At 67.8% G+C, this 115,343-nt stretch carries 90 protein-coding genes, 1 tRNA gene and 2 pseudogenes (2 of these 93 cut by a window edge); 59 read left to right on the forward strand and 34 right to left on the reverse strand.

Translation table 11 applies throughout. The features are described 5' to 3' along the window. Positions 1 to 1,409, reverse strand: partial view of an ATP-binding protein gene (locus tag NJD74_RS01005; protein ID WP_284128840.1) — the 5' portion only. 205 nt of this gene lie to the left of the window's left edge; only the first 1,409 of its 1,614 coding nucleotides appear in the window; the start codon lies at positions 1,407 to 1,409; its stop codon lies off the left edge, out of view. Between the two features lie 333 nt (positions 1,410 to 1,742). Between NJD74_RS01005 and sucC the strand changes: the two genes are divergently transcribed. The 3 genes from sucC to NJD74_RS01020 all read left to right on the forward strand — a co-directional run bounded on the left by sucC (position 1,743) and on the right by NJD74_RS01020 (position 5,754). Next, the gene (sucC, locus tag NJD74_RS01010) at positions 1,743 to 2,912 is read left to right on the forward strand and encodes an ADP-forming succinate--CoA ligase subunit beta (RefSeq protein WP_019183942.1); all 1,170 of its coding nucleotides are present in this window, start codon (positions 1,743 to 1,745) and stop codon (positions 2,910 to 2,912) included. 21 nt (positions 2,913 to 2,933) lie between these two features. After that, complete coding sequence (sucD, locus tag NJD74_RS01015; protein WP_019183943.1) at positions 2,934 to 3,809, forward strand: succinate--CoA ligase subunit alpha; 876 nt, start codon at positions 2,934 to 2,936, stop codon at positions 3,807 to 3,809. A gap of 310 nt (positions 3,810 to 4,119) precedes the next feature. Then, a complete protein-coding gene (locus NJD74_RS01020; RefSeq protein ID WP_319623482.1) occupies positions 4,120 to 5,754 on the forward strand; it encodes an NAD+ synthase in 1,635 nt (544 codons plus the stop codon). 26 nt (positions 5,755 to 5,780) lie between these two features. Here NJD74_RS01020 and NJD74_RS01025 read toward each other — a convergent pair whose 3' ends face one another. Together NJD74_RS01025 and NJD74_RS01030 are read right to left on the reverse strand one after the other, a co-directional pair. Continuing rightward, positions 5,781 to 7,001, reverse strand: a complete 1,221-nt coding sequence (locus NJD74_RS01025) for a lipase family protein (protein WP_319623483.1) — start codon at positions 6,999 to 7,001, stop codon at positions 5,781 to 5,783. A gap of 141 nt (positions 7,002 to 7,142) precedes the next feature. Continuing rightward, positions 7,143 to 8,027, reverse strand: a complete 885-nt coding sequence (locus NJD74_RS01030; RefSeq protein ID WP_026069896.1) for an outer membrane protein assembly factor BamD — start codon at positions 8,025 to 8,027, stop codon at positions 7,143 to 7,145. A 116-nt stretch (positions 8,028 to 8,143) separates the two neighbouring features. Between NJD74_RS01030 and rluD the strand changes: the two genes are divergently transcribed. Continuing rightward, positions 8,144 to 9,139: a 23S rRNA pseudouridine(1911/1915/1917) synthase RluD gene (gene rluD / locus NJD74_RS01035; protein WP_019183947.1), complete on the forward strand. Its 996-nt coding sequence runs from the start codon at positions 8,144 to 8,146 to the stop codon at positions 9,137 to 9,139. Next, positions 9,139 to 9,918 (forward strand): peptidoglycan editing factor PgeF, encoded by a 780-nt coding sequence (gene pgeF, locus NJD74_RS01040; protein ID WP_319623484.1) that lies wholly within the window; start codon positions 9,139 to 9,141, stop codon positions 9,916 to 9,918. Before rluD ends, pgeF begins: the two co-directional genes overlap by 1 nt. 71 nt (positions 9,919 to 9,989) lie before the next feature. Here the strand turns inward: pgeF and otsA are convergent, their stop codons facing one another. The 4 genes from otsA to NJD74_RS01060 all read right to left on the reverse strand — a co-directional run bounded on the left by otsA (position 9,990) and on the right by NJD74_RS01060 (position 16,600). After that, positions 9,990 to 11,354: an alpha,alpha-trehalose-phosphate synthase (UDP-forming) gene (otsA, locus tag NJD74_RS01045; RefSeq protein ID WP_019183949.1), complete on the reverse strand. Its 1,365-nt coding sequence runs from the start codon at positions 11,352 to 11,354 to the stop codon at positions 9,990 to 9,992. Further along, a complete protein-coding gene (locus NJD74_RS01050; protein WP_070471236.1) occupies positions 11,351 to 13,132 on the reverse strand; it encodes a glycoside hydrolase family 15 protein in 1,782 nt (593 codons plus the stop codon). Before NJD74_RS01050 ends, otsA begins: the two co-directional genes overlap by 4 nt. Before the next feature lie 86 nt (positions 13,133 to 13,218). Next, positions 13,219 to 13,977 carry a trehalose-phosphatase gene (gene otsB / locus NJD74_RS01055; protein WP_319623485.1) on the reverse strand — a complete coding sequence of 253 codons (759 nt, stop codon included), beginning with the start codon at positions 13,975 to 13,977 and terminating at the stop codon, positions 13,219 to 13,221. A gap of 172 nt (positions 13,978 to 14,149) precedes the next feature. Continuing rightward, a complete protein-coding gene (locus NJD74_RS01060; RefSeq protein WP_319623486.1) occupies positions 14,150 to 16,600 on the reverse strand; it encodes a TonB-dependent receptor in 2,451 nt (816 codons plus the stop codon). Positions 16,601 to 16,845: 245 nt separating this feature from the next. On the opposite strand from NJD74_RS01060, the gene NJD74_RS01065 reads away from it, so the two are divergent. The 4 genes from NJD74_RS01065 (at position 16,846) to NJD74_RS01080 (ending at position 21,833) form a co-directional block, all read left to right on the forward strand. Continuing rightward, entirely contained in the window at positions 16,846 to 17,328 is a 483-nt protein-coding gene (locus NJD74_RS01065; RefSeq protein WP_070471240.1) for a DUF3574 domain-containing protein, read from the forward strand. A gap of 35 nt (positions 17,329 to 17,363) precedes the next feature. Next, positions 17,364 to 18,224, forward strand: a complete 861-nt coding sequence (locus tag NJD74_RS01070; RefSeq protein WP_319623487.1) for an SH3 domain-containing protein — start codon at positions 17,364 to 17,366, stop codon at positions 18,222 to 18,224. Positions 18,225 to 18,308: 84 nt separating this feature from the next. After that, the gene (locus NJD74_RS01075; RefSeq protein WP_019186278.1) at positions 18,309 to 20,030 is read left to right on the forward strand and encodes a ubiquinone-dependent pyruvate dehydrogenase; all 1,722 of its coding nucleotides are present in this window, start codon (positions 18,309 to 18,311) and stop codon (positions 20,028 to 20,030) included. Positions 20,031 to 20,234: 204 nt separating this feature from the next. Beyond that, entirely contained in the window at positions 20,235 to 21,833 is a 1,599-nt protein-coding gene (locus NJD74_RS01080) for a membrane protein (protein ID WP_046273848.1), read from the forward strand. Between the two features lie 194 nt (positions 21,834 to 22,027). On the opposite strand, the gene NJD74_RS01085 is transcribed toward NJD74_RS01080, so the two are convergent. Continuing rightward, positions 22,028 to 22,738 carry a glutathione S-transferase gene (locus tag NJD74_RS01085; RefSeq protein ID WP_319623488.1) on the reverse strand — a complete coding sequence of 237 codons (711 nt, stop codon included), beginning with the start codon at positions 22,736 to 22,738 and terminating at the stop codon, positions 22,028 to 22,030. Between the two features lie 114 nt (positions 22,739 to 22,852). On the opposite strand from NJD74_RS01085, the gene NJD74_RS01090 reads away from it, so the two are divergent. From NJD74_RS01090 to NJD74_RS01105, 4 genes are all read left to right on the forward strand, one after another. Then, positions 22,853 to 24,169 carry a retropepsin-like aspartic protease gene (locus tag NJD74_RS01090; protein WP_319623489.1) on the forward strand — a complete coding sequence of 439 codons (1,317 nt, stop codon included), beginning with the start codon at positions 22,853 to 22,855 and terminating at the stop codon, positions 24,167 to 24,169. 105 nt (positions 24,170 to 24,274) lie between these two features. Next, the gene (gene clpB, locus NJD74_RS01095; protein ID WP_046273851.1) at positions 24,275 to 26,860 is read left to right on the forward strand and encodes an ATP-dependent chaperone ClpB; all 2,586 of its coding nucleotides are present in this window, start codon (positions 24,275 to 24,277) and stop codon (positions 26,858 to 26,860) included. 124 nt (positions 26,861 to 26,984) lie between these two features. Further along, positions 26,985 to 28,286 carry an aminotransferase class I/II-fold pyridoxal phosphate-dependent enzyme gene (locus NJD74_RS01100; protein ID WP_102788163.1) on the forward strand — a complete coding sequence of 434 codons (1,302 nt, stop codon included), beginning with the start codon at positions 26,985 to 26,987 and terminating at the stop codon, positions 28,284 to 28,286. Between the two features lie 247 nt (positions 28,287 to 28,533). Then, positions 28,534 to 29,415 (forward strand): AraC family transcriptional regulator, encoded by an 882-nt coding sequence (locus NJD74_RS01105; RefSeq protein ID WP_319623490.1) that lies wholly within the window; start codon positions 28,534 to 28,536, stop codon positions 29,413 to 29,415. 5 nt (positions 29,416 to 29,420) lie between these two features. Here NJD74_RS01105 and ybaL read toward each other — a convergent pair whose 3' ends face one another. Further along, positions 29,421 to 31,124 (reverse strand): YbaL family putative K(+) efflux transporter, encoded by a 1,704-nt coding sequence (gene ybaL, locus NJD74_RS01110; protein ID WP_019186130.1) that lies wholly within the window; start codon positions 31,122 to 31,124, stop codon positions 29,421 to 29,423. A gap of 259 nt (positions 31,125 to 31,383) precedes the next feature. Next, on the reverse strand, positions 31,384 to 33,777 hold the full coding sequence (locus tag NJD74_RS01115; protein WP_319623491.1) for a TonB-dependent receptor: 2,394 nt from the start codon (positions 33,775 to 33,777) through the stop codon (positions 31,384 to 31,386). A 344-nt stretch (positions 33,778 to 34,121) separates the two neighbouring features. On the opposite strand from NJD74_RS01115, the gene NJD74_RS01120 reads away from it, so the two are divergent. Then, positions 34,122 to 35,978 (forward strand): ABC-F family ATP-binding cassette domain-containing protein, encoded by a 1,857-nt coding sequence (locus NJD74_RS01120; RefSeq protein ID WP_070425778.1) that lies wholly within the window; start codon positions 34,122 to 34,124, stop codon positions 35,976 to 35,978. A gap of 107 nt (positions 35,979 to 36,085) precedes the next feature. Here the strand turns inward: NJD74_RS01120 and NJD74_RS01125 are convergent, their stop codons facing one another. Beyond that, positions 36,086 to 36,946 carry a LysR family transcriptional regulator gene (locus NJD74_RS01125; protein ID WP_070471254.1) on the reverse strand — a complete coding sequence of 287 codons (861 nt, stop codon included), beginning with the start codon at positions 36,944 to 36,946 and terminating at the stop codon, positions 36,086 to 36,088. 205 nt (positions 36,947 to 37,151) lie between these two features. Here NJD74_RS01125 and blaL2 point away from each other — a divergent pair, with 205 nt between their 5' ends. Beyond that, positions 37,152 to 38,054 (forward strand): L2 family extended-spectrum class A beta-lactamase, encoded by a 903-nt coding sequence (blaL2, locus tag NJD74_RS01130; RefSeq protein ID WP_102788161.1) that lies wholly within the window; start codon positions 37,152 to 37,154, stop codon positions 38,052 to 38,054. Between the two features lie 141 nt (positions 38,055 to 38,195). Here blaL2 and ggpS read toward each other — a convergent pair whose 3' ends face one another. Then, the gene (ggpS, locus tag NJD74_RS01135) at positions 38,196 to 40,442 is read right to left on the reverse strand and encodes a glucosylglycerol-phosphate synthase (protein ID WP_319623616.1); all 2,247 of its coding nucleotides are present in this window, start codon (positions 40,440 to 40,442) and stop codon (positions 38,196 to 38,198) included. A 62-nt stretch (positions 40,443 to 40,504) separates the two neighbouring features. Continuing rightward, complete coding sequence (locus tag NJD74_RS01140) at positions 40,505 to 41,773, reverse strand: MFS transporter (protein WP_019186136.1); 1,269 nt, start codon at positions 41,771 to 41,773, stop codon at positions 40,505 to 40,507. A 162-nt stretch (positions 41,774 to 41,935) separates the two neighbouring features. On the opposite strand from NJD74_RS01140, the gene NJD74_RS01145 reads away from it, so the two are divergent. Next, positions 41,936 to 42,571 (forward strand): hypothetical protein, encoded by a 636-nt coding sequence (locus NJD74_RS01145; RefSeq protein WP_070471257.1) that lies wholly within the window; start codon positions 41,936 to 41,938, stop codon positions 42,569 to 42,571. Positions 42,572 to 42,654: 83 nt separating this feature from the next. Here NJD74_RS01145 and NJD74_RS01150 read toward each other — a convergent pair whose 3' ends face one another. Continuing rightward, positions 42,655 to 43,605, reverse strand: coding sequence for a DUF3011 domain-containing protein (locus NJD74_RS01150; protein WP_102788160.1), 951 nt, complete (start codon positions 43,603 to 43,605; stop codon positions 42,655 to 42,657). Between the two features lie 171 nt (positions 43,606 to 43,776). Between NJD74_RS01150 and aspS the strand changes: the two genes are divergently transcribed. From aspS to NJD74_RS01245, 19 genes are all read left to right on the forward strand, one after another. Beyond that, on the forward strand, positions 43,777 to 45,534 hold the full coding sequence (aspS, locus tag NJD74_RS01155; RefSeq protein WP_319623492.1) for an aspartate--tRNA ligase: 1,758 nt from the start codon (positions 43,777 to 43,779) through the stop codon (positions 45,532 to 45,534). A gap of 171 nt (positions 45,535 to 45,705) precedes the next feature. Beyond that, on the forward strand, positions 45,706 to 46,239 hold the full coding sequence (locus NJD74_RS01160; RefSeq protein ID WP_046274331.1) for a GNAT family N-acetyltransferase: 534 nt from the start codon (positions 45,706 to 45,708) through the stop codon (positions 46,237 to 46,239). A 110-nt stretch (positions 46,240 to 46,349) separates the two neighbouring features. Continuing rightward, the gene (locus NJD74_RS01165) at positions 46,350 to 46,982 is read left to right on the forward strand and encodes an alpha/beta fold hydrolase (RefSeq protein WP_026070240.1); all 633 of its coding nucleotides are present in this window, start codon (positions 46,350 to 46,352) and stop codon (positions 46,980 to 46,982) included. 83 nt (positions 46,983 to 47,065) lie between these two features. After that, the gene (locus NJD74_RS01170) at positions 47,066 to 47,797 is read left to right on the forward strand and encodes a YebC/PmpR family DNA-binding transcriptional regulator (protein WP_319623493.1); all 732 of its coding nucleotides are present in this window, start codon (positions 47,066 to 47,068) and stop codon (positions 47,795 to 47,797) included. A gap of 129 nt (positions 47,798 to 47,926) precedes the next feature. Further along, positions 47,927 to 48,448: a crossover junction endodeoxyribonuclease RuvC gene (gene ruvC / locus NJD74_RS01175; protein WP_019186142.1), complete on the forward strand. Its 522-nt coding sequence runs from the start codon at positions 47,927 to 47,929 to the stop codon at positions 48,446 to 48,448. Positions 48,449 to 48,458: 10 nt separating this feature from the next. Continuing rightward, complete coding sequence (gene ruvA, locus NJD74_RS01180; RefSeq protein WP_046274332.1) at positions 48,459 to 49,049, forward strand: Holliday junction branch migration protein RuvA; 591 nt, start codon at positions 48,459 to 48,461, stop codon at positions 49,047 to 49,049. A gap of 123 nt (positions 49,050 to 49,172) precedes the next feature. Beyond that, entirely contained in the window at positions 49,173 to 51,023 is a 1,851-nt protein-coding gene (locus tag NJD74_RS01185) for a potassium transporter Kup (protein WP_167390318.1), read from the forward strand. 264 nt (positions 51,024 to 51,287) lie between these two features. Further along, positions 51,288 to 52,328, forward strand: coding sequence for a Holliday junction branch migration DNA helicase RuvB (ruvB, locus tag NJD74_RS01190; RefSeq protein ID WP_046272623.1), 1,041 nt, complete (start codon positions 51,288 to 51,290; stop codon positions 52,326 to 52,328). After that, a complete protein-coding gene (gene ybgC, locus NJD74_RS01195) occupies positions 52,318 to 52,761 on the forward strand; it encodes a tol-pal system-associated acyl-CoA thioesterase (protein WP_019185222.1) in 444 nt (147 codons plus the stop codon). The genes ruvB and ybgC overlap by 11 nt, the downstream gene beginning before the upstream one ends. A gap of 10 nt (positions 52,762 to 52,771) precedes the next feature. Next, entirely contained in the window at positions 52,772 to 53,551 is a 780-nt protein-coding gene (gene tolQ / locus NJD74_RS01200; RefSeq protein WP_019185221.1) for a protein TolQ, read from the forward strand. A gap of 23 nt (positions 53,552 to 53,574) precedes the next feature. Beyond that, positions 53,575 to 54,003 carry a protein TolR gene (gene tolR / locus NJD74_RS01205; RefSeq protein WP_019185220.1) on the forward strand — a complete coding sequence of 143 codons (429 nt, stop codon included), beginning with the start codon at positions 53,575 to 53,577 and terminating at the stop codon, positions 54,001 to 54,003. Further along, positions 53,993 to 55,054, forward strand: a complete 1,062-nt coding sequence (gene tolA / locus NJD74_RS01210; protein ID WP_019185219.1) for a cell envelope integrity protein TolA — start codon at positions 53,993 to 53,995, stop codon at positions 55,052 to 55,054. Before tolR ends, tolA begins: the two co-directional genes overlap by 11 nt. A gap of 216 nt (positions 55,055 to 55,270) precedes the next feature. Then, on the forward strand, positions 55,271 to 56,590 hold the full coding sequence (tolB, locus tag NJD74_RS01215; RefSeq protein WP_046272625.1) for a Tol-Pal system beta propeller repeat protein TolB: 1,320 nt from the start codon (positions 55,271 to 55,273) through the stop codon (positions 56,588 to 56,590). Between the two features lie 64 nt (positions 56,591 to 56,654). Further along, positions 56,655 to 57,170, forward strand: coding sequence for a peptidoglycan-associated lipoprotein Pal (pal, locus tag NJD74_RS01220; protein ID WP_019185217.1), 516 nt, complete (start codon positions 56,655 to 56,657; stop codon positions 57,168 to 57,170). A gap of 3 nt (positions 57,171 to 57,173) precedes the next feature. After that, positions 57,174 to 57,980, forward strand: a complete 807-nt coding sequence (gene ybgF, locus NJD74_RS01225; protein WP_046272626.1) for a tol-pal system protein YbgF — start codon at positions 57,174 to 57,176, stop codon at positions 57,978 to 57,980. Positions 57,981 to 58,112: 132 nt separating this feature from the next. Next, entirely contained in the window at positions 58,113 to 58,811 is a 699-nt protein-coding gene (gene queE, locus NJD74_RS01230; protein ID WP_046272627.1) for a 7-carboxy-7-deazaguanine synthase QueE, read from the forward strand. 75 nt (positions 58,812 to 58,886) lie between these two features. After that, positions 58,887 to 59,552: a 7-cyano-7-deazaguanine synthase QueC gene (gene queC, locus NJD74_RS01235; protein WP_019185214.1), complete on the forward strand. Its 666-nt coding sequence runs from the start codon at positions 58,887 to 58,889 to the stop codon at positions 59,550 to 59,552. A gap of 72 nt (positions 59,553 to 59,624) precedes the next feature. Further along, positions 59,625 to 59,700: transfer RNA gene (locus tag NJD74_RS01240), tRNA-Lys, on the forward strand. Between the two features lie 97 nt (positions 59,701 to 59,797). After that, a complete protein-coding gene (locus tag NJD74_RS01245) occupies positions 59,798 to 60,400 on the forward strand; it encodes a DUF922 domain-containing protein (RefSeq protein WP_319623494.1) in 603 nt (200 codons plus the stop codon). A 27-nt stretch (positions 60,401 to 60,427) separates the two neighbouring features. On the opposite strand, the gene NJD74_RS01250 is transcribed toward NJD74_RS01245, so the two are convergent. After that, positions 60,428 to 61,903, reverse strand: coding sequence for a S41 family peptidase (locus NJD74_RS01250; RefSeq protein WP_102788156.1), 1,476 nt, complete (start codon positions 61,901 to 61,903; stop codon positions 60,428 to 60,430). Between the two features lie 276 nt (positions 61,904 to 62,179). Between NJD74_RS01250 and NJD74_RS01255 the strand changes: the two genes are divergently transcribed. Then, positions 62,180 to 62,848, forward strand: a complete 669-nt coding sequence (locus NJD74_RS01255; protein ID WP_319623495.1) for a lysozyme inhibitor LprI family protein — start codon at positions 62,180 to 62,182, stop codon at positions 62,846 to 62,848. A gap of 21 nt (positions 62,849 to 62,869) precedes the next feature. Here NJD74_RS01255 and NJD74_RS01260 read toward each other — a convergent pair whose 3' ends face one another. The 3 genes and pseudogenes from NJD74_RS01260 to NJD74_RS01270 form a co-directional block, all read right to left on the reverse strand. Further along, entirely contained in the window at positions 62,870 to 63,535 is a 666-nt protein-coding gene (locus NJD74_RS01260; protein ID WP_070471276.1) for a DUF3011 domain-containing protein, read from the reverse strand. A 109-nt stretch (positions 63,536 to 63,644) separates the two neighbouring features. Beyond that, positions 63,645 to 64,043, reverse strand: a complete 399-nt coding sequence (locus tag NJD74_RS01265; protein ID WP_019185159.1) for a response regulator — start codon at positions 64,041 to 64,043, stop codon at positions 63,645 to 63,647. A gap of 123 nt (positions 64,044 to 64,166) precedes the next feature. Then, positions 64,167 to 64,930, reverse strand: a pseudogene (locus NJD74_RS01270) (CPBP family intramembrane glutamic endopeptidase). Positions 64,931 to 65,082: 152 nt separating this feature from the next. Between NJD74_RS01270 and NJD74_RS01275 the strand changes: the two are divergent. After that, positions 65,083 to 65,379 carry a zf-TFIIB domain-containing protein gene (locus NJD74_RS01275; RefSeq protein WP_070471280.1) on the forward strand — a complete coding sequence of 99 codons (297 nt, stop codon included), beginning with the start codon at positions 65,083 to 65,085 and terminating at the stop codon, positions 65,377 to 65,379. A gap of 18 nt (positions 65,380 to 65,397) precedes the next feature. Here NJD74_RS01275 and NJD74_RS01280 read toward each other — a convergent pair whose 3' ends face one another. From NJD74_RS01280 to NJD74_RS01305, 6 genes are all read right to left on the reverse strand, one after another. Further along, positions 65,398 to 65,910, reverse strand: a complete 513-nt coding sequence (locus NJD74_RS01280) for a GNAT family N-acetyltransferase (RefSeq protein ID WP_319623496.1) — start codon at positions 65,908 to 65,910, stop codon at positions 65,398 to 65,400. 99 nt (positions 65,911 to 66,009) lie between these two features. Then, entirely contained in the window at positions 66,010 to 67,071 is a 1,062-nt protein-coding gene (locus NJD74_RS01285; protein ID WP_319623497.1) for a copper resistance protein B, read from the reverse strand. Next, complete coding sequence (locus tag NJD74_RS01290) at positions 67,068 to 68,861, reverse strand: copper resistance system multicopper oxidase (protein ID WP_102788154.1); 1,794 nt, start codon at positions 68,859 to 68,861, stop codon at positions 67,068 to 67,070. Before NJD74_RS01290 ends, NJD74_RS01285 begins: the two co-directional genes overlap by 4 nt. A gap of 104 nt (positions 68,862 to 68,965) precedes the next feature. Next, a complete protein-coding gene (locus NJD74_RS01295; RefSeq protein WP_102788153.1) occupies positions 68,966 to 69,364 on the reverse strand; it encodes a CopL family metal-binding regulatory protein in 399 nt (132 codons plus the stop codon). Positions 69,365 to 69,458: 94 nt separating this feature from the next. Next, on the reverse strand, positions 69,459 to 71,264 hold the full coding sequence (gene recQ / locus NJD74_RS01300; protein ID WP_319623498.1) for a DNA helicase RecQ: 1,806 nt from the start codon (positions 71,262 to 71,264) through the stop codon (positions 69,459 to 69,461). Positions 71,265 to 71,915: 651 nt separating this feature from the next. Next, the gene (locus tag NJD74_RS01305; protein WP_019185151.1) at positions 71,916 to 72,467 is read right to left on the reverse strand and encodes a Dps family protein; all 552 of its coding nucleotides are present in this window, start codon (positions 72,465 to 72,467) and stop codon (positions 71,916 to 71,918) included. A gap of 96 nt (positions 72,468 to 72,563) precedes the next feature. Here NJD74_RS01305 and hrpA point away from each other — a divergent pair, with 96 nt between their 5' ends. Beyond that, complete coding sequence (hrpA, locus tag NJD74_RS01310) at positions 72,564 to 76,667, forward strand: ATP-dependent RNA helicase HrpA (protein WP_319623499.1); 4,104 nt, start codon at positions 72,564 to 72,566, stop codon at positions 76,665 to 76,667. Positions 76,668 to 76,712: 45 nt separating this feature from the next. On the opposite strand, the gene NJD74_RS01315 is transcribed toward hrpA, so the two are convergent. After that, the gene (locus NJD74_RS01315) at positions 76,713 to 77,225 is read right to left on the reverse strand and encodes a hypothetical protein (protein WP_102788151.1); all 513 of its coding nucleotides are present in this window, start codon (positions 77,223 to 77,225) and stop codon (positions 76,713 to 76,715) included. Positions 77,226 to 77,357: 132 nt separating this feature from the next. Here NJD74_RS01315 and NJD74_RS01320 point away from each other — a divergent pair, with 132 nt between their 5' ends. Then, a complete protein-coding gene (locus NJD74_RS01320; RefSeq protein ID WP_070471294.1) occupies positions 77,358 to 79,511 on the forward strand; it encodes a bifunctional (p)ppGpp synthetase/guanosine-3',5'-bis(diphosphate) 3'-pyrophosphohydrolase in 2,154 nt (717 codons plus the stop codon). A 29-nt stretch (positions 79,512 to 79,540) separates the two neighbouring features. After that, the gene (locus NJD74_RS01325) at positions 79,541 to 81,103 is read left to right on the forward strand and encodes a hypothetical protein (protein WP_319623500.1); all 1,563 of its coding nucleotides are present in this window, start codon (positions 79,541 to 79,543) and stop codon (positions 81,101 to 81,103) included. Here NJD74_RS01325 and NJD74_RS01330 read toward each other — a convergent pair. After that, on the reverse strand, positions 81,100 to 83,199 hold the full coding sequence (locus tag NJD74_RS01330; protein WP_319623501.1) for a glycosyltransferase: 2,100 nt from the start codon (positions 83,197 to 83,199) through the stop codon (positions 81,100 to 81,102). The two genes, NJD74_RS01325 and NJD74_RS01330, sit on opposite strands and share 4 nt — an antisense overlap. A gap of 96 nt (positions 83,200 to 83,295) precedes the next feature. Between NJD74_RS01330 and mrcB the strand changes: the two genes are divergently transcribed. The 4 genes from mrcB to tsaB all read left to right on the forward strand — a co-directional run bounded on the left by mrcB (position 83,296) and on the right by tsaB (position 89,123). Continuing rightward, positions 83,296 to 85,737 (forward strand): penicillin-binding protein 1B, encoded by a 2,442-nt coding sequence (gene mrcB, locus NJD74_RS01335; protein WP_319623502.1) that lies wholly within the window; start codon positions 83,296 to 83,298, stop codon positions 85,735 to 85,737. A 15-nt stretch (positions 85,738 to 85,752) separates the two neighbouring features. Next, positions 85,753 to 86,280 (forward strand): hypothetical protein, encoded by a 528-nt coding sequence (locus tag NJD74_RS01340; protein WP_070471301.1) that lies wholly within the window; start codon positions 85,753 to 85,755, stop codon positions 86,278 to 86,280. 69 nt (positions 86,281 to 86,349) lie between these two features. Beyond that, positions 86,350 to 88,407: an ATP-dependent DNA helicase gene (locus NJD74_RS01345; protein ID WP_070471303.1), complete on the forward strand. Its 2,058-nt coding sequence runs from the start codon at positions 86,350 to 86,352 to the stop codon at positions 88,405 to 88,407. A gap of 5 nt (positions 88,408 to 88,412) precedes the next feature. Continuing rightward, positions 88,413 to 89,123: a tRNA (adenosine(37)-N6)-threonylcarbamoyltransferase complex dimerization subunit type 1 TsaB gene (gene tsaB / locus NJD74_RS01350; RefSeq protein WP_019185142.1), complete on the forward strand. Its 711-nt coding sequence runs from the start codon at positions 88,413 to 88,415 to the stop codon at positions 89,121 to 89,123. A 106-nt stretch (positions 89,124 to 89,229) separates the two neighbouring features. Here tsaB and NJD74_RS01355 read toward each other — a convergent pair whose 3' ends face one another. Next, positions 89,230 to 90,117, reverse strand: coding sequence for an energy transducer TonB (locus tag NJD74_RS01355; protein ID WP_319623503.1), 888 nt, complete (start codon positions 90,115 to 90,117; stop codon positions 89,230 to 89,232). Next, the gene (gene gshB / locus NJD74_RS01360; protein ID WP_019185140.1) at positions 90,114 to 91,064 is read right to left on the reverse strand and encodes a glutathione synthase; all 951 of its coding nucleotides are present in this window, start codon (positions 91,062 to 91,064) and stop codon (positions 90,114 to 90,116) included. Before gshB ends, NJD74_RS01355 begins: the two co-directional genes overlap by 4 nt. A gap of 259 nt (positions 91,065 to 91,323) precedes the next feature. Between gshB and pilG the strand changes: the two genes are divergently transcribed. The 7 genes from pilG (at position 91,324) to NJD74_RS01395 (ending at position 103,328) form a co-directional block, all read left to right on the forward strand. Then, positions 91,324 to 91,725: a twitching motility response regulator PilG gene (gene pilG / locus NJD74_RS01365; RefSeq protein WP_019185139.1), complete on the forward strand. Its 402-nt coding sequence runs from the start codon at positions 91,324 to 91,326 to the stop codon at positions 91,723 to 91,725. An 18-nt stretch (positions 91,726 to 91,743) separates the two neighbouring features. After that, on the forward strand, positions 91,744 to 92,106 hold the full coding sequence (locus tag NJD74_RS01370; RefSeq protein WP_019185138.1) for a response regulator: 363 nt from the start codon (positions 91,744 to 91,746) through the stop codon (positions 92,104 to 92,106). Next, positions 92,106 to 92,636: a chemotaxis protein CheW gene (locus NJD74_RS01375; protein WP_070471308.1), complete on the forward strand. Its 531-nt coding sequence runs from the start codon at positions 92,106 to 92,108 to the stop codon at positions 92,634 to 92,636. Before NJD74_RS01370 ends, NJD74_RS01375 begins: the two co-directional genes overlap by 1 nt. A gap of 43 nt (positions 92,637 to 92,679) precedes the next feature. Beyond that, positions 92,680 to 94,716: a methyl-accepting chemotaxis protein gene (locus NJD74_RS01380; protein WP_019185136.1), complete on the forward strand. Its 2,037-nt coding sequence runs from the start codon at positions 92,680 to 92,682 to the stop codon at positions 94,714 to 94,716. 94 nt (positions 94,717 to 94,810) lie between these two features. Further along, entirely contained in the window at positions 94,811 to 101,551 is a 6,741-nt protein-coding gene (locus NJD74_RS01385) for an Hpt domain-containing protein (protein ID WP_319623504.1), read from the forward strand. Next, positions 101,517 to 102,824 (forward strand): chemotaxis protein CheB, encoded by a 1,308-nt coding sequence (locus NJD74_RS01390; protein WP_319623505.1) that lies wholly within the window; start codon positions 101,517 to 101,519, stop codon positions 102,822 to 102,824. The genes NJD74_RS01385 and NJD74_RS01390 overlap by 35 nt, the downstream gene beginning before the upstream one ends. A gap of 30 nt (positions 102,825 to 102,854) precedes the next feature. Beyond that, positions 102,855 to 103,328 carry a chemotaxis protein CheW gene (locus tag NJD74_RS01395; RefSeq protein WP_019185133.1) on the forward strand — a complete coding sequence of 158 codons (474 nt, stop codon included), beginning with the start codon at positions 102,855 to 102,857 and terminating at the stop codon, positions 103,326 to 103,328. A gap of 94 nt (positions 103,329 to 103,422) precedes the next feature. On the opposite strand, the gene NJD74_RS01400 is transcribed toward NJD74_RS01395, so the two are convergent. Both NJD74_RS01400 and bioA read right to left on the reverse strand, forming a co-directional pair. After that, positions 103,423 to 104,157: a 16S rRNA (uracil(1498)-N(3))-methyltransferase gene (locus NJD74_RS01400; protein ID WP_102788146.1), complete on the reverse strand. Its 735-nt coding sequence runs from the start codon at positions 104,155 to 104,157 to the stop codon at positions 103,423 to 103,425. After that, a complete protein-coding gene (gene bioA / locus NJD74_RS01405) occupies positions 104,148 to 105,539 on the reverse strand; it encodes an adenosylmethionine--8-amino-7-oxononanoate transaminase (RefSeq protein ID WP_046272683.1) in 1,392 nt (463 codons plus the stop codon). Before bioA ends, NJD74_RS01400 begins: the two co-directional genes overlap by 10 nt. 50 nt (positions 105,540 to 105,589) lie before the next feature. Between bioA and nudE the strand changes: the two genes are divergently transcribed. From nudE to gcvH, 8 genes are all read left to right on the forward strand, one after another. Next, on the forward strand, positions 105,590 to 106,138 hold the full coding sequence (gene nudE, locus NJD74_RS01410; RefSeq protein WP_019185130.1) for an ADP compounds hydrolase NudE: 549 nt from the start codon (positions 105,590 to 105,592) through the stop codon (positions 106,136 to 106,138). Then, complete coding sequence (gene cysQ / locus NJD74_RS01415) at positions 106,135 to 106,938, forward strand: 3'(2'),5'-bisphosphate nucleotidase CysQ (RefSeq protein ID WP_319623506.1); 804 nt, start codon at positions 106,135 to 106,137, stop codon at positions 106,936 to 106,938. The genes nudE and cysQ overlap by 4 nt, the downstream gene beginning before the upstream one ends. Positions 106,939 to 106,954: 16 nt before the next feature. Further along, positions 106,955 to 107,767, forward strand: coding sequence for a nucleoside triphosphate pyrophosphohydrolase (gene mazG / locus NJD74_RS01420; protein WP_319623507.1), 813 nt, complete (start codon positions 106,955 to 106,957; stop codon positions 107,765 to 107,767). Continuing rightward, positions 107,764 to 108,087: a YnfA family protein gene (locus NJD74_RS01425; protein WP_070425742.1), complete on the forward strand. Its 324-nt coding sequence runs from the start codon at positions 107,764 to 107,766 to the stop codon at positions 108,085 to 108,087. The genes mazG and NJD74_RS01425 overlap by 4 nt, the downstream gene beginning before the upstream one ends. A gap of 93 nt (positions 108,088 to 108,180) precedes the next feature. Continuing rightward, a complete protein-coding gene (locus NJD74_RS01430) occupies positions 108,181 to 109,143 on the forward strand; it encodes an SPFH domain-containing protein (protein ID WP_046272684.1) in 963 nt (320 codons plus the stop codon). A 1-nt stretch (position 109,144) separates the two neighbouring features. Next, on the forward strand, positions 109,145 to 109,576 hold the full coding sequence (locus NJD74_RS01435) for an NfeD family protein (protein ID WP_070471316.1): 432 nt from the start codon (positions 109,145 to 109,147) through the stop codon (positions 109,574 to 109,576). An 86-nt stretch (positions 109,577 to 109,662) separates the two neighbouring features. Beyond that, the gene (gene gcvT, locus NJD74_RS01440) at positions 109,663 to 110,775 is read left to right on the forward strand and encodes a glycine cleavage system aminomethyltransferase GcvT (RefSeq protein WP_019185124.1); all 1,113 of its coding nucleotides are present in this window, start codon (positions 109,663 to 109,665) and stop codon (positions 110,773 to 110,775) included. A gap of 97 nt (positions 110,776 to 110,872) precedes the next feature. After that, complete coding sequence (gcvH, locus tag NJD74_RS01445; RefSeq protein ID WP_319623508.1) at positions 110,873 to 111,268, forward strand: glycine cleavage system protein GcvH; 396 nt, start codon at positions 110,873 to 110,875, stop codon at positions 111,266 to 111,268. 643 nt (positions 111,269 to 111,911) lie between these two features. Here the strand turns inward: gcvH and NJD74_RS01450 are convergent. The 4 genes and pseudogenes from NJD74_RS01450 to NJD74_RS01465 form a co-directional block, all read right to left on the reverse strand. Next, entirely contained in the window at positions 111,912 to 112,103 is a 192-nt protein-coding gene (locus NJD74_RS01450) for a hypothetical protein (RefSeq protein ID WP_319623509.1), read from the reverse strand. 89 nt (positions 112,104 to 112,192) lie between these two features. Further along, positions 112,193 to 112,648: pseudogene (locus tag NJD74_RS01455) on the reverse strand (hypothetical protein); the annotation flags it as partial. A gap of 262 nt (positions 112,649 to 112,910) precedes the next feature. After that, the gene (locus NJD74_RS01460; RefSeq protein WP_070471323.1) at positions 112,911 to 114,305 is read right to left on the reverse strand and encodes a serine hydrolase domain-containing protein; all 1,395 of its coding nucleotides are present in this window, start codon (positions 114,303 to 114,305) and stop codon (positions 112,911 to 112,913) included. A gap of 165 nt (positions 114,306 to 114,470) precedes the next feature. Continuing rightward, positions 114,471 to 115,343, reverse strand: partial view of a choline dehydrogenase gene (locus tag NJD74_RS01465; RefSeq protein ID WP_070471325.1) — the 3' portion only. It continues 717 nt past the right edge of the window; 873 of the gene's 1,590 nt are visible here — the last part of the coding sequence; the start codon falls outside the window, past its right edge; it ends in the stop codon at positions 114,471 to 114,473.

The raw sequence follows: 115,343 nt of genomic DNA on the forward strand, positions 1-115,343 counted from the left end.
CGGTCCATCACATCGATGATGGCGGTGCGCTCCTGGCGCGCCACGCGCAGCCGCACGCGGGCCGGCTCATCGGCCACGCGGCCGTATTTGAGCGCGTTGTGGACCAGCACGGTGAGGATCTGGTGCAGGTGGCGCGGGTCGACCAGCGCGTGCACCGAGGTCTCGCTGATGATCGGTTCCACGCTGTCGGTTTCCAGCGACAGGCCCTGCTTGTACTCCAGTACGAAGCGGCGCACGAACGCGGCCAGGTCCACGTTCTCCGGGTTGGCGCGTTCGCGCCGCGCCAGCCCGAGCACACTTTCGACGATGCCGTTGGTGCGCTGGCATTGCTGGTTGATGATCTGCAGCAGGCGGCGGTCGGTGTCGCCGATATCGGTGGATTCCTCCAGCAGCTGCGCGGCGTAGTTGATCGCCGCCAGCGGGTTGCGGATCTCATGGGCCAGGCTGGCCGAGAAGCGTCCCATCGCCGAGAGGGTCAAGGACTCGGCACGCCGCGAGACCACGGTCGAGTCATCCAGGAACACCAGGGTGAGGTCGCTGCCGGCCAGCAGGCGGGCGAAGCGTGGCTGCACTTCGGGTTGGTCCGGCGAGAGCTGCAGGGGCATCTCTTCATTGGTCCAGCCATTGCGCCAGCGCAGCAGCCGGCGGCTCAGCTCGGGCGCGGCACTGCCCAGTTCCAGCCGGCCGCTGCCACTGTTGCCGTCGGCATCGCCGAGCAGGGTGGAGGCCGCTTCGTTGGCCAGCGTGATGCGGTTGGCCCCGTCCACCACGATCACGCCGGTGCGCATGCGGCGGATGATCAGTTCGTTGATCTGGAACAGGTTGGCCACTTCATCGCCACGCTGGTTGGCCAGTTGCTGGTTCATGCGGGCGCGGTTGCCGACCTGGTAACTGATGAAGGCGATGGCCAGGTAGCTGGTGACGAACATGGCCAGTTCGGCCAGCGTGCGGGTCGGGTCGCCGCCTTCGATCTGTTTCCAGAGATACTCGCCGGCGGTGGCGGCACTGGCGGCCGCGGCCAGGCCCAGCCCCATGCTCAATGGGAGCAGCGTCGCGGCGGCGGCGACGTTGAACAGCAACGACATCGAGATGCCCGCGCTGGCCCCGGGCAGGGCATGGGCGAGCAGGGTGGCGGCGATGATGTCGGCAGCCACGCTCCACACCACGATGGTGCGCAGCCAGCGCTCGTTGCGGCCGAACAGCAGCACCAGCACGGCCACCGCCAGATAGCCGCTGGCCACGAACGTCGCCAGCCGGGGATGGTCGGCGGTTCCTACCAGGCCGCTCAGCGGGCTGAACAGCAGCGCGCCGATGACGGTGGCCATCAGCAGGCGGTACAGCGCGAAGAAATACAGCTCGCGCCGCGGTATCGATTCGATGCGGTCGATCAATGAAGCACTGGGTGACACGCCGGAACTCCCCTTCTGGCATGGGGGCAGTGTAGGGGGTCCGGCCGGGTTTGGGGGCCGGTGGCCGGGGCGGGGTGTGTGAAGGCCGGACCGCGTGCGGGTGCCTGCAGGCTGCGCGGGCGTGCCGCGGGCGACCCGGGTGGCTGTTTCCGGCACCTGCCGCAACTGTCTGAAATTGCGCCGGAAACGGTGCCTGGCCGGTGTCTTGCCACTGACTTCTTTGCGCCTGCGCGCCGGGTCGTCCACAATAGTGGGCCCGCCGCGGTCCTTACCGGCGCCCCCGTGAGGGAGCCTTGGAGATGCGTGCGGTCGTTCCTATTCCCACGGTGACGCATGAATTTCCACGAATACCAGTCAAAACAGCTGCTTGCCGAGTACGGCATTCCCGTTCCGGCCGGCAAGGTCGCGGCTACCCCGGACGAAGCGGTTGACGCTGCCAACGCCCTGGGCCAGGGCCCTTGGATGGTCAAGGCGCAGATCCACGCTGGCGGCCGCGGCAAGGCTGGCGGCGTCAAGTTCTGCAAGACCACCGACGACGTGAAGGCCGCTGCGGCCAAGATGCTCGGCACCAAGATGGCCACCTACCAGACCGCCGGCGTTGAACTGCCGGTCAACCTGGTGCTGGTGACCACCGCTGGCGAGATCGTCAAGGAACTGTACCTGTCGGTGCTGGTTGACCGTGGCACCAAGACCATCACCTACATCGCCTCTTCGGAAGGCGGCGTGGAGATCGAGCAGGTCGCCGCTGAAACCCCCGAGCTGATCCACTCGCTCAACGTTGATTTCGTTGAAGGCGTGCAGGGTTACCACGGCCGTGATTTCGGCTTCAAGCTGGGCCTGACCGCCAAGCAGGCCGGCCAGTTCGCCAACATCATGGTGAACCTGTACCGCCTGTTCAACGAAAAGGACCTGGCCCTGGTTGAAATCAACCCGCTGGCCATCCTGGACGACGGCAACCTGTACGCGCTGGACGGCAAGTTCGACAGCGACGACAACGCCGCGTTCCGCCAGAAGGCCCTGGTCGCCATGCGCGACAAGACCCAGGAAGATCCGACCGAAGTGATCGCTTCGGAGCTGGACATCAACTACGTCACCATGGACGGCAACATCGGCTGCATGGTCAACGGCGCCGGCCTGGCCATGGCCACCATGGACGTCATCAAGCTCAACGGCGGCGAGCCGGCGAACTTCCTGGACGTGGGCGGCGGTGCGAACAAGCAGCGTGTCATTGAAGCCTTCAAGCTGATCCTGTCCTCGGACAAGGTCGAAGGCATCTTCGTCAACATCTTCGGCGGCATCGTCCGCTGCGACATGATTGCCGAAGGCATCATCGCGGCCGTGAAGGAAGTGGGCGTCAAGGTTCCGGTCGTGGTGCGCCTGGAAGGCACCAACGTGGAAGAAGGCAAGCAGCTGCTGCGCGACAGCGGCATGGCCATCATCCCGGCTGACAACATCAACGATGGCGCCAAGAAGATCGTTGAAGCTGTCAAGAACGCCGCCTGATCCCGACACCAAGGAATTCCCATGTCTGTTTTGATTAACAAGAACACCAAGGTGATCGTGCAGGGCTTCACCGGCCAGCAGGGCACCTTCCACGCCACTCAGATGATCGAGTACGGCACCCAGGTTGTTGGCGGCGTGACCCCCGGCAAGGGCGGCACCACCCACATCGACCTGCCGGTCTTCAACACCGTTGCCGACGCCGTGCAGAGCACCGGCGCCAATGCCTCGGTCATCTACGTGCCGCCGCCGTACGCGGCTGATGCGATCCTGGAAGCGGCGGCTGCCGGCATCCAGGTCATCGTGTGCATCACCGAAGGCATCCCGGTGCTGGACATGCTGCGCGTCAAGAACGTGCTGACCCGTTCGCATCCGGACACCGTGCTGATCGGGCCGAACTGCCCGGGCGTCATCACCCCGGGTGAGTGCAAGATCGGCATCATGCCGGGCCACATCCACCAGCCGGGCAAGATCGGCATCGTGTCGCGTTCGGGCACCCTGACCTATGAAGCGGTCAAGCAGACCACCGAAGTCGGCCTGGGCCAGTCCACCTGCATCGGCATCGGTGGTGACCCGATCAACGGCCTGAACTTCGTCGACTGCCTGAAGCTGTTCAACGAAGATCCGCAGACCGAAGGCATCATCATGGTCGGCGAAATCGGCGGTGACGCTGAAGAAGCCGGTGCCGAGTACATCAAGAACCACGTGAAGAAGCCGGTCGTCGGTTTCATCGCGGGCGCCTCGGCTCCGGCCGGCAAGCGCATGGGCCACGCCGGTGCGATCGCATCGGGCGGCAAGGGCACTGCCGAAGGCAAGTTTGCTGCCATGGAAGCTGCTGGCGTCGTGACCGTCCGTTCGCCGGGCGACCTGGGCGCTGCCATCGCCAAGCTGGTGAAATAAAACGCCGGCCGCACCGCGGCCGACGCGTAGGTAGAGCCGACCGTTGGTCGGCTGCCCGTAGAGCCGACCGTTGGTCGGCTGCCCGTAGAGCCGACCGTTGGTCGGCTGCATCAAACAGAAAGGCCGCCTCCGGGCGGCCTTTCTGCGTTCAAGGCAACACCGGGACCGGTAGGTCCCCACGGTTGTTCGGTACGCACGCCACGTCGTGCCGGCCGCTGGCCGGCGCCGCATCGTGCTGCCGCCGAATGCGTGGTTGCCGGCCAGCGGCCGGCACTACAATGAGCGCAGTACACCTACAGGCTGGAACCCCATGACGTCGCTCCGCATTGCCCTGGCGCAGTTCGATTTCCCGGTTGGCGCGGTGGCGCAGAACACCGACAACATCATCGCGATGATCGCCGAGGCGCGCGATGAGTACGGTGCCGAGCTGGTGGTGTTCCCCGAGCTGGCCATCAGCGGCTACCCGCCGGAGGATCTGCTGCTGCGCCCGGGCTTCCTGTACGACTGCCAGCAGGCGCTGGAGCGCATCGCGGCGGCCACCACGGGGATCGCGGCCGTGGTCGGTTGGCCCCAGGCAGCCGGCGCGGTGGTCTACAACGCGGCCAGCGTGCTGCGCGACGGCAAGGTCGAGCACACTTACCGCAAGCGCGAGCTGCCCAACTACGCGGTGTTCGATGAGCGCCGCTATTTCGATGTCGATCCGGACGGCGGCAGCTGCGTGTTCGAACTGAAGGGCGTGCCGGTCGGTGTACTGGTCTGCGAGGACCTGTGGTTCGCCGAACCGCTGGCCGATACCGTCCGCGCCGGCGCGCAGCTGGTGGTCGTGCCCAATGCCTCCCCGTATGAGCGCGGCAAGCACGCCCAGCGCGACGCGCTGCTGGCCGAGCGTACCCGTGAGAGCGGGGCCGCGATCGCCTACCTCAACGTGGTGGGCGGCCAGGACGCGCTGGTGTTCGATGGCGCCTCGGTGGTCGCCGATGGGGATGGCACGGTGCACCCGGCCGCCGCGGCCTTCACCGACCAGTGGCTGGTCGTGGATTACGACGCGGGTGCGCGCCGCTTCCTGCCGCGCGAGTGGATCGACGACGGCGACGAAAGCATGGATGCGCTGGCCTGGCGTGCGGTGACCCGCGGTATCCAGGATTACTGCCGCAAGAACGGTTTCAAGAAGGTCTGGCTCGGCCTGTCCGGCGGCATCGATTCGGCGCTGGTGCTGGCGATGGCGGTGGACGCGCTGGGCGCGGCCAACGTCACCGCAGTGCGGCTGCCGTCGCGCTATACGGCGGACATGTCCAACGACCTGGCGGCCGAACAGTGCCGCGCGCTGGGCGTGACGCTGGAAGCGGTCTCGATCGAGCCGGTGTTCGAAGGCCTGATGGCCGCGCTGGGCCCGATGTTCGAGGGGCCGGCGGCGGATGTGACCGAAGAGAACCTGCAGTCGCGCAGCCGCGGCGTGATCCTGATGGCGCTGTCCAACAAGTTCGGCGGGCTGCTGCTGACCACCGGCAACAAGAGCGAGTATGCGGTCGGCTACGCCACCATCTACGGCGACATGTGCGGTGGCTATGCGCCGCTCAAGGACCTGTACAAAACCGAGGTGTTCGGCCTGTCCAAGTGGCGCAATACCGTAGGCGGTGCGCCTGTGATCCCACCGGCGGTGATTTCCCGCCCGCCCTCGGCCGAGCTGCGCGCCAACCAGACCGACCAGGATTCGCTGCCGGCCTATGACGTGCTGGACGGCATCCTGTACCGCTACGTGGACCAGGAGCAGTCACGCGAGGAGATCGTGGCCGCCGGCTACGCCGCCGAGGTGGTGGACCGTGTGCTGCGCCTGGTGCGCACCAGCGAGTGGAAGCGCCACCAGGCAGCCCCGGGGCCGAAGGTCTCGCGCCGGGCGTTCGGGCGTGAGCGGCGCTACCCGATCAGTAACGGGTACAAGGGCTGAGCTGCCCGGCGAGGAACGATTGCCGGCTACGGTGACGTATCCAGCAACGCTTCCAGTGCGGTGACTTCGTCCAACGCGTTGTAGGCCGGCGCGCCGGCGTCCAGGCGCGTGCGCACGAAGGCGAGGCCATCGGCTGCCGCTGCGTCCAGCGTGCCGCGGTGATCGACCGGGTAGGCGCGGAACGCGACCGGTTCCCCGCGCAGCGCCAGGCCAGCGGCGTACAGAAGCGTGGTGACATAGGGCACATCGCGGTCCTGGCGCCCGTGGCCGAGCATCAATGGCTGGCTGAAGCCGCGCCGTGGCACGCCCAGATAATCGTGCAGCAGCGTCCAGATGCCAGGCACGGTGTACAGCGGCGCGCTGAACATCTCGCCGGTGTTGGCGCCTTCCAGCAGCGTGCTCAGGGCACCCAGGCAGTGCTGGCGGGCCAGCGCGACGCGCGCGCGCCCGTGTTCGGACAGTACCTGGTCGATGTGTGGCGCAAGCTGCAGCAGACCGTCCAGCAGGTAGGCATGGTACGCATTGAGCGCGCCGGGATTGGCTGTGAGGTTGTCGGGTTTCATCACCAGTGCGGTCAGTTCCACGGCAGTGGGGGTGCCGGTGGTGAAACTGCCCCGGTACTCCAGCGACGGGCCGCCGTAGCCAGGCCCGATATGGCCGGCGGCGAGCGCGGCCGCCCCTCCCTGGGAGTGGCCCACCGAGACCCAGCGCGGGGCGAGGGTCGCCGGGCCGAGGTACTGACGGCTGGCCTTGATCATGTCGATGGTGTTGCGCGCAGCGGTCCCGACGTGGAGATAAGCATGCTCGCCGGGGCTGCCCAGCCCCTGGTAGTCCGCAGCTGCCACGGCGTAGCCCCGGGCCAGGAACTGGTCGAGGAAGCGGCCATCGCGCTCGGGCTGGAAGGGACCGGAAACCGATGGCGCACAGTGATCGGCAACGCCCTGGGTGCCATGCGCCCAGGAGACGACCGGCCAGCCACCGGGGGGTGCAGTGCCCGCTGGCAGGTACAGAAGACCCGTGCCTTGGGCCAGGTGGCCGTGGTGGTCGGGGGTGCGATAGCTCAGCTTGTAGGCACGGGCGGCCCGGGAAGGCACCCAACTGGCCTGATAGGACTCGGCCGAGATGAGATCGCCTGCCTGCGACGGCGCAGTGGAACCGGCTGCACCGGCTGCACCGGCGGCGAGGCCGAGGGTGGCGGAGACGAACACGAGGGATGCGGCGCGCAGATGGACGATCTTGAGCATCATGCAGACTCCTTGCGGGCGGGTGTGGCCGTGAGGTGTCAGTCTGAATAGCGCGGATCGTTGGCGCTGAGATGCCAGTCCCAGAAGGAGCGGCTTGGGAAACGTCCCTTGACGGAAAAGGCCCCTTTCGGGGCCTTTTTTGTCTTACTTGCGATTCATCGTGGCGTTGCGTTCGCCGGTACTGGCGGACTTCTCGCCGGCAAACGGGTTCAGCTTGCGGACCATCCACGGGTACTTCGGCCAGTTGCCCTGCAGCCACGGGTGGTCGGGCTGGTTCAGCTCGAGCACGCGGCGGGCATCGTCGGCCAGGGTCTTGTTGCCCAGGCGGGTGTAGGCCTCGCCCAGCGCGGCCACGGCGTCGTACTGGAACGCGCTCTGCGGGTAGTTTTCCAGCAGGAAGTTGGCGCGGCCGGCGGCCGAGACGTAGGCCTCGCGGCGCAGGTAGTACAGGGCGTTGTCCAGCTCGTACTGGGCGAACACGTCGCGCAGGGCGATCATCCGCTGGCGCGCATCGGCGGCGTAGCGGCTGTTGGGGTAGCGCTCGGTGACGATGGTGAAATCGGCATAGGCCTGGCGCGGGCTCGACAGGTCGCGGCGGCTCGGGTCCAGCGACCAGACGCGGCGCAGGAAGACCGTGTCGCGGTTGCCATTGGCCAGGCCGCGCAGGTAGTACATGTAGGCGATGTTGCGGTGGGTCGGGTAGGTACGGATGAAGCGGTCCACGCTGGACACCGCGTCATCGTGCTTGCCGGCCTTGTACTGCGCGTAGGCGCTTTCGATCATGGCCTGCTCGGTGTACGGGCCATACGGGTACTGGGCTACCAGGCGGCGGAAGCTGGCTTCGGCACCGCTCCAGTTCCCCCCTTCCATGAGCTTGTGGCTCTTCTCATAGAGCGTTTCGACCGGCAGGCCTTCATCCGGATTCTTGCCCTTGGTGCCGCGGTGACAGCCGGTGGCGACGAAGAGCAGCACCAGCATCAGGGCGGCGAGGCGGACGGGCGCGGACAGCATAACGGAGCGTCGGATCATGGGGTCAGGGCGGGACGCGGCTGGAATACGAAGGGTCGATGATAGCCTAGTGGCCTGTCCCGCGACTGAAACTGGTCGGCCGGACCCCAAAATTGTCCCTATTGCGGTGTTCCCCCATGTCCGATACCCCTGCTGATTCCGATTCCCCCCGCCAGGCCATCGTGCCCGATACCGCCGCCGGCCGGCGTTTCGACGCGGTCCTGGCCGAGCTGTTCCCCGAATTCTCCCGGTCCAAGCTGACCGAGTGGATCAAGTCCGGGGACGTCCTGCTGGACGGCGACACCGTGCGCGGGCGCGACCCGGTGCGCGGCGGCGAGGTGGCCAGCCTGCATGTCGTGCTCGACACCCAGACCCATGCCGAGCCGGAGGACATCCCGCTGGAGGTCCTGTACGAGGACGAGCACGTGTTCGTGATCAACAAGCCGGTCGGCCTGGTGGTCCATCCCGGCGCGGGCAACCCGACCGGTACTCTGGTCAATGCGCTGCTGTTCCGCGACCCCTCGCTGTCGGTGCTGCCGCGCGCGGGCATCGTGCACCGCCTGGACAAGGACACCAGCGGCGTGATGGTGATCGCCCGCACGATCCAGGCGCAGACCGCACTGGTGGAGCAGCTCTCCGCCCGTGAAGTGCACCGCCAGTACCTGGCCGTGGTGGTGGGTGCGCTGGTCTCCGGCGGCACCGCGACCGCCGGCATCGACCGCCACCCGCGCGACCGCATCCGCATGGCCGTGCGCGAAGACGGCAAGGAAGCGATCACGCATTACCGCCTGCGCGAGCGTTTCCGTGCGCACACCGCGCTGGAGTGCCGCCTGGAAACCGGCCGTACCCACCAGATCCGCGTGCACATGGCGCACCTGCGTCACCCGATCATCGGCGATCAGCTGTATGGCGGTGCGCTGAAGCTGCCCAAGGGCGCCAGCGATGAACTGGTCGCCGAGCTGCGCGGCTTCAAGCGCCAGGCGCTGCACGCTGAAACGCTGGAATTCGTGCACCCGATCACCGGTGAGAAGATTACCAACAGCGCGCCGCCGCCGGCTGACATGCAGGCCCTGCTGCACGCCCTGCGCGAAGACAGCAAGCGCTTCGCCGAGCAGGAACGCAACCGCCGCTGATGGACGCCACCGTGCCCGTGCTGCGCGCCGACTGGCAGGCCCCGAGCGGGGTCCATGCGCTGACCACCCTGCGTTTCGGCGCGGGCGGTTCGGTGGCGCCGTTCGACCAGTTCAACATGGGCAACCGGTACTCGGCCGATGGTGACGACCCGGCGCAGGTGCAGCGCAACCGTGACCTGCTGGTGCCCGGGCTGGGCCTGCCCTCGGCGCCGCATTGGCTGCGCCAGGTGCATGGCACCGGCGTGCGCCGCTTCACCGCGCCGCCGACCGCCGCGGGTGTGGAGGCTGAACCGACCGCCGATGCCGCCGTGACCTCGGTGCCGGGCGTGGTGCTGGCGATTCTCACCGCCGACTGCCTGCCGGTGGTGTTCGCCGCGCGCGATGGCGGTGAGATCGGCGCCGCCCATGCCGGGTGGCGCGGGCTGGCCGATGGGATGCTGGAGGCCACCGTGGCCGCCCTGCAGACCCCGCCCGTGCAGCTGCAGGCGTGGCTGGGGCCGGCCGCCGGGCCGGCGCTGTACGAGATCGGCGAGGACGTGTTCGAGGCCTTCGTGGAGCGCGACGAGGGCGCTGCGGCGGCATTCGTGGCAACACGGCCGGGGCACTGGAAGGTCGACCTGTACGCGTTGGCCCGCCGGCGCCTGCAGGCCGCCGGGCTGGACCCGGCCAGCATCAGTGGCGGGCAGTACTGCACGCTGGCCGATCCGCAGCGGTTCTACTCGCACCGGCGCGACCGCCGCACCGGGCGCATGGCGACCCTGGCGTGGATCGCGCCGTGACCGTCTGAACGATCGTGACGAGCCGGCCAGCGGCCGGCACTACCGTACGCGCTTCCCGTAGCCCGGCGGGATCACCCTTCCAGGGCCTGAAGATACGTCTGCCGCCAATGATTGATGTCGTAGGTGCGCAGGTGGTCCATCATCGCCTGCCAGCGCTCCACGCGCTTCTTCAGCGGCATCGTCGCGGCCGTGGCGATCGCATCGGCCACGCCATCGAGGTCATGTGGATTGACCAGCAGTGCCTGCTTGAGTTCATCGGCAGCGCCGGCCAGCAGTGACAGCACCAGTACGCCCGGATTCTCCGGATCCTGCGAGGCGACGTATTCCTTGGCGACCAGGTTCATGCCGTCGCGCAACGGGGTCACCAGGCCCACCGCCGCCGCCCGGTAGAAGCCGGTCAGGGTGGCATGGGTGAAGTTCTGGTTGACGTAGCGCAGCGGGGTCCAGTCCGGCGCGGCATGCCCGCCGTTGATGTGGCCGGCGATCTGTTCCAGCTGGCCGCGCAGCTGCCGGTACTCGGTGACATCGCCACGGGATACCGGGGCGATCTGCAGATACGTGAGCGAGCCATGCTGGTCCGGGTGGCGTTCCAGATACCGCTCGAAACCCTGGAAGCGTTCGGGCAGGCCCTTGGAGTAGTCCAGCCGGTCCACGCCGATCGCCAGCTGGCGATTGCGCAGGCTGCCGCGCAGGTCCTTGACCGCTGGCTTGTTCGCCCCGGCCTTGGCCTGCCGCGCAATGAACTCGGTATCGATGCCGATCGGGAAGGCCGCGGCGCGGAAGCGTCGGCCACCGGGCGCTTCCAGCTCGCCATCGGGCAGCACCCGGCCGCCACCGAACAGGCGCACGTAGGACTGGAAACGGTCCGCATCGCGCTGGGTCTGGAAGCCGACCAGGTCATAGGCGTACAGGCTGGAGAACAACCGCAGGTGGTCGGGCATGGCCTGCAGCAGGTCCGCCGAGGGCATCGGCACATGCAGGAAGAAGCCGATCCGGCAGCCGATGCCACGCTCGCGCAGCAGCGAGGCGAGTGGGATCAGGTGGTAATCGTGGATCCAGACGATGTCGTCTTCGCGCAGCAGCGGGGCGAGCTTCTCGGCGAACAGCGCGTTGACCCGGCGGTACGTTTCGCGCGTCCCGCGGTCGTAGTCGACCAGGTCCAGCCGGAAGTGCAGCAATGGCCACAGCGTGCGATTGGCGAAGCCGTTGTAGTAGCCGTCCACATCGCGCTTGTTGAGGTCCATGGTGACGTAGCGGATGTCACCGTCCACCTGCTCGTGCAGCGTGCCGCTGTTGTCGCGTACCGACTTGCCGCTCCAGCCGAACCACAGGCCGCCACGTTCCTTGAGCGCGGCGAGCAGGCCGACCGCCAGGCCGCCGGCGCGGGATTCACCGGGAACGGCGACCCGGTTGGACACGACGACCAGGCGGCTCATGATGCCTCCTGCCAGCTGCGCGACAGGCGCATGGCGGCGGTGATCAGGCCCACGTGCGAATAGGTCTGCGGGAAGTTGCCCCAGGCCTCGCCATTGTCAAAGGCCAGGTCTTCGGAGAGCAGGCCCAGGTGATTGCGGCGCTCCAGCAGCATCTCGAACATCTCGCGCGCTTCGTCCAGGCGACCGATCGCGGCAAGCGCATCGATGTACCAGAAGGTGCAGATGGTGAAGCTGGTTTCCGGTTCGCCGAAGTCATCCGGCGCCACGTAACGGTACAGCGCGTTGCCATGTTTGAGATCGCGGCCGATCGCCTCGACGGTGGCGACAAAGCGTGCGTCGGTGGCGTCGATGAACCCGATGTCGGCCAGCAGCAGCAACGAGGCATCCAGGCGGTGGCCACCGAAGGTATCGGTGAAGTGCCCGAGCGCTTCGCTCCACGAGTCGCGCATGATCCGCGCATGGATGATGTCGGCTCGCTCGCGCCAGTAGGTGGCGCGATCATCCAGCTTCAGTCGCACCGCGATCTTGCACAGGCGGTCGCAGGCGGCCCAGCACATCGCGCTGGTGTAGGTATGCACTTCGGTGCGGCCGCGGAACTCCCACAGCCCGGCATCGGGCACGTCATGCAGGGTGAAGGCCTGCTCGCCGAGCGGCTCCAGCCGCGCGAAGGTGTGTGCATCGCCCGGGTCCTGCAGGCGGCGATCGAAGAACAGCTGCGTGGAGGCGAGCACCACGCTGCCGTAGACATCGTGCTGGCGCTGCACCCAGGCCAGGTTGCCGCGGCGCACCGGCCCCATGCCGCGGTAGCCGGACAGCGAGGGGACTTCGCTTTCTTCCAGCTTGGCCTCGAAGCTGATGCCGTACAGCGGCTGCAGGCTGCCATCGGCGGTGGCCAGGTTGAAGATGTAGCCCAGGAACTGCTCCATCGTGCGCGTGGCGCCGAGGCGGTTGAGCGTACGCACCACGAAGGCGGCATCGCGCAGCCAGCAATAGCGGTAATCCCAGTTGCGGATGCTGCCGGGCGCTTCGGGAATGGAGGTCGTCATCGCGGCGATGATCGCGCCGCTGTCTTCGTACTGGCACAGTTTCAGCGTGATCGCGCTGCGGATCACCGCGTCCTGCCATTCCAGCGGGATGGACAGATAGCGCACCCATTCGCGCCAGTAGTCGCGCGTGCGCTGGAAGGATTCCTGCACGTAACCACTGAGCGAACGGTTGAGCGATTCGTCCACCCCCAGCACCAGGTGCACCGGGTGGTTGAGCACGAACGGCAGGCCGTCGCGCACGAAGCGCAGCGGCACATCCGTGGTCAGGCGCAGCACGTGGTCGGGCAGCACCCAGCGGATGTGGTTGCTGCCCCAGGTCGAATCGGGAACGCGCGCGCCCCAGTCGGCCAGTGGCCGGGCGCGCACGATGATGCGCGGGTTGCCGGACAGCGGGCGGACCTGGCGGATCAGGCTGACCGGCCGGTAGAAGCGGTCGTTCTGGCGCCAGCGCGGCGCGAAATCGATGATTTCCAGCGCGCCGCCATGCTTGTCGCGCAGCACGGTGCGCAGGATGGCGGTGTTGGTCAGGTAGCTCTGTTCGCTCTCGACCATGTCCTCCAGCTCGATGCCGAAGTCACCGCCCTCTTGTTGATTGGGGCCAAGCAGGGCGCAGAAGGTGGGGTCGCCGTCGAAGGTCGGCAGGCAGCTCCAGACGACGCGCGCGTGCTTGTCGATCAGCGCGCCGAAGCTGCCATTGCCGACCACGCCCAGATTCAGATCGGGTTCGCTCATGATGCAGGAAGTCTCGTGTCATGCCGCGGCGGCACACCGGTGGGGGAGACCTGCGCGCGGCGTCAGGGGGCCTTGGGGTCAAGGCATCAGTAGGCATTCTCGCGAAGCCAGGCGTGGACGCTGCGTATCGTCGGCAGCGAGAACACCGCATCGCTCGGCTCGCGCGCTCCGACCAGCACGCTCCAGCCATGCAGGTCATTGGCCGCGCCGAAGCCGAATTCATCGGTGAGGTCATCGCCGACGAACACCGGCATGCGATCACGGAACGGCGGCTGCAGCAGCAGCTGCCGCATCGCACGCCCCTTGTCGCTGCCCTCAGGCAGGAATTCGATCACATGGTCGCCCGGCTGCAGCCGATAGCCGCCATGCCCGCGGATATGCCGTTCGGCAAACGCACGCACGTCATTGGCGGCATGCGGAGCACCACGCCAATGCAGGGCCAGGCTGCGGCCCTTGTCTTCAACGAGCACGCCGGGGTAGCCGTGCGCGAACCGCATCGCCTGCTGGTGCAGGGCGTGCAGCCACTCACTGGTATCGGCGGAGGGATCACTGCTCTGCGCGCGCTGCTCGTGGTTGCGCAGCTCGTGGCCATGCAGGCCGGCGGCGGGCAGGCTCAGGGGCGCAAACAGCTTGTCCAGCTGCGCCAGCGGTCGGCCGCTGATCAGCGCGACCGCGCCATCCAGGCGGTCGCTGATGCGCCCGATCGCCTCACGCACATCCGGCAGCAGCGCGACCGACTCGGGGTCGTCCGCGAATTCGATAAGGGTGCCATCCACGTCCAGGAACAGCGCACAGGCATCGTCCAGCAGCGGCGGCGGCGGACGTTGGGGGAAGTCGTTGGCCATGGTGACCAACATGCCAGCGTGGATGTGATCGCCAGGTCATGGCATCACCCACGCATCCTCCCGTTCACCACCGGTAGAGCCGACGGTCAGCCGGCTGCACCAACCCGGTAGAGCCGACCGTTGGTCGGCTGCACAAACCCGGTAGAGCCGACCGTTGGTCGGCTGCACCCCGTCAGAACGTATACCGCACGCGCCCGTAGTAATACGCACCATTGCTACCGATCGGTGACAGCACGTCATACGGCAGGTTGCCGAAGTAGTAGATATCGTCGTTGGACAGATCCGAGTAGTTGTCGGTCAGGTTCTGCCCGCCCAGCGCCACGCTCCACTGCGGGGTGATCTTGTATTCCACCTCGGCATCCAGCTGCCACTCGGCCCCGTAGGTCTGGCGCGGAATATAGCCATCACCGAAGTTGAACACGCGGGTGACGCTGCCATAGCGGCTCAGGCGGCTGCTCAGCGACCAGCGATCATCGGCCCAGCTGGCGGCCAGCGCGGCGCGGGTGCGCGGGGTGGCATCGGTCAGCGTATTGGTCTCTTCCACGCCGAACAGCACGTAGTCCGGGTCCAGCGCGAGCAGTCCCGGCGGGGTGGCGAGCACGTTCTTCAGCGTGGTCTTGGTGTAGGCGTAGGTGCCGGTCAGCACCAGCTCGCCATCGCCCAGCGACTGCCGCCAGTTGCTCACCAGTTCCGCGCCGCGGGTGCGGGTATCGGCGGCGTTGACGAAGAAGCTGGCGCTCTGCAGGCCGGCCACGCCGAACTGCTGCTGCACGTAGTCGGTCAGGGCATCACCGGTGATGCTTTCCGACAGTGCGATGCGGTCATCGATGTCGATCTGGAAGAAGTCCAGCGAGACATCGAAGTGCTCGCCGATACGGCTGGTGAAACCCAGGCTGGTGTTGAGCGACTTCTCCGGCTTCAGGTCGGTGGCGCCCAGGCCACGCGCGATCGGATTGTTCACCGACAGCACGCGGCCCTGCACCAGCTGGCCGGCCGCGTTGTAGCCGGTGGACGTGGATTCGTAGCCGATCTGTGCCAGCGACGGGGCACGGAAGTTGTTGGAGATCGCACCGCGCAGCGCGAAGGCCGGCGTGAATTCGTAGCGCAGGCCCAGCTTGCCGGTGAGCTCGCCACCGAAATCATCGCTGTGCTCGTAGCGTGCGGCCAGATCGCTTGAGAAATGCTCACCGAACTGGCTGGACAGGCTGGCGTAGGCGCTGGCGACATCGCGCGAGAGCGAGGTCGCATCCTGCGGGGTCAGGCCACCACCGGCCTGCGAGCCGGTCGGGCGATCGGTGAACGGACCCGCGGCATAGCTGGTCGGATCACCCGGGCGGGTCTGGTAGTGGTCGCGGCGCGCTTCCAGGCCCAGGCCAAGGCTGTGGGAGATGCTCTCGCCCTGCGAGAAGACACGGCCGAGGTCGACGTTCGCGACCGTCAGCTCATTGCGGTAATCACCGGTCTTGAACCGGGTCGGGCTGGTCGGGCCCAGCGAGGCGTTGAGCGAGTTGCGCAGGCGGTAGGTGAACGTGTTGATGCCGTAATCCAGGCTCGCATCGTAGTTCCACTCGCCCCACTGGCCCTTCGCGCCGGCCACGGCCTGTACGTCGCGGTTTTCGCCCTCGGAGATCGGGCGGTAGCCGTTCGGGTAGATCTGCGCCCAGTTGGCGTCGCTGTCCGGGTAGCGGAAGTAGTTCGCGCCTTCGCTGTCGCGCTGGTTGAAGGTGGCGAAGCTGTAGAACGTGGAGGTTTCACCGAACGGCAGCTGCGCGTTGTACCAGGCGTTCAGGTCCTTGGTCTTGCCATCGCCGAGCACGTAGTTGCGCTTGCCCTGCAGCGCAAGGTTGGTCGGGGTCTGGTCCCACGGCGGGATCTGGTCGAAGCCGGCACGATTGGTGCCTTCATGATTTTTCAGCTCCAGGCCCACGCGCAGGAAGCCGCCCTCATCGCCCAGGCGGGTGCCGACCTTGGCACTGGCGTAGCTGGTCTGGCCGTCGGTGAGGGTGCGGTCGATCGGCTTGAGGTCGGTGTGGTTGGCGCCGAAGCTCGCTTCGAATGCACCGCCTTCCGGCGCGTCATCCAGGATCACGTTGATCACGCCGGCCACCGCATCGGAGCCGTACAGCGCACCGGCGCCATCGCGCAGCACTTCGATGCGCTTGATCGCGCTGACCGGGATCGCGTTGAAATCGACCGGGGTGGTGCCCTTGCCGATCTTGCTGTCGGTGTTGACCAGGGCGCTGCTGTGGCGGCGCTTGCCGTTGACCAGCACCAGCACCTGATCGGGCGAGAGGCCGCGCAGCTGGGCGGCCCGGATGTGGTCGGCACCGCCGGAGTTGGACTGGCGCGGGAAATTGAACGAGGGCAGCAGCGCCTGCAGGGCGCTGCCCAGCTCGCCATTGACCACGCCGGCCTTGCGGATGTCCTCGGCGGTGAGCACATCCACTGGCGAGGTGGATTCCAGCACGGTCCGGTCAACGGCACGGGTGCCGGTGACGATCACGGTGTCCAGCGTTTTGGCGGTGTTCGGCGCGTCCTGCGCAAGTACGTCCTGGGCGAGCAGGGGGGAGGTAAGGACGAGCGCGATGGCAAGGCCAAGGCGCGACGCGGACGGACGGGACATGCGGACTCCAGCGGGACGACGAGGGGAGGGGCGGGGGGAGGGGGAGGAGCCGGCGTTGCCGATCCAAGGTCGGCACTACCAATCCATCCGGATGAAGCGATATATTATCTTCGCGTGATGTCCCTGTGTGACGCAAGTCCCATCGGGGTGGTTATCAGCAGATAGCGATTGGCGATCTGCGCCGGACCGGGATGTCCGGCACGCTCCTTCCCCCTGCCTGTCCCCGAGTTTCCGGAGAGTTGTCCATGTCGTTCCGCGCCATCCTGATTGCCCTGGTCCTGGCCACCAGCGGCTGTGCCACCGCCGCCCCGGCCGCCAAACCCACTCCGCCAGCCGCCGCCACGGCGACCCTGCAGGGCGACGCCGCGCGCCCGGACGCTGCGGCCGGCTGGGTCCGCAGCGAGCTGTATTTCGGCGTGGGCGAAGAAACCGGCGTGGCCGACCGCCCGCAGACCGAGGGCATCAGTGACGCGCAGTGGCGCGCCTTCCTCGACAAGGAAGTCACCCCGCGCTTCCCGGACGGCCTGACCGTGTTCGATGCCTACGGCCAGTGGCTGTTCCGTGGCGCCGCCGAACCGAACCGCCTGCGCACCAAGGTGCTGGTGGTGTTGCACGAGAACACCCCGCAGCGCCGCGCCGACATCGAAGCGATCCGGCTGGCATGGAAGCAGGCCACCGGCCACCAGTCGGTGCTGTGGGCGCAGCAGGCGGTTGAAGTATCGTTCTGACCCAGGGCGCCGTAGCGGCGCTGCACGGAGCGATGATGAAACACGGCAATGCGATGCTGGCCGCGGTGTTGATCGGCGCGGCGGCAGCGTCCGCGCACGCGCAGGACGGCGCCCGGGCCCGGCTTCTGCTCGAGGTGGCTGGCGGCGTGCAGGTGCAGGCGACGCTGCAGGACGACGGCGGTATTGCCGTCGTACTGGCCCCGTCGGGCAAGCGTCAGGTGCTGCCGGGGGTGACCGACGCGGACGGCAACGCACGCCTGTCCGCCGAGGATGTCGATTTCGATGGTCACCCGGAGCTGGTCGCGCGCGCCGCGGTCGGCATGGTCAACGAAGCGGTCGCGGTGTACCGCTACGCTCCGGCGCGACAGGAACTGGTGGCGCTGGCGCCCATCGCGAACGACCGCGCGCAGTGCGGTGACCTGATGGGGCTGACGGTGGAGGCAGACAACCGCACCCTGAGCAGCAGCTGCCGCAGCGGGCCGATGTGGTACGTGGATCAGTACCGCTACGACGGCGGTCGCCTGTACCTGTACCGCGCCGAGCGCATGTTGATGCTCGACGATCTGCTCGAGCCGTACGTGTTCGTGAAGCAGACCGCCGACAGCGGTCCCCTGGCGGTCTGGAGCACCTTCGATCCTGAAGGCAACGTGCTGGAGACCGCGATCGGCGATGGTCTGGAGGCACCGCGCGCCGGCTCGCCGCTGCTGCGCATTTCCGGGCATGTGATGGTGGCGCGGCTGCCGTTGTACCGCCAGCCCGGTGATGCCACGACCCCGCGGTATCTGGTGCGCGATGACCGCGTGGAGCTGCTCGATGAGCGCGATGGCTGGGTGCAGGTAAGTTATGACCACCCCACGCGCGGCGCGGTGCTGGGCTGGGTGAACACGCAGCCGTGACCCAGCGCCGGCACGCGTAAGCCCACACGAGTGTCACTTGCCCGGGACTAGGCTGACGCTTCCCCCTCGTCGTGGAAGCATGTCATGAGCAAGCGCGTTGCCGAGATCGTGGTTGAGACCCTCCAGGCCGCCGGTGTCCGTCACTGTTACGGCATCGTCGGCGATACCCTCAACTACGTCACCGATGCCATCCATCACAGCGAGATCGAGTGGGTACACATGCGGCATGAGGAAGTGGCCGCGTTTGCCGCCGGTGCCGAGTCGCTGATCAGCGGGCAGCTCACCGCCTGCGCCGGCTCGTGCGGCCCGGGCGGGCTGCATTTCATCAATGGCGTGTTCGAGACCAACCGCAACCGCGCGCCGATGGTGCTGATCGCCAGCCAGGTGGTCACCGCCGAGCTGGGCATGGAGTTCCCGCAGGAAGTCGATTTCAAGGCGGTGTACGGCAGCTGCAGCGTGTTCTGCGAGCAGGTGCAGAGCGCCGAGCAGGCGCGCCGCGTGGTGACGTTGGCGTGCCAGGCGGCGATCAGCCGCCGCGGTGTGGCGGTGGTGATCCTGCCGGCCGACATCAGCGAAGCGGAGGTCAAGCACGATGTGCCGTTCTCGGTGCATTACACCCAGCCGGTGCTGCGCCCGTCGGACGATGAACTGCAGCGCATCGCCGCGTTGATCGGCGAGGGCAAGCGCATCGGCATCTACGCAGGTGCGGGCTGCGAACATGCGCATGATGCCCTGGTCGCGCTGGGTGCCCGGCTCAAGGCACCGATCGCGCATACCTCGCGCGCGAAGGACTTCGTGGAGTACGACAACCCGTACAACATGGGCATGACCGGCATCTTCGGCATCGAGTCCGGGTATCACACGCTGATGGCCTGCGACACGCTGCTGCTGCTCGGCGCGGACTTCGCGTGGGGCCAGTACTACCCGGACAAGGCCACGCTGATCCAGGTGGACCGCGATGGCAGCCATCTGGGCCGCCGGCATCCGGTGAATCTGGGCGTGGTGGGGGATATCGGCCCGACCCTGGAGGCATTGCTGCCACTGCTGCCCGAACGCGAGGACCGCAGCTTCCTGGATGAGTGCATGGAGCACCGCGAGAAGGCGCTGGCCACGCGGGCCAAGGAAGAGCAGCCGGGCGAGGGCGAGCTGATCCACCCGCAGCATCTCACCGCCCTGATCGACCGCCACGCTGCCGACGACGCGCTCTTTACCGCAGATGGCGGCTCGCCGATGGTCTGGATCCTGCGCCATATCCGCGTCAATGGGCGCCGCCGCACGCTGACCAGCCTGCTGCACGGCACGATGGCCAACGCGATGCCGCAGGCGCTGGGCCTGCAGAAGGCCTACCCGGGCCGCCAGGTGATTTCGCTGTCCGGTGATGGTGGCCTGGCGATGCTGCTGGGCGACCTGCTCACCGCCGTGCAGGAGAACCTGCCGATCAAGGTGGTGGTCTACAACAACAGCTCGCTGAATTTCGTCGAGCTGGAGCAGAAGGTCGAAGGCCTGCTGGACAACTACACCGACCTGAAGAACCCTGACTTCGGCCGCCTGGCCGAGGTGATCGGGTTCTACGGCCGCACCGTGACCCGCTCGGAAGACCTGGAGCAGGCCGTGCAGGACATCCTGGCCCATCCCGGCCCGGCGCTGCTGGACGTGCACACCAGCCCGACCGAGCTGGTGATGCCGCCGCAGGTGGAAGCCAAGCAGGTGGCCGGTACTGCCCTGTACGCGGCCAAGGCGCTGCTGAGCGGGCGGGTCGGGGATGTACGGGACCTGCTGGCGAACAACTTCCTCAACAAGCCCTGATCCCCACGCTCCGGTAGTGCCGGCCGCTGGCCGGCTCCCGCCATTGCCCGAAGCATTCTGAAGGAGCCGGCCCGCGGCCGGCTCTGCCCGGAGGCAATCGCGTATGCGATGAGCCATACATCCCGGCGTTCCATCGGTGTGCCTGTTACTGGGGGCGGCGAGGCCCTACCATCGGCTACCCCCTCCCCATGGCCGCCCCCGCGCATGTCCGCCTCCGCTCCCGTCCCCACCGGACGCCCCCGCTGGTTCGTCGCCGGCGATCTCAACGGTTTCTTCGGCCTGGTGGTCGACAACCTGTCCATCCTCGGCTTCATCGCGATGGCCCTGGTCGGCATTTTCCAGTTCCCCGCGGATGTGGTGTTCGGCCGCATGTTCCCGGGTACCGCCTTCGGCGTGCTGGTCGGCAACGTGCTCTACACCTGGATGGCGCGCCGCCTGGCCGCGCGCACCGGTCGCGATGATGTCACCGCGATGCCGCTCGGCCTGGACGCGCCGACCAGCATCGGCATGGCGCTGCTGGTGCTCGGCCCGGCCTTCCTCGCCTTCAAGGGCCAGGGCCTGGCCCCGCACGATGCAGCCATCGCCACCTGGCAGCTGGGCATGGCCTCGCTGGTGATCATGGGCGTGCTCAAGGTGATCCTGTCGTTCTTCGGCGAGGCGGTGACCCGCGCGCTGCCGCGCGCCTCGCTGCTCGGCTCGATCGCCGGCATCGCGATCGTGCTGATGGGCTTCCTGCCGCTGCTGGAAACGCTGCGCTCGCCGGTCGTCGGCTTCGTCACCCTGGGCCTGCTGCTGTACGTGCTGATCGCCAAGCGCAAACTGCCGATCCGCGCGCCCGGCGTGCTGGTCGCCTTCGTGTTCGGCACGATCCTGTATTACGGACTCGGCCTGGCCGGCCTGGGTGCGCCGGGCTTCAAGGTGCCTGAGTGGGTACCGCCGCAGGTGGTGCTGCCCTGGCCGACACTGGGGTTCATCGACGGCCTGCCGACCGCGATCACCTACCTGCCGCTGCTGCTGCCGTTCGGCCTGCTGATGGTGGTCGGTGGCATCAACGTTTCCGAAAGCGCGCGTGCGGCCGGTGATGATTACCGCACCCGCGACATCCTGCTGGTGGAGGCCGTCGCTACGCTGGTGGCCGGGTTCTGCGGCGGCGTCGCGCAGACCACGCCGTACATCGGCCAGCCGGCCTACAAGCACATGGGCGCGCGCAGCGGTTACACGCTGCTGACCGGCCTGTTCGTGGGCATCGGCGGCATGCTGGGGGTGATTTCGGGGCTGGTGCAGTGGCTGCCGCTGGCCGTGCTGGCGCCGATCATCGTGTACGTGGCAATCGACATCACCACCCAGGCCTTCCAGGCCACGCCGCGCGAGCACGCCGGCGCGATGGTGCTCGGTTTCCTGCCTTCGGTGGCCTACCTGCTGGCGATCAAGGCCCCGGGCTGGATCGCCCCGGAACAGCTCGCGGCGATGACCACTACGCTGGACGGGCATGGCCTGCCGGAGCTGGCGGTGATCTTCACCCTGGGCAACGGCTTCATCATCACCTCGATGCTGTGGATCGCGGCGGTGGTGGCGATGATCGATGGGAAGCTGCTGCGCGCCTCCGGGTTCCTGCTGGTGGCGGCGGTGCTGACCCTGTTCGGCCTGATCCACTCGGTGGATCCGCGCGGTGGCATCTATCTGCCGTGGCAGCTGGAGGGCCTGCCGAAGATCATCAGCTGGCAGTTCACCGGCGCGTACGTGGCGCTGGCCGGGTTGTTGGCGCTGTTGTCGCTGCAGAAGCAGCCTTCGGAACGCGCGTAGCGCTGTAGTGCCGGCCGCTGGCCGGCTGCGTTTCATTGTGCTCACGCCCGACGGTCGTGAGCTACCGAATGGGGTAGGTCTGCTGCGGAGCCGGCCAGCGGCCGGCACTACCTGCTCACGCCCGACGGTCGTGAGCTACCGAATGGGGCGGGTCTGCTGCGGAGCCAGCCAGCCAGCCAGCGGCCGGCCCGGCATCATTGCTCGCCATCCAGCTCCGGGTAATGCCGGAAGATGCCGTTGGTGTTGAACGCCAGGCGTCGTTCCGAGGCGAGATAGGCGGCGATGTTGGGCCGGGCTTCCACCCGGTCCTTCAGGGCGCGCAGTTGCGGCAGCGTCGGCCAAAGGGCCTGCATGCGGCGCGGGAACATGTACTCCAGCCCGCTCAGCAGCTGGAACAGCGACAGATCGACATAGGAGTGCTCGCGCAGCGGATGACGCCCACCGTTGTGCTTGAGCACGTTCTCGAAGTAACCGAGGAACTTGGGCATGCGCTCGGCGCGCATCGACGCCGCGCGCGCCTTGGCTTCGTGTTTCTGGTCGTCGTAGTACTTCGAGGCCGCGATCGGGTGGTGGGTGTCATGCACCTCGGCCACCAGATCGGCGATGGTCAGCTGCAACTGCAGGGCCTGCTGCCGCCGTGAACTGGCATCGGGCACCAGGCCGAGTTCCGGTCCCAGATGATCCAGGATCGCGCCGACCTGGGCGATCACCTGCCGGCCGGTGCGCAGGAATGGTGGGGCAAACGGCTGCAGGCCCTCGACCTTGCCGTCCAGATACGGCTGCATCACGGCATCGCCGTGGACCCGCGCCATATCCGTGTAGCCCGCGCCCGCATCCTCCAGCGCCAGCCGCACGAACTCGCCGCGGCCCTGGATGCCGGTCCAGTAATACAGTTCGTAATGCATGCAGCCACTCCGTGCGGAACCGGTGGCCAGCATGGCCCGCGCAGCCGAAAGCAGGCGTGAGCGCAGCGTGGTTCCCGTGCTAGGGTCGGGCGGGGATGTCGATGGGAGCAGGCGATGCGGATGTGGGCGATGGGCGTGTGCGTGGCGATGTTGCCGGCTGCCGTAGCGGCCGACCCGGTGGCCCTGCACGATGGCTTCGGCTACAGCGATGCAGTGCTGCGTGCGGAACTGACGACGCTGCGCGAGATGAGCGGGGTATCCGGTGCACGCCGGCACCTGGGTGCGGCAGGCTATCACCGCGTCCGTGGTGAGCTGGCCGCCTCCAATCGGGCTGCACGCCAGTGCCTGGACGAAACCCGTGATGCGCCGCCTGCGCTGCAGGGGCTGGCCTTCCTGTGTGAATCCACCTTGGCCGGCAATGCGCTGATCGAGGGCGATATCGCTGGATGGGCGAGCCTGATGCTGCGCGTGCGCGAGGACTACCAGCGCACCATTGTGCCGATGCTCAAGCCCGGCGACGAAGTGCCCGATGTCACCCGCCCGGCATTCGCGGCGTTCACCGCCTGGCCGCGCAGTGCGCCGCCCGTTGCCGAGCGCGAGCAGGAGGTGGCGGTGCCGATCCAGTTCAGCAACGAGCTGCCCTCGGTCACGCTTACCCTGCACGGCACGCGCGACGGCCATCCCGTCAGCCAGGAGGCGGCCTTCATCGTCGATACCGGCGCCCCGCGTTCGCACATCACGCGCGCGCTGGCCGAAACGCTGGGCCTGACAGTGACCGAAAGCTTCGTGGTCTCACGCATCATCGACGGCGACATCCAGCAGGCGGGGCTGGCTGCACCGATCGATATCGAGCTGGGCGGGCAGCGGGTGCGCGACGTCTCGTTCAACAGCGAAGCCACGCGCGAGCTCAACCTGATCGGCCTGGATGTGCTGCGCGCGCTGGGACGGGTCCGCCTCTCCCGTGAAAGCCTGACCCTGCTCGGGACGCAGACTCCAGCCGCCTGCACACGGCGGATGGTGTTCACCTCCTCGTTGTGGGGGCCGTTCCAGCAGGCCCGCTACCCGATCCGCGGTCGCGAAAACACGCTCATGCTGGTCGACACCGGCTTCAATGGGGCATTCCAGATGCGTGGTGCGCCGCGTTCGTCGGTGCCGGCCGCCGCAATCCAGCGCAAGAATGTCATCACCACGCGCGGCGCGGAGGACATCGAGTACGCGCCGGCCAGCACGCCATTGCAGGTGGCCGATACGTTGGCGAACATTCCGGTGGATATCGCCTTCCAGTCACCGGATCTGTTTCCCTCGTCCTGGCGGGTCGGCTACGGCGTCACCGGCGGCTACGACGTGGCCCTGGACCTGCCGGCCGGCATCGGCTGCCTCGTGCCATTGCCGCCGGAACCACCCCTGCTGGGCCGCCCGCCAGGGGCCTGACGAAGCCTGAATCGGCATCTCATCCACCCTTGAAACACGCCCCCGTAACCGCATCTCAGGGACAGTGCTGGCACGGCCAGCCCCGTTTACATCGAGGACAAGAACATGCGGATGGACAAGCTCACCTCGCGTTTCCAGCAGGCGCTGGCCGACGCGCAGTCGTTGGCCGTGGGCCGCGACCACAACATCATCGAACCGGTACATGTGTTCAGCGCGCTGCTGGACCAGCAGGGTGGCAGCACCCGCCCGCTGCTGGCCCAGGCCGGCGTCAACGTGCCGGTACTGCGCGAACGTTTGAATGAAACCCTGGAGGCCCTGCCCAAGGTCTCCGGGCAGGAAGGCAACCTGTCGATCGGCAACGATCTGAACCGGCTGCTCAACAACACCGACAAGCTGGCCCAGCAGCACGGCGATGCCTTCATCGCCAGTGAGTGGTTCGTGCTGGCCGCGGTCGACGATGGCGGCACCCTGGGCATGGCGCTGCGCGCCGCCGGTGCCGACAGGAAGAAGATCGAAACCGCCATCGACAAGGTGCGCGGCGGCGAGACCGTGCAGTCGGAAAATGCGGAAGACCAGCGCCAGGCGCTGGAGAAATACACCATCGACCTGACCGCGCGCGCAGAGAGCGGCAAGCTGGATCCGGTGATCGGCCGCGATGAGGAGATCCGTCGCACCATCCAAGTCCTGCAGCGCCGCACCAAGAACAACCCGGTGCTGATCGGTGAACCCGGCGTGGGCAAGACCGCCATCGTGGAGGGCCTGGCCCAGCGCATCATCAACGACGAAGTGCCCGAGGGCCTGCGCGGCAAGCGCGTGCTGTCGCTGGACATGGGCGCGCTGATCGCCGGTGCCAAGTTCCGCGGCGAGTTCGAAGAGCGCCTGAAGGGCGTGCTCAACGACCTGGCCAAGAGCGAAGGGCAGGTGATCCTGTTCATCGACGAACTGCACACGATGGTCGGCGCCGGCAAGGCCGACGGCGCGATGGACGCGGGCAACATGCTCAAGCCAGCGCTGGCGCGCGGTGAGCTGCACTGCGTCGGTGCGACCACGCTGGACGAATACCGCAAGTACATCGAGAAGGATGCTGCGCTGGAGCGTCGCTTCCAGAAGGTACTGGTGGGCGAGCCGAGCGTGGAAGACACCATCGCCATCCTGCGTGGGCTGAAGGAAAAGTACGCCGTGCACCATGGCGTGGAAATCACCGACCCGGCGATCGTCGCCGCGGCCACGCTGTCGCACCGTTACATCGCCGACCGGCAGTTGCCGGACAAGGCCATCGACCTGATGGACGAGGCCGCCTCGCGCATCCGCATGGAGATCGACTCCAAGCCGGAGGAACTGGATCGCCTGGAACGCCGCGTGATCCAGCTCAAGATCCAGCGCGAAATGCTCAAGAAAGAAAAGGACGACGCCTCGCGCCAGCGCCTGGCCGATCTGGAAACCGACATCGATGCGCTGGAGCGCGAGTTCTCCGATCTCAATGAAATCTGGAAGTCGGAGAAGGCGACGCTGCAGGGTGCCACCCGGATCAAGGAGCAGATCGAACAGGCCAAGCTGGAGCTGGAATCGGCGCAGCGCCGCCAGGATTTCGGCCGCATGAGCGAGATCCAGTACGGGCAGCTGCCGCAGCTGGAAAAGCAGCTGGCCGCCGCGCAGGAAGTGGAAACCAGTGAGTTCAAGCTGGTCCAGGACCGGGTGACCGCCGAGGAGATCGCCGAAGTGGTCTCGCGCTGGACCGGCATCCCGGTCAACCGCATGCTCGAAGGCGAGCGCGACAAGCTGCTGCGCATGGAAGAGGTGCTGCACAACCGCGTGGTCGGCCAGGAGGAGGCGATCAAGGTGGTCTCCGATGCGGTGCGGCGTTCGCGTGCGGGCCTGTCCGATCCGGACCGTCCCAGCGGCTCGTTCCTGTTCCTGGGGCCGACCGGCGTGGGCAAGACCGAGCTGTGCAAGTCGTTGGCCGAGTTCCTGTTCGACAGCGCCGACGCGATGATCCGCATCGACATGAGCGAGTTCATGGAGAAGCACAGCGTCGCGCGGCTGATCGGTGCACCCCCGGGCTACGTGGGCTACGAAGAAGGTGGCTACCTTACCGAAGCGGTGCGTCGCCGCCCGTATTCGCTGATCCTGCTCGATGAGGTGGAGAAGGCGCATCCGGACGTGTTCAACATCCTGCTGCAGGTGCTGGACGATGGCCGCCTGACCGATGGCCAGGGCCGCACGGTGGACTTCCGCAATACCGTCATCGTGATGACCTCCAACCTGGGCTCGCACCAGATCCAGGACATGAGCAGCGATGACAGCCCGGAGGCCTACACGCAGATGAAAGCCGCGGTGATGGGCGTGGTGCAGGCGCACTTCCGCCCGGAATTCATCAACCGCCTGGACGACATCGTGGTGTTCCACCCGCTGGACAAGGTGCAGATCAAGCAGATCGCCCGCATCCAGATGCAGGGCCTGGAAAAGCGCCTGGCCGAACGCGGCCTGCGCATCGAGGTCAGCGACGAGGCCTTCCAGCTGCTGGGCAACGTCGGCTTCGATCCGGTCTATGGTGCGCGTCCGCTCAAGCGTGCGATCCAGTCGCAGCTGGAGAACCCGCTGGCGCAGAAGATCCTCTCCGGCGAGTTCCTCAACGGCGATGTGATCCGGGTCGATGCGGCCGAGGGCAAGCTGGTGTTCGTGAAGGGCTGAGCCCCGCGCGCACCGGCGGCCTGATAACCGTTGAGCCTCACACCATGCGTGTTCGGCATGAACCCCCGCCTCGGCGGGGGTTTTTTGTTCGGTATCGTCGGCATTCACCTGGAGGCGATGCGCTATGTCCGAACACGGCAGTCCCGAATCACAGTGGCGCGCGGAGACCATCGCCTTGCATGGCGGTTACCGGCCCGACCCCACCACGCGCGCGGTGGCAGTGCCGATCTACCAGACCGTGGCCTACGCCTTCGATGACACCCAGCACGGCGCGGACCTGTTCGACCTGAAGGTGCCGGGCAACATCTACACCCGCATCATGAACCCGACCACGGACGTGCTCGAGCAGCGCATCGCCGCGCTGGAGGGCGGGATCGGTGCACTGGCACTGGCCTCGGGCCAGGCCGCGATCACCTACGCGATCCAGACCATCGCCGAGGCGGGCGACAACATCGTCTCGGCCAGTGCCCTGTACGGCGGCACCTACAACCTGTTCGCGCACACGCTGCCGCAGTTCGGGATCGAAACGCGCTTTGCCGACTACCGCGATCCGCAGGCGTTCGGCGCGCTGATCGATGAGCGCACCAAGGCGGTGTTCGTCGAATCGATCGGCAACCCGCGCGGCAACATCACCGACATCGAGGCGGTGGCAAAGATCGCGCATGCGCATGGCGTGCCGCTGATCGTGGACAACACGGTCGCCACGCCCTACCTGCAGCGCTCGTTCGATTTCGGCGCGGACATCGTGGTGCATTCGTTGACCAAGTACCTCGGTGGCCATGGCACCAGCCTGGGCGGGGCGATCGTGGATTCCGGGCGCTTCCCGTGGGCGGAGCACAAGCAGCGCTTCCGCCGCTTGAACGAGCCGGACGTGAGCTACCACGGCGTGGTCTACACCGACGCCCTCGGGCCGGCCGCCTACATCGGCCGCGCGCGGGTGGTCCCGCTGCGCAATACCGGCGCGGCCATCTCACCGTTCAATTCCTTCCTGATCCTGCAGGGCATCGAGACCCTGGCGCTGCGCCTGGACCGGATCAACGCCAACACGCTGGCGGTGGCCGAACACCTTCAGCGCCATCCCAAGGTGGCGTGGGTCAACTACGCCGCGCTGCCCGATCATCCCGAGCACGCGTTGGTGCAGAAGTACCTGCGCGGCCACGGTTCCGGCGTGCTGACCTTCGGCCTGCCCGGTGGCCGCGCGGCCGGCGCGCGCTTCCTGGACGCGCTGCAGCTGTTCACCCGCCTGGTGAACCTGGGCGATGCCAAGTCACTGGCCACGCATCCGGCCTCGACCACCCACCGGCAGCTGGATGCGGCCGAGCTGGAGAAGGCGGGCGTCAGCGAAGACACCGTGCGGTTGTCGGTGGGCATCGAACACATCGACGACCTGCTCGCCGATCTGGAGCAGGCGTTGGCCAAGGCGTAGTGGCAGGACCCATGGCGGCCGGTGCGGGCCGGCCGCCGTGGGGTTTTTCGTTGGCCATGGGATTCTCTGCCATGGGGTAGAGCCACGCCATGCGTGGCTGCTACTTCTTCCGGCGCCGCAGCCACGCATGGCGTGGCTCTCCCGGCAGGGTTAGGATCGGCCGACGATCGCCCAACTGCGCAAGATCGGCCACGCGGCCGCCTGTGGAACGACGCACGCTGAGCGTCACCTAGAGAGGGAGCCCGCCATGCGCCGCATTGCCCAGGTCCGCCAGCGCCACGGTATCGACCGCGTCATCGCCCATCTGCAGGCCTGCCTGCGTGCTGGCGATCCCTTGCCGGATCTGGAGGCACTGGCTGCGATCGCGCACCAGTCACCGTTCCATTTCCATCGCCTGTACCGCGCGCTGACCGGCGAAACGCCCGGGCGCACCGTGGCGCGCCTGCGCTTGCTGCAGGCGCTGCAGCTGCTCGGCCAGGCGGACAGCCGGGTGACCGAGGTGGCCTTGAACGTCGGTTACGAAAGCCCACAGGCGCTGGCCCGCGCCTGTCGCCAGGCGCTGGATGCCACGCCGAGCAGCCTGCGCGAGGATCCCGGGCTGCGCAGCCACTGGCAGCAGCGGCTGGCGCTGCCGGCGGGCGATCACGCCGACGGGACGGTGCCGTTGCAGGTCACGGTGACCACGCTGGAACCCTTCGATGTGGTGGCGCTGCGCACGCAAGGGGCCTTCGATGATCTGGATCAGGCGTTCGGCGAGATCTTCACCTGGGCCGCCGAGCAGGGCTGGGCCGAGCAGCTGCAGCAGCTGATCGGCATCGCACGGACGGACCACCGCGATGCGCCGGCGCAGGAATGCGTATTCGATTGCGCAATGGGCTTCGGGCGCACGCCGCAGGCGCTACCGACCCCGCTGCGTGCGCTGACGCTGGGCGGTGGCACGTATGCCGTGCTGCGCCATGTGGGCAGTTACGCGGGCCTGGAAGCGGCCACTGATGCCCTGCTACGCGACTGGCTGCCCGACAGTGGTCACACGCTGCGCGATGCAGAGCTGTACTACCACTACCTGGATGACCCCGAAGAGGTGCCCGACGCCATCCTGCGCGCCGATATCTGCGTGCCGGTGGGGTAGCGGGGTCAGACCACCGGAATGCTGTGCTGCTGCCCCATCGTGCGGTACGGCGGGGTGGACATCACCATCTCGGCCAGCGAGTAGGCCAGCTCGCGCTCGGCCATGACCGTGCCATCGGCGCCGTGGGCGAGCAGGTGCTTCACCTCGGCATCGCTGTGTGCGCGTGCCAGCAGGGTCAGGCCCGGATTGAGCGCGCGCAGCTTGGCCAGGGTCTCACCGGCTTCCAGCGGCTGCGGAATCGCCAGCACGGCGATCTTGGCGCGCTCGGGGTGTGCTTCGGCCAGCACGCGATCAGAGGCCGCGCTGCCACGGATGCCCGGCAGGCCGGCCGCATGCGCCTCGGCGACGTGCTCCTTGTTGTCGTCGATGATCATCACCGGCACGCCACGGTCGCGCAGCACCTGCGCCAGCGCGCTGCCGACGCGGCCGTAGCCGATCACGATGGCATGGTCGTGCAGGTCCAGCGAGGGGCCGGGCGGCAGCTCGGTCTCCACCGCAGTGGGGGTGGTTTCCTGGTTCTTCAGCAGCCAGCGGTCGAGCAGGCCGAACACCAGCGGGTTGAGCATGATCGAGATCAGCGCACCGGCCAGTACCAGGGCCTGGCCGGTCGGCGGCAGGATCTTCAGGGTCACGCCGAGGCCGGCGATGATGAAGGCGAATTCGCCGATCTGCGCCAGGCTGGCCGAGATGGTCAGCGCGGTACCGGTCGGGTGGCCGAAGGCACGCACGATCACGAAGGCGGCGGCAGACTTGCCGAACATGATGATCGCAGCGGTGGCCAGCACCTGCCACGGGTGCTCGATCAGGATGGCCGGGTTGAACAGCATGCCGACCGAAACGAAGAACAGCACCGCGAACGCATCGCGCAGCGGCAGGGAATCGTTGGCGGCCTTGTGGCTCAGCTCCGATTCGTTGAGCAGCATGCCGGCGAAGAACGCGCCCAGCGCGAAGGAGACGCCGAACAGCATCGCCGAGCCGAATGCCACGCCCAGCGCGATCGCCAGCACGGCCAGGGTGAACAGCTCGCGCGAGCCGGTACCGGCGATGCGTTCCAGAATCCATGGGATCACCCGGCGCCCGACCACCAGCATCACCGCCACGAACAGGCCCAGCTGCACGAAGGTCCAGCCGATGCTGGCCAGCACGCTGCCGACGGTATGGGTTTCATTGGCCGCATCGGGGCCGAACACGCCGGCCAGCACCGGCATCATCACCAGGGCCAGGACGCAGGCCAGGTCTTCCACGATCAGCCAGCCGATCGCGATCTTGCCGCGCGTGGTTTCCAGCAGGCGCCGTTCTTCCATCGCGCGCAGCAGCACCACGGTACTGGCGGTGGCCAGCGAGAAACCGAACACCACGCCGTAGATCACCGGCCAGCCCATCAACGCGGCCAGGCCCCAGCCGAGCAGCGTGGCGACCAGGATCTGGCCGATCGCACCCGGGATGGCGATCGCTTTGACCTCCATCAGGTCCTTCAGCGAGAAATGCAGGCCGACCCCGAACATCAGCAGCATCACACCGATCTCGGCCAGCTGGTTGGCCAGGGCCTGGTCGGCAACGAAGCCGGGGGTGAACGGGCCTACGCAGATGCCTGCAATCAGATAACCGACCAGGGGAGACAAACGCAGCTTGTTGGCCAGCGCGCCGAAGATGAAGGCGAGCCCAAGGCCAACGGCAACGATGTTGATCAGGTCGGTGTCATGGTGCATCGGGGCTCGCAAAGATGGGGGGTGCCCCGATTTTCACCGATGCGGCCGGTCCGGGCAAACATCCTTGCCCGCAATGCTGCTATGTCCCCGTGGTCAGGTCATGTGCTGTCCGGGACAGCGAAGGCGCGCTGCGATGAATGCGCAGATCCCGGCATTTCGGCGGCCCAAACGCACATGCCCCGGGGGACCGGGGCATGTGCGTTTTTCAGGCGGTGACCGCGATGTTCGGTGGTGCCGGCCAGCGGCCGGCACTACCCTGTTACCACTTGTAGGTCACGCGCCCGTACACGTAGGCACCATTGAACCCGTACGGCGAGTAGTTGCTGTACGGCAGCATGCCCCAGGTGGAGTTCTGCAGGTCCACGGTGCGGTCGGGGTACTCGTCCAGGATGTTGTCCGCACCCAGGGTCAGGGTCCAGTTCTCGCTGGGCTTGTAGCTGGCCGAGGCATCGAGCACCCACGAGGCGTCGTAGGTCTGGTCACGCAGGGCGGTGGCCGAGTTGCGCACGGTGAACGAGCCGTAGCGCGTGGCGGCCAGGTTGAGGTCCCAGCGGTCCGAACGCCACGTGCCGCTGAGGATGGTCTTGTCGCGCGGGTAGCTGTCTTCGATGCGGCCGATCTCATCGCGGCCGATCAGCGACTGGGTGACGCCCAGCGCGCCGAACACCGCCGGCGAGGCGATGAACTTCTTCACCTCGGTCTCGTTGTAGCTGTAGGCCGCGGTCAGTTCCAGCGAACTGGCGGCGAAGGGGATGGTGTAGCTGGAGACCGCATCCACGCCGCGGGTGCGGGTGTCCACGCCGTTGGTGAAGTAGGAGAACGCCGTGACGCCCGGCAGCCCCAGGTTGGACAGCAGCGCATTGGCGGCGTCATTGGTGGTGATGTTGGTGGACAGCACGATGCGGTCATCGATGTCGATCTGGTACGCATCCACGGTCAGGTACAGCCGGTCCACCGGCTGCAGCACCAGGCCCAGGCTGTAGGAGGTCGAGCTCTCGGCCTTCAGCGGGCTGGCGCCCAGCGCCTGCGCGGCCGGGCTGGTGGTCGGGAAGGTGCCGCGTTCGACGAACACGCCGTTGACGATCGTGCTGGTCACTGCCTGGTAGCTCTGCTGGGCCAGCGACGGCGCGCGGAAGCCGCTGGACGCCGTGGCGCGCAGGGCAACCTTGTCGGTGAAGGCATAGCGTGCGGAGAGCTTGCCGGAGAACTTGTCGCCGAAGTCCGAGTAGTCCTCGTAGCGGCCGGTGACACCGGCGGAGAACTTGTCGCTGAGGTCGGCTTCCAGGCCGGCGTAGACGGCGTAGTTGTCGCGGTCGGCGTCCACGGCGTTGAGCGGGGTGAAGCCGCCGAAGCCCTGCGCACCGCTGCCGGTGTAGGAATTCAGTTCACCGGCCGATTGCTCCCACTTCTCCTTGCGGTACTCACCGCCGAAGGACAGCGTGACCGGGTAGGCCAGGCCCCAGTCCAGTGTCTTGGTCACATCGGCATTGACGATGTTCTGGGTGTACTCCAGCGCGCCGTCGTAGAACGAGCGCGGGCTGTTTACGCCGAGCGCGTAGTTGATGCTGTTGCGGGTGTGGAAATCGATCTTGTTGGCGCCGTAGTTGTAGCTGACATCCCAGTTCCAGCCGCTGTCCGTATCGCCCTTGACGCCGGCGACCAGCGAGCGGTCCTTGGAGTACTGGTTGATTTCCGGCACGAAGCCGTCCGGGTAGGTCTGCGCCAGCAGCGCGCCCTGGCTGAGGTGGTTGCGCGAGCGGTAGAACGCGAACGAGGTGATGTCACGGTTGCTGGCCATCGCCGTGGCGTAGGCCGAGACGTGGTCGCTGAACTGGAAGCTGGCGTTGGCCGAGGCGGCGGTCGCATCCACCTGCGGATCGCCGACCACGAAGGTGGTCTGGCCGATGCTGGGGAAGTTGCTCGTGTTCGGCGTGGTGCCCTGGTAGGGACCGGCGCGGTTGCTTTCGTCCTGCTGGATGATCTGGCCGGCCACGTGCACGCTGCCACGGCCGTCGGCGAAGCCGATGCCGGTATCGCCGGAGAGCTGGTACTTGTTGCCGTCACCGGCCGAGTACTGGCCGGCATCCAGCGCCAGACTGCCGCCGGAGGACGAGCCCTTGAGCACGATGTTGATCACGCCGGCGATGGCGTCCGAGCCGTACTGCGCCGAGGCGCCGTCGCGCAGCACTTCCACGCGCTCGATCGAGGCGATCGGAATCGCGTTGATGTCCACCGCCGAGGAGCCGCGGCCGATGCTGCCGTTGACGTTGATCTGGGCCGAGGTGTGGCGGCGCTTGCCGTTGACCAGCACCAGCACCTGGTCCGGGGAGAGGCCGCGCAGCTGCGCCGGGCGGATGCCGCTGGTGCCGTCGGTCAGGGCCGGGCGCGGGAAGTTCAGCGAGGGCAGGGCGCGGGCCAGGGCCGTGGCCAGTTCGGTGGTGCCGGTGGACTGCAGCGCCTCGGGGGTGATGATGTCGATCGGCGACTGCGACTCGGCCACGGTGCGGTCGGCCACGCGGGTGCCGGTGACGATGATGGTGTCCAGGGTGTTGGCCGCCGTGCGGGCGGGCGCATCCTGGGCCGTAGCGGCGAAGCTGGACATACCGAGCGCGACAGCTACGGCGGCGGCGAGCGTACTGGTCTTGCGGTTCATCAGGATGTGGCTCCGGTAGTGGCGGTGCTGCACCAAAGCGACATCACGACATCGAGGATCGGGTCTGCGAAGGCGGTTGTTGCGGTGCGCAATAGACGGATTAACGGGATATTCATCGCTTGTCAAATGTTTGCCGTTTTCGCAAAAAACGTTGCAGCAGCAACCATTTACGTGAGGCGGGGGATTCGACAGGAGGGTCCCGGGGAAGCGCGGGCAGGGTCGTGGGAGAGAGAAACGAGGCCTGCCGCGCATCCCGGGGCCCGTCAAGTATTCGTTAACGCTAGAATTACGTCGCAGGAAAGGTGCTCACCAGCACATTCCATTCCGTTATATGGACCCCCAAGATGATTTCCCTTCGTAACTTCGCCTTGCGCCGTGGCGAGCGGCTGCTGTTGTCCAATGTCGACCTGACCCTGCACGCGGGGTACCGCGTGGGCGTGGTCGGCCGCAACGGGGCCGGCAAGTCCAGCCTGTTCGCCGCCGTGAAGGGTGAGCTGGAGGCGGACAAGGGCGACGTCGATCTGCCCGGCAAGATCCGCATCGCCAGCGTGGCCCAGGAAACCCCGTCGCTGCCCGACCCGGCGCTGCAGTTCGTGCTGGAAGGCGACACCGAGGTGGCCGCCGTCATGCGTGAAGAGGCTGCGGCCGCGGCACGTGAAGACTGGGAAGCCGTTGCCACCGCCCACCAGCGCATGGCCGAGATCGGCGCCTATGACGCCGAAGCGCGCGCCGGCAAGCTGCTGCATGGCCTGGGCTTCCCGGCCGAGACGCACTCGCGTGCGGTCTCCTCGTTCTCCGGCGGCTGGCGCGTGCGCCTGAACCTGGCACGCGCGCTGATGATGCCCAGCGACCTGCTGCTGCTGGACGAGCCGACCAACCATCTGGATCTGGACGCGGTGTTCTGGCTGGAGCAGTGGCTGCTCAAGTACCCGGGCACCCTGCTGCTGATCTCGCATGACCGCGAGTTCCTGGACAACGTGGCCACCCACACCCTGCACCTGCACGGTGGCGGCGCCAAGCTGTACGTTGGCGGTTACACCGATTTCGAGCGCCAGCGCGCCGAACAGCTGCGCCAGCAGCAGCTCGCCCACGAGAAGGAACAGGCCGAGCGCGCGCATCTGCAGAGCTTCATCGACCGCTTCAAGGCGCAGGCCAGCAAGGCCGCCCAGGCGCAGAGCCGCATGAAGCGCCTGGCCAAGCTGGCCGGCACCGAGGCCGTGCGCGCCGAGCGCGAATTCCGCATCGAATTCGCCCCGCCGGCCAAGCTGCCGTTCTCGCTGATCCGCCTGAACCATGTCGAGGCCGGTTACGGCGCCGATTCGGTGATCCTGCACAACGTGGGCTTCGGCCTGGAGGCCGGCCAGCGCATCGGTCTGCTCGGCCCGAACGGCGCCGGCAAGACCACGCTGGTGAAGACCCTGGTGGGTGAGCTGGACCCGATCAGTGGCGAGCGTGCCGCGCATCCGGACCTGCGCATCGGTTACTTCGCCCAGCACACGGTGGAATCGCTGCACGAAGGGCAGTCGCCGATGGAGCACTTCCGCGACCTTGCCCCGGACGCGCCGAACCAGTCCTTCCGCGATTTCCTCGGCAAGTGGAACTTCGCCGGTGACCGCGCCTTCGAACCGGTGGATGGATTCTCCGGTGGCGAACGCGCGCGCCTGGCGTTGGCATTGATCGCCTACCAGCAGCCCAACGTGCTGCTGCTCGACGAACCGACCAACCATCTGGACCTGGAAATGCGCGAAGCGCTGGCTGAAGCGCTGGCCGACTTCGAAGGCGCGATCGTGATGGTCTCCCATGACCGCCATCTGATCGGCCTGGTCTGCGATACCTTCTGGCGCGTGGCCGATGGCGTGGTCGAGCCGTTCGATGGCGACCTGGATGCGTACGCGGCCTGGCTGCGGTCGCGTCCCGCCGCGCAGGGCACCAAGCAGAAGATGGCCGCGGCGGCTCCGGAGCCGGCACCGCCGACCCCGCCGCTGCCCGCGCGCAAGCCCGCCAACCCGCACAAGCTGGCCGCCGCGGAAGCCAAGGTGGGCGAGCTGGAGGCGCTGTTGGCCGACCTGGACCGCCAGCTGGCCGATCCGTCGAACTACGCCGATGCGACCCGCATGGCCGTGCTTGGGCGTGATCGCGAAGCCACTGCCACCCTGCTCAGCAAGGCCGAGCAGACGTGGATGGAGTTGCTGGACGCCTGATCGGGGCGGGCGATGCGGCACGCTGGTCGTGCCGCATCCCGTGTAGATCCACGCCATGCGTGGATGAGGTGCGTTCCGACGTTCGGCCATCCGCGCATGGCGTGGATCTACCGGGCTGCCAGCCATTCCCGGAACCGCCGCGCCGCATCACTCTCGGCCCGCGAGCGAAGCCGCGTCAGCCAGTACCGCCCCAGCTCCAGCGTCTGCGCGAAGGGCTGGATCAGGCGGCCGTGGGCCAGATCCTGCTCGAACATCTTCAACGGCAACAGCGCCACGCCGGCGCCTGCGGCGGCGGCACTGGCCAGCGTCAGTGACGAATCAAACACCGGGCCGCGGGCGTCCAGTTCCGGTACGCCTGCCGCCTGCAACCAGCGTGGCCACTCATCGCTGCGGTAGGAGCGCAACAGCGGCACGCTGGCCAGATCGCGCGGCTGCCGCAGCGTACGTGCCAGCGCCGGCGCGCACAGTGGCGCGAACGGTGCATCCAGTACGGGTTCGCTGACCTGCCCCTGCCAATCGCCATCACCGAACCGGATCGCCAGGTCCAGCCCTTCACCGGCCAGGTCGATGCGGTTGTTGTGGGTCTGCAGGCGCAGCTCGATATCCGGATGGCGCGCATTGAAATCCCCCAGGCGCGGCAGCAGCCAGCCGGTGGCGAAGGTGCCGACCACCCCCACGCTCAGCACCTCGCGGAAATGCCCGCCGACGAACCGGTCCAGGCTCACCGCGATACGGTCGAAGGCCTCGTTGAGCACCGGATACAGGCGCGCGCCTTCGTCGGTCAGTGCGACGCCACGCGGCAGGCGGGTGAAAAGCGACACCCCGAGCCGGTCCTCCAGTGCCCGGATCTGATGGCTCAGCGCAGCCTGGCTGACGCACAGCTCCAGCGCGGCGCGGGTGAAGTTCTGGTGCCGGGCAGCGGCCTCGAAGGCGCGCAGGGCATTGAGCGGCAGCTGGGGGCGGAGCATGGGCGAGCCGTGAGCAGGGATGATGCATCATCGCACCGCGGGGCGGTGCCGGCACGCCAATCACCACGGATACACCGGATTTCGTGGGGTTGGGAGGCGTGCTTCAGTCGGTGGTATTAGGTGAGCTGATGGCTCCCGATGAAAATCCTCGCTGGTGGCCGGCGCGCAACCTGCCAATACTCGGGCCTTCGCCAAGGAGAACCCCATGATCGCTCGACGACAGTTCCTGCAATGGACCGGCGCGGCTGCCGCCTCTGCATTGGCCGCCACCGCCTTCGCCAAGACGCCGCTGCCCTCGCCGCAACCTGCCGTCGCGGCGAAGGATTTCGCGGCGCTGGAAGCGGCCAGCGGCGGTCGCCTGGGCGTGACCCTGCTCAACACCGGCACCGGCTGGCGCACCGGCAACCGGCAGGACGAGCGCTTCCCGATGTGCAGCACGTTCAAGTTCGTGTTGTCCGCTGCGGTGCTGCATCTGGCCGACCAGGGCAGGCTCCCGCTGGACCAGCGCATCCCCGTGCGCCAGCAGGACATGCTCTCGCATGCGCCGGTGACGACGCGACACATCGGCAAGGATGTCACCGTGCGCGACCTGTGCCGGGCAACGATGATCACCAGCGACAACCCTGCCGCGAACCTGCTGCTGGGGGTGGTCGGTGGACCGGCCGGGGTGACCGCGTTCCTGCGTGCCAATGGCGATGCGGTGACCCGCAATGATCGGCTCGAGCCGGAGATGAACCGCTTCACTCCCGGCGACCCGCGCGATACCACCAGCCCGGCCGCGATGGCGGCCAGCCTGCAGCGCTTCGTGCTCGGGGATGTGCTGAAGCCTGCCTCGCGGCAGCAGCTGGCGGATTGGTTGATCGACAACGAAACCGGCGATGCGCGGCTGCGTGCCGGTTTGTCCAAGGCGTGGCGGGTCGGCGACAAGACCGGCAGCAACGGGGAGGACACCACCAACGACATCGCCATCCTGTGGCCGCTCGCCGGCGGTGCGCCGTGGGTGCTGACCAGCTACCTGCAGGGCGCGACGGTGGACGATGCCGGCCGCAACGATGTGCTGCGGCAGGTGGCCGTGATCGCCGAAGGCATCATGCAGCAGGCCGGGTAGGCGATACCGCCCGGCAGGCACCTACCGTTGGTCGGTGCGCACGCCGTAGTGCCGGCCGCTGGCCGGCAACCCATGAAGCCGGCATCGCCCGCAGCCGGCACCGCTTGGAGCCGGCCAGCGGCCGGCACTACCGTTCCCGCGTCAGCCTTCGGATTGGCTGGTGCGCACGGCCTCCAGGAACTCCCGGCCCCAGCGATCCACGTCGTAGTACTCCACGCTGCCGAACAGCTGGCGCATGCGTCCGGTGGCTTCCTCGTCGGGCATCGACAACGCCTGCAGCAGGCCAGCGGTGAGGTCGGCCGGGTCATGCGGGTTGGTCAGCACCGCCCCCTTCAACTCGGCCGCCGCACCGGCGAATTCGCTGAGCACCAGCACGCCGTTGCTGCCCTCGATCCCCTGCGTAGCGACGAACTCCTTGGACACCAGGTTCAAGCCATCACGCAGCGGGGTGATCCACATCACCTGCGCGGCGGCGTAATGGGCCACCACTTCTTCGAACGGCAGCGCCTGGGCGAAGAACCGCACCGGCGTCCAGTCCAGCCGCGAGAAGCGGCCGTTGATCCGCCCGACCGCCTGTTCGATCTGGTTCTGCAGCGTGCGGTAGATGGTCATCTCGCGCGCGGCGGGGACGCAGATCATCAGCAGGGTGACCTTGCCTTGGCGATCCGGATGCTGTTCCAGCAGGCGCTCGAAGGCTTCCAGCTTGGCCAGCGTGCCCTTGGTGTAGTCCAGCCGCTCCACCGAGAGCACCAGCTTGCGCGCGCCGATCTCGCGGCGCAGCTTGAAGATGTCGTTGCGCACGTCACTGCGTGCGAGCACGTTGTGGATGCGGCGCAGGTCGGTGCCCACCGGATGTGCACCCAGAGCGACTTCGCGATCGCCCACACGCAGGCGCGTGGTCATCGTGTCCAAGCCAACCGCGCACCCGTAGGTGAGGAAGCGCGGGGCGCAGCTTTCCCACGCCAGGCGCTCGGCCGGCATCGCACCGCGGACCACGTCCACGAAGTTCTCCACCTGGCGTGGAATGTGGAAGCCGATGTAGTCGCAGCTTAGCAGGCTGCCGATGATCTCGCGGCGCCACGGCACCACGTTGAACACATCGGCCGAGGGGAAGTAGGTGTGGTGGAAGAAGGCGATCTTCAGGTCCGGGCGCAGCTCGCGCAGGGTGGCCGGCACCATCCACAGGTTGTAGTCGTGGATCCACACCGTCGCGCCATGCGCGGCTTCGGCGGCAGTGGCCTCGGCGAACTTGCGGTTGACCTTCAGGAACACCTGCCAATCTTCCTCGCGGAACTTGGCGCGCTCCCAGAACACATGCAGCATCGGCCAGAACGCTTCCTTGGAAAAGCGCTTGTAGAAGATGTCCACTTCCTGCTTGCTCAGCGGCACGCGCGCAGCGGTCAGGGTCGGGTAGCGCTCGGCATCCACCGCCAGGTGGGTCTGGAACGGGCCGCGCTTGGGCTCATCGATGCCCCAGGCCACCCAGGAGCCTTTCTGGCCGCCTTCGAAGAAGCTCAGCAGCGAGGGAATGATGCCGTTCGGCGAGCGCGGCGGACGCTGCACCAGCACGCCGTCTTCCATGACTTCATCGAAGGGCAGGCGGTGGTAGACCATCACCAGGTCCGCCCCGTCGGCGCGTGCCTGCGCCGGCGGGCGCAGGAAGGGATCGTCATCGGCAAGCAGGTGGAAATGTTCGATCGCTTCGAGAATGCCACCACACCCCGGTGCCTGCGCGTGGAAGGTGTGGTCCAGATCGGCAGTGGCGGCGGTCAGTGCCGGCTCGGAATCGCCGACACACACACCGCGGAAACCGGAGGTATACATCGACAGGTCGTTGAGGGTGTCACCGGCGACCAGGATGCGGTCGCGCGGCAGTTCCAGCAGGCGCGCAAGCGCGGCCAGGGTGCGGCCCTTGTCGGTATCCGGCGGCAGGATGTCCAGATAGCGGTCGGCCGAATACAGCACATCGCAGCCCAGCGCCTGTGCGGCCGCCTGGATCTGCGAGCGCAGTGGCGCCAGCGTGTCCGGATCGCAGAAGTAAGAGCAGCGGCGTTCCTGCGGCACGTCCTGGCGCTGCAGCGCGGTGAACGGACGCATCGCCGCGGCGACCACCTGCTCGCCCGGCCAGTGCGCGTCGATCATCGATTGCAGGGGCTGCAGCGGCTGCAGGGTGTGGCCATCGACGACGGTGGCGCCGACATCGCAGACTACGTAGTCCGGGCGCGGAATGGCCGGATCGGAGAGCAGGGGCATCACCGCTTCCAGGCCGCGGCCGGTGATGAAGATCAGGCGGATGCCGGGGTGCTGGTCGACCAGCCGGTAGAGCCGATGGCGCGCGGCGGCATCGCCGGCGAGGAAGGTGCCATCCAGATCGGTGGCAAGGATCAGTTGCGGTGCCGGCGGCGCCGGCGGTGTACGGGTTGGAGTGAGGGAGGTCGGTGTCGAAACAGTCAATGCACTTCCTTATCGGAGTCAGAGGGGAGGGGGGTATCGGGATCCGGCGGTGCGGTGTCGGTCTCGGGCATGAGCTCAAGGGCCGAGGGCGTAGTGCGCAGCATCAGCCGGAACCCGACCGGATGCGTGCGCAGGCGCTGGAAACTGAGCAGGCGCGCGGTGGTGAACAACGCCAGCAGCATCAGCACCACCGCGAAGTACAACGGCAGCGCAGGCGCGCCAAAGCGTTGCATGGCCGCACCGGCCAGTGCCGGGCCAAGCGCAGCGCCCACGCCATGCACCAGCAGCAGGCTGGAGCACCCGGACAGCAGGTCTTCGCGTGGCAGATAATCGAGCATGTGCGCCACGGCGAAGGGATACAGGGCGAAGGCCAGCCCGCCGTAGAAGAAGAACAGGCCGAACAGCAGATGGGTCTGCAGCTGGATCATCGGCAGCGACGCCACGACGGCGATGCCGGCCGCAGCCAGGCTGAGGGCGACCAGCCCGGTGCGGCGGTCATGCCCGTCGCTGATATGGCCCAGCGGCCACTGCAGCAACGCGCCACCGGCGATGGCGGTCAGCATGAACAGGGCCACGCCATTGCCATCCAGGCCGACCTCGCCGGCGTACACCGGCAGCAGGCCCCAGAACGCGCCCATCGCCAGCCCGGACAGGCCGGCGGCAACGGTCGCCACCGGCGCCATCGCGTACAGGCGCGCCAGTTTCAGGCGCGGCACCGAGGGAATCTCCGGCGGGCGCAGCCGCGTGGCGGTGACCGGCAACACCGCCGCGCAGACCAGGATGGCGGTGAGCATGAACATCGAGGTCGCGCCGGCGTCGCCGAGCATCAGCAGCACCTGGCCCAGGGCCAGTGCCGAGAGATTGACCACCATGTAGAGCGAGAAGGCGCGGCTGCGCAGCCGGGGGTCGGGCTCGGCGTTGAGCCAGCTCTCGATCACCGTGTACAGGCCGACCAGGGCGATGCCGGTGAGGATGCGCAGTACGCCCCAGCCCACCGGATTGATCCACAGCGGGTGCAGCAGCACCGCGATGGCGGCGAGGGCGGCAAAGAAGGCAAACGCACGGATATGGCCGATGCGGCCGATCAGCGAGGGGGCGAAGAAGGTGCCGATGAAAAACCCGGCGAAATAGCCGGACATCACCAACCCCAACGTGCCGGCACCGAAGCCGGCTTCACCACCGCGCACCGCCAGCAATGTCCCGAGCAGGCCGCTGCCGGTCAGCAACAGCGCCACACCGGTGAGCAGGGCGGTCAGCCGCAACACGCGTGCGTCCTTCGTGGGGAAGAAGGCGAACGAATCACGTGACCGACCATAACACAGGGGCAATGAAGCGCTGGTTGCAGCGGCGCGGATGCGTTGGCAACCCTGTCTGTCGCATCAAGCGCGCGGTTTGCGCTGCCCGCTCGCGCCCGTTAGGGTGGGGGCATGAACGCAGTCAAACTTCTTCCTTTGGTCACTGCGCTGGCGATCACCGCCTGCAGCGGCACCAATGACACCGTCGGGCACGAGGTGTCGATGGCACCGTCCGATGCCTTCATGTCCGCCGTAGCCGCGCACTGCGGCAAGGCGTTCGAAGGCCGTATCGCGGTCAACGAACCGCGCACCGATGCGCCTGATCCTTTCGAGGGCAAGCGCCTGGTGATGCATGTGCGTGGCTGCGAGGATCCGGCACACGAGCTGCGGATCCCGTTCCATGTCGGCGACGACCACTCGCGCACCTGGGTGCTGAGCCGCACCGAGAACGGCCTGCGCCTGAAGCATGATCACCGCCACGAGGATGGCAGCCCGGATGCGGTCACGATGTACGGGGGTGACAGCAAGCCGCCGGGGACCGCGCAGCGCCAGTCGTTCCCGGTGGATTCGGATTCGGTGGCGATGTTCCGCAAGGCCGACATGCTGGCCTCCGTGCAGAACACCTGGGCGATGGAAGTGGACCCCGACCAGCGCTTCGTCTACGAGCTCACCCGGCCGGGCGGGCGCCACTTCCAGGTGGTGTTCGACCTGACCAAGCCGGTGGCTTTGCCGCCGGCGCCGTGGGGCAGTGAGACGCCGGCACCGTAACCCGGTCTCCCGACGCCGGCCGCAGGTGGCCGGCGCCGCAAGGTGCCGACCCACGGTCGGCACCGGGTGCAGGGCTGGCCCGCTCAGCGCGCCCCGAAGCGGGCGCGGCAGCCGCCGCTGACCCACAGGCTGCCATTGCTGTAGCCCCAGCTGCGGCCCTCCACGCAGGCCGTGCCGGACAGCTGCTGGACCAGTGCCGGGCGCCCCTGGCGGTCATCCCACGCGCAGGTCTGCTGGCGTTTGTCGTTGCTGCTGCAGGTCACGCTGTAGTTGCTGTTGCCACCGCCGCCCCAGTTGCCGCCGCTGTTGCCACGCGCCTCGGCGAACTCGCCGCGGCACCCGCGGTTGACCCACACCGCGCCATTGCGCACGCCCCAGGTCTGGCCTTCGACGCAGGCCGTACCGGAGATCTGGCGGACCAGGGTCGCGTTGCGCCAACCGGTGTTGCAGGTGCGCTCGCGGTTGTCCTGGCTCTCGCAGCGGATGGTCGCCCCGGTGCCGCTACCGCCGCCCCAGTTGCCGCCATTGCCGCGTCCCTCGACGAATTCGGCCCGGCAGCCGCCGCTGACCCAGACGGTGCCATTGCGCGAGCCCCAGTTGCGGCCCTCGGTACAGGTCGTGCCTGAAATCTGCCGGGACAGCCGGGCGCTGCGCCAGCCGGTGTTGCAGACCCGCTCGCGGTTGTCCTGGCTTTCGCAGCGGACCGTGCCGTTGTTGCCGGATCCGTTGCCGCCGCCATTCCAGCCGCCGCCGTTGCCGTTGCCGCGCAGCGAGGTGGCGATGTCCTGCTTGATGCGTGAGAAGCTCCAGCCCGAGTTGACCTGGGCCAGGTAGAAGCGCAGCTGGTCATCCGGGATCCGGCGGCCATTGGACTGGTCGGCGTATTCCTGGGTGATGACCCGGCTGCGGTCGGAGGAGGACAACTGCGACAGATTCTCCGGGGCATAGGCCCGGGTGCTGATCTGGGCGTGCAGGGCCGGGGCCATACAGGCCAGGGCAAGGGTGAGGCAAACGGTGCTCAGACGGCGTTGCATGGCGACATCCCCGTGCGGTCGTTGGTGCGCGGACTATAGGAACGCCCCCGGTTCAGAGCGCGTGATGCCGGGCCGCGGCGCCCGGATTTGCCCCGCCGGGCTGGCGGCCGCAGAATAACGGGCTTTCCGGCGCAGCTTGGCGCCGGCACTCTCCTGCGGAGCTTTACCCCCATGCGTACCCACTTCTGTGGCCTGGTCGACGAGACCCTGATTGGCCAAACCGTTACCCTCGCCGGCTGGACCGACGTTGCCCGCAACCAGGGCGGCGTGGTCTTCATCGATCTGCGCGATCATGAAGGCATCGTGCAGGTGACGGTGGAAGTCGACAACGCAGCCGTGTTCGCCGTAGCCGCCAGCCTGGGCTACGAGGACGTGCTGCAGGTCGAAGGCGTGGTGCGTGCGCGGCATGCGGCCAACGACAAGCTCCGCACCGGCAGCGTGGAAGTGATCGCCACGTCGATCACCGTCCTCAACAAGGCCGAGCCGCTGCCGTTCCACGCGCACGAGAACCCGGGCGAGGAAACCCGCCTGAAGTACCGTTACCTGGACCTGCGCCGCCCGGAAATGCAGCGCATGCAGCGCACCCGCATCAAGCTGGTGCAGGCGCTGCGCCGCCACCTGGACGCCACCGGTTTCCAGGACATTGAAACCCCGATCCTGACCAAGGCCACCCCGGAAGGCGCCCGCGACTTCCTGGTGCCGGCGCGCATGCACCCGGGCGAGTTCTACGCCCTGCCGCAGAGCCCGCAGCTGTTCAAGCAGATCCTGATGGTGGCCGGCTTCGACCGCTATTACCAGATCGCGCGCTGCTTCCGCGATGAAGCCCTGCGTGCCGATCGCCAGCTGGAATTCACCCAGCTGGACATGGAGTTCGCCTTCGTGCGCGAGCGCGACGTGCAGGACTTCGTGGAAACCATGATCCGCGCCATCTTCAAGGAGGTGGTGGACGTGGAGCTGGCCGCCAGCTTCCCGCGCATGACCTGGGCCGAGGCGATGCGTCGCTATGGCTCGGACAAGCCGGACCTGCGCATCGCGCTGGAGCTGGTGGACGTGGCCGAACTGGTCAGGACCAGCGAGTTCCCGGTGTTCACCGCGGCCGCCAACGATGCCGACGGCCGCGTGGCTGCGCTGCGCATCCCGGGCGGTGCCAGCCTGTCGCGCAAGCAGATCGACGAGTACGCCGCGCATGCCGCCAAGTACGGTGCCAAGGGCCTGGCCTACATCAAGATCAGCGAGAGCGGCGAAGTCAGCTCGCCGATCGCCAAGTTCTTCAGCGAAGAAGCCTTCGCCGCGCTGGTCGCCCATGTCGGCGCCGGTAACGGGGACATCGTGTTCTTCGGCGCCGGTGGCTACAACAAGGTCTCCGACTTCATGGGCGCCCTGCGCCTGAAGGCCGGCAAGGACTTCAACCTGGTCGCCGACGGCTGGGCACCGCTGTGGGTCACCGATTTCCCGATGTTCGAGTACGACGACGAAGCCCAGCGCTACGTCGCCCTGCATCACCCCTTCACCGCCCCGGCGGTGGACGACATCGCCGACCTGCGCGCGAATGCGAAGACCGCCGTGTCGCGTGGCTATGACATGGTGCTCAACGGCAACGAGATCGGCGGTGGCTCGATCCGTATCCACCGCTCGGACATGCAGAGCGCGGTGTTCGAACTGCTGGGCATCGGTGCCGAAGAGGCCGAGGGCAAGTTCGGCTTCCTGCTCGATGCGCTGCGTTTCGGCGCGCCGCCGCACGGTGGCATCGCCTTCGGCATCGACCGTATCGCCGCGCTGATGGCCGGTACCGAGTCGATCCGCGACGTCATCCCGTTCCCGAAGACCACCGGCGCGCAGTGCCTGATGACCGGCGCCCCGTCGCCGATCCCGGACGAGCAGCTGGCCGAAGTGCACGTGCAGGTCCGCCCGCGCGCCGTCAAGGAATAAGCCGGGACGCGCCGGCCCCCGGTCGGCGTCGACACGTGGCAGGTACCGACCGGTGGTCGGTACCTGCTGCGGATCCTGCCCACCAGGATCGACAGGTTCGTGGGTGGTGGGGCGCCATCGCCGCCACGTTCAGGTAAATTGGCGGTTCTTGCCGATGCCGATGCTCCCGCCGTGACTCCAGGCCGCTATACCATCCGCCGCGCCACCCCGGACGACGCCCAGACCCTGTCGGTGCTGGCCACGCGCACGTTCGTGGAAACCTTCGGCTCCCTGTACCCGCCCGAAGACCTGCAGGCCTTCCTGGATGAGGCGTACCCGGCGCAGCGCCAGCGCATCATCCTTGAACACCCCGATTACGCGGTCTGGCTGCTGGAGCTCGATGGCGTCGCCGTGGGCCATGCCGCCGCCGGCCCCTGTGGCCTGCCGCATGCCGAGGTGCAGCCCGGCGATGGCGAACTCAAGCGGCTGTACCTGATCAAGGACCAGCAGAGCTGCGGCTGGGGCAGCCGCCTGTTCGAAACCGCGCTGGCCTGGCTGGAACGGGAAGGCCCGCGCACGCTGTGGCTGGGCGTCTGGTCGGAGAACTTCGGCGCGCAGCGGTTCTATGCCCGCTATGGCTTCAGCAAGGTCGGCACCTACGAGTTCCCGGTCGGCAGCGTGCGCGACCTGGAGTTCATCCTGCGCCGCCCGCCCACGGCGGGCTGAGCACGACATCGTCATGGCCGCAGCGGCTTCACCTGCCGTTGGCTGGCCCATTTGTCTAATGACGCTGTTTCCTTCTGCAGGCGCCCCGCCCAATGGGCGAGGCTGACATCATGAATCCCCCCGTTTTACTGCTGCATGGCATCTGGAACGCACGCGCCTGGGTCGGCCCGTTGGCCTGGCGCCTGCGCGCCCGTGGCTTCACCGTGGATACCTTCGGGTATTCGAGCGTGTTCGGTGGTCCCGAGGTGGCAGTGCCGCAGCTGCTGGAGCGGCTCAAGGACAGTGGTCCGGTCTCGCTGGTCGGCCACAGCCTGGGCGGGCTGGTCGCCCTTGAGGCCCTGCGGCGCGCCCCGGAACTGCCGGTGTCGCGCGTGGTCTGCCTGGGCTCGCCACTGCGCGGCAGCGTGACCGCCCGCTCCCTGAGCGATCACGGCTGGTCGCTGGCGCTGGGGCGCAGCTCGGAACTGCTGCTCGATGGGCTGCCGGCCTGGGAGGGCAGGGCCCAGGTCGGCCTGATCGCCGGCTCGGTCCCGCATGGGTTGGGCAGCCTGCTGGGCGCCTGTGGCGAGGCCTCCGATGGCACCGTGGCGCTGGATGAGACCCAGCTGCCGGGCCTGGCCGACCACTGTGTGATCCCGGCCAGCCACAGCGGGCTGGTGTTCTCGCCCGATGCCGCGCGGCAGACCGCCGCCTTCCTGCGCGATGGCCGGTTCCGGCGCGATGATGCGGCCCACGCCGCCTGAGCGGGCGGGGTGGTGACACGGGCGGGGCGGCGGATCAGGTAGAATTCGCGCCCTGTTCCTGACAGAAGCACGAGAGTCACCCCATGGGTAGAGGCCCCTCCATCGAGAACCGCAAAAACGCGTCTGACGCGAAGCGCGGCAAGATTTTCACCAAGATCATCCGCGAGATCGGCGTTGCCGCGCGCGGCGGTGGAGGCGACCCCAACAACAACCCGCGCCTGCGCGTTGCCATGGACAAGGGCCTGTCCTCGAACATGTCCAAGGACGTGATCGAGCGCGCCATCAAGAAGGCGACCGGTGAGCTGGAAGGCGTGGAGTACGAAGAGATCCGCTACGAGGGCTATGCCCCCGGTGGCGTGGCCGTGATCGTGGACTGCCTGACCGACAACCGCGTGCGCACCGTGGCCGATGTCCGCCATGCGTTCAGCAAGTGCGGCGGCAACATGGGCACCGAAGGCTCGGTGGCCTTCATGTTCAAGCGCCTGGGCGTGCTGCACTTCGCCGCCAGTGCGGACGAAGAAGCCGTCACCGAAGCGGCGATCGAGGCCGGTGCGGACGACATCGTGGTCTACCCGGAAGATGGGGCGATCGATGTGCTCACCGCGGCCGACAGCTATCACGCCGTCAAGGACGCGATGGAAGCAGCCGGTTTCAAGCCGGACCATGCCGAAATCACCTTCCGTGCCGACAACGACATCAAGGTCGAGGGCGACACCGCTCTGCAGGTCAAGAAGCTGCTGGACATGCTCGAAGACCTGGACGACGTGCAGGACGTGTTCTCCAACGCCGATCTCGGCGCGGACGCCTACGCCTGAGCGGGCCCTTCACCGGTCGCTTTGCGCGACCGGTGAGCGGACAATGCGGACCATGATGACTCCAGCCGTTCCCTGTTATCCCCGCCGCATGTGTCCCTTCCGGGCCGCGGGCGGCCGTGTGCGTGCCGCATGACACGCATCCTCGGCATCGACCCCGGTTCGCAGCGCACCGGGGTGGGCATCATTGATGTGGACGCCGCCGGCAGGGTGGTGCATGTCCACCACCTGCCGCTGGTGCTGCTGGGCGCGGACGACTTCCCGCAGCGGATGAAGCTGCTGGTGGTGGGCCTGACCGCCCTGGTCGAGGAGTACCGCCCCGACGAAGTGGCCATCGAAAAGGTGTTCATGGCACGCAACCCGGATTCGGCACTGAAGCTGGGCCAGGCCCGCGGCGCGGCCATCTCGGCCGTGGTGATGCGCGACCTGCCGGTCAGCGAATACGCGGCCACCGAGATCAAGCTGGCCGTGGTCGGCCGCGGTGGCGCGGAAAAACAACAGGTCCAACACATGGTCGGGCTCATGCTCAACCTGAAAACCAAGCTGCAGGCCGACGCCGCCGACGCGTTGGCCGTGGCGATCACCCACGCCCATGTCCGGGCCACGGCGCTGCGCCTGGGCGTCAATGCGCGCCAGGCCTGGAGCCGGAAATGAGGAAAACTGCATGATTGGTCGTCTGCGCGGGATCGTGGCCTACAAGGCGCCGCCGTGGCTCATGGTCGACGTCAATGGCGTCGGTTACGAACTGGAGGCGCCGATGAGCACCTTCTACGACCTGCCCGAGCTGGGCCGCGAGGTCACGCTGTTCACCCATTACGCGCAGAAGGAAGACAGCGTCTCGCTGTACGGTTTCCTGCGCGAGGGTGAGCGCCGCCTGTTCCGCGATGTGCAGAAGGTCAGCGGGATCGGCGCCAAGATCGCGCTGGCGGTGCTCTCCGGCGTCAGCGTGGACGAGTTCGCGCGCATGCTGCAGGCCGGCGACATCACCGCGCTGACCCGCATCCCGGGCATCGGCAAGAAGACCGCCGAGCGCATGGTGCTGGAGCTGCGCGACCGCGCGGCCAACTTCGGCGGCGGCGGGGCACCCATCGCCGGCGCGGCACCGGCCACCGATCCGGTCTCCGAGGCGACCGTGGCCCTGCAGCAGCTGGGTTACAAGCCGGTCGAGGCTGCACGCATGGCGCGCGACGCCAACGCCGAAGGCGACGATGTCGCCACGGTCATCCGCAAAGCCCTGCAGGCTGCGCTGCGCTGAGCCGCGCGCCCGCCTGTTCCTGATCCGATACCGACCGCGTCCGCCCGGAGCCTCATGTCCACCACTTCCCCCCAGCACAGCGACGGCCAGGCCCCGCACGGCCACGCGCCGGCGGCCGGCGGCATGGCGCTGATGATCGGCGCCATCGGCGTGGTGTTCGGCGACATCGGCACCAGCCCGCTGTATACGCTGAAAGAAGCGTTCTCCCCGCACTACGGCCTCAACAGCGACCATGACACCGTGCTGGGCGTGCTGTCCCTGGCGTTCTGGGCACTGAACATCGTGGTGACGCTCAAGTACGTCACCATCATCATGCGCGCCGACAACGACGGCGAGGGCGGCATCATGGCGCTGATGGCACTGACCCAGCGCACGCTGCGGAACGGCTCGCGCTCGGCCTACGTGGTGGGCATCCTGGGCATCTTCGGCGCCTCGCTGTTCTTCGGCGACGGCGTGATCACCCCGGCCATCTCCGTGCTGGGTGCGGTCGAAGGCCTGGAGGTCGCGGCCCCGGGGCTGCACAACTTCATCGTGCCGATCACCGTGGTGGTGCTGCTGGCGGTGTTTGCCGTACAGCGCTTCGGCACGGCCAAGATCGGCAAGCTGTTCGGCCCGATCACCTCGATCTGGTTCATCTCCCTGGCGGCGATCGGCATCTGGAACATCGTCGATGCGCCGGAAGTGCTCAAGGCCTTCAACCCGATGTGGGCGCTGCGCTTCTTCATGGAGCACGGCTGGCACGGCATCTTCATCCTCGGCGCGGTGGTGCTGGCGGTGACCGGTGGCGAGGCGCTGTATGCCGACATGGGCCACTTCGGCGCCAGGCCGATCCGCCACGCCTGGTATTACTTCGTGCTGCCGTGCCTGGTGCTGAACTACCTGGGGCAGGGCGCGTTGGTGCTCAAGCACCCCGAAGCGGTGAAGAATCCGTTCTTCGAAGCGGTACCGGAGTGGGGCCTGTACCCGATGATCGTGCTGGCCACGATGGCGGCGGTGATCGCTTCGCAGTCGGTGATCACGGGGGCGTTCTCGGTTTCGCGCCAGGCCATGCAGCTGGGCTACATCCCGCGCATGCGCATCACCCACACCTCGCACGACACCATCGGCCAGATCTACATCCCGGGCATCAACTGGGGCATCGCGGTGATGGTGATCGGGCTGGTGCTGGCCTTCCGCAGCTCCTCCAACCTGGCCGTGGCCTACGGCATTTCGGTGTCGGCCACCATGCTCATCGATACCCTGCTGCTCGCACTGGTCGCCCGCGCGCTGTGGCCGAAGGCGCGCAACTGGATCCTGCCGCTGTGCGTGATCTTCTTCGTGATCGACCTGGGCTTCGTGATCGCCAACGGCGCCAAGCTGCTGCAGGGCGCGTGGTTCCCGGTGGTGCTGGGCATCGTGCTGTTCACCATGATGCGCACCTGGCGCCGGGGCCGCGAGCTGCTGCGCGATGAGATCCGCAAGGACGGCATCCGGATCGACACCTTCCTGCCGGGCCTGATGCTGGCCCCGCCGGTGCGGGTGCCGGGTACCGCCGTGTTCCTGACCGCCGACCCCTCGGTGGCCCCGCACGCGCTGATGCACAACCTCAAGCACAACAAGGTGCTGCACGAGCGCAACGTGTTCCTGCACGTGGTGACCCTGCCGGTGCCGTACGCGCCTTCGGGCCAGCGCCTGAAGATCGAGTCGGTGGGCGATGAGTTCTATCGGATCTACGTGCGCTTCGGCTTCATGGAGACCCCGGACGTACCGCTGGCGCTGATGCGCTCGTGCGACCACGGCGGGATCTACTTCGACCCGATGGACACCACCTTCTTCGCCAGCCGCGAGACCATCGTGGCAACGGCCAACCGCGGCATGCCGATCTGGCGCGACAAGCTGTTCGCGCTGATGCACCGCAACGCGGCGCCGGCGACCGGGTTCTTCCGGATTCCGGGGAATCGGCTGGTGGAACTGGGCGCGCAGGTGGAGATCTGACTGCGCCGGATCGCCCCTTGCGGCCCAAGGTTTGCTGCGCAGACCTTGGGACCCGGGCGCCTTCCACTTAAAACCCCGCACCTTCGGTGTGCCCCTCCGATGCTTAACCGGTAGTGCCGGCCGCTGGCCGGCTCCCGGTGACCCCTGCATCGCGTGGAGCCGGCCAGCGGCCGGCACTACCTGGAGCGTGCATCGTGCGGAGCCGGCCAGCGGCCGGCATTACCTGGAACGCGGATCGCGCTCCTTTTGCCGCATAATTGCCGCATGACAGACGACCGCATCATCGGTGCCGGTGCCACCCGCGAAGACGAGGGCACCGACGCCAGCATCCGCCCCAAGCGCATGGCCGATTACCTGGGCCAGGCGCCGGTGCGCGAGCAGCTGTCGATCTACATCGAAGCGACCAAGGCGCGTGGCGACGCGCTCGACCACGTGCTGATCTTCGGGCCGCCAGGCCTGGGCAAGACCACCTTGAGCCACGTGATCGCCAACGAGCTGGGGGTCGCGCTGCGCGTCACCTCCGGGCCGGTGATCGAGAAGGCCGGTGACCTGGCCGCGCTGCTGACCAACCTGCAGCCGCACGATGTGCTGTTCATCGATGAAATCCACCGCCTCTCGCCGGTCGTCGAAGAAGTGCTGTACCCGGCGATGGAAGATTTTCAGATCGACATCATGATCGGCGAGGGCCCTGCGGCCCGCTCGATCAAGATCGATCTGCCGCCGTTCACGCTGATCGGTGCGACCACCCGTGCCGGCCTGCTGACCGCGCCGCTGCGCGACCGCTTCGGCATCGTGCATCGGCTGGAGTTCTATACGCCCGAAGAGCTGACGAAGATCGTCCGGCGCTCGGCCAGCATCCTCAACATCGACTGCACCGCCGAAGGGGCGGCCGAGATCGCCCGGCGCTCGCGTGGCACGCCGCGTATCGCCAACCGGCTGCTGCGCCGGGTACGCGACTTCGCGCAGGTGAAGGCGGCCGGCCACATCGACCAGGACGTGGCCCAGGCCGCCATGCAGATGCTCAAGGTCGACCCGGAGGGCTTCGACGAGCTCGATCGGCGCCTGCTGCGGACCATGGTCGATTACTTCGACGGCGGTCCGGTCGGGATCGAATCGCTGGCCGCCGCGCTCTCCGAAGAGCGTGGCACGCTGGAAGACGTGGTCGAACCCTATCTGATCCAGCAGGGCTTCCTGATCCGCACCGCCCGGGGCCGCATGTGCACGCACAAGGCTTACCGGCACATGGGCCTGAAGCCGAAGAATCCGCCGGCCGACCTGTTCGCGGAGGTCCCGGATGTCGGTTGATCCCCGGGTTGAGCCCCGATTCAGTTGGCCGACACGCATTTACTGGGAAGATACCGACGCTGGCGGGGTCGTGTACCACGCCCGCTACGTGGCCTTCATGGAACGGGCGCGGACCGAATGGATGCGCGCATTGGGGTATGGTCAGGAGCGCATGCGCTGCGACCATGGCCTGGTGTTCGCGGTGCGCAGCATGACCATGGATTTCCTCAAGCCGGCGCGGCTGGACGATGCGCTGGCGGTCACCGCCACGCTGGTGCAGTGCAAGCGTGCCAGCATGGTGTTCGCCCAGGCCGTGTGCCGGGGCGAGGAAACACTGCTGACCGCGCAGGTGAAGATCGCCGCGCTCGATGCAGCCACCTTCAAACCGCGTGGCATGGACGATGCACTGCATGCCGCGCTGAAACACCTCGAATTTCCAGAATCCGCATACTGAGGAACAACGGATGATCGCAATGCTCCTGGCCCTGCAGGCCACGGTGACCGAAGCGCTGCCGCAGGAAGTCACCAGCGCCGCGGCGCAGACTGTCGCCCAAGCCGCGCATGGCGGTGGCATCAACTACCTGGACCTGATGGTCAAGGCCAGCATCCCGGTGAAGATCATCGTGCTGCTGCTGCTGGCCGGCTCGTTCATCAGCTGGGTGATCATCTTCCGCAAGGCGCGCGTGTTCAACGCCGCCAACCGCGCTGCCGACGAGTTCGAAAGCCGCTTCTGGTCCGGTGCGGACCTGGGCAAGCTGTACAGCTCGGCGACCGACCGCAACCGCCAGGTCGGTGGCCTGGAAGCGATCTTCGAATCGGGCTTCCGCGAGTTCACCCGCCTGCGCGACAAGCGCCGCTTGGATGGCCGCGCCCAGCTGGAAGGTGCCCAGCGCGCCATGCGCACCACCTATACCCGCGAAGTGGACCAGATGGAGCGCAGCCTGGAGCTGCTGGCCAACATCGGCTCGACCGCCCCGTACGTGGGTCTGGTCGGCACCGTGTTCGGCATCATGGTGACCATGCACGACATGATCAACAGCGGCGAGCAGGCCGGTATCGCCTCGGTCGCCCCGGGTATCTCCGAAGCCCTGTTCGCCACCGCCATCGGCCTGTTCGTGGCGATCCCGGCGGTGTGGGCCTACAACCGCTTCACCACCCGCGTGGAGCGCATGTCGGTGCGCTTTGAAACCTTCGCAGAAGAGTTCAGCTCGATCCTGCAGCGTCAGACCGCGGGCGACGAGTAAGCGCCCAGCACAGGAGTCCTGCCATGACCGCAGCCATTGGCCGCCGCAAGCGCCGAAAGCTCAAATCCGAAATCAACGTCGTGCCCTACATCGACGTCATGCTGGTGCTGCTCATCATCTTCATGGTGACCGCGCCGCTGCTCACGCTGAGCTTTGAAGTGGATCTGCCGACCTCCCAGGCCAAGGCGCTGGAGAGCAAGCAGGATCCGGTGATCGTCTCCGTCCGCCTGGATGGCCAGCTCAGCCTGAAGCTGCCCGAGGCCAAGGATCCGGAACCGATGGATGCCGCCCGCCTGCAGGCCCAGCTGTCCGCGCTTTCCTCGCAGGACAAGAACCTGCGCGTGATCGTTGCCGCCGACAAGGCCGTGGCCTATGAGAAGGTGGTCGCGGCCATGGACGTGATCAAGCGCGCCAACGTGGAAAAGGTGGGCCTGGCGACCGATGCACGCTGAAGCCCTGCCACCGCAGCGTCAGCCTGAAGAGAAGTGGGGTCTGCCGATCGCGCTGGCGCTCGGCGTGCACCTGCTGCTGGCCCTGATCTTCATTGCCGCCTGGTTGTGGTCGCCGCAACGCACCACCGAAGCGGCCGCTGGCGATCCGGCCATCGAGGCCAGCCTGCAGCTGTCCGCCTCCGAAGCCTCGGCCGCGCGCCAGGCCCTGCGCGCCTCCGAGACGCTGCCGGACCTGCCCGAACCGGTCGCCGAGCCCGAGCCCATTCCCGAAGACACCGTGCCGCCGCCGCAGCCGTTGCCCGAGCCGCGCCCGCAGGACGCGCCGACGCCGCAGCAGTCGCAGGCGCAGGAGCGCATCGCCCAGCCCGACACGGTCGACCAGGAAGCGGTCAACGCGCTGGCGATCTCGGCTGAAAAGGCCAAACAGGAGCAGGAAGCCAAGCGCCGCCAGGAACAGATCGACCTGACCGAGCGCAAGCGCCAGGAACAGGCCGAGCAGAAGCTGCGCCTGGCCAAGCAGCAGGAAGAGGCCGAGCTGAAGAAGAAGCTGGCCGAGCAGGAACAGAAGGCCAACGACGCCAAGGCCGAGGCCGAGCGCGACAAGAAGCTGGCCGAGATCCGCCGCAAGCGCGCCCAGGCCGAGAACGAAGCCAAGCTGGCCGAGCAGAAGCTGCGCCAGGTCACCGCCGCGCGTGCCGCCAATGCCTCGGCCTCCACCGCCGGTGCCACCGGTGCCGCCAAGCCGGCGGCCGGTGCGGGCGGGACCAGCGACGATCTGAGCGCCAAGTACGCCGCCGCGATCCAGCAGAAGGTCTCCGCGCAGTGGACGCGTCCGGATTCGGTGCCATTGGGCCAGCGCTGCCAGGTCTCGATCACCCAGATTCCGGGCGGGCAGGTCATCCAGGCCAAGGTCAGCGGCAGCTGCCCGTTCGACGAAGCCGGCCGCCGCTCGATCGAGGCCGCCGTATTGAATGCCCAGCCGTTGCCGTACCGCGGTTTCGAATCGGTGTTCGCGCGCACGATCAACTTCACCTTCACCGCCCAGGATTGATCCCGGGCGGTCCGGTGAAGTTCCGCCGGCACGCTGTACAGGGGCTCATGGCCAAGTTGGGGGGCGGAGCGCGCCGAATCCGGCCGGTTGGTTAACGGGCCGTGAGATTTGTGCGCTCGGTGACTCGGAATTCACACTGCCTTGGTTCATGATTGCGAAACTGTTCACCGCGGTCCTGTTATCCCTCGTTCTGGTTTCTCCCCTATTGAGCGCTCCATGAAAAAAATGCCTCGCTGGCTTGCCGTTGTTGCGGCCCTGTTGTTGCCCTTTGCTGCCATGGCGCAGCAGAAGGGGCTGGATATCGACATCATTGGCGGCAATGCCTCCGCCACGCCGATCACCGTCGTCCCGATGCCCTACCAGGGTTCGGCCGGTGCCCCGCAGACCGACGTGGCCGCCGTGGTACGCGCCGATCTGGACCGTTCCGGCCAGTTCCGCAACCTGCCGGAAGCCCAGATCGTCGAAAAACCGACCCGTGGCAGCGAGATCCAGTTCGCTACCTGGCGCGCGCTGAAGCAGAACTACATCGTCGTCGGCCGGGTCATGGACGCCGGCGCCGGTGCCTACCGCGTGGAGTACGAGCTCTACGACGTGCCCAAGGGTGAGCGCCTGCTCGGGCTGGCGATGACCGCCCGTGGCAACGCCATGCGCGATGTCGCCCACCAGATGGCCGATGCCATCTACGAAAAGATCACCGGTGTCCGCGGCGCCTTCTGGACCCGCATCGCCTATGTCACCGCCAGCGGCAAGGGCGATGCCATGCGCTATGCGCTGATGGTGGCCGATTCGGACGGCTTCAACCCGCAGACCATCGTGCGCTCGGCCGAGCCGCTGCTCTCGCCCAGCTGGAGCCCGGACGGCAACAAGCTGGCCTACGTCAGCTTCGAACGCGGCAACTCGGCGATCTACATCCAGAACATCTCCAGCGGCGCCCGTGAGCTGGTCACCAGCTTCCGCGGCATCAACAGTGCTCCGTCGTTCTCCCCGGACGGCCGTCGCCTGGCCCTGTCGCTGTCGCGCAGCGGCAACCCGGAGATCTACGTGATGGACCTGGGCAGCAAGCAGCTGACCCAGCTGACCAACCACTTCGCCATCGATACCGAGCCGACCTGGAGCCCGGACGGCAGCAGCGTCTACTTCACCTCCGACCGTGGTGGCCGCCCGCAGATCTACCAGGTGGCCTCCAGCGGCGGCAGCGCTTCGCGCGTGACCTTCCAGGGCAACTACAACGCCACCCCGAGCCTGTCCTACGACGGCAAGAAGCTGGTGGTCGCCCAGGGCAGTGGCAACACCTACAAGATCGCGATGATGGACAGCAGCACGGGCTCGGCCCGCTGGAACACGCTGTCGCCAGGGTCGCTGGATGAATCGCCGAGCTTTGCGCCCAACGCGAGCATGGTGTTGTACGCCGCCCGCGAGGGTGGTCGTGGCGTGTTGTATGCCGTTTCGGCCGATGCGCGCGTGCGCCAGCGGCTGGTTCTGGCCGACGGTGATGTTCGTGAGCCTTCTTGGTCGCCATACCGTACAAAGCGCTAACAGAGTGTTAAGATTTCGCCGTATTCATCCCTCATCCGGCTTTAGGAGCCTCAAAGGTATCGCCATGAACAAGACCACCCGCGTTCTGCTTGTCTCCCTGTTGTCCGTGGCCGCCCTGGCCGGTTGTTCCAAGAAGGTCAAGGAAGCGCCTGTTGCCCCGGTTGATACCGGCAGCACCACCGCTCCGACCGGCCCGTCCACCTCCGGCCTGTACGGCCCGGGCGATCTGGATACCGACTCCTGCCTGCGCCAGCGCGTGGTGTACTTCGACCTGGACAAGGAAGACGTGAAGCCGGAATTCCAGGCCATCATGGCTTGCCACGCCAAGTACCTGCGTGACCGTCCGTCCTCGCGCATGACCCTGCAGGGCCACACCGACGAGCGCGGTTCGCGCGCGTACAACCAGGCCCTGGGCGAGCGTCGTGGCAACGGCGTGTCCTCGGCACTGCAGGCCAACGGTGGTTCGGCTTCGCAGCTGACCGTCGTGTCCTACGGTGAAGAGCGTCCGGTCTGCACCGAGTCGGGCGAGTCCTGCTGGTCGCAGAACCGTCGCGTCGAGATCGTGTACACGGCTCAGTAATAGATGCGCTTTCGATTTCTATCGATGATCGTTGCGGCAGCCCTCGTGGCTGCCGCACCGGCCAATGCGCAGCGCCAGAGTCTGGCCGACCGCGTCGGCGCGCTTGAGCAGCAGGCGAACAACAACCAGTCCAACATGGACATGCTCAACCAGCTGAACCAGCTGCGTACCCAGTTGCAGGCCCTGCAGTCGCAGGTCGAGCAGCTGCAGCACGACAATGAGCAGCTCAAGCAGACCGGCAAGGACCAGTACCTGGACCTGGACAGCCGCCTGAACCGCCTGGAAGGTGGAGCCCCCGTGCTTCCCGCCGCCCCGGCCGCAGCCGCGACTGCCCCCGCTGCACCCCCGAAACCGGCAACGGCCGCTTCCGAGCGGCCGCCCTCCGTGCACGGCGATGCCGGCAGCCTGGCTGCCAGTGGCGACGAGCGCACGGCCTACAATGTCGCCTTCGATTCGCTCAAGGCCGGCAAGTACGACGACTCGGCGCAGCTGTTCATGAGCTTCCTCGAGCTGTACCCCAACGGTGTCTATACCCCCAACGCGCTGTACTGGTTGGGCGAAAGCTATTACGCCACCCGCAATTTCCCGCTGGCTGAGGCGCAGTTCCGCGACCTCATCTCGCGCTACCCGACCCATGACAAGGCGTCCGGTGGCCTGCTCAAGATCGGCCTGTCGCAGTATGGCGAAGGCAAGGTCGACCAGGCCCAGGCGACCCTGGAACAGGTCGTGTCCACGTACCCCGGCTCCGACGCCGCGCGCACCGCGCAGGACCGTCTGCAGTCGATCCGGCTGGGCCAGCAGATCCGCTGAACCCGCCCCGGGCCGCTGAGGCGGCCGGGCCCGGTATAATGATTGATCGCCAACCGGGCGTTGCCCGGTCTTCCGTGCCGGGCCATGCCCGGCTGTTGTCGTTTCCGAAGCCGTCCCCCAAGAATCACCGCCATGACCACGACCCTGTCCGCTGCCGCCGCACTCCCCAGTGAGATCGTGCAGTCCCCGCTGCCGCGACTGAAGATCACCGAGATCTTCCTGTCCCTGCAGGGCGAAGCCGATACCGCCGGCTGGCCGACCGTGTTCGTGCGCCTGACCGGCTGCCCGCTGCGCTGCACGTACTGCGATACCGCCTACGCCTTCCATGGCGGCACCTGGTGGGACATCGACGCGATCGTGGAAGAGGTGCTGGCCCAGGGCGTGCACCACGTCTGCGTGACCGGTGGCGAGCCGCTGGCGCAGAAGCGCTGCCTGGTGCTGCTGGAGAAGCTCTGCGATGCCGGCCTGGACGTCTCGCTGGAAACCTCCGGTGCGCTGGATGTCAGCGCCGTCGATCCGCGCGTATCGCGGGTGGTCGATCTGAAGACCCCCGGCTCCGGCGAAATGGCCCGCAACCGCCTGGAGAACCTGCCGCTGCTGACCAAGCGCGACCAGATCAAGTTCGTCCTGTGCAGCCGCGAAGATTACGAATGGGCCCGTGGCATGGTCCGTGAGCATCGCCTCAACGAGCGCAGCATGGTGTTGTTCTCGCCGAGCAAGAGCGAGGTCAGCCCGCGCGAGCTGGCCGACTGGATCGTCGCCGACCGCCTGCCGGTGCGCTTCCAGATGCAGCTGCACAAGCTTCTGTGGAATGACGAGCCGGGCCGATAAGCCGCCTTGGCATTTCCTGATGTACCCGGCGCGGGACAGCGTGCTGGTTCCCTGCAAACCACCGGAAACACCCCCATGAAGAAAGCAGTCGTCCTCCTGTCCGGCGGCATGGACTCCGCCGCCGTCGTCGCCATCGCCCGCGAGCAGGGTTTCGCCGTCCACGCCCTGAGCGTGCGCTACGGGCAGCGCCACACCTCCGAACTCGATGCCGCCGCGGCGGTCGCCAGCGCGCTGGGCGCGGTGGCCCACAAAACCGTCAACGTCGACCTGCGCAGCATCGGCGGCTCGGCCCTGACCGATGATATCGACGTCCCCGAAGCGGGCGGTGAGGGCATCCCGGTCACCTACGTGCCGGCCCGCAACACCATCATGCTGTCCGTCGCGCTGGGCTGGGCCGAAGTGCTGGGCGCCAACGACATCTTCTGTGGCGTCAACGCCGTGGATTACTCCGGCTACCCCGATTGCCGCCCTGAGTTCATCCAGGCCTTCCAGGCGCTGGCCAACCTGGCGACCAAGGCGGGTGTGGAAGGGGCGGGCATCCAGGTCCACGCGCCGCTGCAGTTCCTGAGCAAGGCCGACATCGTGCGTGAAGGCGTTCGCCTCGGTGTGGACTTCGGCCTGACCGTGTCCTGCTACAACGCCGACGACCAGGGCCGCGCCTGCGGGCACTGCGACGCCTGCCGCCTGCGTGCGCAGGGTTTCACGGATGCCGGCGTACCGGATCCCACCCACTACGTGTGATGCCGGACGGGTACGCATGAGCGCGAAGATGCGTTAGAATGCGCACCCCCGGCGTCATGTCGGGGATGCAATGGGCCGTTAGCTCAGTTGGTAGAGCAGAAGACTTTTAATCTTTTGGTCGATGGTTCGAATCCATCACGGCCCACCATTGCATCCATGATCAAGGCGACCGCGAGGTCGCCTTTTTCATGCCTCCCGTTCGGCCCGGATCGCATCAAGCCCCGTCCTTCTGCATGGAACGCGTCGTGAACAACCAGCTCCCACATCCCCGGTCTACCTTCCGTCCCCACGCGCTGCTGCGTGACACTGCACTGGTCCTTGCGCTGATTGCCCTGGATGCGGGCGCCGCGCAGGATCTGACGATCACCTACTACGACGTGCAGGGCGACACCCTGCAGGAACTGCGCGCGTCACTGAACGCGCACGGGCCCGTCGGCAAGGACGGCGTGCGCCATCACGGCCACGTGGACTGGTACGTGGGGTGGAACTTCGACTATGCCCCACGAGGTGCAGGTTGCAGGCTCGGCAAGGTGCGCATGGAGGTGAGGGCCACCATGGTGCTGCCGCGCTGGACCGGCGCGGACACGGCGCCCGCCTCGCTGCAACAGGAATGGGCGCGCTACAGCCAGGCGCTGCGGGTGCATGAAGACGGCCATGCAGCGCATGCCGATCAGGCTGCCGAGGACATCCAGCGACGATTCGCCGCCGTTGGCGGCGGGATGCGCTGCCCGCAGCTCGGTGAGGAACTCAACCGCATCGGGAAAGCGGTTCTCGATGAATACGCCGCGCGCGACAAACAGTACGACGAAATCACCGAGCATGGTGCCACGCAGGGCGCGCGTCTCTAGCGCGCAGGAGGCACTGCAGTGAGCGGCTCAGTGCCGCGTGATGTCCTCGGCAACGGTCTCCAGCAGTCGTTGCGCGCGTGCGCGTGCCCCTTCGCCAGCGCGGGGCGTGATCGGTAGATCGGGCGCGATGCCCGCCACTTCATCGGTGCCGTCGGCGCGCAACCGGACACAGTCCGGAATACGCATGCGCAGGTGTGAGTGGGGCAGCTCGCGCGATGGGGCGCCGCTCATGAAACCGCAGCCGTAGCCACCACTACCGGTGCCGACGATGCGCGCGATGCGGTTGTCCTGCATGCGCGCGGCAAACATCTCCGCCGAGGACACGGTCTTGCCATTGGTGATGACGTAGACCGGCCCGTCCCACGCACCCCAGTGGGCGCGCAGGTCCTGTGCCCAGTCGAGACGGTGGGCGATCAGGAAATCGTCCAGCGTATCCACCGCCTGGCTTGGCAGCGGGCCACCGGAGGTGCCTGCCGCGACCAGGCGGCGGCACTGGCCGCCGTTCCATGGCTGCTGGGTCTGCCACACCCAGGACAGGTCACAGGCTGGAAGGCTCAGTGCACGCCGCGAAGCATCGAAGCTGGCGCGCTCAGCCGTCAGCAGGCGGCGGGCGGTGGCGGCCGGATGATGGCGGCGCAGGGCATCGTCGAGTCGCTCGTACTGTTCGTCGAGATAGGGCCTGCCTGCGGCGGACTGACTGACCAGCAGCGTGGCCGACGTGACCGGCCGCGGGGTGAACAACCGCGCAAGCGTGTCGCCACTGTCATCCCCGCCCGGGTTGTCGCCGACATCGACCAGCACGGCATCGACGCCATCGTGCTGGAACCGGCGCAGGCTGCCGGCGATCATGGCCACCCAGCCGTTCACCAGCACGCTGCGCATGTCGCCGATGGAATCGGCATGGCGCAGCTGTGGCCACAGCGCGTGGCATAGACCGGGATAGCGCAGCGCATCGAACTCGTGCAGCCGAAGCACGCCCACCTTGCGTCCCTCGGGCAACGCGAGGATGCCGGCGCGCAGCGCAGGGTCGGCCTGGCCGTCCAAGGGGGTGTAGCCGGGCAGTGTTTCCAGCGGAAGGCTGAAGTCCTGCCGGCCTTCATCGGCGACCCCGAGCGCGGCGCAACCGGCACTCGGGCCCAGCGTGCGCGGATCGACAGCCCGTGGTGGCTGGGACGTGCCGCCTGCATCCAGCCGGTCGAGCAGCGCTAGGTGGCCATCATGGAAGCCGGCCAGAAAACTGCGCAGCGCCTGGGTGGCCTGGGCGTCATTGCGTGCCTCGGCGAGGTCGCGCTGTGCCCGGGCATCAAGGGTCGGCAGATCGACGCCGCTCTCGGGCGAGGCCATCCAGGCCAGGTGCGCGTAGTCGCTCTGCAATGCTGCTTTGAGCACCGCGTAATCTGCCCGCCAGGCATCCCGATCCACTGCCGCGGCCGCGCTCACGCCACTGGCCGAGAGCGTGCCCACCGCCGCCAACAGGCCCGCCATCCATCGCATGGTTGCCATCACATCCTCCCTGAGTCGGGCCGGCACATCCGGCTTCCACGTGACTGTCCACCCTCGATCTTAGTCAAGGGGACGCCTCGCAGGTAGTGGCAGCGGTGCCCTGCGCACACCTGCACGTCGAGGCGGAGAAGCGCCATGAGCATCGCAGGGAAGGACGCCCGGGCCGATCCTTGCGCCTGGCGGACCGTGTCGGCTGGAGGAGGCGCCGCATACACCCGCTACGCACGCGATCGCGCACAATAGGCCGTCTTTGAGCTGATTGCTGTTGGAGGTGCCATGAAACGTGTCGTCCTGCTGAGCCTGGGGGCGCTTGCGCTCGCGGCGTGCTCCAAGCCTGAATCCGCCGATCAGGCGGGCCCGTCGGCCACCGCCGAGGCCCCTACCGCGGCCAAGCCTGCCGACCCTGCCGCTGCCGCGACCCAGTCCCCGTCGTTCGATTGCGCCAAGGCACAGTCCGAGGCCGAGAAACTGGTGTGCGTCGACCCACGGCTGGCCGCGCTGGACCGTCAGCTGGCCGCGCTCTACAAGCGCGTGCAGACCAGCCCGGACGAGCTGGACATCGCGGCCGAGCAGCGTGGCTGGATCAAAGGGCGCGATGCCTGTTCGCGCGCGGTGGATCCCAATCGCTGCCTGGTGGAGTCCTATCAGACGCGCCTGGTCGAGCTGACCATCAACGGCGGCGGCATCCAGGTGCCGGCGAAGGTCGAGTACCGCTGCGACGACAACAGCAAGCCGGTGACGGCGGTGTTCTACAACGACATCGACCCGACCGCGGCCGTGGTCAGCTGGGGCAACGATCAGGCGATCGTCTTCCCGATGCCCGTGAGCAAGGACGAGAACAATGGCGGCCGCTGGGGCCGGGAGGGCGTCGACCTGCGTATCCACGACGACCAGACCACCCTGGACTTCTACGGCACCACGCTGCAGTGCCAGATCGCCCGGTGATGCCGGCCACCGCCGCGTCGCTCAGCGCACGCGGCGGTAGCGCACCTCGTTCTGCCGGTCGCCGACCTCGGTGGTGACGAACCCGTCGCGGCTCTGGCTAATATCGAACACGCTGCTGCCGACGTTGAGCTGGCCGCCGTTGACCCAGCCATTCAACGTCTGGCCGCCGGTCTGCGCGCTCATCCGGCCATCGCTGTCGATGCGCATGCGGATGTCGGCATTGAAGGTCGGGTTGTAGCCCTCGAATTCTCCGATCATCCAGCCGGGTACGTAGGAGGTATGCCGGGCGCCCTGGTAGGTGTCGTCGTCGTAGCGCGCGTCATCCTTGTTGGCGTTGTGCGCCAGCGCGCCGAGGATGGCCGCGCCGATCAGCACGCCGGCGGCGACCTTGGCGTCGTGGTTGTCATCATCGTGGCGATCATCACGGTCGCTGCCGCCGTGGACCCGGAACGAGGCCCGGCAGCCATCATCCACCCAGACCTCGCGGCGGTCGTAGTCCCAGGTGCGGCCTTGCCGGCAGTCCGCACCGGACAGCTTGCGGTCCAGGGTGACGTAGCCGGCGCGGGGCAGGGTGCAGGATTGATAGCGGTTGTCGCGGCTCTCGCAGGTGACGAAATCATCCGCACGCGCGTTCTCGAACGGAAGCAGCAACAGCAGGGGCGTGGCCAGCAGCGTACGAAAAAGCATGACGTCGATTCCGGCAGGGAAAAGAAGCGCGTTTCACTGACGCCGACGATGGGCACGCGGGCATGAAATCCGGATGAAGATCACCCGCCGTTCAAACCGATCAGCCGCCTCAGGCGCAGGCCGCCAGCGGTTGCTGGAAACAGGCCCGGATCGCGTCGAGCAGTTCGCTCATGCTGTACGGCTTGGGCAGGAAATGCATGCCAGGGCCGAGCTGCGGCACCACGACGGAAGGCTCCAGGCCCGAGGTGACCAGCACCGGCAGCCCGGGCCGTTCCTGCTTGACCCGATGGGCGGCCTCGATGCCGCTGACCGCGCCCAGGCAGACATCGGTGAACACCAGATCGAAGCGCTCGCCGGCCTGGAGCAGCCCCAGCGCGGCTTCCGCCGAACTGACCGCAACGACTTCGCAGGCCTGGCTTTCCAGTGCCATGCGGCTCAGTTCGCGGGTGTCTTCGGTGTCTTCGATCAACAGCACGCGGGGTTCGGGATGGTGCTTGGACAACAACATGGAGCGTGGTTCCTGCTTACCCCCGGACAGGGGCGCGCAAGTATCGCGGGCCGCCGGTGAGGAGGCCGTGGACGGCACCGAAATGCCAGGTAAACCCCCTCGCGTGACCTGCCTTCGGGTGGCTCATGCCGATGTGAGGGACCGGGGCCTGCGGCGGTGCCAGGCCCAGACCAGCGCCACCGCCAGTCCTGCTGCTGACAGGCGCAGCACGGTAGCCGGCCAACCGACGGCCGTGGCCTCGGTGATCACGAACACGTTCCAGGCCAGGTTGAGCGAGACATGCAGGGCCAGCCCGCTCCACAGGGTGTAATCGTCCAGAGTATTGAGCCAGGCGAACACCAGCCCACCGATGCCGGTGATGGCGAACACCTGCAGGGCCATGCCGCCGCCACCGCCGAACGACCACCAGTGGATGGCGCCGAAGATGACAGCCTGGACCAGCGCAGCAGCCAGCCACGGCCAACGCTGCTGACGGTGCGCGAAGATGAAACCGAAACCGCGGAAGATGATCTCTTCGGCGAGTGGAAACAGCACGCCGAGCATCAGCAGGGCGAGCACATCCTGGGTCGGATTGAACCCCCCAGCCACCACAGACCCAGCCAGCACGGCAGCGTCGCCAGCAGCGCCAGGGCCGGCCCCTGCCAGCCATTCCAGCGCAACCCGAGCAGCGCACTCAGGCGCTGCCCCGGCCGCACCAGCAGCGCGGCCACGAGCAGCACCAGCAGCACGCCCAGGCCGTTGTCGAGGATGGCGCCGCCATAGGGAATCGGCAGTTTCGGGATCGGTGCGCCCAGCCACGCGGCAAGGTCGCGCAGGTTGATCGAGATGGCCAGGGTCAGCACGACCACGCAGGCGGCCAGCCAGGTGGGCAGGCGGAAGGACGGCATGGGACGCTCCATATCCAGGGATGCGTGGATTGTTGGCGAGGACAGGCCGGGCAGCATGGGGCATTGGTCGGGGGGCCATCGGTCATGGCCGCGTTGCACCACGGTCAGGTGGGACCGGCTAGAGTGCGGCTTTGCCCCTTGGATAACTGCCCATGCAATGCCCCGTATGCAAGACCCAAGCGCTGCAGATGTCCGAGCGCCAGGGCATCGAGATCGATTACTGCCCGCAGTGCCGTGGCGTGTGGCTGGACCGTGGCGAGCTGGACAAGATCATCGAGCGCTCGGCCGGTGCCGCAGCACCGGCCCCGGTACGCGCGGCTGCTCCGCCGCCGCCGGCCGCCGTGCAGCACCGTGACACCCGCCATCTGGGCCAGCAGCCGTACGGCGACCAGCACGGCTACCGCAAGAAGAAAAAAGAAAGCTTCCTGTCGGACCTGTTCGACTTCTGACAGGCGCCTGTGCCGTGCTCAGGCGCGGCGCAGGATGAATTCCCGGTCGACACTGTCGCCGACCGGAAAATCGTATTCGCCGACCTTGCTGCAGCCATAGCGCGCATAGAAGCGCTGCGCACCTAGATTTTCCGACCATACGCCGACCCACAGCGTGCGCCGCTGCGGTTGATCGAGCCACGCCAGGAACGCGTCCATCAGGCGCGCGCCGTGACCACCGCCCTGGTGGCTGGCGAGCAGGTAGAGACGTTTGAGTTCGATATCGCCCTCGGCGGCATCGGCATGCGGCAGGCTGTTCGGCCCTGCGGCGAGATAGCCCACCACACGTGCGCCGTCTTCCAGCAGCCACGCCGCATTGCGTGGGTCGGCGAGCTCGCGGCGTTGTGGCTCGACCGCGTAGTGGCTGTCCAGAAAATCGCGCAGGTCCTGCGGCGGGTACGAATCGCCAAAGGTCTCGGTGTAGGTGGCGATGGCGATCGCCGAGAGCGCATCGGCATCGGCAAGGGTGGCGCGGCGGAGGGTCAACGTCATGGCGCAGGGCAGGCAGATCGGGCCGGCAGCTTACGGCATCGGCGCAGGCGGCAGGGGTTCCGGGCACCTTGGTACCCGGAACCTGTCACGGCCGCTGGATCAGAACCAGACGCGCACGCCCGCCACCCAGCGGGTATCGCGCGCGCGCTCACCGGCCACCTCGTGGTAATCAGCGGTATCGCCGAACAGCCGCTCGTGGCTGATGCCGATGTAAGGCGCGAAGCGGCGGCTGAACTCGTAGCGCAGGCGCAGCCCGGCCTCGACCTTGTTGAGTCCCGAACCGTTGCCGTACGCCGGCTCGTCCTTGGCCGAGAACGTGGCCTCCACCAGCGGCTGCAGGATCAGGCGGTTGGTCAGCAGCAGCTCGTACTCCACTTCCACTGTCGCAGCAAACTGTCCGCCTTCGCCGATGTAGGCCGTGGCCGAGGTCTCGAACTTGTACGGCGCCAGGCCCTGGATGCCGAACGCCGCCCACGTGCGCGAATCCGCCGGGCGGAAATCCTGCTTCACGCCGACCAGCACGTCCCACCACGGCGAGACGCTGCGGCCGTACATCACCTCGAGATTGGCCGACTCGGTGCGGCCGTCACCGCGCTCGCCTTCGCTGCGCAGCCATAGCCGGTTGATGTTGCCACCGACCCAGCCGCTGGCCTCCCACGCCTGGCCGGTACCGCGCTGGCCGTCCCAGTGTTCCAGGCGGTTGACCAGCAGCATGCTGTGGATCTCCGGTGCATGCTCCATCGCACCGTGGTCGATCGGAGGGAACGCGGCGAGGCGGTCGGCGGGCGTGACGACCGGAATCGGTTCGCGTGGCTCAGTGAGCGCGGGTGGCTTCGGCATGCCGTGGTCCATCGTCGAATGGTCCATCTGGCTGTGATCTGCGCTGCCATGGTCCATCGTCGAATGGTCCATCTGGCTGTGATCGGTGCTGCCGTGGTCCATCGTCGAGTGGTCCATCTGGCTGTGATCGGCGCTGCCGTGGTCCATCGTCGAGTGATCCATCTGGCTGTGATCGGCGCTGCCGCCATCTGCCGGTGGCGCATCGGCCGTGATCGGTGCCGTGGCATGGCCGGCATGCGACTGCGCCCACGTCGGGGCGGACAAGGCCAGCAGCAGCGCAGCGCTGAGGGTGGGCATCGCGGTAAGCGGAGCGCGGCTCATTCTTCGATCCTCACTTCGCGCATCATGCCCGCTTCCATGTGGTACAGCAGATGGCAGTGGTAGGCCCAGCGGCCGAGCGCGTCGGCGCGCACGCGATAGGTGCGGCGGGTGCCGGGGGGCATGTCGATGGTGTGCTTGCGCAGGTGGAACTGGCCATCGGCGTTTTCCAGGTCGCTCCACACGCCATGCAGATGGATCGGGTGCTGCATCATCGTGTCGTTGACCAGCACGATGCGCATGCGTTCACCGTAGTTCAGGCGCAGCGGTTCGGCGCTGGCGAACGGAATGCCGTCGAAGGACCAGCTGAATTTCTCCATGTGGCCGGTCAGGTGCAGCTCGACCTCGCGGCCGGGATCGCGGCCATCGGGATCGTCGAACAGGCTGCGCATCGCACCGTAGGTCAGCACGTGACGACCGTTGTCGCGCAGGCCGATGCCGGGATCATCGAGCTTTGGGTCGGTGGCCATGCTCTGCATGTCGACCAGCGGATTGCCTTTTTCGCTGGCCGGGTGGCGCGGCGCCTTGGAATCAGCGCCGTGCGCGCCGTGGCCCATGCTCGCGCCGCAGCCACCTTCCATGCCCTTCATGTCGTGACCCGCCATACCGTTTCCGGCATGGCCCATGTCATGGCCCATGTCGCTCATGGTCAGCAATGGGCGCGGGTCGCGCTCGGGAACCGGCGCCTGCAGGCCGTGGCGGACCGCCAGCGTGCCGGCGGCATGGCCGGTGCGGCCCATGTCCTGGCAGAAGATCGTGTAGGCATCCTGTCCACTGGGTTCGACGATCACATCGAAGGTCTCGGCCGGTGCGATGCGGAACTCATCGATGCTGACCGGGTGGATGTACTGGCCATCGGCGGCGACCACGGTCATTTTCAGGCCGGGGATGCGCACATCGAAGTAGGTCATCGAGCCACCGTTGATGAAGCGCAGCAGCACCTTCTCGCCACTGCGGAACAGCCCGGTCCAGTTGCCCGCCGGTGCGGTGCCGTTGAGCAGGTAGGTATAGGTGTGGGCGTTGATGTCGGAGATGTCGGTCGGCGTCATCCGCATCCGGCCCCACATGCCGCGGTCGGCGGTGGCTGCGGCCCAGCCATCCCGGCGCACATCACGGAGGAAGTCGGGCAGGGTGCGCTTGTAGTAGTTGTCGTACTCGGCGAGCTTCTTCATGCGCCGGAACAGCGCGCCGGGGTCCATGTCGGTCCAGTCCGAGAGCACGATCACGTGCTCACGGTCGAAGCGGTACGGCGCCGGCTCGAGCGGGTCGATGATCAGCGCGCCGTACAGGCCGGCCTGTTCCTGGAACATCGAATGGCTGTGGTACCAGTACGTGCCCGACTGCTTGAGGGTGAACCGGTACTGGTAGGCCTCGCCGGAGGCGATGCCGTTGAAGCTCAGGCCGGGCACGCCGTCCATGTTGGCCGGCAGCAGCAGGCCGTGCCAGTGGATGGAGGTGGGGTGCCCCTGCAGCGTGTTGGCCACCCGGATGTTGACCGTCTGGCCTTCGCGCCAGCGCAGGATCGGCGCCGGCAGGCTGCCGTTGACGGTGATCGCCGGGCGGGTGCGCCCGGTGAAGTTGGCCAGCGATTCGCCGATGCTCAGCTGCACGTCATGGCTGCTGAGCACCTGCGGGGCACCGGCCAGGCCGGGACCGGCGGCCGCGAAGGCGCGTGGGCTCAGGCCGGTGGCGGCCAGACCGGCGACCACGCCGCCGGCAGCCACGCCCTGCACGAACAGGCGGCGTGACGGCATGGGCGGGGTGCCCGTGCCGGGTGTTTTAAGGAAAGACATTGCAACTCCGGATCCGATTCGAATGGCACGCGGGGTGCCGGCAACGCCCGCAGGCGGGGCCATACGGGCAGGGCATCAGGCAGGCGCTCGCAGAGCGCTGCGGATCAGGCGATCGGAGGGCGGGTGATGCGGTCCAGCGGCGGTGTCGGTTGCGACGGATGCGCGGCCGGCAGCGGGGCCAGCGACAGCGGCGGGGGCGTGGCCAGCCAGGCGACCTGGGCGGTCAGGCTGGGTTGCTGCGCGCAGCTGCGCAGGCAGTCCTTGATCTTGCAGTGGTCGCCATCGTGAGGCGCCTGCACTCCGCTGGCAGCATCGGGCATGGCGTGATGGTCATGCGGGAGGGCGGCCGCCGGTGCTTCACCATGGCAGGTCGGTGCGGCACCGCTTGCGGTGGCCGGCTCGGCCAGGGCGAGCGCCATCGGGCCGGCCATGGCCACGTTCAGCCCGTTGAGCAACAGGCTGAGCATCAGGACGACTCGCAGGAGCAGGCCACTGGCGGACATGGGGCTCACCTTACTGCCAAATCCGCACGGTCGCACCCATGGCTGAACACGTGGTTCAACTCTGGAGCAAGGTCTGTCTGGCCGCCCCGGCGCATCAGCCTTCCTCGCGCACGATCTCGACCAGGCGGTCGCCGTAACGGGCCAGCTTGGTGCCACCGATGCCCCCGACCCGGCCCAGCGCATCGACGCTGGTGGGGCGCTGTTCGGCAATGTTGCGCAGGGTGCTGTCGTGGAAGATCACGAAGGCCGGCACGTTCTGCTCGCGCGCGAGTTCGGCGCGCAGGCCCCGCAGGGCATTGAACAGCGCCAGGTCCTGCGGCAGCACCGACAGGCCGGTGCGCTGGCCGCTGCGATCGCGCTCGCGGGCCGCCTTGGGCGTCTCGCGGCGCATCATGACCTTGCGCTGGCCCTTGAGCACCTCGCGGCTGCCATCGGTCAGGCGCAGCCCGCCGTAGGCGCTGCTGTCCACCTCGAGCAGGCTGGAGGCGACCAGCTGGCGGAACACGCTGCGCCAGGTACGCGCGTCCAGATCCTTGCCGATGCCATAGGTGCTCAGTTCGGTATGCCCGAACTGGCGGACCTTCTCGTTCTCGCCCCCGCGCAGGATGTCGATCAGATGGCCCACGCCGAAGCGCTGGCCACTGCGGTAGACGCAGCTCAATGCCTTCTGGGCGGCGACGCTGGCATCCCAGGCATCGGGCGGCAGCAGGCAGTTGTCGCAGTTGCCGCACGGCTGGGGGTAGGTTTCCCCGAACCCCGCCAACAGGACCTGGCGGCGGCACTGCATGGATTCGCAGTAGCCGAGCAGGTGATCGAGCTTGGAGCGCTCAAGCGTTTTACGTTCTTCGCCGGCCTCGGACTGCTCGATCATCTGCTTGAGCAGCACCACGTCGCCCAGGCCGTAGCAGAGCCACGCTTCGGCGGCTTCGCCATCGCGCCCGGCGCGGCCGGTCTCCTGGTAATACCCTTCCATCGATTTGGGCAGATCGGTGTGCGCGACGAAGCGTACGTCCGGCTTGTCGATGCCCATACCGAAGGCGATGGTGGCGCACATGACGATGCCATCTTCGCGCAGGAAGCGGCGCTGGTTGGCCGCACGCACCTCGGCAGGGAGGCCTGCGTGGTAGGGCAGGGCGTTCATGCCCTCCTTGCACAGGAACTCGGCGGTTTCCTCCACCTTGCGCCGCGACATGCAGTAGACGATGCCGGCTTCCTGGCGGTGGACCTTGAGGAAGTCCAGCAGCTGGCGCTTGGCGTTGTCTTTCTGGACGACGGTGTAGCGGATGTTGGGCCGGTCGAACGAACTGACGAAGTGCTGGGCGTTGGTGAGGTCCAGGCGTTCGGCGATTTCGCGCTGGGTCGGCGGATCGGCGGTGGCGGTCAGCGCGATGCGCGGGACGTCGGGCCAGCGTTCGTGCAGGACGGTGAGCTGACGATATTCCGGGCGGAAGTCGTGGCCCCATTGCGATACACAGTGCGCCTCGTCGATCGCGAACAGGGCGATCCGGCTGCGCGAGAGCAGCGAGAGGAACCGTCCGGTGAGCAGGCGCTCGGGGGCGACGTAGAGCATGTCCAGTTCGCCGGCGAGCAGTTCGCGCTCGACCCGGGCGGCGGTGTCGCCATCGAGGGTGGAGTTGAGGTATTCGGCGCGGACGCCAAGCTGGCGCAGGGCTTCGACCTGGTCCTGCATCAAGGCGATCAGCGGCGAGATGACAATGCCGGTGCCGTCGCGGAGCAGGGAGGGAACCTGGTAGCAGAGCGATTTGCCGCCGCCGGTGGGCATGAGGACGAGCGCGTCATTGCCGGCGGCGACATGCTCGACGATCGCCTGCTGCGGACCGCGGAATTCGTCGTAACCAAAGATGCGGCTGAGCAGGTCGTGCGCGGGGCGGGAAGACATCGCGCTAGTTTACCTTGCCCACGCTCCGGGCCGTGTCCTCTGATGCCGGATCGGTCTGTAGGGAAGCCGAGGCCGGAGCCAGAGCCAGAGCCAGAGCTGAAGGCGCAAAGCGCCGGGCGTGGCCTCCTACGGGGTTGGCGCGGTGTGGGTGGGTCTGCTGGACCCGCCGTGAACCCGTCCATGGGGGCTCGATGTGCGCCATCCATGGCGCACAACGGTCCTGCAGACCCACCCACACCGCGCCGTCGACACTTGGCTGGTGTTCAAAGGAGAGCCAGTCCAGAGCCAGTCATGCGCCAGTCAAACGCAGACAGGCGCCAATAGGCGCCTGTCTGCTGTTGCTTGCCTTTGAGCTTTGAGCTTTGAGCTTTGACCTGTGGCCCGAGCCCCGAGCCCGAGGCCTGTTACCGCTTGCCGAAGAGGCCGCTCTGGCTTTCCCAACCGTCCATCCAGATCTGTCTGGCGAGTGGGGGCCAGGCCCTGACGGGACCGTCGTGCGCCATGGATGGCGCACGTCGAGCCCCCAAGGATGGGTTTACGGCGCGTCCCGGCAGGGACTGGCCCCCGCTCGCCAACACGGAGACCCCGTCAGCCAAAGCCCTTGTCTTTGCCTTTGCCTTCAGTCAGCCAAGCCCGCCGGCACGCGAACCCTTACTGCAGCAGCGACCGCAGCATCCAGGCGTACTTCTCGTGGGTCTGCAGACGCTGGGTCATCAGATCCTCGGTCGGTGCGTCGTCCGCATCATCGGCCACGTCCAGCACTTTGCGCGCCGTACGGCACACCGCCTCGTTGGCAGTGACCAACTGGCGTACCATCTCACGCCAGTCCGCGCTGTCGGTCAGGCCCGGCTCCTCGGCAATCGAGGTCAGGGCCGCGAACTCGCGGTACGAGCCCGGGGCATTGAAGCCCAGTGCACGGATGCGTTCAGCCACGTCATCCAGGGCCGCCCATTGTTCGGTGTACTGGGTCTCGAACATCGTGTGCAGCGAGTTGAACATCGACCCGGTCACGTTCCAATGGAAATTGTGGGTCTTCAGGTAGAGCGTGAACGCATCGGCTTGGAAGGCCGACAGCCCATCGGCGATCTTCTTGCGATCGCCCTCCTTGATCCCGATATCAATGTTCGGGGCCGACGGGGCTGCCGCGCCGAGCTTCTGCTTGGCCGTCTTGGGCTTTGCCGGGGTCTTGGTCGTCTTCGCCATGGGAGAACTCCTTATGGATGGGATGAATCGGATGGCCTTCACAATAGATCAGACTACCCTTTCAGTAGTAAACAAAAGTTCTAAACGAATCGATTGATGAGCGCTATCGAAAAACCACATGCAGCACGCCTGGCCCAGCAGCAGGCCGCCATCAACGGGGCCATGAGCCGCGACCGCGGTCGTTTGCTGGGGATGCTCTCGCGTTGGCGGGCCAAACCGGCGGATGCGGGGCTGGCGGCGGCGTTCGAGCAGGCCTTGCAGGCGTCCGTGCAGCGCCGTGAAGCGCGTGCGCTGAATCAGCCGGCCATCACTCTGGACGAGCAGCTGCCGATTGCGCGTGAAGCCGAGGCCATCACCGCGCTGATCCGCGACCATCAGGTCGTGGTGATCGCCGGTGAGACCGGCTCGGGCAAGACCACGCAGCTGCCCAAGCTGTGCCTGGCCGCCGGCCGTGGCACCGCCGGCATGATCGGCTGCACGCAGCCGCGGCGGATTGCCGCACGAGCGGTGGCCACGCGTGTCGCGCAGGAGCTGCAGTCCGAACTGGGCACCACCGTGGGTTACCAGGTGCGCTTCACCGACCGTGTCGGTGACGATACCCGCATCAAGTTCATGACAGACGGCATCCTGCTGGCCGAGATCAGCAGTGACCGCTGGCTGTCCAACTACGACACGATCATCGTCGACGAGGCGCACGAACGCAGCCTCAACATCGATTTCCTGCTGGGCTATCTGAAGCAGCTGCTGAAGAAGCGGCCGGATCTCAAACTGATCGTCACCTCGGCGACCATCGATACCTCGCGCTTCGCCCAGCACTTCGATGATGCGCCGGTGATCAGCGTGGAAGGCCGCACCTTCCCGGTGGACGTGCGCTACCGCCCGCTGGAAGGCGAGGGCGGCGGCGATGCCGACGGTGGCCGCGATGGCGAGCGCACCGTGAATGATGCAGTGGTCGCGGCGGTGGATGAAATCACCCGCATCGATCCGCGCGGCGACATCCTGCTGTTCTTCCCGGGCGAGCGCGAAATCCGCGATGCGCACCAGGCACTGGAGCGGCGCAAGTACCGCGGCACCGACGTGCTGCCGCTGTATGCGCGGCTGTCGGTGAAGGATCAGGACCTGGTGTTCAACCCGGGCAGCAACCGGCGCATCGTGCTGGCCACCAACGTCGCGGAAACCTCCCTGACGGTGCCGCGCATCCGCTATGTGATCGACCCCGGTTTCGCCCGCATCAAGCGTTACAGCCCGCGCCAGAAACTGGACCGGCTGCATATCGAAGCGGTCTCGCAGGCCAGCGCCAACCAGCGCAAGGGCCGGTGCGGTCGTGTCTCCGAAGGCATTTGCTACCGGCTGTATTCCGAAGCGGATTTCCAGTCGCGCCCTGAGTTCACCGATCCGGAAATCCGTCGCTCCAGCCTGTCCGGGGTGATCCTGCGGATGCTGCAGCTGGGCCTGGGCAGGATCGAGGATTTCCCGTTCCTGGAAGCACCGGATGAACGCGCCATCGCCGATGGCTGGCAGCAGCTGGGTGAGCTGGGTGCGGTCGATGCCGAGCGCCGCCTGACCCCGATCGGGCGCCAGATGGCGCGCCTGCCGGTGGACGTCAAACTGGCTCGCATGCTGGTCGCCGCGCAGGCACAGGGCTGCCTGCGGCCGATGCTGGTGATCGCCTCGTTCCTGGGCATCCAGGACCCGCGTGAGCGGCCACCGGAAGCGCGCGCCGCCGCGGACAACGCACATGCGCTGTTCGCCGATGGGCGCTCGGAATTCGTCGGCGTGCTGCGCCTGTGGGACGGCTACCGCCAGGCCCACGAAGATCTCACCCAGTCCAAGCTGCGCGACTGGTGTGGGCGGCATTTCCTTGGTTTCCTGCGCATGCGCGAATGGCGGGAACTGCATCGCCAACTGCGCGTGCTGTGCGAAGAACTGGGCTGGAATGAAGAGCCGGCAGAGACCTCGTTGGCGCCGCTGCTGGCCGGTTCCTCTGCACCGGCGCCGGCGCGCGATGACGAGGCCAGGATCAAGGCGACGCGTGGCCAGCAGCACCGTGCCGCGCGCCTGGCCCGCGAAGGGAAATCCGAACCGGCGCCTGCCGAGGACAAGGCCGCGCCCGGCAACGGTGCCGATCCGGAGGCACGCAGCGCGTTCAGCGACAAGGTGCGCGCCGCGGCGTACCAGACCCTGCACCGCGCGCTGATCGCCGGCCTGCCCACGCAGATCGGCCATCGCAGCGACAAGGGCGATTTCCTGGCGCCGCGCCAGCGTCGCTTCCTGCCGTTCCCGGGCTCGGCCCTGGCCAAGCGGCCGCCGCCGTGGCTGCTCACTGCAACCCTGCTGGACACCCAGAAGATCTGGGGTCTGACCAACGCGGCGATCGAGCCGGACTGGGTCATCAACGAACTGCCGCACCTGCTGCTGCGCAAGCACTTCGATCCGCACTGGTCGCGTGCGCAGGGCCAGGTGCTGGCCTCGGAGCAGATCAGCCTGTTCGGACTGGTGCTGGCCCCGAAAAAACCGGTGCATTACGGCCGCATCGCGCCGGCCGAGGCGCATGACATCTTCGTGCGCCAGGGCCTGGTGACCGGCGAGATCAACACCCGGGCCGGCTTCGTGGCCGACAACCTCAAGGTGCTGGAGCAGGCGCGCGAAGAAGAAGCCAAGCTGCGCCGCGCCGGTATCGTCGCCGATGAAGGCTGGCAGGCGCGCTGGTACCTGGACCGGATACCGGCCGAGATCCATTCGGCGATGGGCCTGGATACCTGGTGGAAAGCACTGGCGCCGGAGAAGCGCCGGGCGCTGTCGTGGACGCTGGCCGATCTGCTGCCGGGCGAAGGCAGCGATGCCGAGCGCTATCCCAGGTACCTGCCGCTGGGCGATGCGCGGCTGGCGCTGCATTACACCTTCGAACCCGGTGCCGAGGACGATGGTGTGACGCTGGAGGTGCCGCTGCACCTGCTCAACGCGCTGGATCCGGCGCGGCTGTCGTGGCTGGCGCCGGGCTTCGTCGCTGACAAGGCCGCCGCATTGATCCGCAGCCTGCCCAAGGCGATGCGCCGCAACTATGTGCCGGCACCGGACTTTGGCCGCGCGTTTGCCGAGGCCTTCGCCGAACCGACCGCCGATGACATCCGGGGCGAACTGGCGCGGTTCCTCGCGCGCGCGACGGGTGCCAAGCTGGCCGCAACCGATTTCGACGAAGCCTCGCTGCAGCCGCACCTGCGCATGAACCTGCGCCTGCGCGATGCCGACGGCAAGGTGCTGGCGACCTCGCGCGATCTGGAGGCGCTGCGTGCCCGCTTCGGCGACAAGGCCGGTGAGGCCTTCGCCGCACGCGCAGGGCGTGCGCTTGCCGCGGAAGGGCTACGCGATTTCCCGGCTACCCCGATCCCGCTGCAGGTGCCCGGCGAAGCCGGCGTGCCGGCGTACCCGGCACTGGTCGATCAGGGTGAGACCGCAGCGCTGAAGATCTTCGCCGACCGCAACGAAGCGCTGGAACAGCATCCGCTCGGGGTTCGTCGATTGATGGAGATCGCGCTGGCCGACAAGGCCAAGCAGGCGCGCAAGCAATTGCCGGTGCCGCCCAAGACCGGGCTGCTGTACGCCGCGATCGAATCGCAGGAGCGGCTGCGGGGCGATCTGGTCGATGCGGCGATGAATGCCGTGCTGGCCGACGGGCTGGGTGATATCCGCGACCCTGCCGCGTTCGCCAAACGCAGTGCCGAGGCGGGCAAGGCGTTGTTCGGTGAGGCGATGGCGCGCCTGAAGCTGGCCGAGAACATCCTCGCCCACGTGGCCGAGCTCAAACCACAGCTGGAAGCGCCGCTGATGGGGTGGGCGCGTGGCAACCTCGATGACATGGAGCAGCAGCTTGCCGCCCTGGTCCATCCCGGGTTCCTGCGTGACACGCCGGCCGACGCGTTGGCGCAGTACCCGCGCTATCTGCGCGCGATGATCCTGCGCACCGAACGTGCCAAGCGTGATCCACCGCGCGATCAGGCGCGCATGCTGGAGCTGCGTCCGTTCGTGGAGGCGCTGGCGCAGGCCGACGCGCGTGGCCTGCGCCAGCGGCCGCAGTGGCAGGACCTGCGCTGGGACCTGGAGGAGCTGCGGGTTTCGCTGTTCGCCCAGGAGCTTGGGGCGCGTACCGGCATTTCGGCCAAGAAACTGGCCCAGCGCGTAGCCGCGCTGCAGAAGGCCTGATCCGGCAACCCCCGTGCCGGTGCGGCACGGGGAACCGGGTGCGGATTACTTGACGCGGCGGACCTTGGCGCGGGTGTTGACGCCCTGCACCTGCAGGTACCACACGCCGCCCAGGCCGGGAGCGATGCTGACCTCGGGCGATTGGCGGCGGACGCCACCGACCTGGGCGTCGTCGATCTGCTCCCACTCCTGCGCGTTGGCGAGCACGTAACGCTGGCCCTTGCCGAAGCCGCGGAACTCACCGGTCAAGGTGCTTTTGATCGGCTCCTTGGTGCCGAAATCGAAGAAACCGTGGTTCTTCACGATGACTTCCTGGCGCCCCTCTTCGCGGGCCTGCTCGCGAGCATCGGCGGCCAGGGCAGCCACTTTGCCCTGCAGCCAGTTGTTGAGCTCGGCCAGTTCCTGCGGTGTGAGTTTCTCCAGCCCGGCCGCCTTGAACTCGGCCGGCGACATCTGCTGCTGCAGATCGCCTTCCACCACGCGCTGGGCCAGCGCCGGCAGCGACACACTCATCACAATGGCCGCGCAGGCCAACAACCGCAGACGGGAAAAGCGCATGGCAGGGTCTCTCCTAGGGATGGCCGCAGTGTAGTGCCAGCGCCCGGGCATGTGCACATGCAGGCGACGGCGATTGTCGGGGGGGCGCTGCGGCGCTAGTGTAGATGGCCTCTGTCTTGTCTGTACGATGCTGTGAACCGCGCTTCTGCCCCCGGCCTGGATGCCTTGTTGAACCGACCCTCGGTGGCTTCGCTGCCGACCGAACTGCGCGAGGCGTTGCTGCAGCGCTGGCAGCAGCCCGAGGCCGATCTGGACATGCGCGCGGGCTGGCCGGTGCTGGCCGACACGCTTGATGCGCTGTCGCTGCTGTCGGCCGACGAGTCGGCGCTGCTGGCCACCCTGCTGTTCGATCTGCCGTGGCTGCGCGCCGGGCTGGACGCGTTGCCGGTCGGTGCGCTCAAGCCGGTGGTGGTCGGCCTGCTGGACGGGCTGGACGCGGCCGACCAGGTCTGGGCGCTGCATGCCGGGCGTGAGGCCGGTCGCAACAGCGAGGGGCTGCGTCGCCTGCTGCTGTCGATCATCCGCGATCTGCGCGTGGTGCCGATCCTGCTCGCCCGCCAGCTGGCCCGCATGCGCGGTGCCGATCGCCTGCCCGAGGAGGAACGGCGCGCGTTGGCCCAGCTCACCCGCGACATCCACGCGCCGCTGGCGAACCGGCTCGGCATCTGGCAGTTGAAGTGGGAGCTGGAAGACCTGGCGTTCCGCCACCTCGAACCGGAGACCTACCGCCGCATCGCCCGCGAGGTCGACGAAACCCGGTTGGCGCGCGAGCGCTATGTCGAGGCCGTCAAAAAGGCGCTGTCGCGCGAGTTGCTGGCGCAGGGCATCCGTGCCGAGGTCAGTGGCCGCCCGAAGCACATCTACAGCATCTGGCGGAAGATGCAGAAGAAGCGGCTGGCGTTCGAGCAGCTCTACGACATCCGTGCGGTACGCGTGATGGTGGAGGACGTGGCCGCCTGCTACGCCGCATTGGGCGTGGTGCACGCGCTGTGGGCGCCGGTGCCGAGCGAGTTCGACGATTACATCGCGCGCCCGAAGGCCAATGATTACCGCTCGCTGCATACCGCCGTGGTCGGCCCGGAAGGTCGCACCATCGAAGTGCAGATCCGGACCCACGACATGCACGCCCAGGCCGAGCTCGGCGTGGCCGCGCACTGGCGCTACAAGGAAGGCAGCAAGGGTGCGGAGAAGGCCTTCGACCGCAAGATCACCTGGATGCGCCAGTTGCTGGAGCAATCCCAGGAGGGGCACGGCGGTGAGCTGGCCGGCGCGCTGGATGCCGAGCTGACCGAGGACCGGGTCTACGCGCTCAGCCCCAAGGACGAGGTGATGGACCTGCCGCAGGGCGCCACGCCGCTGGATTTTGCCTACCACGTGCACACCATGGTCGGGCACCGTTGCCGCGGCGCGAAGGTGAATGGCCGCATCGTGCCGTTGACCTACCGGCTGCGCAGCGGCGACCGCGTCGAGATCCTGACCGGCAAGGAGGCCGACCCCCGGCGGGACTGGCTGCTGGCCTCCAGTGGCTTCCTGGCCAGCAACCGCTCGCGTGAAAAGGTGCGCGGCTGGTTCCACAAGCTGGACCGCGCACGCAATGTGCAGGCCGGACGCGAACTGCTCGAGCGCGAGCTGAAGCGGCTCGGCCTGCAGCATGCCGACCTTGCCATCGCGTTGAAGAAGTTCCACGCCGACAGCGTCGACGATCTCTATATCCAGGTCGCGCTGGGCGACACCGGGCCGAACCAGGTCAGCCGTGCGCTGCTGGAAGCCGAACGGGCCGCCAGCCAGCCGGCGGTGCCGGCGATGCCGCGGCCCACGGCGCGGCGCGACAGCGTGCGCAGTGCCAACTTCACCGTGCAGGGCGTGGGCAACCTGCTGGTGCAGCTGGCCCGCTGCTGCCAGCCGGTGGCCGGCGAACCGATCGTCGGCTACCTCACGCGGGCGCGTGGCGTCACCGTGCACCGCACCGACTGTGCGGCGCTGGCCCGGCTGGCCGCAGCCAGCCCGCAGCGCATTCTTCCCGTGGAGTGGGGCCAGGCCGGCGGTGGCTATGAAGTGGACGTGGTGGTCGATGCGGTCGACCGGCGCTGGCTGCTCAAGGACATCACGAACCTGATCGCGCAGGAGGATGCCTACGTCCTGGACATCCACAGCGACAACGTCCGCAACAGCGGCCGGGCGCACCTGCGGCTGCGGCTGAAGGTCAGCGACTACGGGCAGCTTTCCACCCTGCTGGGCAAGCTGGACGCACTGCCCGGCGTCAGCGAAGCCCGGCGTCTAGGCTGAGCTCACGTGCCCCACGCTAGGCTCGCGGCATGAGCCGGGACGATGACAGGCATGATGCCGCGCACGAGGCGCTGCGGCGGGTGCGCCGCGAGGGGCGCTGGTGGTGGGTGCAGGCGCGCCACGCCAAGCGCATCTGGCGCTGGGCGTTGCTGATCGCCGTGCTGCTGTTCGTGGCCCTGGCGCTGTTGCGCCGGCCGCTGGCGAACTGGTTCTGGAATGAACCGCAGATCGAGCAGCTGCTCGACCAGGGCGATCGCGCGCTGGCCGCAGGCCGCCTGACCCTGCCCGACGGCAGCGGCGCACGTGAGTCCTATCAAGCAGCGCTGGCGCTGGACAACGACCGGCTGCAGGCACGCACCGGCCTGGCCCGTACCGGCCAGGCGGCACTGCAGCAGGCGCGTGCTGCACTGGAACGCGGCGACCCGGCGGCCGCGACGACAGCGCTGGCCCTGGCGCGCGAGCTGCAGGTGCCGCAGCGCGAAGCCGACGCGGTGGCGCAGCAGCTGCGCGCGCACGACCAGGCACGCGCGGGGATCGGCGCCTTGCTCGGCCGCGCCGAAGCGGCCCTGCAGGCGCAACGGCTCGATGGCAGCCCGGACAGCGCGCTGCCGCTGTTCCAGCAGGTGCTCACGCTCTCGCCCAACCAGGTGCGTGCGCTGGAAGGGCGTGAGGATGCGCTGTCCGACCTCCTCCAGCAGGCGCGCACGGCGGCCGGGCGCGGCGATGTCGCACGCGCGGCCGAACGCGTGCGCAGTGCCCGGGGCTTCGACGCCGGACATGTCGATCTGCCGGCCACCCAGGAGGCACTGAACAACGCACTGGAGCGGCGCCAGCGCGAAGGCGAAGCCGCGCTGCGCCGGCAGAAACTGGAGGCTGCGGCGGAGGCCTTCGCCGCGGTGCTTGCCGCCTTGCCCGACGATCCTGCCGCACACCGCGGCCAGCAGCAGGTGGCCGATGCGCAGCTCTCGCGTGCGACGCGGCTGGCCGGCAATTTCCGTTTCGACGAAGCGGCCCAGGCGGTGCAGCAGGCTGAAACGCTGGGCGCTTCCACGCGCGCGCTGGAGACGGCGCGGCATGCCATCGAGCAGGCGCGTCGTTCGCAGGCCGCGTTGAAGACCCCGGCGGTGCCGCGGGCGCAGCGCGAACGCACGCTGCAGGGCCTGCTCACGCGCCTGGAAGAGGCCGAGGGCCGTGGCAATTTCCTGGATCCCCCCGGCCGCAGTGCCTACGACGCGTTGCGTGAGGCCCAGGGGGTTGCGCCGCAGGACCCGCGTGTTCGCGCGGCGGCGCAGCGGTTGTTGCCAGCGAGCCGGCAGTGTTTCGAGGATCGCCTGCGCGAGAACCGGGTACTAGGGGCCGGAGCCTGTCTGGAGGCCTGGCAGACCCTGTCCTCCAGCGACGCAGGCCAGGCTGCGGCAAGGCGCCGGCTGGCGCAGCGTTGGTTGGCGATCGGCAGCGAGCGGCTTGGCTCGGGCGATATCACCTTCGCGCAACAGGCGCTGGTGCAGGCGCGCCGCTGGCAGCCGGACCTGCCCGAGCTGCCGGCATTTGCCGAACGCCTGCGCAGTGCCGGTGGCGGCGCGGGAGCCTAGGCCAGGAACACCCGCTGTACGGTGGCGCGGGCGGCATCCAGCGAGAAGTGGTCCACGATGTTCTGCAGCCCGGCGGTGGAGAGCCGGCGCCACAGGGCCTCATCCTGGTACAGCCGGACCACGGCCTGGGCGAACGCCTCGGCATCATCGGCCACCAGTACATCCTCGCCATCGCGCAGGTGCATGCCTTCCACGCCGCAGGTGGTGGCGACCACGGGCTGGCCGTGCGCCATGCTGAGATTCACCTTGCCCTTGACCCCCGCGCCGAAGCGCAGCGGCGCCACGGCGATGCGCACGCCGTCCATGTACGGCACCACGTCCGGCACGAAGCCATGGATGTCCACACCGGGCTGGGTCGCGGCCAGCTCGCGCAGCGCATCGGGCACGGCTGCGCCGATGCAGTGGAACCGGATATCGGGCAGCTGCGCGCGGATGCGCGCGAAGACCTCACCGATGAACCACTGCATGGCATCCAGGTTCGGCGGATGACGGAAGCCGCCAACGAACACCAGGTCCCGACGCTCGGCCCAGTCGGGGCCCGCGCCTGCAACTTCATGCAGGTTGGAGATCAGTTCCACCGTCGCGCCCGGCGCATCGATGCGCAGCTGCTCGCGCTCGGCCGCGCTGACCAGCACGGTCACATCGACCTGATCCATCACCGCCAGCTCGCGTGCGCGGGTGCGCTCGGCATTGCGCAGCAGGCCTGCATCGCCGGCGATCTCCGCACCACGGCGCTCGCGCAGGTAATGCAGGTCGACGGTGTCGAACACGGTGCGCGCCTGCGGCGCGAAGCTGCGCAGCAGCGGCAGGCACTCGTGGGCAACGTTGTAGCGCACCATCATCACCACCCCGAAGCGGGCGCCGTTGGCGCGCAGCCACGGTGCCACGCCGTCGAGGTAGGGCGCGTACCAGACCTCCACGCCCAGTGCCTGCAGCGCCTCGGTGGCGGCGCCGGCATGCTCGCGCCGGGTCGGCACGAACACCACATGGACGCCCTCGTCGAGCAGCATCCGGATCAGGTTGTACTGGCGCAGCGAGGCCGAGTCGCGATCCGGCTGCGGCACTTCTTCATCCAGGATCAGGACCTGGCGCTGGGCGCGATGCAGCAGGGCCGGCGAGGGCACGCTGCCCACGCTCGGCTGCGCTTGCAGCGCCTTGGCCCACTTCGCCGCGAACACCCCACGGTTGCGGACCTGGTAGGCCTTGACCCCGCTGCCGGTATCGGTGCCGTTGCTGGTGCCCTCGTCATGCACCACGCGGCTGGCCGGCTGCACCAGCACGCGGTGGCCACTTTCGCGGACGGCGAAGGCCAGGTCGGTATCTTCGTAGTAGGCGGGCTTGTAACGTAGATCGAAGCCGCCAAGCTGGTCCCACAAGGCGCGGGGGATCATCAACGCCGCGCCGGAGCAGTAGTCGGCATCGCGCAGCGCGCTGTAGCGCGGATCCTCGGGTGACTCGAAGCGGCCATAGCTCCAGCCGCTGCCGTCCTGGAAGATCACGCCACCGGATTCCTGCAGGCGGCCATCGGGGTAGAGCAGCTGCGCACCGACCAGGCCGGCACGCGGCACCCGAGCAAAGGTGGCGAGCAGGGCATCCAGCCAGCCCGGCTGGGGCACGGTGTCGTTGTTGAGCAGCACCACGTACTGGCCACGCGAGCGGGCCACGCCATCGTTGCAGGCCTCGATGAATCCGCCGTTGGTTGGCCGCACCTCATAGCGCAGCCCGCGGACCTGCGGCATCCAGGCGGTGGTTTCGTCGCTGCTGCCGTCGTCCACCACCAGGATCTCGCAGTCGACCTGCGGCGGGTGGGCCGCCAGCGCCCGCAGGCAGGCCAGCGTGTGGCCGGCATGGTTGTAGACCGGAATGATGATGCTGACCACCGGGCGCTCGCTGGCCGGGACCGTGAACGGCGCGAACGGTGTGGCCTCCGGCAGGAACAGCGGTGCGCCGCGCGGGGCGGGCACGGCCTGGGTATGGACCCGGATGCGCTGCCAGGTGGCGCGCCAGCCCCGGGTGCGCAGGCTGGCCAGACTGCGACGGAACAGGCCGAGCATGCGGTTCAGGAAATAGCGAGCATCGGCCAAGGACATCGACATCCCGTTGCAACTCCAGCTTAAGCGGGGGAACCAGGGAGAACGCGCCGCTCGCGGTGGCTGCGTTAGACTCGCCGGACTTCATATTCTCGCATCCCCGTGCCCCGACGCTACGATTCCGACGACATCGACGAGTTCGACGACGACACCGAAAGCCGCGGCCCGCTGTGGCGGCGCCGGTTGATCACCTGGGGCATGGCGGCTGTCGCGCTGGGGCTGGGCTTCCTGGTCCCCTATACGGTGTACCTGAACCAACAGGTCACTCAGCGCTTCGGCGAGTTGCGCTGGCAGATTCCCACCCGTGTCTATGCGCGCCCGCTGGCGTTGGCGCCCGGTGTGGCCATGGATGCGGCCACGCTCAAGACCGAGCTGGCGGCGTCGGCCTACCGCGATGACGGGATCGGCAAGTCGCCGGCCACGTACACGCAGGAAGGCGGGCGTTTCGTCATTTCCAGCCGTGGCTACAACGATGTGGATGGCCGGGTCGCCCCGCGCCGCGTCGAGCTGAGCCTGTCCGGCGGGTCGATCGCCTCGCTGCGCGATCCCGACAGCCGCAAGGCCCTCAAGGCCGCGCGCCTGGATCCGGCCCGTATCGCCACGCTGTACGGCCAGAAGCAGGAAGAGCGCCGGCTGGTTCGCATCGAGGAAACCCCCGAGCTGCTGGTCACCGGCCTGCAGGCGGTGGAGGACAAGGATTTCAGCCGCCACCACGGTATCGATCTGAGCGGTATCGCCCGCGCGGTGTGGGTGACCGTGCGCTCCGGCGGCCAGAGCCGCCAGGGTGCCTCGACGCTGACCCAGCAGCTGGCCCGCAGCGGCCTGCTCGGGATCGGCAAAGAGCAGACCGTCACCCGCAAATTCAACGAGGTGCTGTACGCGCTGATCATGGAGGCGCGCTACGACAAGCGCACCATCCTGGAGGCCTACCTCAACCAGGTCTACCTGGGCCAGCGCGGCAGCCAGGCCATCCATGGCATGTCCTCGGGTGCGGAATTCTGGTTCGGCCGTGATCTGGCTTCGCTCAACACCGAGCACGTCGCGCTGCTGATCGGCCTGGTCAAGGGCCCGTCCTATTACGACCCGCGCCGCAATCCCGAACGCGCGCTGGACCGCCGCAACTTCGTGCTGGGCAAGCTGCGCGAAGCCAATCTGATCGACGATGCCGAGTACAAGCGTGCCGTCGAGGCGCCGCTGGGTGTCCCCAAGACCCCGGGGCTGATCGCGGCCAACCGCTTCCCGGCCTATGTGGATCTGGTCCGCCGCCAGCTCGGCCACGACTATCCCGAGTCCGTGTTGCAGGGCGCCGGGCTGAGCGTGATGACCGGCATGGCACCGTCTGCCCAGGCGTATGCCGAAGGCGCGGTCACCAAGACGATCAAATCGCTGGAGAGCAAGCGTCGCCCCGAGCTGCAGGCCGGCCTGGTCCTGACCGACGTCCACAACGGCGATGTGCTGGCCGTGGTCGGCAGCCGCGAAGTGTCCGAGCCGGGCTTCAACCGCGCCATCGAGGCGCAGCGCCCGGTGGGTTCGCTGCTCAAGCCATTCGTGTACCTGCTGGCGCTGGCGCAGCCGGACCGCTACTCGCTGTCCAGCTGGGTCGACGATTCCCCGGTGACGGTACAGCTCAGCCGCGGCAAGCAATGGTCACCGGGCAACGCGGACAACCGCAGTCACGGCACGGTCCGCCTGATCGACGCACTCGCCCATTCCTACAACCAGGCCACGGTGCGGGTGGGCATGCAGGTCGGCCCGGAGCGGGTCACGCAGTTGATCCACGTCTTGGCCGGGATCAAGGCCGACCCCAATCCAGCGGTGATCCTGGGCTCCACCGATCAGAGCCCGTATGCGATGGCCCAGCTGTACCAGTTCCTGGCCTCCGGCGGTGAAATCCAGCCGCTGCATGCGGTGCGTGGCGTGCTCGATCCGCAGGGCAAGCTGATGAAGCGCTACGACAAGACCCCGGCGCCGGCGCAGGAGGGCGACTCGATCGCCGCGAACCTGATCAGCATCGGCCTGCAGCAGGTCGTGGCCAGCGGTACCGCGCAGCGCCTCAACGCCGATGGGCTGGGCCGCCTGCAGCCGGCGGGCAAGACCGGCACCACCAATGATGGTCGCGACAGCTGGTACGCCGGCTACACCGGCGACCACCTGGCGGTGATCTGGATGGGCAATGACCAGAACCAGCAGGCCGGGCTGTATGGCGCGACCGGCTCGATGCGGGTCTGGTCGGGCATCTTCCAGCGCCTGCCGAGCGCGCCCCTGAAGGTGAGCAACAAGGGCCTGGACTGGCAGTACGTGGAGGCCAGCGGTACCGCCACCACCGATGAAGGCTGCCCGGGCGCGCGTCGTTTCCCGTTCGTGGTGGGGTATACCCCATCCTACGTCCCGTGCGCCGCGCCGAGCGCGTTGCCCGAAGGCGAGGGCGGCGAGCAGAGCGAAGGCGGTGGCTGGCGCAGCTGGTTCGGCCTGGAGAAGAAGCCCGAGCCCGCCCCCGAACCGGCGCAGAATGCACCGGCCACCCCCCCCGCCCGTCAACCCTGATCAAGGCCAGCCTGCATGACCACCCGATTCCTGATCCGTTCCGCTTCGCTGGCCACGCTCTGCCTGGCCCTGGCCGCCTGCGTCACCCCGCCGCCGGTGGTGAAGGCGCCCGTCGATACCACCACGCCGGCCCAGCGCCTGGCGGCCGTGGATGCCGCCGCCGGCAACGACGACAAGGAACTGGCCGTGCAGCCACTGCGCGACAGCGAAGTGGAAGATCTGCGCCAGGCCGCGCTGGCCCGCCGCCAGGCCAATGATCTGGCCGGCGCCGCGGCCGCGCTCGACCAGGCGCTGGCGATCATGGCCTCGGATCCATCGGTGCTGCAGGACCGCGCCGAAATCGCGCTGCTGCAGGGTGAGTGGGCGGCTGCCGAAACCTTCGCCCGCAAGTCGGTCGAGCTGGGCTCCAAGACCGGCCCGCTGTGCCGCCGCCATTGGGCGACGATCGAACAGTCGCGCTTGGCCCGGGGTGAAAAAGAGAATGCCGCCTCGGCGCATGCCCAGCTGGAAGGCTGCACGGTGCCGGGCATCATGCGTTACTGATGCAGCGCGAAAGCGGATGCGTGACGGCGTAGCGCCGGGCGCAACCCGGCAGCCTCTATCATTGTCGTCATGTCCCAACTCGCACACGCCAGCCGCGATGCCCTCAGTGAGGGCGGTGCGCTCGCCAGCCAGCTCGATGCCTTTGTGCCGCGCCCGGCCCAGCTGCGCCTGACCGCGGCGATCGCCGAAGCGTTCGACCAGCGCGACGTGCTGCTGGCCGAGGCAGGCACCGGCACCGGCAAGACCTATGCGTATCTGGTGCCCGCGCTGCTGTCCGGGCTGAAGACCATCATCTCCACCGGGACCCGCGCGCTGCAGGACCAGCTGTACCACCGCGATCTGCCGCGGGTGCGTGCCGCGCTCGGCGTGGGGCACAGCAGTGCGCTGCTGAAAGGACGTGCCAACTACCTGTGCCGCTATCGATTGCAGCAGGCCCGCGGCGAACCCCGCTTCAGCTCCCCCGAGCAGGTCGCACAGTTCCAGCGGATCCTCGCATGGTCCGGACGCACGAAATTCGGCGACATGGCCGAGCTGGACGCGCTGCCGGAAGACTCGCCGCTGTACCCGATGGTGACCTCCACCGTCGACAACTGTCTGGGCACCGAATGCCCGTTCTGGGACGACTGCTTCGTCGTGCAGGCACGGCAGCGGGCGCAGGCCGCCGATGTGGTGGTGGTCAACCACCATCTGCTGCTGGCCGATCTGGCGCTCAAGCAGGAAGGCTTCGGCGAAATCCTCCCCGGTGCGCAGGCGTTCGTGATCGACGAGGCGCACCAGCTGCCGGAACTGGCCGCCAACTTCTTCGGTGAAGGCTTCGGCATGCGCCCGTGGCAGGAACTGGCGCGCGACTGCCTGGCCGAGAGCCGCAGCGTGGCCGGTGCCCAGGCGGCGTTGCAGGTGCCGGCTGCCGCACTCGAGCAGACCCTGCGCGACCTGCGCGTGGCGATGGATGGGCTGCCGCCGCGCGGCACCCAGTGGCGTGCGCTGACCGTGCCGCAGGTGCGCGATGGCTTCGACATGGCGATGAGCACGCTGGTGCAGCTGCGCGATGCGCTGGCGGGCGTGCGTGAAGCATCGCCCGGCCTGGATGCCTGCCATGCGCGTGCGATGGACGCCGTCGCCCGCTTGTCGCGCTGGCTCGGTGAGGACGCACCGATGCTGGATTTCGACACCGACCCTGAGCAGGCGCCGCCACCGGCCGAGGTGCTCTGGTACGAGCTGACCCCGCGTGGCTTCCGTTGCCAGCGCACGCCGATGGATGTGTCCGGCCCGCTGCGCGAGCATCGGCAACGCTCGATGGCAGCCTGGGTGTTCACCTCGGCCACGCTGACCGTGGACGGCGGTTTCGAGCATATTTCCCAACGGCTGGGCCTGGATGATCCGGTCAGCCTGCTGCAGCCCAGCCCGTTTGATTGGGCCCATCAGGCGCTGTGTTACCTGCCGACCGATCTGCCCGATCCAGCCGCGCGTGGCTTCGGCACCGCCTTGATCCGCGCATTGACCCCGGTGCTGGAGGCCTCGCACGGGCGCGCGTTCCTGCTGTTCGCCTCGCACCGCGCGCTGCGCGAAGCCGCCGAGGCGCTGCGCGATGCACCGTGGCCGCTGTTCGTGCAGGGCGAGGCACCGCGTGCGACCTTGCTGCAGCGGTTCCGCGAGTCGGGCAATGGGGTACTGCTGGGCTCGGCCAGTTTCCGCGAGGGCGTGGACGTGGTGGGCGATGCGCTGAGCGTGGTGGTGATCGACAAACTGCCGTTCGCCGCGCCGGATGACCCGGTGTTCGAGGCGCGGCTGGACGCGATCCGCCGCGATGGCGGCAATCCCTTCCGCGACGAGCAGTTGCCGCAGGCGGTGATCGCGCTCAAGCAGGGGGTGGGTCGCCTGATCCGCAGCGAGACCGATCGCGGGGTGCTGGTGCTGTGCGACCCGCGCCTGCTCAGCCGCGGCTATGGCCGGATCTTCCTGGATTCCCTGCCGCCGTTCCGTCGCACCCGCTCGCTGGCCGATGTGCAGGCCTTCTTTGCGCCACAATGGCCCGTCCTCGGCGCTCCGCCTGCACCAGCGCCCGTCGCTGCGCCGCCCGTGCGGGCTGTACCGCCGACCGATGACTTTCCTACTTCCCTGTTCTGACCGCCATGAAACTGCTCGCCTTTGAAACCGCTACCGAAGCCTGCTCCGTCGCCCTGTATGTGGATGGGCAGGTCACTGAGCGCTTCGAGATCGCGCCGCGCCGCCACGCCGAACTCAGCCTGCCCTGGGCCGAGGCGCTGCTGGCCGAGGCGGGGGTGGCCCGTTCGCAGCTGGATGCGATCGCACTGGGCCGCGGCCCGGGCGCGTTCACGGGGGTGCGGCTGGCGATCGCCATCGCCCAGGGCATCGCCCTGGCGCTGGACCGCCCGCTGATCGCGGTCTCCACCCTGCAGGCGCTGGCGCTGCGTGCGCCGGCGGACGCCGATCAAGTGCTGGCCAGCATTGATGCGCGCATGGGCGAGGTCTATGCCGCGCGCCATGTCCGGATCGACGGGCAGTGGCAGTTGCAGGGCGAGGAAATCGTCTGCGCGCCCGAGCAGGTGGTGTTGCCCGGGGGCTCGCGCTGGTTCGGCGTGGGGACTGGCTTTGGTGCGGCCGAGGGCGTGCTGGCCACGCGGCTGGCCGATCAGCTGACCGGCGTGGACGCGCAGGCATTGCCGCGTGCGTCGGACGTACTTGCGCTGGCGGTGCCGGCGTTCCAGCGCGGCGAAGGCGTGGCACCGGAGTTGGTGGAGCCGGCGTATCTGCGCAACAACGTGGCGCTGACCCTGGTGGAACAGCAGGCCGCGCGGGCGGCGAAGCAGGCGGCCTCGTAGCGTCCAGCTGCGCATCGCATCGTAAGCCCCAGCCACGGATGGCGTGGCACTACCTGCGCGGCGTTCTTGTAGAGCCACGCCATGCGTGGCTGGACCTTGCGCGCGATCAGCGGTCGTCGCGCAGCTCCCCGCCGGGCAGGAACACCCAGGTGCGGGTGACCTGCAGGATGTCGATCGCATCCTCGGTCTTGGGCAGTGGCGGGAACGGCTGGGCGAGCGTGATCACGCGCAGCGCGGTTTCATCGAGCAGCGGGGTGCCGCTGGACTGCAGGATGCGGGCACTTTCCACCGTGCCGTCGTGGCGCACCCCGACGGTGATCACTACCTGCCCGCCGAGCCGGCGCGCGCGCGCCTCGTCGGGGTAATTCAGATTGCCGACACGCTCGGCGCGGTCGACCCAGGCACGCAGATAGTTGGCATAGGCGTATTCGCGGGTACTGGCCGAAACGAACTTGCGGTTCGGGCGCTTGGCGTACTGCGCCGAGCGCAGGTGCACTTCGGCGGCCAGCCGTGCCATCTCCACGTCACGCTGCTCGCGCGCGGTCATCGGCGCATCCGGGCGGGGCTGCTCGGGCAGCGGCTGTGGCTGGGCTGCCGCAACCGTGTCGGTGCCATTGCGGCTGTTGACCACGCGGGTCTGCGGCGGCGGCACGCTGGCCGCCTCCTGGCGCTGCTGCGGAACTGGCGACAGCCCGGCCTGCGCCTGCGGCACGATCCCGGCCTGGTTGTCGCGCGGGCGTTGCACCTTGTCGTGGTCGCCGCCACCCTGCTGGTTGGCCTGGGCCAGGAAGTCGGCCTGCTTGGGCGTCAGCGGTGTCTGGGTCTGGCTGAAGATCACATCCAGGGTCGGTACCAGCGGGGCGCTGTCACTCACCGCGAAGCCGACCCCGAGGATCAGCAGGGCGTGCACGAGCACCGACAGCGTCAGGGTCGCGCCCAGCCGCTGGGATTCGCGCGCCTGCCACGTCGGCACCGGGGCGACGCTGGCGCTCATCGCGGCAGGCCGGCCTCGATCGCGTCGAACAGGGTGCCGGCGATGTTCAGCCCGAACTGGGCGTCGAGCTCGCGCACGCAGGTCGGGCTGGTGACGTTGACTTCGGTCAGGTAGTCGCCGATCACGTCCAGGCCGACGAAGCGCATGCCGCGGCGCTTCATTTCCGGCCCGACCTGGGCGGCGATCCAGCGGTCGCGCTCGCTCAGCGGGCGGCCTTCGCCGCGGCCGCCGGCGGCCAGGTTGCCGCGGAATTCGTCGCCCTGCGGAATCCGCGCCAGGCAGTAATCCACCGGCTCGCCATCCACCAGCAGGATGCGCTTGTCGCCGGCGGTGATGTCCGGGATGAACTTCTGCGCCAGGGCCAGCGTGCGCTCGCCGTCGGTCAGGGTTTCCAGGATCACGTTGAGGTTGGGGTCGCCGGTGCCGCTGCGGAAGATCGAGCGGCCGCCCATGCCGTCCAGCGGCTTGAGCACGGCCTGGCCGTGTTCGAGCACGAAGGCCTTCAGGTCGGCGTTGCGGCGGCTGACCAGGGTCGGCGGACAGCACTGCGGGAACAGCAGGGCGGCCAGTTTCTCGTTGTAGTCGCGCAGTCCCTGCGGGTCGTTGACCACCATCGCACCGGCCTGCTGGGCGACGCTGAGCACGTGGGTGTCGTAGATGAATTCGGCATCGACCGGCGGGTCCTTGCGCATCAGCACGACCTGGCCGGGGCCGAACACGGTCTGGCTGAAGTCGCCCAGGGTGAACCAGTCGTTCTTGTCCTCGCGCACCTGCAGCGGGGCGGTGCGGGCGATGGCCTGGCCGTCGCGCAGGGCCAGCCCACCGGGGCTGACGTAGTGCAGGGCATGGCCGCGGCGCTGGGCTTCCAGCAGCATCGCGAAGGTGGTGTCCTTGGCAATCTTGATATGGGCGATGGGGTCCATCACCACGATGACATTCAACGGCATGGTCGCAACCTGGCGGGCAGGCCGATGATGGTAGCGACAATGGCCCGGCAATGCCTGCCCCGGGGGCCGGAACGCAGTGTCCGGCCCGGCCGGGGAACGGGCCGGGTTTGCGCAAAAGGGGCGTGCCGCGCACCGGCGGGGCCGCTCGCGGCGGGGCCGCGGTGGGTGTGCTTGAAGCGCGCGCCGGTATTGGGATATAGATACGCTTTCGCAGCGGCGCCGGGGATCAGCGCAAGCGTCGCGAGCTTGGGGAAAGGTAATGACTGAATACATGGCTGCGGGTGGGGAACTCGCAGGGCTGCGCGTGATGGTCATCGATGATTCGAAGACCATCCGCAGGACCGCGGAAACCCTGTTGAAGCGGGAAGGCTGCGAGGTGGTGACCGCGACCGATGGTTTCGAGGCGTTGGCCAAGATCGCCGACCAACAGCCGCAGATCATCTTCGTGGACATCATGATGCCGCGGCTGGACGGGTATCAGACCTGTGCGCTGATCAAGGGCAACCAGCTGTTCAAAGCCACGCCGGTGATCATGCTGTCCTCCAAGGACGGCCTGTTCGACAAGGCGCGCGGCCGCATCGTCGGCTCGGAGCAGTACCTGACCAAGCCATTCACGCGTGAAGAACTGCTGGGTGCCATCCGCACATACGTCAACGCCTGACCAGGGGGGAAAGGCACAATGGCTCGAATCGTACTGATCGAGGATTCACCGACCGACCGTGCGGTGTTCACGCAATGGTTGACCAAGGCCGGTCATGAAGTCCTGGAAGCGGACAACGCCGAGGACGGGCTCAAACTCGTGCGCGAGCAGTCCCCGCAGCTGGTGCTGATGGACGTGGTCCTGCCGGGCATGAGTGGCTTCCAGGCCACCCGTGCGATGGCGCGCGACGCGGCCACCAAACATATCCCGGTGGTCATCGTCAGCACCAAGGCGATGGAAACCGACAAGGCGTGGGGGCTGCGCCAGGGGGCGGCCGACTACATCGTCAAGCCGCCGCGCGAGGAGGAACTGATCGCGCGGATCAACCAGTTGGTGGTCTGATGCGTTCTCCTTTCGACATCCTCCAGGGCTATGAGCGGCGCAGCCTGGCCCATGCGGTGCAGCTGCCCGAGCGGCAGTTCTCGCAGGACCTGTGGCGTGGCGTCGGTTACCGGGTCGGCAAGCGCCGGCTGGTGTCGGATTTCCGCGAAGTGGTGGAAATCGTGCCGATGCCGCCGGTCACTCCGGTGCCCGGCGCGCAGCCGTGGCTGCTGGGCGTGGGCAACCTGCGCGGCAACCTGTTCCCGGTGGTCGACCTGAAGTTCTTCCTGGAAGGCGAGCGCACCGTGCAGCAGGAAGGCCAGCGCGTGCTGATCATGCGCCAGGCCGGCGGTGACGTGGCGCTGACCATCGATGAACTGTTCGGCCAGCGCAGCTTCGAGCTGGACCAGAACATCGTCGCCGGCGATCTGGCCACCGGCCGCTACGCACATTTCATCGATCGCGCCTTCCATGGCGATGGCCATGACTGGGGCGTGTTCTCGTTGTCGCTGCTGTCGCGTACCCCCGAATTCAGGCAGGCCGCGGCCTGACCGCAGGCGCCTGTCTCTCCGTATTGAAGATCGAGGTTGAACGATGAGTACTGCTTCGGAATCCGCCAAGGCCGGCAAGTTCGGTTCGGTGGGCACCAATTTCTGGCTCGGCCTGCTAGCCGTGTCGATGATCGTGTTCGGCGTCAACACCGGCGTGGCGACCTGGCAGGGCAGTCGCCTGGCCAGTGCCAGTACCGATGCCGCCAACCTGCAGGTGCTCTCGCAGCAGCTGGCCAACCAGGGCCGTGAAGCGGTGTCGGGCAACGCCCAGGCGTTCACCGCGTTCAAGCTGACCAAGAGCGACATCGAAAGCACCGTCAGTGGCCTGAAGGGTCGCTACGGGACCGAAACCAATGTCGCCGGGCCGCTGAACACGCTGATCCAGACCTGGGAGCCGCTCGGCAAGAGCGCCGGCCAGCTGGTCGCCAGCGAACCGGCCGTGCTGGCCCTGGCTGGCAATGCCAACAACTTCGTCAACGGCGTGCCCGCACTGCAGGCGCAGCTGAACGAAGTGGTCCGCGCGATGTCGGCCAGCGGTGCGCCGTCCTCGCAGGTCTACAACGCGCTGCAGCAGGTGGTGGTGGTCGGCTCGATGGCCCGCCGGGTGACGGAAATGCGCGCCGGCGGCGCCAATGCCGCAGCCGCCGGCGATGCGCTCGCCCGCGACTCGGTCGTGTTCACCCAGGTGCTCGACGCACTGCGCAATGGCAACGAGGAACTGGGCATCGCCGCGGTCCGCAACGGCCCGGCACTGGCCGCGCTGGAGCAGTCGCAGAAGCAGTGGGACACCATGAAGCAGGACGCCGACGCGATCCTGGCCAGCTCCCGCCAGCTGTTCGCCGCGCAGTCGTCGGCCGCTGCCCTGACCGGCGGTTCGGCGGACATGCTGCGCGACAGCAAGAAGCTGTTCGAAGCGTTCTCCTCGTTCGGCTCGCTGCGCGATACCCGCCTGTTCCCGAACTTCTGGCTGGGCGTGGCCTCCGGCGCGTTCTCGCTGATCGCCATCGTCGGGTTCGTCGGCAGCACCGTGCGCAGCCGCTCGCGCGAGCAGGAACTGCGTTACCAGACCCAGGTGGAATACAACAGCCGCAACCAGCAGGCCATCATGCGGCTGCTGGATGAAATCAGCTCGCTGGGTGAAGGCGACCTGACGGTGAAGGCCTCGGTGACCGAGGACATGACCGGCGCCATCGCCGACGCCATCAACTACGCCGTGGATGAGCTGCGCCATCTGGTGACCACGATCAACGACACTTCGGCCAAGGTCGCCGTGTCGACCCAGGAAACCCAGGCCACTGCAATGCAGCTGGCCGAAGCAGCCGGCCACCAGGCCAACCAGATCACCTCCGCCTCGGACCGGATCGGCGAAATCGCATCGAGCATCGAGCAGGTGTCGCGCAACTCGGCCGAGTCTGCCGACGTGGCGCAGCGCTCGGTGATCATCGCCGCCGAAGGTGCCGGTGTGGTGCGCGAGACGATCCAGGGCATGGACCAGATCCGCGACCAGATCCAGGAAACCTCCAAGCGCATCAAGCGACTGGGTGAGTCCTCGCAGGAAATCGGCTCGATCGTGGAACTGATCAACGACATTTCCGAGCAGACCAACATCCTGGCGTTGAACGCGGCCGTGCAGGCCGCTTCGGCCGGTGAGGCCGGTCGCGGTTTCGCCGTGGTGGCCGACGAAGTGCAGCGCCTGGCAGAGCGAACGTCCGGTGCGACCCGACGGATCGAGAATCTGGTCCAGGCCATTCAGGCCGATACCAACGAAGCGGTCAGTTCGATGGAGCAGACCACCGCCGAAGTGGTCTCCGGCGCGCGCCTGGCCGAAGACGCCGGTACCGCGCTGACCGAAATCGAGCGCGTCTCCAACGCACTGAACAACCTCATCAAGAACATCTCGATCGCTGCCCAGCAGCAGTCGGCCGCGGCATCGGACATCACCCGCACCATGGGCGTGATCCGTCAGATTACCGGCCAGACCTCGCAGGGCGCGGGACAGACCGCCGAGTCGATCGGCCACCTGGCACAGCTGGCGGCCGACCTGCGCCGCTCGGTTGCCGACTTCAAGCTGCCGGCGTGAGCCACGGGCAGGGCGGAGAGGGAAGGAACAAGCAGATGATGCATCGCGAGAAATCACCGCACGCCATGTGCGCCGAGCTGCCGGGAGACCTGGCATGAGCACGCTGCGCGATGCCATGAGCCATGCTGCGCTGGGCTGGGTCAAGCCGGAGCTGGACGAGACCCTGCGCCAGGTGCGCAACGAGGTCGAGTACTACGTGGAAGACCCTGCCGACGGCAGCCGGATGCGCTTCTGCGCCGGCTACCTGCACCAGGTGCAGGGCACCCTGCGCATGGTCGAGCTGTACGCCCCGGCGATGGTGGCCGAGGAGCTGGAACAGCTGGCCAACGCGATCGGCGCCGGCGACGTACCCGACCGCGATGAAGCCTGCGCCACGCTGATGCGTGGCAGCGTGCTGCTGCCCGATTACCTGGAGCGCCTGCAGAACGGTCACCGCGACATCCCGATCGTGCTGCTGCCGCTGCTCAACGACATCCGCTCCGCTCGCGCGGCACCGGGCATCAATGAAAGCGTGCTGTTCGCCTTCGCACCGGACAGCGCGAGCGCCACCGAGGCCGAGCTGGACCACGCGCGTGGCAGCCTGAGCGGCCGCAACCGCGAGCTGCTCGATACGGTCGGCAACGCGGTCAAGGAAGAGCTGCTGCGGATCAAGGACGCGCTGGACCTGCACCTGCGTACCGGCGGCGAGCCGGTGCAATTGCAGACCCAGGTCAACGAGCTGGGCGCGGTCGCCGATACGCTGGGCATGATGGGCCTGGGCGTGGCCCGTGGCGTGGTCGTGCAGCAGCGCGATGCGCTGCGCGAGGTGGTCGAGGGCGTGCAGCAGATCGATGAAACGCTGTTGCTGGATATCGCCGGCGCGCTGCTGTACGTGGATGCCTCGCTGGACGACCAGGTCGCCCATCTGGGCGCCGGCGGCAGTGGCGAGGACGATCCCAGCGCGGTGGAGAACCGCCGCACGGTGGAAGTGCTGGCCCATGAAGCCATTGCCAATTTTGCTGCCGCGCGTGAGCATTTCGTCGCCTTCATCGAAACCAACTGGAATCACCAGCAGCTGCAGGAAGTGCCGCGCCTGCTCGGCGAGGTGGCCGGCGCGCTGCGCATGCTCGATCTGTCGGCCCCGGCCGACTACCTGCAGGGCGTGCGCCAGTACATCGCGGTGGAACTGCTCGGCAAGCAGCGCGTGCCCAGTGGGCGCCAGCTGGATACCCTGGCCGATGCCATGGCCAGCCTGGAGTACTACCTGGAAGCCCTGCGCGAACGCCGGCCGGGCCGCGACGACATCCTGGACATCACCCGCAGCAGCCTGGAAACGCTGCGTTACTGGCCGCTGCCGGATGCGAACCAGCCAACCGCCGACACCGGCCCGGAATCGCTGCCGGTTGCGCCCGAGCCCATCGAACTGACACCGTGGGACGCGCCGGCCCCCGAGCCGATCGAGCTCGCGGTGACCGCCGAGGTACCGCGCCCGGCCAACCTGCCGCCGCCGCTGCCGGACTTCACCTTCGATCCGCCGCCGGCGGCAGCCGCGCCCGTGACACCGCCGCCGGTGGCGCTGGTGTTCGATGCCTCCACCGCGCCGGTCAGTGCCGATGCGCCGCAGTGGACGCTGGGCCAGCAGGACGACGCCGATGAAGGGCTGACGTTTGCCCATCTCGACCCGGTCATTGCCGACCTGCCGCCCGGCGCTGCGTGGGGGGTGGCCTCGCTGCCGCCCGCGCTGCAGGCCGATCGCATGGGCGACGACGTCGCCGACGCCCCGCTGGAGATGCCGGCCTTCGTTGCCACCGGCGCCGGGTTCGATCCGGTGGCCGCCGAGCATGAGCTGCTGGCGCTGAGCGACGAGCCGATCGAATTCACCTTCGATGACGGCCTGCGCAACGCCGATGACGTGCTCTCGCTGCAGGTCGATGACGCTGACATCGATACTGACACTGGCACTGGCACTGGCACTGACATCGATACCGATACCGATACTGATATCGACAGCGACAGCGACAGCATTGATGCAGGGGCCGCGGCTTCGTCCAGCGTCACGCCGGGCGAGGTGGATGTGGAAGCGCTGCCGACGTTCCTGCAGGAGATTCCCGTCGCATCGGCGCAGGACAGCGCCGCGCCGCCGCTCGACCCGTTCGCCGACGATGTCGACACGGCCGCCGAGGCCGCAGCCGATGCAGCGCAGCCGAACGCCACGGTGCGCGATGCGGTGATCGGCCGTATCGAGCTGGACGATGCCGCTACCCGCTTCCTGGCCGAGCTGGATGCCGCCGCGGCGCAGTTCCGCCCGGAAGGCGCCGACGCCGAGACCGTGCCGACGGCCGCCGCAGCGGGGAGCCCGACGGTGGTCGCGTCCGCCGATGACATCAGCATCGAGGCGGGCTTCGAAGACGATGGCGAGAACATCGACCAGGACATCCGCGAGGTGTTCATCGAAGAATTCGACGAAGAGCTGGTGAACCTGGGCAACCTTCTCCCGGCTTGGCGCGCCGCGCCGGACAACCTGGACAGGCTGCGCCCGATCCGTCGCGTGTTCCATACCCTCAAGGGCAGTGGCCGGCTGGTGGGTGCGCGCACCCTGGGCGAGTTCAGCTGGAAGATCGAGGGCATGCTCAACCGCGTGCTCGATGGCAGCCGCCCGGCCTCGCCGGCCGTGGTTGCGCTGGTCGGCCAGGCCTACGACGCGCTGCCGCAGCTCAATGCGGCACTGCGCGATGGCAGCCGTGTCACCGCCGATCTGCAGGCCATGCAGGCCATCGCCGATCGCGTGGCCGCGGGCGAAGAGACCTTCCACGTGCCGCTGCAGCGTGCGGTGAGCACCGCGGTGTCGACGGTCATGGAGACCGTTGCGGCCGAGGCTGTGCCGGTGATCGAGAGTACGCCGGCCAACATCGACAGCGTGCTGCGCGAGATCCTGGAAGCCGAGGTCGAGGTGCACCAGGCGACGCTGCAGGCGTGGCTGGATGCCGCTGCCGATGCCCCGCAGCCGGTGACCGACGGCCTGCTGCGCGCCGTGCACACGATGAACGGTGCTTTCGCCATGACCGATGTGCCGGAGATCACGGCCGTCACCGGCGCGGCGGAGAGTTACCTCAAGCGTTCGCTTGCGGCCGATGCGCTGCCGGCTGCGGCAGGCATGGACGCGCTCGCCGAGACCTGCGCCGCCATCACCACCACCATGGCGGCCCTGCAGGACGAGGCCCCGCGGGTGCCCGTGCAGACCGCCTTGGCGGCCCGTCTGGTCGCCCTGGCCGATACGTTGCCCGAAGCGCGCTGGCCGGCGCTGGCCGAGGACGATCTGGACCTGGTGCACGACGAACTGCCCGTCCAGGCGACTGACGCCGCCGGCACGGACGCATTGGACGAAGCGACCGACGCCGGCGAAACAGCTGAAGCGTATGCCGCCGAGCCTGGGCAGTTCGCCCCGGTCGCCGATGCGCGGACGGATGCGGTCGAAGTGATTGGCGATGAGGTTGAGGACGACGCCGCACCGGTGTTGGCGCGCGCCGATGACACCACCGGCATCGACGAGCTGGAGGCCGAGATCGACGCCGATGGCCTGAGCGTGATCGAGTCCAGTCACGCGGTCGCGCCGGCCAACGACGATGATGCGCTCATCGCCATGGAGCTGACCGGCACGGACGACCTGTCCGCCTACTTCGACGCGGAGCTGCCCGACAGCGCGCATGCCGCCGATGCGCAGGCAGCATCCGATGCGGTGGCCAAGGACACCGATCCGGCCGCTATGCATGCGGGCCTGGAATCGGCCGAATTGACCTCGGCCGAGGATCTCTCGCGCTACTTCGATCAGCTCGCCGAGCCGACCCCCCCGGCAAGCCAGGACGACGCCGAGGCTGAAACCAGGGCCGACGCTGACGCCCAGGCCGACACTCAGGCCGACACTCAGGCCGACACCCAGGCCGACACTCAGGCCGATCCGGCAGCGGCGCGCCCGGTCGGCCCCGACGGTCCGGCTGCCGACACCTCTGCCGATGCTCCTGCGCCGGGCAGCGTCTACGCGGCCTCCGTGGATGACGCGGCCAACGACAACTGGAGCGATGGCGAGCAGGACAGCGAGCAGCACGGCGAGCAGGTCGGCGAGCAGAGCAGCGACGAAGACAGCGACGAAGACAGCGACGAGGACGCGCAGGCACTGGCCGACGTCCTGCCACCGCCGCCGGCCTTTGGCGAGGTGGTGGACGCGCAGCAGGCGATGGACGACGGCCTGACCGTTGTCGATGCGCCGGATGCGCTGGACACCCGGGTGCTGGGTCTGGACGCCACCGACGAGAACACGGGTGAAGCCGACGCGTTCGCCGACGTGAGCGAGACCACGGCGCCGGATACTTCGGCCGACGCGGCCACCCCGGCCCGCTTCTTCGAACTCGAAGACGCGCCTGCGGCCAGCCTCACCAACGATCCGGAACCCGCCGACGTCCTCGCGGCGGCGTCGGCCGACAGCGACGACCTCGGGCCGGGCGACGCACTCGACTTCACCCAGCTCGACCAGGAGCTGGTCGATATCTTCGTGGAGGAGGGCAAGGACCTGCTTGACCACTGCGATGGTCTGATCAGCGAGCTGCGCGCTGCGCCCCAGGACCGCGACGTGATCGCTGGCCTGCAGCGCGATCTGCACACCCTGAAGGGTGGCGCGCGCATGGCCGGGATCAATCCCATCGGCGACCTGGGCCACGGCATCGAGTCGCTGCTGGAAGCCGTGGCGGCCAACCGCACCGATATCGACCGCAGCGACGTGCACCTGCTGGAGCGTGGGTTCGATCGCCTGCACCAGCTGCTGACCCGTACCGGGCAGCACCGCACCGTGGCCATGCCCGACGACCTGATCGCCGCCTTCGAGCAGCGCACCCAGGGCCGCATCGCGCCGGCGCCGGCCGACACCGCCAACGATGCGCTGCCCTCCGGCGATGCCAGGGTCGAGGCGGCGATCGCCGCGCTTGTCGCAGCGCCGCTCTCGGCACCCGTCCCGCTGGAAACCGTCAGCGAAGAGGATGGCCTGCCGCGGCCGCAGCAGGAACAGGTGCGCGTGCGCGCCGATCTGCTCGACCGCCTGGTCAACCACGCCGGTGAAGTGGCGATCTACCGTTCGCGGCTGGAACAGCAGCTCGGGGCCTTCCGCGGCGCCATGGGCGAACTGGACCGCACCAATGCCCGTCTGCGCGACCAGCTGCGCCGGCTGGACCTGGAAACCGAAGCGCAGATCGTGGCCCGTTACCAGCGCGAACAGGACCAGGCCCACCACACGTTCGATCCGCTGGAACTGGACCGCTTCTCCACGCTGCAGCAGCTCAGCCGCGCGCTGAACGAATCGGCCGCCGATCTGGGCGGCCTGCAGGGCGTGCTGGACGATCTGTCGCGCCAGTACGACGTGCTGCTCCAGCAGCAGTCCCGGGTCAGCTCGGAACTGCAGGACGGCCTGATGCGCGCGCGCATGGTGCCCTTCGATGGGCTCGTGCCGCGTCTGCGCCGGGTGGTTCGCCAGGCCGGACAGGACACCGGCAAGCAGGTTCACGTCACCCTGGAAGGGACCCACGGCGAACTGGACCGCAACGTGCTCGACCGCATGGTCGCGCCGCTGGAACACATGCTGCGCAACTCGGTGGCGCACGGTCTGGAAACCCCGGAACAGCGCCGTGCCGCCGGCAAGCCGGAAGAGGGCGAGATCGCCATCCGCCTGCGCCGTGAAGGCTCGGAAATCGTGCTGGAAGTGGCCGACGACGGCGTCGGCCTGGATCGCGGGGCGATCCGTCGCCGTGCCGAACAGCGTGGCCTGATCGCCGCCGATGCGGTACTGGGCGATGCCGAACTGGACGCGATGATCTTCTCGCCCGGCTTCAGCACCGCCGACCAGGTCAGCCAGCTGGCCGGCCGTGGCGTGGGCATGGACGTGGTCCACAACGAAGTGCGCCAGCTCGGCGGCTCGGTAGACATCCACTCGGTCAGCGGCCAGGGCGTGACCTTCACCCTGCGCCTGCCGCAGACGCTGGCGGTCACCCAGGCGGTGTTCGTGCAGATCGGCGAGACCACCTTCGCGGTGCCGGTGGCCTCGGTCAGCGGTATCGGCCGGATCTCGCGCGAGCGTTTCGAAACCGCCAACGGCGGCTACCACTACGCTGGCGAGGAATTCGCACTTCACGATCTGGGCACCCTGATCGGCCAGGCCCAGGCCCGTGCCGAAGGCCAGGCCCAGGTGCCGCTGCTGCTGGTCCGCGCCGGTGACCTGCGCGTGGCCGTGGCGATCGACCAGGTGCTGGGCAACCGCGAAATCGTGGTCAAGCCGGTTGGCCTGCAGATCGCGTCGGTACCGGGCATCTACGGTGCGACGATCACCGGCGATGGCCGCGTGGTCGTCATCCTCGACGTCGCGCCACTGGTGCGTCGTTACCTGGCCAATCCGCACAAGCCGATCACCGCCACCGCCAAGGTCAGCGACCGCGATGTGCCGCTGGTGATGGTGGTCGACGATTCACTGACCATGCGCAAGGTCACCGGCCGCATCCTGGAGCGCCACAACTTCGAGGTCACGGTTGCCCGTGACGGCATCGAAGCACTGGAGCGGCTGGACGAGCGCGTGCCCGACCTGATGCTGCTGGATATCGAGATGCCGCGCATGGACGGCTACGAGCTGGCCAGTGTCATGCGCGCCGACCCACGCTACCAGGGCGTGCCGATCGTGATGATCACCTCGCGCAGCGGCGACAAGCACCGTCAGCGCGCCTTTGAACTCGGTGTCCAGCGCTACCTGGGCAAGCCGTACCAGGAGCTGGATCTGATGCGCAACGTGTATGACCTGTTGGGGATCGCCCGTGCACGCGAGTGATGTCCACGCCCTGTTGTCGGTGGCGCTGCTGGCCCGGTCCGGGCCGGCGCGTGAGCGGCTGCGCGAGGCGCTCGACCATGCCGGCGCCCGCGTGGTGCTGGAGGACGACCCCAACACGCTCGAGCTGCAGGCCCTGCGTGATGCCGACCCCGGCGCGGTGCTGATCGCGCTGGAGCCGTCGATCGAAGACGCACTGGAACGGCTGGAGCCGGTGCTGGGCTCGCCGGCACTGACCCTGATCTTCGACGAGGCCGAGCTGGCCGCGCGCCGCGATGGCTGGGAAGCGCAGCGCTGGGCGCGGCATCTGGTGGCCAAACTGCACGGTCACCAGGACGTGCTCCCGCCGGGCTCGGAACAGGACCAGCAACTGCAGCCCGAACCGGGCCTGCCGGTCACCCCGGCGCAGTTGCATGCCGATGCGCCGCTGGAGTTCCACCTGCGCGAAGCGGAGGATGCGGCGTCCGACGTGCCTGCCGATGGCCTGTACCAGGTGCCGGCGGTGTTGAGCGAGCCGGTGTCGCTGGAAGAGGCATTGGCCGCGCTGGAGGTGGACGATGCGGCGAGCAGTGCGCCGGTGGACCCGATCGCCGCGATCGGGGACCACAGCCGCTGGTCGCTGGTCGAAGATGACGCCGTGGTCACTGGCTCACCATCGAGCACCCACACGGGCTCGGCGCCGGAGCGCTTCGACATCGAACGTCTGTCGCTGGTCGAGCTTGAGCCCGAGCCGGGAGCCTCCGGTGGCTGCACGGGTGCGGTGCTGGTCCTGGCCGGGATCGGCGGGCCGGATGCGTTGCGCCGCCTGCTGGCCGCGCTGCCCGAATCGCTGAGCACCGCGGTGCTGGTGCATATGCGCCTGGACGGAGGCCGCTACGGCAATCTGGTCAAGCAGATGGCACGGGTGTCCGCCCTGCCGGTGCTGCTGGCCGAAGACGCCCAGCCGGTGGAAGCCGGGCAGGCCTACATCCTGCCTGATGACATCGGCATCGTCGTGCGCCAGGGCACGCTGCATTTCATCGCCGAGCCCACCGGCATCCAGATCGCGGCACTGCCGGCCTTGCACAGCGGCGTGGTCCTGCTCAGCGGCGCCGATGCCGCCCAGGTGGATGCCGTGCTCGCCCTGGCGGCCGCCGGGGCCTGGGTGGGCGGTCAGATCGGGGAGGGCTGCTACGACCCGACGGCGGCCAGTGCCGTGGTCGCTGCCGGCCAGCAGGCCGGTGAACCGCCGCAGCTGGCCGCCACCATCGCCGAACGCTGGGGCGTGGACGCGTAAGCGCGCCGACGCACCCTTGAAGGAATCTCCATGAGCTACGCCAGCAACGACGAAATCCGCGGTGTCCTGATCCAGGCCGGGCACGAACGCGTGCTGCTGCCCAATGCCACCGTCGCCGAAATGATGTCCAAGGTGCCGGTCGAAACCGTGCCCGACGCACCGGCCTGGCTGGTCGGGCAGATCGCCTGGCACGGCTGGGACGTGCCGCTGCTGTCCTTTGCCCGGTTGTCCGGGCAGGGCGACGAGCCGGTGGTGACCAACAACAAGGTGGTCGTGCTCAAGGCACTGGGCGGCAATCCGCGCCGCCCGTACTTCGCCCTGCTGACCCAGACGTTCCCGCAGCTGATCGCGGTGCCGCGCGACGGCCTGCTCGCCGACGCGTCCGAAGAAACCCTGCCGCAGGGCGTACACATGCGCGTGCTGCTGGGTGAGCAGAGTGCGCTGCTGCCGGACCTGGACGCCCTGGAAGCGGCGCTGGACGAATCTTTCCCGGTCGCGGGGTGAAGTGTCCCCGCGCCTGTCGGCGTGCCCCCTGGACTCAAGGGCGCAATCGCTCCCGATGAATCAAGGGGGCTGAGGCGTCAGGCAAGCGCGATCGTCAGCCCAGATCGCCCAGGCGTGCCTGCACCGCCGCAATCGCCGCCAGCCCTGCGGTCTCGGTACGCAGCACGCGCGGGCCCAACTGCAATCCCTGGAAGCCCGCCGCGGCCAGCGCCTGGCGGTCGCGCGGCGACCAGCCGCCTTCCGGGCCGATCGCGATCACCACGCCGTCCGGTGCGGCCGAGAGTGTCGACAGACGATGCTCGCCCTGTGGATCCAGGGTCAGCTTCAACGCCTCGGCCGGCATCGCGTTGGCGGCGTCCTGCAGCGATCGCGGCGCGACCACGCTTGGCACGCGCGCGCGGCCGGATTGGCCACAGGCCGAGACCACCACGCTGTGCCAGTGCGCCAGGCGCTTCTCGGCGCGGGCCGCGTCAAGCTTCACTTCCGTGCGCTCGGCATTGACCGGCACGAAGGCCTGCACGCCCAGTTCGGTGGCCTTCTGCAGGATCAGGTCCATCTTCTCGCCACGGGCGATGCCCTGCAGCAGGGTGATGTGCAACGGCGATTCGTTGTCCAGCGCGGTGGCGGCCTCGATGCGCACCTGCGCATCGCGCTTGCCCACCACCACCAGGGTCGCGCTGTAGTCCTGGCCATCACCGTTGAACAGCACGCAGCCATCGCCTTCGCGCAGGCGCATCACGCGGACCAGATGGTTGGCCGCATCCTCGGGCAGCGACAGGGTCTGGCCGACAGTCAGCGGATGATCGATGTAGCTCCGGGTCACGCGCATGCGACGGCCTCGTCGATGGCAGCCAGGGTGGTCAGTGCAAGCAGATCCAGATGGTCGTCCTCCACGCAGTACGGCGGCATCCAATACAGCACATTGCCCAGTGGGCGCAGCACCACGCCGCGCTTGAGCGCGGCCTTGTAGGCGTGCAGCCCGATTCTGGCCTCGGCCGGGAACGGCGTACGCTTGTCGCCGTTGCGGGTCAGTTCGAATGCCACCACCATCCCGGCCTGGCGCACATCGGCGACATGCGCGTGGTCGGCGAACGGTGCGGCCAGGGTGCGCATCACTTCAGCGGTGCTGCGGTTGCGGGCGATCACGTCCTCGCCGGCGAAGATGTCCAGCGTCGCCAGCGCAGCGGCGCAGGCCAGTGGATTGCCGGTGTAACTGTGCGAATGCAGGAACGCGCGCTCGCGCGAATCGTCGAGGAAGGCGTCGTACAGCGCCTGCGTGGCCAGCACCGCCGAGAGCGGCAGGAAGCCGCCGGTCAGGCCCTTGGACAGGCACAGCAGGTCGGGCATCACCCCGGCCTGTTCGCAGGCGAACATCGTGCCGGTGCGGCCGAAACCGGTGGCGATTTCATCGGCGATCAGGAACGCACCGTTGGCATCGCACAACGCACGCGCACGCTGCAGATAGACCGGGTCATGCATGCGCATGCCGCCGGCGCACTGCAGGCGCGGCTCCAGGATCACCGCGCAGATCTCGCCCGGGTGCTGGTCGAACAGCGTGGCCAGCGCATCGGCCGCCTGGTGCGCACGCTGCGCCGCACTCTGGCCGGGTTCGGCCAGGTAGGCGTCGGGCGAGGGCGCGAACAGTGCCTCGGTCAGCAGCGGCGCGTATACCCGCCGGTACAGCGGGATGTCGCCGACCGACAGCGCACCCAGGGTTTCGCCGTGGTAGCCGTTCTCCAATGCCACGAAGCGCGTGCGGTGGTTCTCCCCGCGGTTGCGGAAATAGTGGAAGGCCATCTTCAGCGCCACTTCCACCCCGGCCGAACCGTTGTCGGCATAGAACACCTTGGCCAGCGGATCACGCCCGGCCTGGCGTGGCGCGATCGCCAGCAGGCGCTCGGCCAGCCGCACCGCCGGCGCATGGCTGAAGCCGGCCAGCATCACCTGTTCCAGCTGCGTGGCCTGCTGGGCGATGGCCGCGCCGATGCGCGGCTGCGCATGGCCGAACAGATTGGTCCACCAACTGCTCACCGCATCCAGATAACGATGGCCGTCGTGGTCGATCAACCACGGGCCTTCGCCACGGGCGATCGGCAGCAGGGGCAGGGTGTCGGGGTGCTCGCGCATCTGCGTGCACGGGTGCCACAGCACGGCCAGATCGCGTTGCCGCCACTGATCGGCCAGCGTGAGGGGGGCTGGGTCTGCTAGCATTTCGGGCTCATGAACACGTTTTCACCAGTACCCATTCTAGAGATGCTCGCATGAGCCGTCGCCTGCCCATCATCCACCAGATCACGGACGAGGAAAGCGGGCCGTTCCAGCGCCAGCATCTGGATCTGGAATTCTCCAATGGCGAACGCCGCCGCTTCGAACGGCTGGTGACCCGCGGCCATGGCGCCGTGGTGGTGGTGCCGATGCTCGACGACGAGACCGTGCTGCTGGTGCGTGAATACGCCGCCGGCATGCATCGCTACGAGCTGGGCCTGGTGAAAGGGCGCATCGATGCCGGCGAGACGCCCGAACAGGCGGCCGACCGCGAATTGAAGGAAGAGGCCGGTTACGGTGCCCGTCGGGTCGATGTGCTGCGCGCAATGACCCTGGCGCCGACCTACATGAGCCACCAGTCGTGGCTGGTGGTGGCGCGCGATCTGTACCCCGAGCGCCTGGCCGGCGACGAGCCGGAGGAACTGGAAGTCGTGCCGTGGAAGCTGGCCGACCTGGACCAGTTGATGCTGCGCGAGGACTTCTCCGAGGGCCGATCGCTGGCGGCGCTGTTCATCGCGCGCGAGTGGCTGGGACGGAAGGAATGATCAAACTCACGACGGATCTGCGCGAAACCGTCATCGCCATCGCCCAGGACGCGGCCGCCGCCATCATGGCCGTCTACGCCACCCCGTTCGATGTGGAGATCAAGTCCGACCACAGTCCGGTCACCGCCGCCGACCTCGGCGCCAACCAGGTGATCGAGCGCGGGCTGGCGCAGCTGACCCCGGACCTGCCGATCCTCTCCGAAGAATCGGCGCAGGTACCGTGGGAGGTCCGCCAGCACTGGGGGTCGTACTGGCTGGTCGATCCGCTCGACGGCACCCGCGAATTCGTCAAGCGCAACGACGAGTTCAGCGTCAACATCGCGCTGATCTACCAGGGCGCACCCGTCTTCGGCGTGGTGCTGGCCCCGGCCACCGGCCAGGTCTGGCACGCCATGCGCGGCGAGCTGGCCTATCGCCGCGACGGCATGCGCGATTCGGTACTGCGCACCCGCACGCCGGCCTCGGCGCCGCTGCGGGTCGCCGCCAGCCGCTCGCATCGCAGCGAGCAGACCCAGGCGCTGCTGGACCGCATGGGCGATATCGAGGTGCTCGCACAGGGCTCCTCGCTCAAATTCTGCCGGCTGGCCGAGGGCACGCTGGACGTCTACCCGCGTCTGGGCCCGACGTCCGAATGGGACACCGCCGCCGGTCAGTGCGTACTGCATGCCGCCGGTGGCGCGGTGCTCTCGGCCGAGACCGGCAAGCCGTTCCGCTACAACCGCCGCGAGACCCTCTTGAACGGTGACTTCATCGCGCTGGGCGATACCCGCCTGCCGTGGCGCGAGTGGCTGTCCGCCTGACCTGATTGGAGCAATGATGCCTGCCACCCCCGAACTGGACCGCCTGCTGGGCATCATGGCGCGCCTGCGCGACCCGCAGCAGGGCTGCCCCTGGGACCTGCAGCAGGATTTCGCCAGCATCGCCCCGTACACCATCGAGGAAGCCTACGAGGTCGCCGATGCGATCGACCGGGGTGACCTGGATGACCTGAAGGATGAACTCGGCGACCTGCTGCTCCAGGTGGTCTTCCATGCGCAGATGGCGCAGGAGCAGGGCGCATTCGGGTTTGCCGACGTCGCCCGCGCGATCAGCGACAAGATGGAGCGTCGCCATCCGCATGTGTTCGCCCAGGTCCAGGTGAACGGCGCGGAGGACGTCAACAGCAACTGGGAGGCGATCAAAGGCGCCGAGCGCGCCGCCAAGGGCCACACCGATACCTCGGCGCTGGCCGGGATCTCGCGCGGCCTGCCGGAATGGCAGCGGGCGGTGAAGCTGCAGGCGCGTGCGGCGCGGGTCGGTTTCGACTGGCCGGGCCCGGCGCCGGTGATGGATAAAGTACGGGAGGAACTGGACGAGGTCGCCGCTGAATTCGCGCGCGGCCCGGTCGAGGAAAACCACGCGCGCCTGCAGGAAGAACTCGGCGACCTGCTGTTCGTCTGCGCCAATCTGGCCCGCCACGCCAAGGTCGATGTCGGCGCCGCACTGCGCCAGGCCAACCAGAAGTTCGAGCGCCGCTTCCGCGCGATGGAAGCCCAGGCCCACGCGGCCGGGCAGACCATGGCCGCGCTCGATCTGGACGCGCAGGAAGCCCTCTGGCAGCAGGCCAAGGCGGACGAGCCCAAGCCGTGAAAACGCTGCTGCTGTTCGTGCTGACCGCCGTGGCCGAGATTGTCGGGTGTTACCTGCCCTGGCTGTGGCTGCGCAGGGAGGGCAGCGCGTGGCTACTGCTGCCGGCCGCTGCCAGCCTGGCAGTGTTCGCCTGGCTGCTGACCCTGCACCCGGCCGCCAGCGGCCGTGTCTATGCGGCCTATGGCGGGGTCTACATCGGCACCGCGCTGATGTGGTTGTGGCTGGTGGACGGCATCCGCCCCAGCCGCTGGGACCTGCTGGGCGTCGGCCTGTGCCTGGCCGGGATGATGGTGATCATGTTCGCCCCGCGCAGCGCCTGATCCTGACCTGCGGCGCGTCAGGCACCCCGATGCCGGCGTGAAGGCAGCGTGGCTATACTCGGTGCTACGAATCCGGGGAAAGGGAGTGACCTGATGTTTCCGACCATGCTGTTCTCGCTGGTGCTGGCCTTCGTGGCCGTTGTCATCCTGTTCAAGGCCGTGCGCATGGTGCCGCAGGGCTACGAATGGACCGTGGAGCGCTTCGGCCGCTACACCCACACCATGTCGCCGGGCCTGCATTTCCTGATCCCGATCGTCTACGGCGTGGGGCGCAAGGTGAACATGATGGAGCAGGTGCTGGATGTGCCCAGCCAGGAAGTGATCACCAAGGACAACGCTGCCGTGCGCGTGGATGGCGTGGTGTTTTTCCAGGTGCTCGATGCCGCCAAGGCCGCCTACGAGGTCGCCAACCTGGAGGTGGCGATGATCGCCCTGGTGCAGACCAACATCCGTACCGTGATCGGCTCGATGGACCTGGATGAATCGCTCAGCCAGCGCGAAGTGATCAACGCCCAGCTGCTGAGCGTGGTCGACCATGCCACCAACCCGTGGGGCGTGAAGGTCAACCGCATCGAAATCCGCGACATCCAGCCGCCGCGCGACCTGCTTGATGCGATGGCGCGGCAGATGAAGGCCGAACGCGAGAAGCGCGCGCAGATCCTGGAAGCCGAGGGTTCGCGCCAGTCCGAGATCCTGCGCGCCGAGGGCGAAAAGCAGGCCACGGTGCTCGAGGCCGAGGGACGCAAGGAGGCCGCCTTCCGCGATGCCGAAGCGCGCGAACGCCTGGCCGAGGCCGAAGCCAAGGCCACCACGATGGTGTCCGAGGCGATCGCCCAGGGCGACGTGCAGGCGATCAACTACTTCATCGCGCAGAAGTACGTGGAAGCCTTCAAGGAACTGGCGACCTCGCCCAACCAGAAGCTGGTGCTGATGCCGATGGAGGCAAGCGGGGTGATCGGCTCGATCGCCGGCGTCGCCGAGCTGGCACGCGAAGCGTTCGCCAAGCAGGAAGAGAAGAAAGCCACGCGCGGCGTCCCGCCGCGGATCGGAGGCTGACATGCGCTGGGAAGTGGTGGCCTGGGGCGCGCTGGCACTGGTGCTGTTCGCCGCCGAGGCGCTCGCGCCCGGTGCCTTCATGTTGTGGATCGGGATCGGTGCGGCTGCGGTGTTCGTGCTGGTGGCGGTGTTCGCCGAGATCCCGCTGCTGTGGCAGGTGGTCGCGTTCGTGGTGCTCAGCGTGGTCTCGATCCAGTGCTACCGCCGCTGGGGCCGGTCGCACGATCGCCGGAGCGACCAGCCGCTGTTGAACCGCCGCGCCGAACAGCTGATCGGGCGGGTGGTCGTGCTCGACCAGGCCATCATCGCCGGCAAGGGCCGGGCCAAGGTGGACGATGCCTTCTGGGTTGTCGCAGGTCCCGACCTGCCCGCCGGCAGCCCGGTACGGGTGGTGGCGGTGGAAGGGATGACGCTGAAGGTGCAGCAGGCCTGATCCGCGGTTTTCCCGCACCGCCGCAGGCGTTGTGAAGACGGTTCTGGGATAATGGATGTCTTGCCTTCATTCCCCCGGAACCGGTCATGACCCAGAAGACGCTTCTCAACGATACCCACCGCGCACTCGGCGCCAAGATGGTCGATTTCGGTGGCTGGGACATGCCCATTCATTACGGTTCGCAGCTGGACGAGCACCATCTGGTGCGCAGCGACGCCGGCATGTTCGACGTCAGCCACATGACCGTGGTCGACCTGCGCGGTGACCAGGTCAAGCCGTTCCTGCGCACGCTGCTGGCCAACTCGGTGGACAAGCTCAAGGCCACCGGCAAGGCACTGTACTCGTGCATGCTCAATGCCCGCGGCGGCGTGATCGACGACCTGATCGTCTACTACATGGCCGACGATTTCTTCCGCATGGTGGTCAACGCCTCCACCCGCGAAAAGGACCTGGCCTGGATCCGCCAGCAGGCCGCGGCATTCAACGTGGAGGTCATCGAGCGCGAAGACCTGGCCATCATCGCGGTGCAGGGGCCGACCGCGCGCGAGCGCGTGATCAGCCTGCTCGGCGAGGGCGACCGCGCCGCGCTGGAGAAGCTGGGCCGTTTCGCCGCGCTGGAAACCACCACCGCCGATGGCACCGCGCTGTTCGTGGCCCGCACCGGGTACACCGGTGAGGATGGTTTCGAGATCCTGTTGCCGCAGAGCGCCGTGGTCGCCTTCTGGAATGCCCTGAGCGCCGCCGGCGTGCGTCCGGCTGGCCTGGGTGCGCGCGACACGCTGCGCCTGGAAGCCGGCATGAACCTCTACGGCCAGGACATGGACGAAGAGATCACCCCGTACGAAGCCGGCCTGGCCTGGACCGTGGCGCTGGACGAAGGTCGCGACTTCATCGGTCGCGACGTGCTCGAAGCGCAGAAGGCGGCCGGCAACGCCCGCCAGCTGATCGGCCTGGTGATGGACGAGAAGGGTGTACTGCGCCACGGCCAGGTGGTACTCACCGCCGGCGGCGAGGGCGAGATCCTGTCCGGCACCTTCTCGCCGACCCTGGGCAAGGGCATCGCGTTCGCCCGCGTGCCTGGCGGCGAACTGGGCGAGGTCCGCGTGGATATCCGCGGCAAGCAGGTTCCGGTGCGCGTGGTGAAGTTCCCGTTCGTGCGCGAAGGCCAGCCCCAGCCCGGTGTGCTGATCGACGGCTGATGCCGTGCTTTACCCGGTGCGGATGCCTCCGCATCCGCGCCGGTTGGTTACACTACCCCCGTTTCTTGACCCCCCTGATATTCCTCGGAGCAGTCCCATGAGCGAGATCCCCGGCGACCTCAAATTCCTCAAGTCCCACGAGTGGGCGCGCGTTGAAGGCAATGGCCGCGTCACCGTCGGTATTTCCGACCACGCCCAGGGCCTGCTCGGCGACCTGGTCTACGTTGAACTGCCGGAGGTTGGCCAGGAGGTCAAGGCCGGCGAGCAGGCTGCCGTGGTCGAGTCGGTCAAGGCCGCCTCGGACGTGTACAGCCCGATCACCGGCACGGTGGTCGAGGTCAATTCGGCCCTGAACGACAAGCCGGAAACCATCAACGAAGACGCCTACGGCGAGGGCTGGATCTATGTCGTCGAAGTGGCCGGCCTGGAAGAAGTCAACGACCTGCTGGGTCCGGACGACTACGCCGAGCTGCTGGAAAACGACGATCACTGATCGTCGCCGCCGCTGAAGAACGGCCGCCTGGTGCGGCCGTTTTTTTTGCCCGTTCGCCGGGCGCGCGCGAACGGCGTTAGCAGTACGTGAGGATTGCAGTGCGCGCGCGGCGGCACGCGATCGCGACCACGGGCTCATGACGATCGGTTCGGTGCCGATGCATGCCGGTGATCTGGTCCGCGCCGCGCACCCGATCGCGCACCGATGTGGCATCGATATGGACGCGCACGGACGCTCGAAGTCGATCATCGCGGACGGACGCGCCGGTGCCAGGGCGGTCAAAAGTTTGCGCAGTTGCGCGAATCGGGTCGAAAAAAGTGCGCGCAGATGTGAAAAGTTTTCCGGTCTGTTTAAGGGGCGCACGGGGAGGCTGGCGAGGTGCGTGGTCGAGCAGGCTGCACGCGCGGGCACGCAATGGCATGCACCGCGATGTTGCGATGTCGCGACACGAAAGTGCTTCTTTTAAGTGTTTTTCTTTTCAGTGCTGTCAGCGTGTGCGGGCGTAGGGCGTTCGCGCCGGCGGCGGCAGCGTGCGTTCGGCAGGTCGCAGGCGGGCGCAGCGAGGGGGGCGAGGCAAGGCGCCGGTGTGAAAATTTTTCGCCGGGGTTGTTGACAGTCAAAAAAAGCGTGATTAGGTTTCGCCTCAGCAGACCTTGCCTGCGAACAGAGTGAGCAGAATCGACATCAAGTCGCGAAGCACAACCTGGACATCCACCTCGCGTTCCATGACGGTGGAGATGGCTTCGCTTCCCCCGGCGAACCGCAAGTTCCTTTCCTCTTCGATACCTGCCTGGCCACATGCGGCGGGTGTCACCGTATCCGTCACGACGCGCATGACGCGACGGCGGTCCCCGCAACGCAGCAACGGCGGGTTTGCTTTACCTGGGCGTTTCCACTCCATAGATCACTGACGAGGAGCCATCCCATGGCAACCAAGAAAGCTGCGAAGAAAAAGCCGGCCGCCAAAAAGGCAGCCAAGAAGGTCGCTAAGAAGGCCACTGCCAAGAAGGCCGTCAAGAAGGTAGCCAAGAAAGCTGCTGCCAAGAAGACGGTGAAGAAGGCGGCCAAGAAGGCGACCGCCCGCAAGGCAGCCGTGAAGAAGACGGCGAAGAAGGCCGTGAAGAAGACGGCAAAGAAGGCTGCGACCAAGAAGACCGCGAAGAAGGCAGTGAAGAAGACGGCGAAGAAGGCCGCCAAGAAGACTGCAAAGAAGGCAGCCACCAAGAAGACCGCGAAAAAGGCGGTAAAGAAGACGGCCAAGAAGGCGACCCGCAAGGTAGCCAAGAAAGCCGCTCCGAAGAAGGCTGCCAAGAAGACCGCCAAGAAGGCCACCCGCAAGGTAGCCAAGAAGGCCACCGCCAAGAAGGCAACTGCCCGCAAGGCTCCGGCCAAGAAGGCATCGGCGAAGAAGGCGGTGAAGAAGGTTGCAAAGCGCAAGCCGGCCGTTCGCAAGAAGAAGGCCGCACCGGTCGCTCTGCCGGCAACCCCGGCACCGCTGATCTGAGTTTTTCCCGATAGCCGTACCTGAGACTCCTTCCCTGGCAGCCCAGCGGGGAAGGAGTTTTTTTATGGGCAAGGCAAACAGAAACCATGAAAAAGGCGGCCATCCGGCCGCCTTTTTCGATGCCACTGTGCGCGCGGATCAGCGCGGGGAGGCGACGGCGCGGTTTGACGAGACGCCCTTGCGCTTGCCCTGCGTGGCGGCGTCTTCGGCCATGAGGTTGTCGCTGCCGAAATCGGTGTCCACGTCCAGCCAGCGCTGGGTCGGCAGGCCCATCGCCTGGTCGAGCACGGTCGGCAGCAGGCCGCTGGGCAGGCTGCTCTCGCCGTTCCACATGATGGCGATGCCGAGGTCACGTTCCGGCACGAGGGCGACCAGGCCGCGATAGCCCTGGACGGCACCGGCATGGAAGATCACTTCGTGGCCGGCGTAATCGAAGGTGCGCCAGCCGAGGGCGTAGCCGGCCGAGTTGAGGCGCTCGCGGCGCCAGCCCGAGCGCATTTCGCCGGGGGTGCTGATCAGGCTGGCGTGCAGCGTGGCCAGCAAGGGGGCCGGCAGCACGTCAGGGCGGTGGCCGGTGTGGGCCAGCAACCACTGCGCCATGTCGCTGGCACTGGCGTTGACGCCGGCGGCCGGAGCAAGGCGGTAATACGTCGGCTTGGGCGTGAGCGCGACCCAGCCGTTGCGGCTGCGCACGTGCGGGCGGGCCCAGCGCGAGCTGGCCTGGATGCCGGCCAGGCCGAGGCTGGCATCGTCCATGCCGAGCGGCTTGAACAGGCGGCGCTCGACGGACTGTTCGTAGAAGCTGCCGGAGGCGGCGTAGACGACATCGCCGATCAGGCTGAAGGCCACGTTCTGGTACGCATAGCAGTCGCCGGGCAGGCACTTGAGCGAGGTGGCGGCCAGCTTGTGGGTGAGGGTGTAGTACTCGGCGTTGGCTTCAACGTCGCGGTCGTAGGCGTTGTAGGGCAGGCCGACGCGATGGCTGAGCAGATCGGCCACGGTCAGGCGCTCGGTCGCCTCGGGCGTGCTGAGCTGGAAGCCGGGCACGTAGTCGGTGACCTTGCTGTCCCAGCGCAGCGTGCCGTCGTTGACCAGCAGTCCGGCCATCGTGCCGGCGAAGGCCTTGGACAGCGAGGCAAGGCGGAACACGGTGTGGGCATCGACCTGCTGCGGGTTGTTGACGTCGGTGACGCCGTAGCCGCGCGCGCTCAGCACGCGGCCGCCCTGGACGATGGCCACGGCCATCCCGGGCACGCGCTCGCCGTAGGTGAGCTGCTGCGCCATCGATTCGATCGAAGCGACGTTGAAGCCCGGCGCGGGCGGCTGCACCTTCAGGCCGGCCGGGGTCGTGCGGTACGCTGCAGGCTGGGTGTGCGGTGCCGCGGTCGGCGCCGACTCCTCGATGTTGACCGGCAACGCGGCGGGCGAGGCGACAGGGGTCTGCGCGGTGGAAGACATGGCGATGGGCATCAACATGCCCAACAACCCGGTTGCCGCCGAACGGATCGGTCGGCGCCTGTTGTTCTGGTTCATCGTATGGGTGCCCGTGCGCGACTGCTGTGACCGATTCTAGCGCCGCTTTTCGTGATTGCACAAACGAATCGAAGATGAATGCGTATCGCATTGAAAACGTGCGGGTTTTACCGATCCCGGTCCCGGTCGGTCGCGGGCACGGGAGGGCGGCCAGCGCACCCCTGTTCAGCCTGCCGCGGCGGTCCGGATCCAGTGGGCGGCCCGCTCGGCGATCATCATCGTCGGCGCGTTGGTATTGCCGCTGATCAGGGTGGGCATCACCGAAGCGTCCACTACCCGCAGCCGCCGGGTGCCGTGCACGCGCAGGGTCGGGTCGACCACGGCCTGGGCATGCTGCCCCATCGCGCAGGTGCCGACCGGGTGATAGAGGGTCTCGGCCTTGGCCCGGATGAACGCCTCGAGCGCGGTGTCATCTAGATTGCTGTGCGACGGAAACACGGGCGTGCCGCGCCAACGGTCGAAGGCGGGCTGGGCCAGGATCGTGCGCGCCAGGCGCGCGCATTCGAGCATCATCTTCAGGTCATGGCCACCCGTATCGCCCAGGTAGTTGGCATGGATGCGGGGCGCTGAGCGTGCGTCGGCGTCGCGCAGCCGCAAGCGGCCGCGGCTGCGGGGGTGCAGCGGGCACGCATGCAGGGTGTAGCCGTCGCCGGGAAGGCGGTGGCGGCCGTGGTTGTCGAGCATTGCCGGGACGAAATGGAACTGCACGTCGGCGCGGGCATCGGTGGCCAGCGATGAGCGCACGAAACCACCGGCCTCGGCCAGGTTGCTGGTGCCGGCGCCGCGATGGCCACGCAGGAAGTAGTCGATGGCGATGCGCAGTTCGCTGCTGCGGTCGTAGCTGACGCCTGGGCCGGTGTGCACGACGGTGCAGATGTCCAGGTGGTCCTGCAGGTTGCGGCCGACCCCGGGCAGGTCCACGCGCGGCGTGATGCCGTGGCAGCGCAACGTGTCCGCCTCGCCGATGCCGGACAGCATCAGCAGGTGCGGGGAATGGATGGCGCCGGCGCTGAGGATCACCTCGGTACCGGCGCGTGC

Origin of the sequence: Stenotrophomonas sp. RG-453 (assembly GCF_033843685.1) — a bacterium.
GTDB lineage: Bacteria > Pseudomonadota > Gammaproteobacteria > Xanthomonadales > Xanthomonadaceae > Stenotrophomonas > Stenotrophomonas bentonitica_A.

Excerpts from the sequence above, each read along its gene's own strand:
- sucC (WP_019183942.1), top strand. The coding sequence starts at position 1,743 with ATGAATTTCCACGAATACCAGTCAAAACAGCTGCTTGCCGAGTACGGC.
- sucD (WP_019183943.1), top strand. The coding sequence starts at position 2,934 with ATGTCTGTTTTGATTAACAAGAACACCAAGGTGATCGTGCAGGGCTTC.
- NJD74_RS01020 (WP_319623482.1), top strand. The coding sequence starts at position 4,120 with ATGACGTCGCTCCGCATTGCCCTGGCGCAGTTCGATTTCCCGGTTGGC.
- NJD74_RS01025 (WP_319623483.1), bottom strand. The coding sequence starts at position 7,001 with ATGATGCTCAAGATCGTCCATCTGCGCGCCGCATCCCTCGTGTTCGTC.
- NJD74_RS01030 (WP_026069896.1), bottom strand. The coding sequence starts at position 8,027 with ATGATCCGACGCTCCGTTATGCTGTCCGCGCCCGTCCGCCTCGCCGCC.
- rluD (WP_019183947.1), top strand. The coding sequence starts at position 8,144 with ATGTCCGATACCCCTGCTGATTCCGATTCCCCCCGCCAGGCCATCGTG.
- pgeF (WP_319623484.1), top strand. The coding sequence starts at position 9,139 with ATGGACGCCACCGTGCCCGTGCTGCGCGCCGACTGGCAGGCCCCGAGC.
- otsA (WP_019183949.1), bottom strand. The coding sequence starts at position 11,354 with ATGAGCCGCCTGGTCGTCGTGTCCAACCGGGTCGCCGTTCCCGGTGAA.
- NJD74_RS01050 (WP_070471236.1), bottom strand. The coding sequence starts at position 13,132 with ATGAGCGAACCCGATCTGAATCTGGGCGTGGTCGGCAATGGCAGCTTC.
- otsB (WP_319623485.1), bottom strand. The coding sequence starts at position 13,977 with ATGGCCAACGACTTCCCCCAACGTCCGCCGCCGCCGCTGCTGGACGAT.
- NJD74_RS01060 (WP_319623486.1), bottom strand. The coding sequence starts at position 16,600 with ATGTCCCGTCCGTCCGCGTCGCGCCTTGGCCTTGCCATCGCGCTCGTC.
- NJD74_RS01065 (WP_070471240.1), top strand. The coding sequence starts at position 16,846 with ATGTCGTTCCGCGCCATCCTGATTGCCCTGGTCCTGGCCACCAGCGGC.
- NJD74_RS01070 (WP_319623487.1), top strand. The coding sequence starts at position 17,364 with ATGAAACACGGCAATGCGATGCTGGCCGCGGTGTTGATCGGCGCGGCG.
- NJD74_RS01075 (WP_019186278.1), top strand. The coding sequence starts at position 18,309 with ATGAGCAAGCGCGTTGCCGAGATCGTGGTTGAGACCCTCCAGGCCGCC.
- NJD74_RS01080 (WP_046273848.1), top strand. The coding sequence starts at position 20,235 with ATGTCCGCCTCCGCTCCCGTCCCCACCGGACGCCCCCGCTGGTTCGTC.
- NJD74_RS01085 (WP_319623488.1), bottom strand. The coding sequence starts at position 22,738 with ATGCATTACGAACTGTATTACTGGACCGGCATCCAGGGCCGCGGCGAG.
- NJD74_RS01090 (WP_319623489.1), top strand. The coding sequence starts at position 22,853 with ATGCGGATGTGGGCGATGGGCGTGTGCGTGGCGATGTTGCCGGCTGCC.
- clpB (WP_046273851.1), top strand. The coding sequence starts at position 24,275 with ATGCGGATGGACAAGCTCACCTCGCGTTTCCAGCAGGCGCTGGCCGAC.
- NJD74_RS01100 (WP_102788163.1), top strand. The coding sequence starts at position 26,985 with ATGTCCGAACACGGCAGTCCCGAATCACAGTGGCGCGCGGAGACCATC.
- NJD74_RS01105 (WP_319623490.1), top strand. The coding sequence starts at position 28,534 with ATGCGCCGCATTGCCCAGGTCCGCCAGCGCCACGGTATCGACCGCGTC.
- ybaL (WP_019186130.1), bottom strand. The coding sequence starts at position 31,124 with ATGCACCATGACACCGACCTGATCAACATCGTTGCCGTTGGCCTTGGG.
- NJD74_RS01115 (WP_319623491.1), bottom strand. The coding sequence starts at position 33,777 with ATGAACCGCAAGACCAGTACGCTCGCCGCCGCCGTAGCTGTCGCGCTC.
- NJD74_RS01120 (WP_070425778.1), top strand. The coding sequence starts at position 34,122 with ATGATTTCCCTTCGTAACTTCGCCTTGCGCCGTGGCGAGCGGCTGCTG.
- NJD74_RS01125 (WP_070471254.1), bottom strand. The coding sequence starts at position 36,946 with ATGCTCCGCCCCCAGCTGCCGCTCAATGCCCTGCGCGCCTTCGAGGCC.
- blaL2 (WP_102788161.1), top strand. The coding sequence starts at position 37,152 with ATGATCGCTCGACGACAGTTCCTGCAATGGACCGGCGCGGCTGCCGCC.
- NJD74_RS01145 (WP_070471257.1), top strand. The coding sequence starts at position 41,936 with ATGAACGCAGTCAAACTTCTTCCTTTGGTCACTGCGCTGGCGATCACC.
- NJD74_RS01150 (WP_102788160.1), bottom strand. The coding sequence starts at position 43,605 with ATGCAACGCCGTCTGAGCACCGTTTGCCTCACCCTTGCCCTGGCCTGT.
- aspS (WP_319623492.1), top strand. The coding sequence starts at position 43,777 with ATGCGTACCCACTTCTGTGGCCTGGTCGACGAGACCCTGATTGGCCAA.
- NJD74_RS01165 (WP_026070240.1), top strand. The coding sequence starts at position 46,350 with ATGAATCCCCCCGTTTTACTGCTGCATGGCATCTGGAACGCACGCGCC.
- NJD74_RS01170 (WP_319623493.1), top strand. The coding sequence starts at position 47,066 with ATGGGTAGAGGCCCCTCCATCGAGAACCGCAAAAACGCGTCTGACGCG.
- ruvC (WP_019186142.1), top strand. The coding sequence starts at position 47,927 with ATGACACGCATCCTCGGCATCGACCCCGGTTCGCAGCGCACCGGGGTG.
- ruvA (WP_046274332.1), top strand. The coding sequence starts at position 48,459 with ATGATTGGTCGTCTGCGCGGGATCGTGGCCTACAAGGCGCCGCCGTGG.
- NJD74_RS01185 (WP_167390318.1), top strand. The coding sequence starts at position 49,173 with ATGGCGCTGATGATCGGCGCCATCGGCGTGGTGTTCGGCGACATCGGC.
- ruvB (WP_046272623.1), top strand. The coding sequence starts at position 51,288 with ATGACAGACGACCGCATCATCGGTGCCGGTGCCACCCGCGAAGACGAG.
- ybgC (WP_019185222.1), top strand. The coding sequence starts at position 52,318 with ATGTCGGTTGATCCCCGGGTTGAGCCCCGATTCAGTTGGCCGACACGC.
- tolQ (WP_019185221.1), top strand. The coding sequence starts at position 52,772 with ATGATCGCAATGCTCCTGGCCCTGCAGGCCACGGTGACCGAAGCGCTG.
- tolR (WP_019185220.1), top strand. The coding sequence starts at position 53,575 with ATGACCGCAGCCATTGGCCGCCGCAAGCGCCGAAAGCTCAAATCCGAA.
- tolA (WP_019185219.1), top strand. The coding sequence starts at position 53,993 with ATGCACGCTGAAGCCCTGCCACCGCAGCGTCAGCCTGAAGAGAAGTGG.
- tolB (WP_046272625.1), top strand. The coding sequence starts at position 55,271 with ATGAAAAAAATGCCTCGCTGGCTTGCCGTTGTTGCGGCCCTGTTGTTG.
- pal (WP_019185217.1), top strand. The coding sequence starts at position 56,655 with ATGAACAAGACCACCCGCGTTCTGCTTGTCTCCCTGTTGTCCGTGGCC.
- ybgF (WP_046272626.1), top strand. The coding sequence starts at position 57,174 with ATGCGCTTTCGATTTCTATCGATGATCGTTGCGGCAGCCCTCGTGGCT.
- queE (WP_046272627.1), top strand. The coding sequence starts at position 58,113 with ATGACCACGACCCTGTCCGCTGCCGCCGCACTCCCCAGTGAGATCGTG.
- queC (WP_019185214.1), top strand. The coding sequence starts at position 58,887 with ATGAAGAAAGCAGTCGTCCTCCTGTCCGGCGGCATGGACTCCGCCGCC.
- NJD74_RS01250 (WP_102788156.1), bottom strand. The coding sequence starts at position 61,903 with ATGGCAACCATGCGATGGATGGCGGGCCTGTTGGCGGCGGTGGGCACG.
- NJD74_RS01255 (WP_319623495.1), top strand. The coding sequence starts at position 62,180 with ATGAAACGTGTCGTCCTGCTGAGCCTGGGGGCGCTTGCGCTCGCGGCG.
- NJD74_RS01260 (WP_070471276.1), bottom strand. The coding sequence starts at position 63,535 with ATGCTTTTTCGTACGCTGCTGGCCACGCCCCTGCTGTTGCTGCTTCCG.
- NJD74_RS01265 (WP_019185159.1), bottom strand. The coding sequence starts at position 64,043 with ATGTTGTTGTCCAAGCACCATCCCGAACCCCGCGTGCTGTTGATCGAA.
- NJD74_RS01275 (WP_070471280.1), top strand. The coding sequence starts at position 65,083 with ATGCAATGCCCCGTATGCAAGACCCAAGCGCTGCAGATGTCCGAGCGC.
- NJD74_RS01280 (WP_319623496.1), bottom strand. The coding sequence starts at position 65,910 with ATGACGTTGACCCTCCGCCGCGCCACCCTTGCCGATGCCGATGCGCTC.
- NJD74_RS01285 (WP_319623497.1), bottom strand. The coding sequence starts at position 67,071 with ATGAGCCGCGCTCCGCTTACCGCGATGCCCACCCTCAGCGCTGCGCTG.
- NJD74_RS01290 (WP_102788154.1), bottom strand. The coding sequence starts at position 68,861 with ATGTCTTTCCTTAAAACACCCGGCACGGGCACCCCGCCCATGCCGTCA.
- NJD74_RS01295 (WP_102788153.1), bottom strand. The coding sequence starts at position 69,364 with ATGTCCGCCAGTGGCCTGCTCCTGCGAGTCGTCCTGATGCTCAGCCTG.
- recQ (WP_319623498.1), bottom strand. The coding sequence starts at position 71,264 with ATGTCTTCCCGCCCCGCGCACGACCTGCTCAGCCGCATCTTTGGTTAC.
- NJD74_RS01305 (WP_019185151.1), bottom strand. The coding sequence starts at position 72,467 with ATGGCGAAGACGACCAAGACCCCGGCAAAGCCCAAGACGGCCAAGCAG.
- hrpA (WP_319623499.1), top strand. The coding sequence starts at position 72,564 with ATGAGCGCTATCGAAAAACCACATGCAGCACGCCTGGCCCAGCAGCAG.
- NJD74_RS01315 (WP_102788151.1), bottom strand. The coding sequence starts at position 77,225 with ATGCGCTTTTCCCGTCTGCGGTTGTTGGCCTGCGCGGCCATTGTGATG.
- NJD74_RS01325 (WP_319623500.1), top strand. The coding sequence starts at position 79,541 with ATGAGCCGGGACGATGACAGGCATGATGCCGCGCACGAGGCGCTGCGG.
- NJD74_RS01330 (WP_319623501.1), bottom strand. The coding sequence starts at position 83,199 with ATGTCGATGTCCTTGGCCGATGCTCGCTATTTCCTGAACCGCATGCTC.
- NJD74_RS01340 (WP_070471301.1), top strand. The coding sequence starts at position 85,753 with ATGACCACCCGATTCCTGATCCGTTCCGCTTCGCTGGCCACGCTCTGC.
- NJD74_RS01345 (WP_070471303.1), top strand. The coding sequence starts at position 86,350 with ATGTCCCAACTCGCACACGCCAGCCGCGATGCCCTCAGTGAGGGCGGT.
- tsaB (WP_019185142.1), top strand. The coding sequence starts at position 88,413 with ATGAAACTGCTCGCCTTTGAAACCGCTACCGAAGCCTGCTCCGTCGCC.
- NJD74_RS01355 (WP_319623503.1), bottom strand. The coding sequence starts at position 90,117 with ATGAGCGCCAGCGTCGCCCCGGTGCCGACGTGGCAGGCGCGCGAATCC.
- gshB (WP_019185140.1), bottom strand. The coding sequence starts at position 91,064 with ATGCCGTTGAATGTCATCGTGGTGATGGACCCCATCGCCCATATCAAG.
- pilG (WP_019185139.1), top strand. The coding sequence starts at position 91,324 with ATGACTGAATACATGGCTGCGGGTGGGGAACTCGCAGGGCTGCGCGTG.
- NJD74_RS01370 (WP_019185138.1), top strand. The coding sequence starts at position 91,744 with ATGGCTCGAATCGTACTGATCGAGGATTCACCGACCGACCGTGCGGTG.
- NJD74_RS01375 (WP_070471308.1), top strand. The coding sequence starts at position 92,106 with ATGCGTTCTCCTTTCGACATCCTCCAGGGCTATGAGCGGCGCAGCCTG.
- NJD74_RS01380 (WP_019185136.1), top strand. The coding sequence starts at position 92,680 with ATGAGTACTGCTTCGGAATCCGCCAAGGCCGGCAAGTTCGGTTCGGTG.
- NJD74_RS01385 (WP_319623504.1), top strand. The coding sequence starts at position 94,811 with ATGAGCACGCTGCGCGATGCCATGAGCCATGCTGCGCTGGGCTGGGTC.
- NJD74_RS01390 (WP_319623505.1), top strand. The coding sequence starts at position 101,517 with ATGACCTGTTGGGGATCGCCCGTGCACGCGAGTGATGTCCACGCCCTG.
- NJD74_RS01395 (WP_019185133.1), top strand. The coding sequence starts at position 102,855 with ATGAGCTACGCCAGCAACGACGAAATCCGCGGTGTCCTGATCCAGGCC.
- NJD74_RS01400 (WP_102788146.1), bottom strand. The coding sequence starts at position 104,157 with ATGCGCGTGACCCGGAGCTACATCGATCATCCGCTGACTGTCGGCCAG.
- bioA (WP_046272683.1), bottom strand. The coding sequence starts at position 105,539 with ATGCTAGCAGACCCAGCCCCCCTCACGCTGGCCGATCAGTGGCGGCAA.
- nudE (WP_019185130.1), top strand. The coding sequence starts at position 105,590 with ATGAGCCGTCGCCTGCCCATCATCCACCAGATCACGGACGAGGAAAGC.
- cysQ (WP_319623506.1), top strand. The coding sequence starts at position 106,135 with ATGATCAAACTCACGACGGATCTGCGCGAAACCGTCATCGCCATCGCC.
- mazG (WP_319623507.1), top strand. The coding sequence starts at position 106,955 with ATGCCTGCCACCCCCGAACTGGACCGCCTGCTGGGCATCATGGCGCGC.
- NJD74_RS01430 (WP_046272684.1), top strand. The coding sequence starts at position 108,181 with ATGTTTCCGACCATGCTGTTCTCGCTGGTGCTGGCCTTCGTGGCCGTT.
- NJD74_RS01435 (WP_070471316.1), top strand. The coding sequence starts at position 109,145 with ATGCGCTGGGAAGTGGTGGCCTGGGGCGCGCTGGCACTGGTGCTGTTC.
- gcvT (WP_019185124.1), top strand. The coding sequence starts at position 109,663 with ATGACCCAGAAGACGCTTCTCAACGATACCCACCGCGCACTCGGCGCC.
- gcvH (WP_319623508.1), top strand. The coding sequence starts at position 110,873 with ATGAGCGAGATCCCCGGCGACCTCAAATTCCTCAAGTCCCACGAGTGG.
- NJD74_RS01450 (WP_319623509.1), bottom strand. The coding sequence starts at position 112,103 with ATGCGCGTCGTGACGGATACGGTGACACCCGCCGCATGTGGCCAGGCA.
- NJD74_RS01460 (WP_070471323.1), bottom strand. The coding sequence starts at position 114,305 with ATGAACCAGAACAACAGGCGCCGACCGATCCGTTCGGCGGCAACCGGG.